This is a genomic window from Thermodesulfobacteriota bacterium, from assembly GCA_035559815.1.
Lineage (GTDB): Bacteria > Desulfobacterota_D > UBA1144 > Nemesobacterales > CSP1-2 > DATMAT01.
Genome location: DATMAT010000037.1, coordinates 1 through 97,735 on the forward strand (window position 1 = coordinate 1; position 97,735 = coordinate 97,735).

88 protein-coding genes, 1 tRNA gene, 1 rRNA gene and 1 riboswitch are annotated in these 97,735 nt (G+C 46.0%); of the genes, 42 read left to right on the plus strand and 48 right to left on the minus strand.

Annotation, left to right across the window (positions count from 1 at the left end; genetic code table 11):
- Positions 1–193 (minus strand): SemiSWEET family transporter (locus VNN20_10285; GenBank protein HWP92568.1); only part of this gene is annotated, 193 nt, incomplete at its 3' end.
- A gap of 814 nt (positions 194–1,007) precedes the next feature.
- On the opposite strand from VNN20_10285, the gene VNN20_10290 reads away from it, so the two are divergent.
- From VNN20_10290 to VNN20_10300, 3 genes are all read left to right on the plus strand, one after another.
- Complete coding sequence (locus tag VNN20_10290) at positions 1,008–2,681, plus strand: FAD-dependent monooxygenase (protein HWP92569.1); 1,674 nt, start codon at positions 1,008–1,010, stop codon at positions 2,679–2,681.
- Positions 2,682–3,239: 558 nt separating this feature from the next.
- Positions 3,240–4,136, plus strand: a complete 897-nt coding sequence (locus tag VNN20_10295; protein ID HWP92570.1) for an LLM class F420-dependent oxidoreductase — start codon at positions 3,240–3,242, stop codon at positions 4,134–4,136.
- Between the two features lie 257 nt (positions 4,137–4,393).
- A complete protein-coding gene (locus VNN20_10300) occupies positions 4,394–4,960 on the plus strand; it encodes a hypothetical protein (GenBank protein HWP92571.1) in 567 nt (188 codons plus the stop codon).
- Positions 4,961–5,159: 199 nt separating this feature from the next.
- Here the strand turns inward: VNN20_10300 and VNN20_10305 are convergent, their stop codons facing one another.
- From VNN20_10305 to VNN20_10340, 8 genes are all read right to left on the minus strand, one after another.
- Positions 5,160–7,772, minus strand: coding sequence for a M1 family metallopeptidase (locus VNN20_10305; protein HWP92572.1), 2,613 nt, complete (start codon positions 7,770–7,772; stop codon positions 5,160–5,162).
- Positions 7,773–8,069: 297 nt separating this feature from the next.
- Positions 8,070–8,324, minus strand: coding sequence for a GIY-YIG nuclease family protein (locus VNN20_10310; GenBank protein ID HWP92573.1), 255 nt, complete (start codon positions 8,322–8,324; stop codon positions 8,070–8,072).
- Positions 8,325–8,737: 413 nt separating this feature from the next.
- A complete protein-coding gene (locus VNN20_10315) occupies positions 8,738–9,940 on the minus strand; it encodes a VWA domain-containing protein (protein HWP92574.1) in 1,203 nt (400 codons plus the stop codon).
- 150 nt (positions 9,941–10,090) lie between these two features.
- Positions 10,091–10,936, minus strand: a complete 846-nt coding sequence (locus VNN20_10320; GenBank protein ID HWP92575.1) for a MoxR family ATPase — start codon at positions 10,934–10,936, stop codon at positions 10,091–10,093.
- A 116-nt stretch (positions 10,937–11,052) separates the two neighbouring features.
- A complete protein-coding gene (locus VNN20_10325) occupies positions 11,053–11,535 on the minus strand; it encodes a YajQ family cyclic di-GMP-binding protein (protein ID HWP92576.1) in 483 nt (160 codons plus the stop codon).
- A 97-nt stretch (positions 11,536–11,632) separates the two neighbouring features.
- Entirely contained in the window at positions 11,633–12,241 is a 609-nt protein-coding gene (locus tag VNN20_10330) for an SGNH/GDSL hydrolase family protein (protein ID HWP92577.1), read from the minus strand.
- Positions 12,242–12,719: 478 nt separating this feature from the next.
- The gene (locus tag VNN20_10335) at positions 12,720–13,352 is read right to left on the minus strand and encodes a hypothetical protein (protein ID HWP92578.1); all 633 of its coding nucleotides are present in this window, start codon (positions 13,350–13,352) and stop codon (positions 12,720–12,722) included.
- A complete protein-coding gene (locus tag VNN20_10340) occupies positions 13,345–13,956 on the minus strand; it encodes an ACP phosphodiesterase (protein ID HWP92579.1) in 612 nt (203 codons plus the stop codon). The genes VNN20_10335 and VNN20_10340 overlap by 8 nt, the downstream gene beginning before the upstream one ends.
- A 331-nt stretch (positions 13,957–14,287) precedes the next feature.
- Between VNN20_10340 and VNN20_10345 the strand changes: the two genes are divergently transcribed.
- Positions 14,288–17,038 (plus strand): PAS domain S-box protein, encoded by a 2,751-nt coding sequence (locus tag VNN20_10345; GenBank protein ID HWP92580.1) that lies wholly within the window; start codon positions 14,288–14,290, stop codon positions 17,036–17,038.
- A gap of 25 nt (positions 17,039–17,063) precedes the next feature.
- On the opposite strand, the gene VNN20_10350 is transcribed toward VNN20_10345, so the two are convergent.
- The 5 genes from VNN20_10350 to VNN20_10370 all read right to left on the minus strand — a co-directional run bounded on the left by VNN20_10350 (position 17,064) and on the right by VNN20_10370 (position 23,217).
- The gene (locus tag VNN20_10350; GenBank protein HWP92581.1) at positions 17,064–18,209 is read right to left on the minus strand and encodes a geranylgeranyl reductase family protein; all 1,146 of its coding nucleotides are present in this window, start codon (positions 18,207–18,209) and stop codon (positions 17,064–17,066) included.
- A gap of 717 nt (positions 18,210–18,926) precedes the next feature.
- Complete coding sequence (locus tag VNN20_10355) at positions 18,927–19,718, minus strand: inositol monophosphatase family protein (protein ID HWP92582.1); 792 nt, start codon at positions 19,716–19,718, stop codon at positions 18,927–18,929.
- Positions 19,719–19,730: 12 nt separating this feature from the next.
- A complete protein-coding gene (serS, locus tag VNN20_10360; protein HWP92583.1) occupies positions 19,731–21,014 on the minus strand; it encodes a serine--tRNA ligase in 1,284 nt (427 codons plus the stop codon).
- Between the two features lie 172 nt (positions 21,015–21,186).
- Entirely contained in the window at positions 21,187–22,632 is a 1,446-nt protein-coding gene (locus VNN20_10365) for an RtcB family protein (GenBank protein ID HWP92584.1), read from the minus strand.
- A 171-nt stretch (positions 22,633–22,803) separates the two neighbouring features.
- Positions 22,804–23,217 (minus strand): archease, encoded by a 414-nt coding sequence (locus VNN20_10370; protein ID HWP92585.1) that lies wholly within the window; start codon positions 23,215–23,217, stop codon positions 22,804–22,806.
- Between the two features lie 123 nt (positions 23,218–23,340).
- Between VNN20_10370 and VNN20_10375 the strand changes: the two genes are divergently transcribed.
- The 7 genes from VNN20_10375 (at position 23,341) to VNN20_10405 (ending at position 31,288) form a co-directional block, all read left to right on the plus strand.
- Complete coding sequence (locus VNN20_10375; protein HWP92586.1) at positions 23,341–24,060, plus strand: metal-dependent hydrolase; 720 nt, start codon at positions 23,341–23,343, stop codon at positions 24,058–24,060.
- A gap of 563 nt (positions 24,061–24,623) precedes the next feature.
- Positions 24,624–25,232: a pyridoxamine 5'-phosphate oxidase family protein gene (locus tag VNN20_10380; GenBank protein ID HWP92587.1), complete on the plus strand. Its 609-nt coding sequence runs from the start codon at positions 24,624–24,626 to the stop codon at positions 25,230–25,232.
- Between the two features lie 112 nt (positions 25,233–25,344).
- Positions 25,345–26,436 carry a class I SAM-dependent methyltransferase gene (locus VNN20_10385; GenBank protein HWP92588.1) on the plus strand — a complete coding sequence of 364 codons (1,092 nt, stop codon included), beginning with the start codon at positions 25,345–25,347 and terminating at the stop codon, positions 26,434–26,436.
- Positions 26,433–27,020 carry a GNAT family N-acetyltransferase gene (locus VNN20_10390; GenBank protein ID HWP92589.1) on the plus strand — a complete coding sequence of 196 codons (588 nt, stop codon included), beginning with the start codon at positions 26,433–26,435 and terminating at the stop codon, positions 27,018–27,020. Before VNN20_10385 ends, VNN20_10390 begins: the two co-directional genes overlap by 4 nt.
- 257 nt (positions 27,021–27,277) lie before the next feature.
- Complete coding sequence (locus VNN20_10395) at positions 27,278–28,216, plus strand: hypothetical protein (protein ID HWP92590.1); 939 nt, start codon at positions 27,278–27,280, stop codon at positions 28,214–28,216.
- Between the two features lie 261 nt (positions 28,217–28,477).
- Positions 28,478–30,460 (plus strand): J domain-containing protein, encoded by a 1,983-nt coding sequence (locus VNN20_10400; GenBank protein HWP92591.1) that lies wholly within the window; start codon positions 28,478–28,480, stop codon positions 30,458–30,460.
- A gap of 273 nt (positions 30,461–30,733) precedes the next feature.
- Complete coding sequence (locus VNN20_10405; GenBank protein ID HWP92592.1) at positions 30,734–31,288, plus strand: NUDIX hydrolase; 555 nt, start codon at positions 30,734–30,736, stop codon at positions 31,286–31,288.
- 129 nt (positions 31,289–31,417) lie between these two features.
- Here the strand turns inward: VNN20_10405 and VNN20_10410 are convergent, their stop codons facing one another.
- The 5 genes from VNN20_10410 to VNN20_10430 form a co-directional block, all read right to left on the minus strand.
- On the minus strand, positions 31,418–32,320 hold the full coding sequence (locus VNN20_10410; protein HWP92593.1) for a DUF58 domain-containing protein: 903 nt from the start codon (positions 32,318–32,320) through the stop codon (positions 31,418–31,420).
- Between the two features lie 484 nt (positions 32,321–32,804).
- On the minus strand, positions 32,805–34,403 hold the full coding sequence (gene rseP / locus VNN20_10415) for an RIP metalloprotease RseP (GenBank protein ID HWP92594.1): 1,599 nt from the start codon (positions 34,401–34,403) through the stop codon (positions 32,805–32,807).
- A 122-nt stretch (positions 34,404–34,525) separates the two neighbouring features.
- A complete protein-coding gene (locus tag VNN20_10420; GenBank protein HWP92595.1) occupies positions 34,526–35,683 on the minus strand; it encodes a 1-deoxy-D-xylulose-5-phosphate reductoisomerase in 1,158 nt (385 codons plus the stop codon).
- Positions 35,680–36,429 carry an isoprenyl transferase gene (locus tag VNN20_10425; protein ID HWP92596.1) on the minus strand — a complete coding sequence of 250 codons (750 nt, stop codon included), beginning with the start codon at positions 36,427–36,429 and terminating at the stop codon, positions 35,680–35,682. The genes VNN20_10420 and VNN20_10425 overlap by 4 nt, the downstream gene beginning before the upstream one ends.
- Before the next feature lie 62 nt (positions 36,430–36,491).
- On the minus strand, positions 36,492–36,731 hold the full coding sequence (locus VNN20_10430) for a hypothetical protein (GenBank protein ID HWP92597.1): 240 nt from the start codon (positions 36,729–36,731) through the stop codon (positions 36,492–36,494).
- A gap of 182 nt (positions 36,732–36,913) precedes the next feature.
- Here VNN20_10430 and VNN20_10435 point away from each other — a divergent pair, with 182 nt between their 5' ends.
- From VNN20_10435 to rpoD, 8 genes are all read left to right on the plus strand, one after another.
- Entirely contained in the window at positions 36,914–37,750 is an 837-nt protein-coding gene (locus tag VNN20_10435; GenBank protein ID HWP92598.1) for a transketolase, read from the plus strand.
- 1 nt (position 37,751) lies between these two features.
- On the plus strand, positions 37,752–38,756 hold the full coding sequence (locus VNN20_10440) for a transketolase family protein (GenBank protein ID HWP92599.1): 1,005 nt from the start codon (positions 37,752–37,754) through the stop codon (positions 38,754–38,756).
- 97 nt (positions 38,757–38,853) lie between these two features.
- Positions 38,854–40,002 carry a S41 family peptidase gene (locus tag VNN20_10445; GenBank protein HWP92600.1) on the plus strand — a complete coding sequence of 383 codons (1,149 nt, stop codon included), beginning with the start codon at positions 38,854–38,856 and terminating at the stop codon, positions 40,000–40,002.
- 16 nt (positions 40,003–40,018) lie between these two features.
- Entirely contained in the window at positions 40,019–41,314 is a 1,296-nt protein-coding gene (locus VNN20_10450; GenBank protein ID HWP92601.1) for a divergent polysaccharide deacetylase family protein, read from the plus strand.
- Positions 41,315–41,457: 143 nt separating this feature from the next.
- Positions 41,458–41,640, plus strand: coding sequence for a hypothetical protein (locus tag VNN20_10455; protein ID HWP92602.1), 183 nt, complete (start codon positions 41,458–41,460; stop codon positions 41,638–41,640).
- Positions 41,641–41,732: 92 nt separating this feature from the next.
- The gene (rpsU, locus tag VNN20_10460; protein HWP92603.1) at positions 41,733–41,924 is read left to right on the plus strand and encodes a 30S ribosomal protein S21; all 192 of its coding nucleotides are present in this window, start codon (positions 41,733–41,735) and stop codon (positions 41,922–41,924) included.
- 132 nt (positions 41,925–42,056) lie between these two features.
- Positions 42,057–43,811, plus strand: coding sequence for a DNA primase (gene dnaG, locus VNN20_10465; GenBank protein HWP92604.1), 1,755 nt, complete (start codon positions 42,057–42,059; stop codon positions 43,809–43,811).
- Positions 43,811–45,376, plus strand: a complete 1,566-nt coding sequence (gene rpoD, locus VNN20_10470) for an RNA polymerase sigma factor RpoD (protein HWP92605.1) — start codon at positions 43,811–43,813, stop codon at positions 45,374–45,376. Before dnaG ends, rpoD begins: the two co-directional genes overlap by 1 nt.
- Positions 45,377–45,394: 18 nt before the next feature.
- On the opposite strand, the gene VNN20_10475 is transcribed toward rpoD, so the two are convergent.
- Entirely contained in the window at positions 45,395–46,261 is an 867-nt protein-coding gene (locus VNN20_10475; GenBank protein ID HWP92606.1) for a tyrosine-type recombinase/integrase, read from the minus strand.
- Positions 46,262–46,352: 91 nt separating this feature from the next.
- Here VNN20_10475 and rrf point away from each other — a divergent pair.
- The 3 genes from rrf (at position 46,353) to VNN20_10490 (ending at position 47,726) form a co-directional block, all read left to right on the plus strand.
- Positions 46,353–46,469 (plus strand): 5S ribosomal RNA (gene rrf / locus VNN20_10480).
- A 290-nt stretch (positions 46,470–46,759) separates the two neighbouring features.
- Entirely contained in the window at positions 46,760–47,365 is a 606-nt protein-coding gene (gene purN, locus VNN20_10485) for a phosphoribosylglycinamide formyltransferase (GenBank protein ID HWP92607.1), read from the plus strand.
- Positions 47,366–47,489: 124 nt separating this feature from the next.
- Entirely contained in the window at positions 47,490–47,726 is a 237-nt protein-coding gene (locus VNN20_10490; protein ID HWP92608.1) for a DUF2007 domain-containing protein, read from the plus strand.
- Positions 47,727–47,842: 116 nt separating this feature from the next.
- Here VNN20_10490 and aroF read toward each other — a convergent pair whose 3' ends face one another.
- Entirely contained in the window at positions 47,843–48,862 is a 1,020-nt protein-coding gene (gene aroF / locus VNN20_10495) for a 3-deoxy-7-phosphoheptulonate synthase (protein HWP92609.1), read from the minus strand.
- Between the two features lie 180 nt (positions 48,863–49,042).
- Between aroF and VNN20_10500 the strand changes: the two genes are divergently transcribed.
- Positions 49,043–49,573: a hypothetical protein gene (locus VNN20_10500; protein ID HWP92610.1), complete on the plus strand. Its 531-nt coding sequence runs from the start codon at positions 49,043–49,045 to the stop codon at positions 49,571–49,573.
- A 62-nt stretch (positions 49,574–49,635) separates the two neighbouring features.
- On the opposite strand, the gene VNN20_10505 is transcribed toward VNN20_10500, so the two are convergent.
- The 20 genes from VNN20_10505 to crcB all read right to left on the minus strand — a co-directional run bounded on the left by VNN20_10505 (position 49,636) and on the right by crcB (position 63,177).
- Complete coding sequence (locus tag VNN20_10505) at positions 49,636–49,908, minus strand: hypothetical protein (GenBank protein HWP92611.1); 273 nt, start codon at positions 49,906–49,908, stop codon at positions 49,636–49,638.
- A gap of 6 nt (positions 49,909–49,914) precedes the next feature.
- A complete protein-coding gene (trmB, locus tag VNN20_10510; protein HWP92612.1) occupies positions 49,915–50,547 on the minus strand; it encodes a tRNA (guanosine(46)-N7)-methyltransferase TrmB in 633 nt (210 codons plus the stop codon).
- Between the two features lie 90 nt (positions 50,548–50,637).
- Positions 50,638–51,741 (minus strand): 3-dehydroquinate synthase, encoded by a 1,104-nt coding sequence (gene aroB / locus VNN20_10515; protein ID HWP92613.1) that lies wholly within the window; start codon positions 51,739–51,741, stop codon positions 50,638–50,640.
- Between the two features lie 142 nt (positions 51,742–51,883).
- Positions 51,884–52,405: an adenine phosphoribosyltransferase gene (locus VNN20_10520; GenBank protein HWP92614.1), complete on the minus strand. Its 522-nt coding sequence runs from the start codon at positions 52,403–52,405 to the stop codon at positions 51,884–51,886.
- 12 nt (positions 52,406–52,417) lie between these two features.
- Positions 52,418–52,939 carry a LysM peptidoglycan-binding domain-containing M23 family metallopeptidase gene (locus VNN20_10525; protein HWP92615.1) on the minus strand — a complete coding sequence of 174 codons (522 nt, stop codon included), beginning with the start codon at positions 52,937–52,939 and terminating at the stop codon, positions 52,418–52,420.
- Between the two features lie 112 nt (positions 52,940–53,051).
- Complete coding sequence (locus VNN20_10530; protein HWP92616.1) at positions 53,052–53,513, minus strand: TIGR00725 family protein; 462 nt, start codon at positions 53,511–53,513, stop codon at positions 53,052–53,054.
- A gap of 555 nt (positions 53,514–54,068) precedes the next feature.
- Positions 54,069–54,581 carry a GNAT family protein gene (locus tag VNN20_10535; protein ID HWP92617.1) on the minus strand — a complete coding sequence of 171 codons (513 nt, stop codon included), beginning with the start codon at positions 54,579–54,581 and terminating at the stop codon, positions 54,069–54,071.
- 131 nt (positions 54,582–54,712) lie between these two features.
- Positions 54,713–55,297, minus strand: coding sequence for a VTT domain-containing protein (locus VNN20_10540; GenBank protein HWP92618.1), 585 nt, complete (start codon positions 55,295–55,297; stop codon positions 54,713–54,715).
- Between the two features lie 10 nt (positions 55,298–55,307).
- Positions 55,308–56,045, minus strand: coding sequence for a 5'/3'-nucleotidase SurE (gene surE / locus VNN20_10545; GenBank protein ID HWP92619.1), 738 nt, complete (start codon positions 56,043–56,045; stop codon positions 55,308–55,310).
- Between the two features lie 211 nt (positions 56,046–56,256).
- Positions 56,257–56,332, minus strand: a tRNA-Pro gene (locus VNN20_10550).
- 43 nt (positions 56,333–56,375) lie between these two features.
- Positions 56,376–56,723 (minus strand): MerR family transcriptional regulator, encoded by a 348-nt coding sequence (locus tag VNN20_10555; protein HWP92620.1) that lies wholly within the window; start codon positions 56,721–56,723, stop codon positions 56,376–56,378.
- A gap of 187 nt (positions 56,724–56,910) precedes the next feature.
- The gene (locus VNN20_10560; GenBank protein HWP92621.1) at positions 56,911–57,519 is read right to left on the minus strand and encodes a PAS domain-containing protein; all 609 of its coding nucleotides are present in this window, start codon (positions 57,517–57,519) and stop codon (positions 56,911–56,913) included.
- 330 nt (positions 57,520–57,849) lie between these two features.
- Complete coding sequence (locus VNN20_10565; protein ID HWP92622.1) at positions 57,850–58,626, minus strand: carbon-nitrogen family hydrolase; 777 nt, start codon at positions 58,624–58,626, stop codon at positions 57,850–57,852.
- 31 nt (positions 58,627–58,657) lie between these two features.
- Positions 58,658–59,254, minus strand: coding sequence for a ribonuclease HII (locus tag VNN20_10570; protein HWP92623.1), 597 nt, complete (start codon positions 59,252–59,254; stop codon positions 58,658–58,660).
- An 81-nt stretch (positions 59,255–59,335) separates the two neighbouring features.
- Positions 59,336–60,211, minus strand: coding sequence for a 4-hydroxy-tetrahydrodipicolinate synthase (dapA, locus tag VNN20_10575; protein HWP92624.1), 876 nt, complete (start codon positions 60,209–60,211; stop codon positions 59,336–59,338).
- Positions 60,212–60,282: 71 nt separating this feature from the next.
- A complete protein-coding gene (locus tag VNN20_10580; protein HWP92625.1) occupies positions 60,283–60,819 on the minus strand; it encodes a PH domain-containing protein in 537 nt (178 codons plus the stop codon).
- On the minus strand, positions 60,812–61,834 hold the full coding sequence (locus VNN20_10585) for an aspartate-semialdehyde dehydrogenase (protein ID HWP92626.1): 1,023 nt from the start codon (positions 61,832–61,834) through the stop codon (positions 60,812–60,814). Before VNN20_10585 ends, VNN20_10580 begins: the two co-directional genes overlap by 8 nt.
- Positions 61,835–61,876: 42 nt before the next feature.
- Positions 61,877–62,320: an RpiB/LacA/LacB family sugar-phosphate isomerase gene (locus VNN20_10590; protein HWP92627.1), complete on the minus strand. Its 444-nt coding sequence runs from the start codon at positions 62,318–62,320 to the stop codon at positions 61,877–61,879.
- Between the two features lie 113 nt (positions 62,321–62,433).
- The gene (locus VNN20_10595) at positions 62,434–62,778 is read right to left on the minus strand and encodes a DUF190 domain-containing protein (protein HWP92628.1); all 345 of its coding nucleotides are present in this window, start codon (positions 62,776–62,778) and stop codon (positions 62,434–62,436) included.
- Positions 62,779–62,790: 12 nt separating this feature from the next.
- Positions 62,791–63,177: a fluoride efflux transporter CrcB gene (gene crcB, locus VNN20_10600; GenBank protein HWP92629.1), complete on the minus strand. Its 387-nt coding sequence runs from the start codon at positions 63,175–63,177 to the stop codon at positions 62,791–62,793.
- A gap of 102 nt (positions 63,178–63,279) precedes the next feature.
- Positions 63,280–63,350: riboswitch (Fluoride riboswitch) on the minus strand.
- A 183-nt stretch (positions 63,351–63,533) separates the two neighbouring features.
- Between crcB and VNN20_10605 the strand changes: the two genes are divergently transcribed.
- The 5 genes from VNN20_10605 to VNN20_10625 all read left to right on the plus strand — a co-directional run bounded on the left by VNN20_10605 (position 63,534) and on the right by VNN20_10625 (position 67,398).
- Positions 63,534–63,968: a GAF domain-containing protein gene (locus VNN20_10605; protein HWP92630.1), complete on the plus strand. Its 435-nt coding sequence runs from the start codon at positions 63,534–63,536 to the stop codon at positions 63,966–63,968.
- 2 nt (positions 63,969–63,970) lie between these two features.
- Positions 63,971–64,756 (plus strand): inositol monophosphatase family protein, encoded by a 786-nt coding sequence (locus VNN20_10610; GenBank protein HWP92631.1) that lies wholly within the window; start codon positions 63,971–63,973, stop codon positions 64,754–64,756.
- 22 nt (positions 64,757–64,778) lie between these two features.
- Positions 64,779–64,994, plus strand: a complete 216-nt coding sequence (locus VNN20_10615) for a hypothetical protein (GenBank protein HWP92632.1) — start codon at positions 64,779–64,781, stop codon at positions 64,992–64,994.
- A complete protein-coding gene (locus VNN20_10620; GenBank protein HWP92633.1) occupies positions 64,961–65,185 on the plus strand; it encodes a GNAT family N-acetyltransferase in 225 nt (74 codons plus the stop codon). Before VNN20_10615 ends, VNN20_10620 begins: the two co-directional genes overlap by 34 nt.
- 683 nt (positions 65,186–65,868) lie before the next feature.
- A complete protein-coding gene (locus VNN20_10625) occupies positions 65,869–67,398 on the plus strand; it encodes a YifB family Mg chelatase-like AAA ATPase (GenBank protein HWP92634.1) in 1,530 nt (509 codons plus the stop codon).
- A gap of 116 nt (positions 67,399–67,514) precedes the next feature.
- On the opposite strand, the gene VNN20_10630 is transcribed toward VNN20_10625, so the two are convergent.
- The 5 genes from VNN20_10630 to VNN20_10650 all read right to left on the minus strand — a co-directional run bounded on the left by VNN20_10630 (position 67,515) and on the right by VNN20_10650 (position 77,262).
- The gene (locus VNN20_10630) at positions 67,515–67,790 is read right to left on the minus strand and encodes a hypothetical protein (protein ID HWP92635.1); all 276 of its coding nucleotides are present in this window, start codon (positions 67,788–67,790) and stop codon (positions 67,515–67,517) included.
- Between the two features lie 545 nt (positions 67,791–68,335).
- Complete coding sequence (locus tag VNN20_10635) at positions 68,336–69,826, minus strand: HTTM domain-containing protein (protein HWP92636.1); 1,491 nt, start codon at positions 69,824–69,826, stop codon at positions 68,336–68,338.
- Positions 69,827–70,063: 237 nt separating this feature from the next.
- Complete coding sequence (locus tag VNN20_10640) at positions 70,064–71,140, minus strand: hypothetical protein (GenBank protein ID HWP92637.1); 1,077 nt, start codon at positions 71,138–71,140, stop codon at positions 70,064–70,066.
- 398 nt (positions 71,141–71,538) lie between these two features.
- A complete protein-coding gene (locus VNN20_10645) occupies positions 71,539–72,936 on the minus strand; it encodes a response regulator (GenBank protein ID HWP92638.1) in 1,398 nt (465 codons plus the stop codon).
- 219 nt (positions 72,937–73,155) lie between these two features.
- Positions 73,156–77,262 (minus strand): GAF domain-containing protein, encoded by a 4,107-nt coding sequence (locus VNN20_10650; GenBank protein ID HWP92639.1) that lies wholly within the window; start codon positions 77,260–77,262, stop codon positions 73,156–73,158.
- Between the two features lie 251 nt (positions 77,263–77,513).
- Between VNN20_10650 and VNN20_10655 the strand changes: the two genes are divergently transcribed.
- The 8 genes from VNN20_10655 to VNN20_10690 all read left to right on the plus strand — a co-directional run bounded on the left by VNN20_10655 (position 77,514) and on the right by VNN20_10690 (position 85,861).
- Positions 77,514–77,798, plus strand: a complete 285-nt coding sequence (locus tag VNN20_10655) for a PqqD family protein (protein HWP92640.1) — start codon at positions 77,514–77,516, stop codon at positions 77,796–77,798.
- A gap of 651 nt (positions 77,799–78,449) precedes the next feature.
- The gene (locus tag VNN20_10660) at positions 78,450–79,427 is read left to right on the plus strand and encodes a hypothetical protein (protein HWP92641.1); all 978 of its coding nucleotides are present in this window, start codon (positions 78,450–78,452) and stop codon (positions 79,425–79,427) included.
- 71 nt (positions 79,428–79,498) lie between these two features.
- Positions 79,499–79,981, plus strand: coding sequence for a lasso peptide biosynthesis B2 protein (locus tag VNN20_10665; protein HWP92642.1), 483 nt, complete (start codon positions 79,499–79,501; stop codon positions 79,979–79,981).
- 33 nt (positions 79,982–80,014) lie between these two features.
- Positions 80,015–81,292, plus strand: a complete 1,278-nt coding sequence (locus VNN20_10670; GenBank protein ID HWP92643.1) for a nucleotidyltransferase family protein — start codon at positions 80,015–80,017, stop codon at positions 81,290–81,292.
- A 63-nt stretch (positions 81,293–81,355) separates the two neighbouring features.
- On the plus strand, positions 81,356–82,390 hold the full coding sequence (locus tag VNN20_10675; protein HWP92644.1) for an ABC transporter ATP-binding protein: 1,035 nt from the start codon (positions 81,356–81,358) through the stop codon (positions 82,388–82,390).
- A complete protein-coding gene (locus VNN20_10680; GenBank protein HWP92645.1) occupies positions 82,387–83,199 on the plus strand; it encodes an ABC transporter permease in 813 nt (270 codons plus the stop codon). Before VNN20_10675 ends, VNN20_10680 begins: the two co-directional genes overlap by 4 nt.
- 311 nt (positions 83,200–83,510) lie before the next feature.
- A complete protein-coding gene (locus VNN20_10685) occupies positions 83,511–85,361 on the plus strand; it encodes a right-handed parallel beta-helix repeat-containing protein (GenBank protein HWP92646.1) in 1,851 nt (616 codons plus the stop codon).
- 131 nt (positions 85,362–85,492) lie between these two features.
- Complete coding sequence (locus VNN20_10690) at positions 85,493–85,861, plus strand: hypothetical protein (protein ID HWP92647.1); 369 nt, start codon at positions 85,493–85,495, stop codon at positions 85,859–85,861.
- A 131-nt stretch (positions 85,862–85,992) separates the two neighbouring features.
- On the opposite strand, the gene VNN20_10695 is transcribed toward VNN20_10690, so the two are convergent.
- Both VNN20_10695 and VNN20_10700 read right to left on the minus strand, forming a co-directional pair.
- Complete coding sequence (locus VNN20_10695; protein ID HWP92648.1) at positions 85,993–87,726, minus strand: ATP-binding protein; 1,734 nt, start codon at positions 87,724–87,726, stop codon at positions 85,993–85,995.
- A 336-nt stretch (positions 87,727–88,062) separates the two neighbouring features.
- The gene (locus VNN20_10700; GenBank protein HWP92649.1) at positions 88,063–91,086 is read right to left on the minus strand and encodes a CheR family methyltransferase; all 3,024 of its coding nucleotides are present in this window, start codon (positions 91,084–91,086) and stop codon (positions 88,063–88,065) included.
- Between the two features lie 360 nt (positions 91,087–91,446).
- Between VNN20_10700 and VNN20_10705 the strand changes: the two genes are divergently transcribed.
- The 6 genes from VNN20_10705 to VNN20_10730 all read left to right on the plus strand — a co-directional run.
- On the plus strand, positions 91,447–93,651 hold the full coding sequence (locus tag VNN20_10705; GenBank protein ID HWP92650.1) for a glutamine amidotransferase: 2,205 nt from the start codon (positions 91,447–91,449) through the stop codon (positions 93,649–93,651).
- Between the two features lie 83 nt (positions 93,652–93,734).
- Positions 93,735–94,502, plus strand: coding sequence for a type III pantothenate kinase (locus VNN20_10710; protein ID HWP92651.1), 768 nt, complete (start codon positions 93,735–93,737; stop codon positions 94,500–94,502).
- Complete coding sequence (locus tag VNN20_10715; GenBank protein ID HWP92652.1) at positions 94,483–94,866, plus strand: DNA polymerase ligase N-terminal domain-containing protein; 384 nt, start codon at positions 94,483–94,485, stop codon at positions 94,864–94,866. The genes VNN20_10710 and VNN20_10715 overlap by 20 nt, the downstream gene beginning before the upstream one ends.
- A 104-nt stretch (positions 94,867–94,970) precedes the next feature.
- The gene (locus VNN20_10720) at positions 94,971–96,668 is read left to right on the plus strand and encodes a TldD/PmbA family protein (GenBank protein ID HWP92653.1); all 1,698 of its coding nucleotides are present in this window, start codon (positions 94,971–94,973) and stop codon (positions 96,666–96,668) included.
- Between the two features lie 63 nt (positions 96,669–96,731).
- The gene (gene def / locus VNN20_10725) at positions 96,732–97,271 is read left to right on the plus strand and encodes a peptide deformylase (GenBank protein ID HWP92654.1); all 540 of its coding nucleotides are present in this window, start codon (positions 96,732–96,734) and stop codon (positions 97,269–97,271) included.
- A gap of 221 nt (positions 97,272–97,492) precedes the next feature.
- The coding region (locus tag VNN20_10730) for an acetyl-coenzyme A synthetase N-terminal domain-containing protein (protein ID HWP92655.1) at positions 97,493–97,735 on the plus strand (243 nt) is incomplete at its 3' end.

Below are 97,735 nucleotides of genomic sequence, written 5' to 3' on the forward strand. Positions count from 1 at the left end.
AACGGTAAATCCAGAACTGGCACAAGATGACGGAGACCGAGCATACTACCGGGACATTAAAGCCGATGATGTACCAATCAGGCGGTGATTTTACCCATCCATACCCCACCCAGCTCAAAAACGCGAAGAAGAGCATAACCATCATGAAAAGAGATATTCCTGCCGTGGATTTGTTCAGGTAATTCCTGCGCACTTGAATCGGTAATCCGAGGCTGGTGTAAATGACAAAGGCGGTTCTGCGGTAACGGAGACAAAAAGAGGGTTCTGTCATTTCGACCAAAGGGAGAAATCTTAGTGGAATAGCGTTTAGTAATTAGCAATTAGTTTTTAGGGCACACTTCATAGTTATGATTTAAGATTCCTCATATTCATTCGGAATGGCAATATTGGCTCCCTCACGTTAGTTCAGGACAGGATTCGGAATGATAGTTGTATGGCGTTCGTAATTGTATGCCATAAGAATCTATTCTAGTTGATGCACTGTTTCAAATGTCATCCATACTTTTCATTGAGTTTCCAGTGAGTTTTGTACTTTTATAGTTCCTGTTTTAATATAGTGAGTGAGGAGTAGAAAACTGACATTCCCGCGAAAGCGGGAATCCAGTGTTTTAAAAAATGGATCCCCGATTAATGCGTTCGGGGATGACAGACTGAAGGAAGATATCCGATTGATCCCCCGGTTAAACCGGGGGACGGGGATGACATGCGGAGTGAATCCCCGATTAAGCTTGTCCCCGCACGCTATCCGATTAATACTTTCGTATACAAGCTTTAGCGGGGAACATTCGGGCATGACCATGAGGAGGATTGCGGATTAGACTTGTCCTCAGATAAGCTAGAAAATATTTGTAGAGACGCATTGCAATGCGTCTCTACAGTAGGTGCCGGATGAATACCCCCAGGCATGACAGAAAGGGTTGATGCCTGATTAATGCCTTCATGAATAACCGTGATGTGGATTCTCGCATACGCGGGTACGAGGTTTGTGAGAATGACGAAGGAAGGTAATGACTAACCCCAAATCTTCCCATACGGATGTACTGGTTGTAGGTGCCGGGCCGGTCGGGCTCATGATGGCCGGAGAGCTGGCCCGCCATGCCATAAAACCGCGAATAATCGACAAAGCCCCTGCTCCTTCCGACAAGTCAAAGGCATTCGGCATCCACGCACGCACCATGGAGATTTTCGAGAACCTGGGAATCGTGGAACGCTTCCTAAAAGAGGGGAATATCTGTAACGGTCTAAATTTTTACGACGAGGGAAAGGAGCTTACCGAAATCGACCTCTCCCACATAGAAAGCAAATACCCCTTCGTATTAATCCTGGCACAGAGCATAACGGAGAGATTACTGGCAGAGCATCTCTACTCGTTCGGAATCGAAGTGGAGCGTGAGACCGAGCTTATAGGATTCGAACAGTCAAAGGAAGGAGTAGTGGCAAGAGTCAAACTGAAAGACGGAGGGGAAGAACTGATTAACTGCGCTTACCTAGTGGGCTGCGACGGCGCTCACAGCACCACCAGACACCTCCTCAACCTGGATTTCAAAGGAGACCCATACCCCAATTACTGGCTACTTGCCGACTGCGACATAAAGTGGCGATACCCCGAGCAGCGTCTGGCATTTTTTATTCATCCAAAAGGTTCTATCGCCTATTTCCCGTTCGTAGGAGACAGAGGAAGGTTGATATTCGAGCTCCCTCATGTAGGTGAGGAGGTCGAGCAAAGCGAGCCGACCATCGAAGATGTAAAACGTCTCGCCGACGAGAGGAGGCTCGAATACCAATCCATAGACAATCCGGTTTGGGTGACATATTTCAAGATACACCACCGCATAGTCAACCGATACAGCATAGGACGGGTTTTTATTGCCGGAGATGCAGCGCACATCCATAGCCCGGTCGGCGGCCAGGGAATGAATACCGGGATCCAGGATGCCTACAACCTGGCCTGGAAGATGGCGCTTGTGCTCAAGAGAAAATCCCCTGAGAGCATTCTCGACAGCTACAACTACGAACGACACCGCATCGGCGAGGAGGTCGTCGGCCGCACGGATAGGGCTACCAGGATGATTGCCATACACAACCCGGTCCTCAAGGCTATCCGCAATAAGTTCTTTCCACTGGTGACCAGGCTGGGTAAGGTCCAGGAAAAGATGACCAACACGATTGCTCAGGTCGAGTTTCACTACAAGGGAAGCCCGATTGTATCCGAGAAATGGAACCCGGATAGGATAGCCAGATGGAACAAGGATTTTTCACACCTCTTGGAAGCTGGGGAAAGGGTGGGCGATTATAAGATTCTTAGCGCGGAGAAGAGAACCGAGGCCAACCTATATGACTTACTCAAAGGGACAACCCACAAACTCCTTTTATTCACCGGAGGTAAACCAAGCGCTCAGGAACTCGACGAGCTAACAAAAATATCCAAGAACATTGTTTCCAACTATTTAGGGTTGATCGACCCACACCTGGTCACAGTCAAAAATGGAAACCCCTATGATTCTCCCTATTTTGTTTCTATTTACATCGATAAGGACTTTAAAATGCACAGGGATTTCGGCGCGGTTAAGGCGAGCCTATACCTCATCCGGCCGGATGGATATATTGCATTCCGCAACCAGCCGGCAAAAAACGATGACCTGATTCAATACCTGTCCAAAATATTTCTGATCAAAGTCTGAAATAATCTGTTCAGCGTAAAATTACATTTGTAGCGGAATCCTTCATTCGACACGATCACGATAGGTCAGTATCGCATAATTGTAGAGAGGACCCGACGGGTCGTCTCTACCCTAGGATATAATGAGGGCTAAACCCGCCCGCTACATTTTTCAGAAGGTTATTAGGAGATATCGGATCATTTGTAGGGCAATCCCTTTAATTTCCATCTGGTGCAAACTGCGCACAGATAATATAGGGACTGGTCAAATTGAGGGCGAACACGGGGTTCGCCCCTACGACACATGGGCCAGATTGCTTCTCTCTTTTGCAATCCCGAAAGTTTCTGCTGGAAGTCGTAGGGGCACGCTGCAGCGTGCTCCTACCTCTAATCCCTTGGATGCTTGCAATGATAATGGAACACAAAGAAAGCCCTGCTGTTTGCCTCCGCCGTCAAATTAAGGAAAATACCAATAGTAGATAATGATAATTAGAGTAGCCGTTTCCTGGAGCAGGGAAAAACAAATACAAATAATTTTCTTAATAATAAAACGGGTGCACATTGAATAAGGAGGTATATCATGAAGGTTGGATTACAGATTGTGCAGTTTGACTGGCCGGGCAGCCCGGAGAACATGGGCAAGAAGCTGGCCGAGATAGGAAAAGCGGCCGATGAAGCCGGTTTTGCCAGCATCTGGGCCATGGACCACTTCTTTCAACTAGATATGGCGCAATACGGCTTATCACCCCAGGACCCCATGCTGGAAGGTTACACCACACTCAGTTATCTAACTCCGTTCACCAATCGCGCCCGTCTGGGCACTATGGTAACCGGCGTCATCTACCGTCATCCCGGCCATCTGATAAAGATCGTCTCAAACCTGGACGTACTGTCGGGCGGGCGTGCTTACCTGGGCATAGGAGCCGGCTGGTATGAACGCGAGGCGGTAGGGTTGGGCTTTCCTTTTCCACCGCTGAAGGAGCGTCTTGAGCGTCTCGAAGAAACGCTCCAGATTGCCAAGCAAATGTGGTCAGGCGAGGTCAAACCATATAAGGGAAAACACTACCAACTGGCCGAGCCGATAAACAATCCATTGCCGCTTTCAAAACCCCACCCGCCTATCCTGGTCGGTGGCTGGGGTGAGAAGAAAACACTCCGGCTGGTCGCTCAATATGCCGATGCCTGTAATCTCTACGCTCATCCTTTTGCCAGCAAAGACGAGGTGGCCAGAAGGCTGGATGTGTTGAAGCGCCATTGTGACGATGTCGGCCGCCCTTATGACCAGATTGAGCGCACTGCCCTGGGCATGGTCAACCTGGGAAGCGGCGGTATGTCTGTATCCGACCTTATTGCCGTGTGCCGCGAGCTGGCGGACATCGGTATTGAGCATTTTATTTTCAGCATGCCCAACTGCCATGAAATCACCCCAATTGAAATTATCGGCCGTGAAGTGATCCCGGAGGTGGCGGGTTTATAGAGTTATTTACGCACACTTGTGCTTGGTAGATCGGTTTACTATGATATTCACCTTATATTGCTTAAATATTATGTTTGTATCCATTCACCCTGAGCTTAGTGTAAGGTTTCTCCTTCGACTGAGCTCAGGACAGGTATGCGTTCCCTAAAAAGGAATAAGCTTGAGGAGCCTAATTTCTGTCATCATCTTGTCCAAAATGACAGCAAGATGACCTTCAATCTCTGGTCACCGCTAAGTATTAATTGTAAAATATCTCGATGGCCGCGCCGGAAGAGGGTTCACGTACTTTTGTCTTACAGATTGATAATCATAACCGGATAAACTACGTAGACGACGAGTGGCTAAGTTTTGCCTCCGAAAACGATGCTGGCTTCCTAACTCGTGACCAGGTGCTTAACAAACACATATTCAAGTTTATTTCCGCATTCGAGACAATACTTCTCTACCAGCTAATTTTTGAAAAGGTAAGAAATAAAAATAAAAAAGTAACCGTGCCTCTTAGATGTGATTCCCCGGATTATCGCCGGTACATGTATGTTGAATGCCAGCCTTCCTCAAAGGACCATATAACGATTATCAGCCATCTTATAAAACAGCTGGAGAGGGAATATGTCTCCCTGCTCGACTACAAGTTAGAGAGAACCGATGAAACTATTTCCATATGCAGTTGGTGTAAAAAGGTAAATATCGACAAGAACATCTGGGTCGAAGCAGAGGTTGTGGAAGGCATTCTTAAAATCTCGCCAAAACCAAACCCACCTAAACTCAGTCATACTGCCTGTCCTGCATGTTATAACGGACTGATGGTGATAATCTCGGCCTAAATTAACAGATTCTTCGCTGCTCTGCAGCTCAGAATGACACACGTGGTAGCGGTCGCTTGTGATGATATACCCTAATTTATCCGCAAGAAACAATAGGGGCACGCTGTAGCGTGGCCCTACTACTGTAAGGATTACTTCTCCGGCTTTACACGAGCAAAGAATGCTCTAAGTGTAACCGCAAAATATTTCATGCTGATAATCAGAACCAGGTGGCTGCTTCGTAGCTATGCTCCATGAGCCACTGTTTTATATCCTCGCGGTCGCGCTTTAGCACGGCAATATTGAGCCTGATGGTCTCGAGCGACTGCTTTATGGTGCGCTTTGCCCCCGGCACCTTGTGGGTTTTGAAGAAGTGGTTGACGTCCCGTAATTTGTCGGACGTGGCAAAGGCGGTGGTCGTACCTTCTATAATCCTTCCAATCAGGAAAAGACCGCCTTCATGGTAACGGTCCATGAGCATCTGCCACTTTTCTTTGACAAACTCCCAGGCGATGCTCCTGCCCTTGGGGTTCTGTCCGATGTGGGTGAGCGCGATGGGCAAATCCTGGGGGCGTACCTTTTCGGAGAAAGCGAACTCCAGTACGGTCCTCAGAATTTCTTCAGCCTGGAAGTTCCCGATTGCCGCTAAAATTCTGTTCTTCTCCTCATGGAGGTCTGTCCGGTCATAAAGATTAAGCAGCTTTTCCAGTTCCTCCTGGCCGCCGTTTTCCGCAACCAGTGAATAAACTGGAGACTTCAGGTCGGGGTCCAGGCTGCCTCCGGTGATATAGCTCTCGAAGCGGTTCCTGGCCTCTCCGATCGTGGCCTCGTCCCCATAGCCGCCGAGATTTCTCAGCGCAAGCGACCTCAACATCACGTCAAGATGGCTGTCCCCGGGCGATTTGTCCCACCCCTTTGAATGGGCGATATGCCGGAAAAGCTCCCGGGCAAAGATGTTGAATGCGTCCTTCCAGGCTTCCTCGGCGAGAAGGATGCTGAGATATCTCAGGTTCTTGGATATGGTCGTCCACACACTGAAGTCAGTTTCGTTGCGGTAGGCGCTTAACACGCTGAGCGCCTGGGACGTTTTCGTGTAACCGGCACGGGAGAGCGCAAAGACATCATCCAGAAATCCCAGTCGGTCAACCGTACCTAGCTCTCCTGATTCGACTGCACCGATGAGCTTTGAAAGGAGGTCCGGTGAGTAGAGCACCCGGTAGAACCCGCTCTGCGACGGATTTAGCTTGACCCACCCATCAGCCCCGGCTCCGAGCGGGAAATCCATTCTTTGACCTTCCATATATGTGAATACCGGGTCCCCCGAATTCGAGGTTAAAACCCCTACCGGTATTTTCCAGGTTAGGTTTTCCCTATCTTTGGAGCCGTCGACGATGAACCGCTTCTGCTCCAGGCTGAGCACCTGCTCATCCCCGCGCTTTTCACTTTTCACGAGTACGACCGGATAGCCGGGCTGTTTTGTGTAGCTGGCCATGATCGCCCTAACCGGTTTTCCGGAGACCTCTTCGAGCGCCTGCCACAGGTCCTCGGTCTTGGCGTTGTTGTAGGAATGGCGGTTGAGATAGGTATTGAGCCCCCTTCTGAAATCCTCTTCCCCCAGATAATGCTCGATCATGCGGTTTACCACCGAACCCTTCCTGTACGTTATAGCATCGAATAGCTCGCTGATCTCGTAGGGGTTCCTGACCGGGACCTCCACCGGGTGGGTATTTTTCAGACTGTCCTTGTGTAGGGCGATGAGGAAATCGTCGGCAACGTACTGCGTCCAAACATTCCAGTCCGGAAACTGGCAGTCTACGGCCTTAGGGCCCATGTAAGAGGCGAAACCCTCGTTTAGCCAGAGGTCGTCCCACCATTGCATAGTCACCAGGTTGCCAAACCACTGGTGGGCAAGCTCATGGTCCACGACTTCAGCTACGCGCTGCTTGGCAGTGACCGCGGAATTTACCGGGTCAACCAGCATCGCCGTCTCACGGTAGGTTATAAGCCCCCAGTTCTCCATGGCCCCGGCGGCAAAATCCGGAAGCGAGACCATATCCAGCTTGGGAAGCGCATAGGGGATGCCAAACCATTCGGAAAAATAGGGAAGCGTATGGAGTGCACAATCGAGGGAGAATCGGCCCTGCTCTTTCTTACCCGGGGTAGTCCACACCCTGACCGGCACACCGTTTCTATCCGTGGACTCGATCGACTCAAGGTCGGCAACGACGAATGCCAGGAGGTAGGTGGACATGATGGGGGTGGTGTCGTAGGTAACCCGTTTGAAGCCGGAACCCATCGGCTCCTCACCGACCACCGGCATATTGGAGAGGGCGGTCAAATGCTCGGGTACAACCAGCGAAACGGTGAACTCCGCCTTCCTCGCCGGTTCGTCCCAGCATGGAAACGCCCGGCGCGCATCGGTTGCTTCGAACTGGGTGGCAGCGCCATATTTTTTAACGCCGTTCAGATTGTAGGAAGTACGGTAGAAGCCGTGCATCTTGTCGTTGAGCTTCCCCTCGAACTCTATGTTCAGGTTTGCTCCGCCCTGTATTTTTTTACCGAAATCAAACGTGACCGTTTCCTTCTTTTTGTCTGCGGTGATTTTCCCGGCCTCAATAACCTGTCCGCCGGCCATCAACCAGGCTTTCTTAATTTCCAGGTCGACCGCATGAAGGGTGATTCTGGAACTGGGCCCTTTGATAGTAATGCTCACATCCTCCTTCCCGTGAAATGTAAAGTTGTCCAGGTCTATCTTGAATTCAAGCCGGTAATGTACCGGCTCGACAACGTCGGGCAAAAGAATCGGATTCCTCTTTTTTTCCGTTTTAATCATTTGTGCTTCCTCTCTTTCTTTGGATTGGAGTAATTCAGAAATTACAATAAGGTTCTTCGTTGAAGCGTATCAAAGAATAGCATTAATGGGGAAGGTGGACAAGTTCGGAAATGAATTGGATTCCCGCTCCCCGATCACGGTCGAGGACATGCTCCGCGGGAATGACAATCTTTAACCTGTCATCCCCATCCCCCTGTTTAACCGTGGGATAAATCGGGCAGCCACTCCTTACTGTCATTCCTGAGTGCATTAATCGGGGATCCATAATCATTTAACCAACTCTTCATATAGATCCTTCTATTCCGGATTCGTCTTCTCTATCAGTTCGACCTTCCAACGACGGTTCCATTTTTTCAATCTCTTCTCTCTCTGGATAGCACTATAAACATCCTCCATTTGTTCAAAATAGACGAGTCTATGCAAACCGTATTTCTTTGTAAAACCTTCAGTCATGTCATTTTCGTGTTCGTAGACTCTTCTACCTAAATCATTAGTAGCCCCTATATACAACATGCCGTTCTTTTTGTTGGTCATTATGTAAACAAAGTACATGCCATTTTCCACATGTAATTTATGATTTGCGAATTAAACAGGCAGTAGTAAAAAACTGGATTCCCGCTTCCGCGGGAATGACCGAAGAGATCGCAGTAATGACATGTAGTTCGAGGAAATAGCAACTTTGTTTGAGGATCGACTTACTGTTGTCATTGCCTCTCGCATTTATCTGGTGTCTATACTTTCTGTCGTCCCCATCCCCCAGCTAGACTGGGGATCAATCGGAGGTCCTCTCCACATGTCATCCCCGAGTGTATTAATCGGGGATCCATCTTTTGAAAAAAACTAGATTCCCACTTGCGTGAGAATGACAGATGGGTGGATTCCCGTTTTCACGGGAATGACAAGGAAGATCGGGGAATTGTAGGATGTTCCTACACGGCGCGAGTTCGAGTGATAGTAAAGCTTTATCAATTCCCCTCCGACTTCAGCTTTCTATTTTTAAGAGCCTTTATGGCCCTTGAAATGCCGGAAAGGGTTAACGGGAACATTCGGTCGTCCATGAACTTCTTCAGCATCTGAACGGTTTCGACGTAAATCCAATCCTCCTCCGGCACCGGGTTCAGCCATACTATGTCCGGGTATTGGTTCTTGAGCCGTTCCAGCCAGACGAAACCGGGCTCGTCGTTGTTGTGTTCTACACTTCCGTTCTGGTATAGAAGCTCATAAGGGGACATGGACGCATCGCCCACTACGATTACCTTGTAGTCGCTGTTGTATTTGTGAAGCACCTCGAATGTGGGAATGGATTCATCCCACCTTCTGGCGTTATCCTTCCAGACCTTTTCGTATATGCAATTATGAAAATAGAAATACTCTAGATGCTTGAATTCGTATTTGGCGGCGGAGAATAACCGGGCGCAAATTTCGATGTGGTCATCCATAGAGCCGCCCACGTCGAGAAAAAGCAAAACCTTCACGTTATTCTTCTTCGCCGGTATCATCTCCAGCTCCAGCATTCCGGCGCTCTTGGACGTTTTCCTGATTGTCTCGTCCAGATCTACCTCTTCGTCGACGCCTTCTCTGGTAAGCACTCGAAGCCTTCTCAACGCCATCTTCATGTTTCTGGTGTCGAGCTCGACGCTGTCATCAAGATTCCGGAACTCGCGCCGGTCCCACACCTTTACCGCCCTTCTGTTCCTGCTCTCATCCTGTCCGATGCGGATGCCCTCGGGATTGTACCCGTAAGCCCCAAATGGAGACGTGCCTCCCGTGCCTATCCACTTATTGCCTCCTTCGTGTTTTCTCTTCTGCTCCCTCATCAGCACCCTCAGGCGGTCTAGCAACTTATCCAGCCCGCCCAGGGCCTTGATCATCTCTTTTTCTTCATCGGTCAATGCATTCTGCATGCTTTTCCGGAGCCATTCCTCCGGAATCTTAAAAAATTCCTCGGCATCGATCGTCTCTATATCCCTGAAGTACCGGCCGAAAATCCGGTCAAAACGGTCCAAGAACTGCTCGTGTTTGACCAGGGTGGAACGGGAGAGATAGTAAAAATCATCCACGTTGTAAGCAACCACGTCCCTATCCAGAGCCTCGAGTAAGGTGAGGTACTCTTTGAATGTTACCGGTAGGCCGTCATTCTTGAGTAAAAGAAAGAAATCTAAGAACATTTCTTTTCCTATTTAAACCACAAAGACACTAAGATAAAACTGTTTACAGTTTACCGTGTTACGGGTTAACTGGTTTAAAAATAAACCCGTGAACACGATAACCAGCAAACTCGTTAACCACTCCCTTCGTGCCTCAGTGGCTAAAGAGTTTTACCTATACTGTCTCCTGTACTGCTGCTGGATACGCTTGAGAAGCTCATGGTCCTGCTCATCCTTGAGCAGGGCGCCGGCGTAAGGAGGAATGGTCTTGGTCAGGTCGACAGAACTTAATTCATGAACCGTTATCTTGCCCAGGATCAATAGCTTTATCCAGTCCAAAAGCTCGCTGGTAGAGGGCTTTTTCTTTACACCCTTGATCTCTCTCAGCTCGTAAAACACGTCCATAGCATTTTGTATCAACTTGCTCTCCAGGTTGGGATAGTGCACGTTGACGATGGCCTGCATAGTTTCCCTGTCCGGGAAGCTGATGTAATGGAAAAAGCATCTCCTCAAAAAGGCGTCGGGAAGCTCTTTCTCGTTATTGGAGGTGATGATGACAATAGGACGATGCTTCGCCTCTATGGTCTTCCTTAACTCGTAGCAATAAAACTCCATCTTATCCAGTTCGAGAAGGAGGTCGTTGGGGAATTCGATATCCGCCTTATCGATCTCATCTATGAGCAGTACCACCTGCTCGTCGGACTCGAAAGCCTCCCAGAGCTTTCCTTTCTTCACGTAATTGGCGATGTCGTTCACCCTTTCATCGCCCAACTGGGAGTCCCTAAGCCTGGCCACCGCATCGTATTCGTAGAGTCCCTGCTGGGCGGTGGTGGTAGATTTTATATGCCAGGTAATGATTCTTTTTTGAAGCGCCTTGGCCACCTCGAATGCAAGCATCGTCTTACCGGTGCCTGGCTCACCCTTTACCAAAAGCGGCTTCTGTAAAGCTACGGAAGCGTTCACGGCGATTTCCAAATCCCTGGTGGCTATGTAACTGTCGGTGCCTTGAAATCTCATCGCGATAAACCCCTTATTTAAAATTCCATCCCATGGTCGATTTATGAGACAGTGAAATCAGAAATCCCCTGGATTATACGCTAGCCAGTGCTCTCAAGCAAACTACCGCACTGGTCTCAATCACGGAAATTAACAAACTGAAGCGGCAAGCCGAAGTTGGAATTCCGCAATAGGGCTATTACCTCCTGAAGCTCATCCTTCTTCTTCCCGGTTACGCGCACCTTTTCATCTTGGATAGAGGCCTGAACCTTTAACTTTGTATCCTTGATCATCCTGACCATCCGTCTGGCCAAATCGGCTTCTATTCCGTGGCGAAGGGTTACGCTCTGACGGGCTCGGTTGCCGGATATCTCCGGTTTCCCTTCGAGCAGGCAGGCAATATCCACACCTCGCTTGCTCAGTTTAGTCCGCAAGATATCGAGCATCTGTCTCAACTGAAAATCATTCTCCGCCGAGAGTGTCACAACATATTCGTTAAGCTCGTACCGGGCATTGCTGCCCTTAAAATCGAACCGATTGGCCACCTCCCGGTTAGCTTGGTCGACCGCATTGGTCACCTCATGGATATTTACCTCGGAGACAACATCGAATGAAGGCAATTATCTGCTCCTTTCTTCTTCAGGACTTAATCCTTTGTAGTTTAACTTAAGATTCCTGTGAAATTAAGATTACACACTCAGATAAGAACCCGATCCTTTATTTTTCCCTATGCAATGCGCTCAACGCCACCGGAGTGATCAATTCCACCCATTCCTCATACATCCGGGCAGATGGATGTAAACCGTCAGACGCTACCAGGCTTGAATCCTGGGCAGCCCTCCGGGAAACCTCGGTAATGTCGACATAATTCACGCCCTTCTCCATCGAGATTTTTTTGTTTATCTCATTAAAACGGTTGATTTCCGGCACGGTACTATTCGAACCGTGTTTTTTGCCGAATTTAGTAACGCTGTAATCGGGAATCGACACCACGATCACCCTCCCCGGCCTTCCGCCGGCGAAGGCAATAGCCCCGGTGAGAAGTTTATCAAAACCATAGGCATACATGTACTCACTATAACCCTGAAACTGGTCATTAACCCCGATTAACAAGGTAACGATATCGTATTCTTTCCCTATATCCGACCTGGCGATTACCTCCATCAGGTCCGAAGTGGTCCAACTGGTAGCGGCGATGATTAAAGGCGTATCGACCGGGAGGTTTCTACCCTGTAGCCGTAAGGCGAGCTGCATCGGCCAGCTTTCCGACCGCTCTACCCCCTGACCAACGGTATAAGAATCTCCGAGAGAAAGGATTTTCAGCATCTTAGTCTTTTCCCGAACAGGCTGGCAGTCCTTCGTCGAGCATTGGCCCAACAAACTCTGATGAAAGGCCGGGGTAAAAGAGAGTAGTAGAGAGATAAAAAAGAGGATGATTCGCAGCATTGTTAAATAAAGGAGCGAAGGATTTCAGGCACTGCTCGAAACCCCTGCGCTCTATCTCCAGATACCTTTTTAACTTCGGTAAGAAACAAAGACCCATTGCTGCAATCATTGGCCGAGGTTTTCACCCTGGTAATCCCTGGATACCTAAGTACAATAAATTGGAAAACCCTCCGGGAAATAACCCCCGGTCTTTGACCAAATTAATCAACTAATTATATACCCTATGCAACTAGGAGAATTCATTTACGCTTTATTTCAAGGATGCTTTACTTATATATACGTTTTCCACTAATAGTCGGATTGTTGGGAAGTAAAATCATCCGAGCAGTACACACCACCCTGATTTGAATCGAATAAATTATAAACCATCGACCCTCGAAAAATGAGAGGGTTCCGCACCCCCACTCCGACTCTTGTACAGACGGACGAATATTACGATATGAGAGAAGATAATTATAGGAACAAGAAAAGTGGGCAAAAGGCTGAGTGGTAGCCTGGTAATCGCTATCATAGACCCCGGGGAGGCCAAGGCCAACCGTGTAGCCGTGGCAACAACGAAAAGAATATCAAGTAAGCCGAGTAAGTTCCAGAGGAAGAGGACCAGCCGGCTCGCCTTCCGGTCTGTTGATAAGAAAATAGCTACCAAAAGAGCGGTGACAGCCACCGTGATGTCGCCCCATCCTCCCGGTACGGCAAACGCATAGGGAAGCTGGCCACGAGAATATAGGACTAAGAAATAGATCCCAACCAAACGTGTTAAATGGATGAATACCAGCGCCCTTACATCTAAGCGCAAAATCCACTCATGAAAAGGTCGATATTTCCAGAATAGAAAAAGCAGGGTTATAACCAGACCGAAAAGAACACCTTGGGGAAACGGCGGCGGGAATAGAGCCAGGAACCCATATGCTCCCAGGACAACAGCAAGCGAAAACCAGGCTAAGACTCCAATCAGCACCCCAGTCAGATTCACCGTTTTTGTTTCAGGCATTCTTAGGGATATGGGCTATAGGGTAGTTTTTCCGGTAGTTATGCACATAAGAAGTTAACTGGGGGAAAAACGCCCTGAAATTCTCTTCTAACTTTTTATAGTTCTTCACCAGCTCCTCTACCGCACCGGTTAGATTGTTCTCTCTTTTGAACCGCCGGGCAATCCGGTCAAGCGCCTTACCAACGCCTTCTACCTCTTTATACGAACCGAGCCAATCTTCCTCGGCCATCCTGTGAACCACAGATTTAAGCCCGTCCGGAAGGAGATTTTCATGGTCGTTCAACAGGTCGTATATTTTCTTGGTAAAAACCCCTAAATCCACGCTCGAGTACTCAGACCAGTTCCTGGCCAAGAAATGGTCGAAGCCCAGGTCCACTATGATACCGGAGAACCTTCTTCTCTCGGCGCTGATTAATCTTTTGCTCGACAAAATCAACTCATGAGAATCGGTGAAAGAATCCACCTTCCTATGGGTAGTTATACCCTTGACTATCTCTTCTCCGTACTGGTCGTCTAGGCGACCTTTGACAAAATCCCCAAGAAGATTTCCCATAATGGAGTCGGCAGAGTCCTCAGCCAGGTATAGATGAGCCAGGTAGTTCATGATTTATTCTTTTATTGCTACCCCCCGCCACTCCTTTTATAATGATTAATAACTCTGGGGAAACCGATATACTAAGAACTCCAAGAGGTTATCGGGGGCGGAGGTTTTTCCCAACTCCTTTAGGATTTTAGATTAACTCAGGATATAGGATTAATCCTAAAATTCAAGCTAGCGGAGAAGGGACAATTAACCTCAGATGATCTATCAAGATTATACGGAAAGCCTGTTCTTAACCACTTCTGGCCGTTTTTACCCGATTATAAGCATTACCGGCGCTACATGGTTAAATCTTCCATATTGGTTTATAATTTCAGATGGAGGAAGGTAAAGCTTGAAAACAAACCCATTAGTTTTATTAGGGTTTAGCGATGGTGACTTGGCCAGCGGGCTGGTCCAGAATCTCAAGGGGCAAGACCTTAATTTCAGTATAGCCGAGACAGCGCACGATGTGGTTGAAAGCGTTACCAGAAGGTTCTTTCACATTGTTTTAGTGGACGTTTCCCTGCCCGATAACGTCGGCATAGAGGTGTTGAAACAGATTAAGTCCACGTCTCCCGATACGGAAGTTATTTTATTTACCGAACCGGGCACCCCAGACGATTTCGCAATCCAAGCCATAGCCGATGGTGCCTATGACATTCTGGAGAAGCCCATCAACTTTGAATATGTAAGGGTGCTCATTTCCAAGGCCCTGGAGACGCAAAAACTAAAACTCCAAAGTATTAGAAGACTGGCTCAGGTTGAATCCCTCTTGAGCGCGACCGAGGATATAAACTCCCAGCTCGACATGAAACAGCTCCTTCGCCAACTGGTAAAAAGGGCGCTAGCTCTTACCGGATGCGAATGCGGCGCTATCGCCCTCTTTGGGAATGATAAGGTGATAATGCGGGAATTTTGGGATGGAAAGAACTGGCAGGACATATCCGATTCCGGGAATGTAGAGATGGATAATTTCCAAGAGTTCTGGAAAGATAAAAATATCTATGTCTCCGATGAACCCGGCGCCAAGGAAGGTTTAGACATTTTCTTTCAACCCCTACCCTGGGCTAATTCCTATGTCTGTGTACCCATAGTCGGGAGGAAAAATGAATTCTTGGGTGTGATAGAGGTTTGTAACAAGAAAATTGCCGATTTCGGCCCGGACGACGATGCCCAACTATTGGAAGGGCTGGCTCGAACCGCATCCATCGCCATAGAAAACGCCAAGCTGTACGAATACACCAGGTGGAAATCCGAGAAGCTCAAGGAGTCGGAGCAAAAGTACCGGGTGCTGGTGGAAAATTCCCCCGACCTAGTCTTCATAATCCAGAACCACCGGGTCAAGTATGCGAACAGAAAGGCTTCCCACCTGCTCTCGTATAAGCCGGAGGAGCTTCACAGCTTCAACATCGTAGACATCATCGCCCCCGGATACAAAGACCTTTTCATGGAGAACCTCAAAAAGAAAGCAAAAGGAGAGGAAGTCCCCAATTACGAAGTCGTACTGGTGAACAAGAATGGGGAGGAAGTAGTCCTGGACGTAAACGGCGTTTTAACCGAATATGAGGGAAAACCGGCTGTCCAGATAATCGGGAGGGATATTACCGACCGGAGAAAAGCGGATAAAGAAATACTAAGGCTGGCGGCGGCGGTAAGAAGCTTAAACTCCGCGGTGACCATAACCGACATGAACAGAAATATCATCTACATAAATCCCGTTCATAAGAGGGTATTCGGGTACGAGCTCGAAGAACTCATGGGGAAACAAAGCAGTATTCTATACCCCTTCGACGACCCATCCGGCGTCAGCAAGAAGATTTACGAGGCCATCCTCATAGTGGGATGGGAAGGGGAAAGGCTGGGGATGAGAAAAAACGGGGAGGTTTTTCCGGTCTACGAAAAAACATCGGTGGTCAAGGATAAGGACGGAAAGCAGATAGGGATAGTATCGGTGGTAGAAGAAATTACGTTGAGAAAGAGGCTGGAGCAGGCGCTTAAGGAGTCCGAGGAGCGGTACAGGACGCTCGTCGAAACCGCCAAGACCGCAATTATCGCCATAGACGAAGAGGGTAAAATCGTACTCTTCAACCCTTCGGCAGTAGAACTTTTTGGTTACACAAAGGAAGAGATAGAGAACAAAGAATTCAACATCCTTACCCCGGAAAGGTATAAGGACTTTTACAAGATCGGACTAGAGAACTTTCTCGGGACCGACGTCTCCAACCTCTTGGGAAAAACCATGGAGATAGCCGGGCTAAAAAAGAGCGGGGAGGAATTCCCGATCGAGGTCTCCCTTTCTGCCTGCAGAATAGGCGGGCGCCAGATTCTCACGGCAATCATATTCGACATCACCGAAAGAAAGAACCTACAGGAACAACTCATACAGTCGGCAAAACTGGCCGCCGTGGGCGAACTGATCGCCGGGGTCACCCATGAAGTTAATAACCCGCTGGCAGTGGTGATGGGCTATTCCGAGATGATTCTGGGAGAGGAAAACCTCGACCCACAGCTAAGGAAATCAATCGACGTGATTTACAACGAGGCGAACAGGGCACGGAAGGTGATCCAGAACCTCCTTTCATTCGCCCGGGGGCATAGCCCAGAGAAACAGTTCACCTCTATCAACGAAATCATGGAGAAGACCTTGAGTCTTACCGAGTACGACCTCAGAAAGAATAATATCGAGGTGGTGAAGAGATTTGACCCAGACCTGCCCGGCACTATGGCAGACCCAAACCAGCTCCAGCAGGTGTTCTTAAACCTGATAATCAACGCAGAGCAGGCCATGTCCGAAAACGCCGGGAAAAAACAACTCATAATCGAGAGTAGGGTGAAAAACGGACAAAGCCGCATCAACACCGACGTAGGCAGCGTGATAGAGCTCTCGTTTCACGACAATGGCCCCGGCATCACCGAGAAACATCTAAAGAAGATATTCGATCCCTTCTTCACCACGAAACCGGTGGGCAAAGGGACCGGCCTTGGGCTTTCCGTGTCTTACGGGATCATAAAAGAGCACGGCGGAGAAATTTACGCCCACAGCAAGGAAGGAGAAGGAGCAACCTTCTTCATCGAGTTGCCCGTGGTTTATGAAACTAGATAGCGGCAAAGCACAAGACCGTCTACCCTCAAACCATGAACATCTTTCCAGACAATCTCTTGATCGCTTCCCGGTAGGAATACTCCCCTGATACCACTTTTATAAAACCTTCGTTCACTATGTCTAACCACCTGGCCAGGTTGTAGGATATGAAGCTGAGATTGTAGAGCAGCTTAGCCAGATAACCGGCATACCTAAAATCTTCGAGAATTTCATCCCTTATTTTTTCGGTGTATTCGTCCAGGTTAAAAGAAAACCCGGCTAAGCTTGTCTCTATCACCTCCGCCGCTATCTGGCCGCTTCTCAGGGCAAAGTAAATGCCCTCCCCGGTTATCGGGTCGGCCAGGCCGGCGGCGTCTCCGACGAGCAGTCCCCTTTCCGTATTCAGAATCTCGTTTCTTCCGCCCAGAGGAATCTGATGCCCAATCAGGGAACGGCATGAATAGTCTTTGCTGAGTCCCTTGTCGGCGAGATATAGATAAAAATACTTTTTAATGTCCTTCATCCGGGGAAGTGTAGTGAAAACCCCGACCGAGAGATGGTCTTTTTTGGGGAATATCCAGCCATACCCCTTGGGAATGACGTTGAAATCGAGATGAAGCGACCGGTCGTATTTAGTCAGGTCGGATAAATCAGGGTTAGGAAACATCTCCCCCTCGACGGCGACTCCCAGCTTTGCTTTTTTGCGGAGTCCTAAGGAGCGTGCTACCAGGCTGTTAACCCCGTCTGCTCCCACAACCACCTTTGAGCGTAAATTTCCCTTATCCGTCTTGACCAGGACATGGTCGGCAAATTCCTCAACGGAAGTAACTCTCGTTTGCTCTTGAATACGGGCTCCCTTTTCCGCGGACTTCCGGATGAGCAAATTATCGAACCCGTCCCTCATCACCATAGTGACTATGGGAAAGGAGGTAGCTTTGGAAAAACCCCGCTTGTGCTTGAGCGTCAGGTGAACCACATGGGTGTGATTTTCACAAACATCCCCAAGCTCGAAGGACAGAAGCTCAACTGCTTTTTTGGTCAAACCACCGGCGCAGACCTTGTATCGGGGAAGCTTCTCCTTCTCCAGGAGAAGCACATTTAAGCCCCTATTCGATAGCTCGTAGGCGCACATCCCTCCGGCAGGCCCCGAGCCTACGATAATTACGTCGTACATGGTGCGAGAGCTATTCATCTATGTGGTGTTAGTTTGCCACAATGATTTTGCGAAGCCAAAAGGAGAATAAAGCAGATAACAAATCTCAAACAAAAAATTTCAAGCAAATCTAAAATTCCAAATTCCAAACATACAACTGCTGTCCAAAATAATTAGAAAACAGAGGTTCAAACTAGTAAAACAAGGCCTTCAGGTAAATAAAAACGCCTTTTTAAAATTGAGTCATTCCCTTCTATGTCAGCTATGCAAGTGCCATCCTAATCCTATTGTTGAAATAGCTTTTTAATCCTACTTACCCTTCGTCGTAGTTTATACTGAGCGAAGTCGAGGGACTTGCTCAGCATAAAATACGCCTGGAGACTCACCCTTCGACTCCGCTCAGGGTGAAGGAATTTTGCAGAGAGGTTACTCACCTCTTCATGGTGAGCCCTTCGATAAACTCAGGATAAACTCCGTCGAACCATGAACCCTTCGACACTCACCCTTCGTCTCCGCTCAAGGTGAAGAGATTTTATTGTGAGGTGTTATTGCGAGCGATAGCAAAGCAATCTCTTATTTTGGACAAGTATGTAAATAACCAAATCACAAAATTCAAACAATTACAAAATTCTAAATTCCAAACCTTATTGTTTTAGTATTTGTGATTCGTTTGTGATAGGTTCGTCAGGCTCACTACAGGTTTGGTGCTTCTATTTTGTGATTTGTATTCTACTTTGTGTCTTCGTGTCGTGGTGGTTAATGAGTTCCCCTTTTTAGTGCCGTATTTATTTTTCCCAGCAACCGTTCATGTATCAGCCCGTTGCTAAGGATCAGGTCTGATTTTTTGAGGTTCCATCTCCTTCCCTTAAAATCGGTCACCTTGCCCCCCGCTTCTTCTACCAAGATTATTCCGGCGGCCACGTCCCATGGATTGATCTTCGTGGCGACGTAGGCTTCTGCCCTTCCGCATGCCACCCAAGCCGACTCGATCGCAGCCGAGCCCAGCTTTCTCATGTCCATGACTAAGGGTCTAATGCCGTGATAAAGCCTTGCGCTTCTCAAGATACTCCGGTCGGAGCCCTCGCAGGAAACAATGGAAGATTTGTCTAGACTCCCGGCCTTGGAGACCGAGATCGGTGTGCCGTTCAATAAAGCCCCCTTTCCCCGTTCCGCCGTATACATCTCATCCAGGTGAGGTGCATACACGATCCCCAAAACAATCTCATGTTGATATGAAAGGGCTATAGAGATGCTAAAAAATGGATTCTTCCTGGTGAAATTCCCGGTCCCATCGAGTGGGTCGATAATCCAGGTATAGGCTGACCCTTTGTTTACCAGACCGGCCTCTTCCGAGAGGATATTGTGGCGCGGATATTTTCTCCTGATTCCGCCGATTATAATCTTCTCCGACTCTAAATCGTATTTGGTAACTAGCTTTCTTAGGTCAACCGAGCGGTCATCAATAGGTTTGGATGATTTGAATCCTCCGAGCAAAATGGAGCCCGCTCTTTTTGCTAAATCAAGGGCGTATTCCTTGTATTCTTCCATGCTTGGATGATCTTAAGCAGAAGAGATTTTCTCAACACCTCCCATATAAGGAGAGAGAACCCTGGGTATGGTTACTGAGCCGTCTTCTTCTTGATAATTCTCTAATATCGCTAAGACTGTTCTTCCCACCGCCAGCCCCGAGCCGTTAAGCGTGTGAACCAATCTGGGCTTGCCCCCGTCCTTCGGGCGGTATCTGATGTTCGCCCTCCTAGCCTGAAAGTCTTCAAAATTGCTGCAGGAAGAAATCTCCCGGTAGGTATTTTCGCTTGGAACCCATACCTCTATGTCGTAAGTCTTGGCGGAGGCAAACCCCATATCGCCGGTACACAACACTACGATTCGATAAGGGAGTTCAAGGAGTTCGAGCACCCGGGCGGCGTCGCCGGTTAGAGATTCTAGCTCTTCGTATGAGCTTTCCGGGGTGGCAAATTTCACCAGCTCCACTTTATTAAACTGATGCTGTCTAATAATGCCCCGCACGTCCTTTCCGTAAGAGCCGGCTTCCTTCCGGAAGCAAGGGGTGTAGGCTACGTATTTCTTGGTGAGCTCTTCTTCGCTTAATATTTCGTCCCGGTGTATATTCGTCACCGGCACCTCCGCCGTGGGAACAAGGAAATAATCGGTTTCTTCCACCCTGAACAACTCCTGCTCAAACTTGGGAAGGTTGCCCGTCCCGATAAAACTGAATCTATTAGCCATGAAAGGAGGAAGCACCTCGGTGTAGCCGTGGTCGTTTACGTGAAGGTCGAGCATAAAATTGGCGAGCGCCCTTTCCAGCCTGGCCCCCAGACCTTTATAAAGCGCAAACCTGGCTCCGGTAATCTTGGCCGCCCTCTCCAGGTCGAGAATATCCAGCTTCTGTCCAATATCTACATGGTCTTTGACCTGGAAATCAAACTGCCGGGGGTTTCCCCATCGTTTTATCTCCTGATTATCGGCCGAACTTCGCCCGGAGGGGACGGATAAATGGGGTATGTTTGGAACCCCCAGAAGAAACTCCCTAAACTCCTCCTCGACCCGGCTTCTGGTCTCACCGAGTACTTTAATTTTATCCGAGAGTGCCTTGAGCTCGACTTGCAGTTCTTCCGCTTCCCGGTCTTTTCTCTGCCTTTTTAGCTCGCCTACCCTCTTCGAGCCCGCATTCCTCTTATGCTCAAGCTCCTCCACCTGTTGTATGATCTTCCTTCTTTTTTCTTCCAACTCTAGAAACTGGTCAAAGTCTATCCTGGCTCCGCGCTCCTCCAGCCTTTCTTTCACGTAGTCTAGGTTTTCTCTCACAAACTTTGGGTCAAGCATGTGTTTCTTAGCTCTCTCTGAATAAAGTATGCATTATGCACGGTTCATGATACATGAGAGCTTTTGCATGCATCCTGCATCATGTATCGTTCGACTGAGCTCACGACGAAGTCTTGCATCTGGAAATTTTCATTCATGTTTATCTGTGTTCATTCGTGGCGGATTTCTGCAGTTATCCCTTTATAACCCCTATCGGCCTCAACCGCGCCACCTTCTTGGCAATTCCGGCATTGTGCACTATATCGCACACGTCCTCTGCCTCCTTGTAGGCTTCAGGCATTTCTTCGGCCACCGTTTTCTTTCCCCGGGCCATCACAATAATACCTTTCTCCTCAAGCTCGGCAAAAAGATTTCTGCCTTTTCCCATCTTGAGCGCTTTGTTTCTGGAAAGCATCCTTCCTGCCCCATGGCAGCAAGAGCCGAAAGTCTCGTCGAGAGTGGCCTCAGTTCCTACGAGGACGAAGGAAAACCTACCCATGTCCCCCGGGATGAAGACCGGCTGTCCAACATCTTTATAGATTTCCGGTATTAACGGATGCCCCTTGGGGAGAGCCCTGGTAGCTCCCTTCCGGTGAACGCATACCTTTTTCGTTTTTCCGTTTACCTTATGCTCCTCGAACTTGGCGATATTATGGCTGACGTCGTAAACCAGTTGTCCCCCTAGGTCCTTCGGTCCTATCTGAAACACCCGGTAAAAGGCCTCTCTGCAGAAGTTCATGATGATCTGTCTGTTTGTCCAGGCGTAGTTGACGGCAGCGGCGAAGGCAGAAAGGTAGTCCTGCCCTTCCTTCGACTTTATATGCGCGCAGGCAAGCTGCTTGTCCGGAAGATTGATTCCTTCCCTCCTCATGTATGAGAGCATCTTGTCTATGTAATCGGTGCAAATTTGATGGCCGAATCCCCTCGACCCGCAGTGAATGAGGACGCATACCTGGTCTTTGAAAAGTCCAAACGCATCGGCCATGGCCGGGTTGTATATTTGGTCGACGATATCCACCTCCAGAAAATGATTGCCCGAGCCGAGCGTCCCAATTTCGTCCTTTCCTCTCTCCAGCGCCTTATTGCTTATCGCTTCCAGGTCTCCACCGGGAAATGTCCCGTGGTCCTCGATTCTATTCAGGTCCTCTTTTTCTCCCCATCCCTGTTCGATTGCCCAGTTCGCACCTTTTCTGATAATCTCCTTATAGTCTTTTTGGGAGAGCTTAATCTTCCCGCCAATGCCTACTCCGGATGGTATGCGGTGAAAGAGCTCGGTCACCAGCTCCCTGAGCTTAGGCCTTACCTCCTCCTCGACCAGATTGGTTCTCATGAGTCTGACGCCGCAGTTGATGTCATAACCGACCCCTCCGGGAGAGATTACCCCTTCCTCTATATCCACTGCGGCGATTCCGCCGATCGGGAATCCATATCCCCAATGGATATCGGGCATGGCGATGGAGTACTTTTGAATTCCGGGAAGATGGGCGACGTTAACGACCTGCTCTAATGATTTGTCCTGCCGGATTACCTTCAGCATCTCTTCGCTGGCGTAAACCCTTCCCGGCACGCGCATCCCGCCGCTCTTGGGGATCTCCCAGAGATAATCATGTATCTTTTCAAGCTTTATTTCTTCCGTCATTGCCTCATCACCCCACTGTTAGGTTAGTTTTTAGCCACAAATTTACACGAATCTACACTAATAAGACAATGTATGATTCATGATGCGCGATACATTAAGTTTCTACATGCATCTTGCATCCACTCTATTTTCATTCGTGTTTATCTGTGTTCATTCGTGGCTGAATAGTAGTTAGATATCGAATACTATCTCTACTTTTAATCTATCATCCGATGGTTCTACTTTCAAATTATGATAGGTGACTGCCTTTATATCGGCGGAGAGCTCGTGTTTCTCCGAATCTATCCCCTCGCCAAAAGCCTTGCCTTTTATCCGCGTTTCATCCTGGAGCTTTACTTCAAAGTCCTTGAAAACCATTTTATTTACCTGGTGTGCAAAGAGGATTTCCTGAAGCCAGTGGACCAATAACTCCTCTCTGTTTTCCCCCGATGCGTCGATTTCTACTACCTCCGACGGCTCTACCTTATTTCTGTCCGTGATTAATTCCATCATGGCGCAGGCTGCATTTCTCAGCAGTTCCTCGAAAGATTTTCCGTAAACCCTGACGCATGCATCGGCGGTGTGGTCCAGTATCTCGTAGTCCATTAAAACCTAGTCTAGCATGTATTCAGGCTTCTAAAAAATTACGCTTAATCCAGTTTGCAAAAGGAGTATCGATGTGGTTAATTTAGAATAATTAAAAGAACCTTAGTTCTGGGAGGAATTGAAATGGCAAAACTAAACAACGGCGTAGAAATCACCTACCTGGGTCATGCTACCTTCAAGATCAAGTCGCCCCGGGGGAAGACCATACTTATTGATCCCTGGGTTCAGGGGAATCCGGCCTGTCCGGAAGCGAATAAGAAATTGGATAAGGTTGACATTATGGCCATAACCCATGCCCACTTTGACCACATCGGAGACGCGGTGGCCATCGGAAAAGAGCATAAGCCCAAGGTAGTGGGCATTTTCGAGACATGTGTCTGGGTTAATTCAAAGGGGGTTGAAGGGATTATGCCCATGAATAAAGGGGGCACGCAAGAAGTGGATGGAATTAAGTTTACGATGGTTCACGCAGACCATAGCTGCGGGATTCAGGACGACGATGGAAAGATTATTTACGGTGGAGAAGCCGTAGGCTACGTTATCGAGTTTGAAAACGGATTCAAGGTATATCACGCCGGGGATACCGCAGTGTTCAGCGATATGAAGCTCATTGCCGAAATCTATAAACCCGAGTTAGTCATGATTCCCATCGGAGATCTTTTCACCATGTCTCCCCAGGAAGCGGCCTATGCCTGTCGTTTTCTCTCGCCCCGGTACGTGATCCCGATGCACTATGCCACGTTCCCTCCTTTAACCGGAACCCCGGCGCAGTTAAGAGAACTTACCAAGGATGTGAAGGGAATGGAGATTATAGAACTTAAACCGGGAGAGACGCTTAGCTAAAATTAAACATCTAAATTGTCTAAAATAAGAGATTGATTCTCGCTAAAAGATGGTGGCTTGCAACGACCACATAGAAGCAATTTCCCTTTCTTCTACCCTGGGAAAAGAAGAAGTGAGGGGAAACCGTTCGCCCTGAGCATAGCCTGCCCTGAGCTACGCCTAAGGGTCAAAGGACAGAAGATGATTGTGCGTCTTTTCATCTCACTCTTACACACCCCTATATCCCCTCTCAAGAGGGGACTTAAGGGGTGTGTTGCCTCTCTAGAGGGGACTTGATTAAAAAATCCCCTCTAGAGAGGGGTGGCTCGAAGAGCCGGGGTGTGTGAGTGTGGAAGGGATATCACTGAGGTGTAGAAAAAATATTTCAACAAATGCGGTGCTTGCATAGTAAACATAAAAGAGGGAAACCTGATTTTAAAAAGGTGTATTTATCTATCGCTTAGCCTTGTTTTATAATGGTTTCTGACTATTTTGGATAGCAGTGCTCATAAACAAAAGATTGATAAGCTTGTTTCAATAATTGACAGTCAGGGCCGGACCACACCGCCCTACCAGGAGGAACGATGGCAGACGATTCGATGTACCATGACGGGATGCGGCGGCTTCAAGAGGCGCGCGAAACAAGGCCTTTAGCCGACCGCCTGAAGCAAGTGACCGTTCACACTACGTTCACCGAGGAGGACCGTGCGTTTATCGAGCGTTGCCCCATGTTTTTCATAGCGACTGCCGACGCTCAGGGCCGGCCGGACTGCTCTTATAAAGGAGGCTTGCCCGGGTTCGTGCGCGTAGTCGACGACCGCACCCTTGCCTTTCCCGACTACGACGGTAACGGGATGTACCGCTCCTGGGGAAACGTTTTGGTCAACCCTCATGTCGGGCTGCTGTTCCTGGATTTCGAGCATCCACATCGAATACGGGTCAACGGCACGGCACAGATAAGAGAGGACGACCCTTTGCGCTCCGAGTATCCGGGTTCGGTTTTCATCATCCGCGTCACGGTAACACGAATCTTTCCGAACTGCCCTCGTTACATCCACAAGATGAAGCTCGTCGAATATTCCGCCTATGCCCCACGGCCGGATTACACGCCGCCGGTTCCCGCCTGGAAGAAGTTCGAGGTCTTTCGTGATTCTTTACCGGCGCGAGACCGTACTGATGACAAAAAGGAATAAGGTTATCGTGAAACCTGTTGAAAAACTTCTCGGACAACTCATTATGCATCTAAACGGTACACTGGTTAATGCAGACGTTATGCGGCAAAACCAACCTGGTAAGTAGAAAAGCATGTCAAAGACCGACGCACATTCCAAATTCGACCAGGCAAAGGCGGAGGAATTTGCTGGAAAACTGCTCACCGCGCTCAACGACGCCGCGCTTTGTCTCATGGCTTCGATAGGCCATCGCACCGGGCTTTTCGATGTCATGAGTATGCTGCCCCCGAGCACCTCTCAAGAAATCGCAGTTAAAGCGGGCCTTAACGAGCGCTACGTCCGCGAGTGGCTTGGAGCCATGGTCACAGCCCGGGTGGTGGAGCTTGACCCGGACACCGGCCGGTTCTCATTGCCGGCCGAACACGCCGCATTCCTGACCCGGTCGGCCGGTGCGAACAACATAGCCTTATACACTCAATACATCGCCGGGCTTGGCGGTGTGGAGGATGACATAGTGGAATGCTTCAGGAAAGGCGGAGGCGTCCCCTATTCCAGATTCCCCAGATTCCACGAGGTGATGGCGGAGGATAGCAACCTGTCCGTGCTTTCGTTCCTGGAGTCGCACATACTTCCGCTCGTACCCGGACTAACCGAATCTCTTAAGAACGGCATCCGCGCTCTTGACATGGGTTGTGGCCGGGGGCTGGTCATGCTGCGGCTGGCCGAGCTTTACCCGAAAAGCCGATTCGTGGGAATGGACCTCTCGGAGGAAGCGATTACTTTTGCACAAGGCGAAGCAGCACGGCGTGGGCTTAAAAACATTGAGTTCATCGCCACTGATGCAAGCGACTTCGACAAAACCGCCCAACCTGAATCCTTCGATTTCATCACCACATTCGATGCGATTCACGACCAGGCTAAGCCGCTAAACGTACTCCGGGGCATCTACCTAGCCCTTAAGCCGGATGGCGTCTATCTGATGCAGGACATAAATGGCACAAGCCATCTGCATAAGGACATCGAGCATCCGCTCGGGCCGCTCCTCTACACGGTCTCCTGCATGCACTGCATGACCGTCTCCCTCGCTCAAGGCGGCGAAGGGCTCGGCACCATGTGGGGCGAAGAAAAAACGCGTGAATATCTCAAGAAGGCCGGTTTCCGCTCGGTCGAGACGCACCGCCTTGAACATGACATAATGAATAACTGGTATGTGGTGAGGAAATGAGCCTAGAACAAAAAATTAAGACAGCAACTGAGACAGAGAAAGATCAATGCGTCTCCGTGATCGTCTTGGCGTTCGCTAGCGATCCCGGAGTGCGTTGGATGTATCCCGATCCTCATCAGTATCTCGAAAATTTCCCGCGCTTCGTCAGGGCATTCGGGGGCAGGGCTTTCGAGCACGGCACTGCTCAATACGTTGACCAGTTCCTTGCCGCAGCGCTCTGGCTTCCACCGGGCGTACAACCCGATGAGGAAGCGCTGGCAGCACTCATCGAGAAATCCGTCCCGGCAAACCAACGGGAGTCGCTATTCACACTCTTTGAGCAGATGAGCGGCTATCATCCACACGAGCCCCACTGGCATTTGCCCCTGATCGGTACGGACCCGATTCACCGGGGCAAGGGCTATGCCTCCGCTCTCTTGCGCCATACGTTGGCTGTCTGCGACCGGCAACAGGCCCTCGCCTATCTTGAAGCAACCAGTCCGATGAGCGTCCCTCTCTATCAGCGACACGGATTTGAGAGCCTCGGCACAATCCAGGTCGGCACATCGCCGCCAATCGTTCCGATGTTACGAAAACCACGGTAAGCCGTTGACCTAGTGACATGAATAGCTTCGGTGCGTATTGAATAGTGCTTGCGTCTTATGGTCTCGCGAACTCAGTCCCCGATGAAACCCGTCGGAGAGGCGTTTTTTGATTGTAATTACATGATTTTCGCATACTCACCTATTGACTTAGAAAGACTTTTTTAATTAAACTCTTAAACAAAATATCGATAAGATTGTTCGTATAACACTACGTATTGGGATATTTATACGAACTTTAGTTCGTATAGTTAAGAGTTATGAGATATCTACTTCGTAAAGCAGGATTGGGAAATGTCCCAGAGATTGAAATCTCTGAATTTGAGTATTTGGAGTACAAAAAGGCTCAAAATATTTTGTCAAATGCTCTCGCAATCGAAGAAAAATACGAAATTGTTATTGCGAACTACATAGACTTCGAACAGGAAATACTTGAAATAACAACCAACCACATGGTTCGTGAGCATTTGGATTACTCTGACTTTTTCAAAGTTCGACTTGGTCTAAATATCCGATTAGTAAACCTACTTACAGCGGTTCGCTTGTACATAGATCAATCAAATCAGAACGTCACAGAATGTTTACCTAATGATTCCAATGCGAAGGGAAACGTTAAGAAACTTTTCTCAAAGGAATATGACGAAAATCGTGACTATCGTTTTATGGAGGCTTTGAGGAATTATGTGCAGCATAGAGGTATTCCTGTACATTGGACCCAACTAGGCGGTAGGTGGATCTCATTAGATGATGATCGTTTGCTGGAATACTCAATGGAACTCGCTTCACAGCGATCTTACCTTGAGGAAGATGAAAAAATGAAAAATAGTGTATTGGACGAGATGGATGATAAAGTTGACCTTAAAGCAGCGACTAGGAGCTATATAGAATCGATAAGTAAGGTTCACGATTCAGCAAGAAGCATGATTGCAGAGTCTACAGCTTATAGTAGAAGATTAATTGAAGATGCTCATCGCAGATATTCGGAGGTGTATAGCGGGAGCTTACTCGGGCTAAGAGCGTGCATATGGGACGAGCACAAACAGATTGCATCCGTACCAATACTATTGGATTGGGATGACATTAGGGTGGATCTGCAAAAACGAAATAGAAAACTTGTGAATCTTAGTAAGCGTTATGTCACGGGGGCAATAAAGACTCATAACAAGAAAAAACAGCCGACCGCTAAAAGCAGCGGTTGATTTTTTCATTAGATAAAGACAAGGACAATACGCCATGTGACTATGGAATAGTGACGGCAACGAGCCACCTTATCAACAGAACCTCGATTCTCACTTTAGGTATTTGTCATGATCAAATTCTTGAAAAAGCTACTGGGACTCTCTGCAACGACTCCAGCCACACCTACGGCACTTACCCTTCCACAACCTTCTTCTCGCTCGCCCTTTAATTCACCGTCTTCCTCCCCAACCACCCACGTGAGCACCAAGCAGAACGAAAAGATGACGGACGATTACTTTAGTACGATGGCGAAGATGCAGGAAGCCATCTCGAAGCGTGATTACGAACGTGCAGCCCAGATGGCGCGAGAAAACATGCACCAAGTGCCGGCCTTTGTGCGTTGCACGAAGCAGTCTTACGGCTCGTTTGACATTTCCTCAATCCCCGCGTTCGAAGTCGGTGGAACTATGCTCGCACTAATGGGAGATGATGAGGGACTCGCTGAGATGCGCGGAATTGTCATCTCGGATTACGATCTTGAGCCCTGGATTAACGTGATTGAGCAGCATGAGGAGGACCGCAGGTTATTTGAAAACATCCTCGAAGTAGTGCAGCAGAATCCGGGCTGTCGTCAGACGGACATGAAGTCACTCGTAGGCACAGAAGATGGGCGTCGGGTGTCGAACCTGATCGGCTGGCTCGAAAAGGCAGGTAAGATCATGCGTGAGAAGCAAGGTAAAACGTATGCAATATGGCCTGCCGGAGTGGCACAGGCATCCGTACCTCCGCCGAAGCGCAACGTGCGCTCTCACCGGATGGATCGAAACCCACCACCTATGCGTGAAATCGACGTCGCACGCATCCCGTACGTGCCGCTTCCGCGATCTCCACTCCGCTGGGAAGAGGCGCAGGTACGAGGCTCTGCCGCAGAGCTTCCGGAGGCCATAGATTATTTCGAGGTCCGTGATGCCAATGGCTGGGAAATTGGGACGATCGAAACAATCCCACTAGAGGAGAAACCTGATACCGCGTTCAGGCAGCTTCATCCTCTGGACTCGGGCCTATTGATGGTGGACGATCTTGGGAAGGCAGAAGGCATGGGCTGGATCCCCGCAGCGGTACTTCGCTATGGTCGTTCGGGTGAGTTAATCGCAAAGAAGCCCCTACTCCATGACATCTATCGGATCGACGTGAATCCGATGGGACGAGGGCTGATCGCTATGTCCAAAGACTGCATAGTCCACGCCTATGATGATGCGTTAGAACCGATCCTCGAGACAACGCTTATGGATGCTCCAGAGATTCGAGCGATCCGCAAGCGCTTCAACATCTCCGAAGACCAGCTAAAGAACCATATCCGGTGCGTTGCGCTCTCCCGCGACGGCAGCCGCTACCTCTTCACAGCCGTCGATGAAGCATGGTGTATAAGGATGGATGGACGTGGGCTTTGGGGTGTAAAACTGCCGATTAAAGATGGGTGGACCCAGGTCTCTGAACCTAGCGAGATGTTCGGGACGAGTGGAGAGATTCAGCAAGCGCTCTCCCTCATGGGTATGTCCTATCCCTTCACGCCAGAGGATATAAAAAAGCGCTATCGGCAGCTGGCTAAAGAGTGGCATCCGGACCTCAACCCGGGCGATCCCGTAGCCACGGAAAGGATGCAGGCGCTAACCTCGGCTGTGCAGTTGCTCACGGGCATCGGTGCGAGTGCCCTGCCAGTGTACACCGGGGTGCAGTACGCTCAGGAGATCAGCCGTAGTGAAGTCGAAGTGAGTGGCGTGAAGCTCACTATAACCGCATCGTACGTCGTGAGTGAAATCCACGCTGCTGATTGGATCTATGCGGCGAGCTTCGCCGGTTGGTCAAATGCTGTGTTTCTCGCTGGTTACTCAGGTAGGGTTGTGGTTCTAACTGACTCCGGAGAACCCGTTCATGCTTACGACATTGGGTCGGTCCCCCGCCGAATTGCCGATACGGGCGACTACCTCTATCTCCTCACGGATACCCGTCTCTACGTCCTCCGGGACGAGACGCTCTATACGATTATAGATACCTTCGATGGTGGCGATCTGATTGTGGCGCAGACCGGGTTCGGCCTACTTGAGAAGAAACGCTTCCGCTGGTTTCGCGAGGATGGCACGTACTTGGGAGGCATTATGACGAAGGATCCAATTCGCCGGGTCTACTCGGCTCCAGGAGGAATGAGGGTTGAAACTAGAACACGCCGCGTGCTCGTTCGCGGTGTCCCCGGATGGTGGGAGTAGACTGCCCAATCGTAGCGTAACCCAATCCGCACCCATGCAGAACAGAAGCCGAAGTCCAGATGCAACCCTGCAGAGGGATTCACCGCTAACCTTCTGCGTGTACAGTCGGGAACTAACAGCAGCATGTAGCGGGCGGAGTTACTACCGATTTAGATTCTTTTCCCCCCAAATAGAACTCGACACTGCTACAATTCCACCTCTATGATCCATACAAAGTATTAGCTACAGGACATCGTAGAGACCTTTAGGTAGGTTCAAAGGAGAACGGTCTATTTGCCTTTTCATGTCGATAATTTAAAGCTCGTTTTAGCGTATACTATTTACACCATGGATTATAAATTTTGTCCCAGATGCGGAGGTAGATTACAACTCAAACTGCTCAAAATATCCGAGCCGGAAAGGCTGGTTTGTGAAGAATGCTCATTTGTTCTATATCTCGACCCGAAAGTGGCGGCGTGCACCATAACGTTGATCGACATGAAAATTCCTCTCTTAAAACGGGGCATAGAGCCGAGCTACGGCAAATGGGTTTTTCCGGGCGGCTATGTCGATTATGGGGAAAAGGTTGAAGAGGCAGCGATAAGAGAGACTAAGGAAGAAGTAAACCTGGACGTGAGGCTTAGGGATTTAGTCGGGGTGTACTCTTACCATAAGAGCCCGGTCATCATCGTTTATTCCGCCGAGGTTATTGGCGGTGAGCTAAGGGCATGCGACGAGTGCCTGGAAGTGAGCTTATTCGCCCCCGGTGAAATACCCTGGAATGACCTGGCATTCTCCAGCACCCGCGATGCGCTGAGGGACTATGTGAGGAAGTACTTCAAACTATAGTTTTTTAACCACAAAGGCACGAAGACACAAAAGGAAATGTTAACGAGTTTGCGAGTTAATGTGTTCACGGGTGTATTTTTAAACCGGTTAACCCGTAACACACTAACACGAGAACCAGTAAACATCTCTTCAGTTATAAAGCGCCAGGTATCTCAAGACTGGCCGGGGAGACCGGCTTAACTCCGACGAAGAGAACGTCCTGTCCGGAGCTACGAATTCGACCTCGTAGTCTCGCTCCATCAACTCCAGTAAAAGGGACGCCGTGTAGCTTATCTGCTGCTCCAGCTCGTTTTTATTCCTGGTGGGGTTAAATTCAATTATGGCCTTCCTCGACTCATCATCCTGAAGCTCCCTCAGCATAAGCTTCCCCAGCTTAGCCGAGGTTTTCCAGTGGATAAGCTTGGGGTTATCTCCTTCATTGTAGCCCCTAATCGACCTAAGGTCATTTCCGAATCCCAATCTGTCCGACTCAAGCTCGCCGAAGCTATGCCTAATTCTTTCCTTTTCTATCCCTATCCTTTCCACTCGGGGATAAACCAGAACTTCATCATCACCCAGGTCAATCCTGATCCATTTCTTGAAGAAGCCGAATGGAAACCGGGTGAAAAGCACCGTTTCCGGCATCTTGTTCCACCCTCGATGTTTGAAAACGTATTGCACGTTTACCGTCTTTACCGCCTTAGAAGGCAGATACGATAAGTAGGCCTTTTTCCCGCCGGCTTCGATCGTCAACGAGTATGACGGAATGAGTATCTTCAAATTTTTGACCGAAAAACGGATGGACGTTGGGGCCCAGGCGAAAACATCCTCCGGCGGCTCGAGCCTTACTTCAATCCTGGACAGGTTCACCAGGGATGTAATACCGGAAACGGCGATGAAGCTCAACATCATGCCGAAGGTAAGATAAAGGAGGTTATTTCCGGTGTTAAGCGCCGCAAAACCTACAAAAAGGCTAAGCCCCAGGAATACTATGCCTTCCTTGGTAGGTCGAGTCCTGGCCCAGTTATCCTTGCCCAGTTTTAAGAATTTCATCCTCATTACACAGAGCTTAATTATACGGCCCTAAATACCGATTCGTACCTCCTTCTTAATTAAGCATGCTTCATCACTGCCGTCAAAATAATTAGAAAACAGAGGTTCAAACTGGTAAAACATTCCCTTTAGATAGATAAAAACGCCTTTTCAAAATCAGGTCACCCTACTTCTGTTTGCTGTGCAAGCGCCATGCTAATCCTATTTTTTGAAATAGCTTTTTAACACTATTCACCCTTCGTCGTACTTTATCCTGAGCGAAGGCCGAAGGACTAAGGGTGAAGGGCATGGTATTGCTACTAGTTTTAGATCTGCCTTCATGGTGAGCGGAGTCGAACCATGGACCCTTCGTCAAGACCAGGACAGGCTTCCCCCGCAAGGAGCGAAGGGATAATTGTTGTCACCGCGAGCCGCTTTGTTTTGACGGCGAAGAAATCTCTTATCTTGGACAAGTTTGATATTTCATAATGAAAAAAGCGGAGCCCTACTTGAACGTCTCGATCAAACGGCCTATAGACTCTATAATCGAACCCTTCAGCCTGGATATATCGTTATAGATTGCCAGAAACATGATGAAGATTAAGAAGGTGAGGCCGATGCGCTGGCATATTTCCAATGTCCTCTGGCTTAGGGGCCTTCTCTTTATGGACTCGATCGCCAGATAAAGCACATGCCCGCCGTCGAGCATCGGTATGGGAAGGAGATTTATAATAGCAAGGTTTATGCTGATGAAAGAGGTGAACTGAAGGAGCGATGCCAGCCCTCCTTCCGCCGCCGAGCCGGAGACCTTGGCAATAAGGAGCGGACCGGCGATGCTCTTTCCGGCAGTCCCGAGAGATATCTTCCCGGTAAAAAGCTTGTAAAGGAAGGAGAAGAGTAGGACGGTGACTTCATAGATCATGCCCGCAGCTTCTTTTATCCCCTCTATAATAGAGCCAAAAAACCCATACTTCTTAACGATCTCTTCTCTATACGGGGTGATCCCGATAGCGCCCTGGCCGGTTTCTTCCAGGGGCTCCGGGGTGATTTTTACCTTAAACTCTTCGTTGTCCCGTTTGACCAGGAGTGTAATCTCCTGGTTGGCTTTCCCCCTTATAATCGAGGCCATCTGATACCAGTCAGTAATTTTTATCTGGTTGACTGCCAATATCCGGTCTCCCTTTTTAAGCCCTGCCTTTTCCGCCGGGGAGCCAACCATGACGCTCCCTATCCTGGCATCGAGGGTTTCAGCAAGCCCTACAGCCACAATTCCCTCGGGGGAAGATTCCGCCTTGAGCTTGAGGTCCTTCAGTTGCCCATCCCTCTTCACCTCGACATCCAGGAGGGCATCCGGGTTCGATTGAAAGGCTATGTTGGTGTCTCTCCACGTTTTTACATCCTTTCCGTCTACTTTAATGATTGTATCCCCCTTCCGGAATCCGGCCTCGCTTGCGGGCGAGCCGGGCTCTACATATCCAATTACCGGAGGCTCTTCCAGATAAGCGGCAACGCCGATACCCAGCATGAAAATAATGGGGAAGAATAAAAACGGTAGGGCAAAATTCATGAACGGGCCGGCAACCACTATGGCCAACCTTTTCAGTATAGACTGATTGGAGAAACCCCGGGGATACTCCTTCTCGGAGTAAGCCTTTATCCCTTCCAAATCATCGGCTTTACAATTAACTGCCAACCTCTCGTCGTCCCTTTCAATGGTAAATACATATTCTCTCTCCGGATTTTTCACTAAATTAAACTCAAGCTCCCTCCACCGGGAAAAAGTAGAAAGCGCTACCCCACCTATGCCGGTTATTTTATCCCCTGACTTAAATCCAGCCTTCTCCGCCCTGGAGCCGGCTTCAACACGGTCTACAATGAAGTTTCCTTCCCCCCCTTCACCGTACATCTTCACGTACCCGCCTAGGGGAAGCATAGAAACCAGATACTCCGTCTCTCCCCTCTTAAATCCAAAGAGCTTCTTGCCAAAACCCAGGGAAAACTTCTCCACTCTAACCCCGCATCGCTTGGCCACCAAGAAATGGCCGAGTTCGTGTATAAAGACTAAAATTCCTATCACGAATAAAAACGCCAATAATACTGTCATTCTTTTCTCCTATAGTTAGATATTATTTAGCCACAGAGGACACGGAGCAAAAAGAGCTATGTTTCGAAGAACTCTCTCTATATTTTCTCTCATTATTCTAAGCTCTTTCGATCAGTAGTTTATTAATTAACCCGATTTATTATCGATTGAGCGGTCTTTCTTGCCCACCCGTCGCTTTCCAGAATCTCCTCGACCGTCTCTCCCGGCAATTTTCTATGGCTTTCCATAGTCCGCTTTACCACCTTAAGTATCTCCATAAATTTTAACCTGCCTCCGAGAAACGCTTCAACTGCAATTTCATTGGCAGCGCTCATTACCGCAGGCATGGTGCCGCCTTCCTCCGCCGCCCCATAGGCTAAACATAGGGCTTGAAACCGGTCGGGGCCAGCCTCTTCAAAGGTGAGTTCCCCAAAGTTTGGGCGAATTAACTGGTCCCCGCCTATAGGAACCCTTTCCGGATAGGACAAGGCATAGGCAATGGGAATTCTCATGTCCGGAAGGCTCATCTGCGCGATGATAGAGCCGTCGATATATTCCACCATGGAATGCACGATGCTCTGGGGATGAATCCATACCGACACCATGTCGGGCGGAATTCCGAATAGCCAACTGGCCTCGATAACCTCAAATCCCTTATTCATCAGTGTAGCCGAGTCTATGGTGATCTTCTTCCCCATCTTCCAGGTGGGATGGTTCAAAGCCAGCTCCGCAGTGATATCGTCCAGCTTCTCTTCCGGTGTTTTCAAGAACGGCCCGCCGGAGGCCGTCAAAATAAGCCTTCTCACGTATTCCTTTTTACTGCAATTAAGCGCCTGAAAAAGTGCGCTGTGCTCGCTATCGACAGGAAGTATCTTAATCCCCTGTTTTTCCGCCTCCCTCATCAAAATGCACCCGGCCATGACCAAGACTTCCTTGTTGGCAAGGGCGACGTTTTTACCGGACTTTATGGCAGACAGAGTCGGCATCAGACCGGATGCCCCGACCATTCCCGAAACCACCAATTCGGCTTGAGAAAGGGATGCCACGGTTTCTGCGCCATTCTGGCCCCAGAGGACCTCGGTAAACCCGGGCGGCAAATCCCGGGCCAGTTTAACCGCATCCTTCTCATCCATTACAGAGGCTACCTGTGGCTTGAATTTAAGGACCTGCTCCCTCAGGAGATTTAGATTCCTTCCGGCCAAAAGCCCGGCTACGCTAAATCGCTCCGGGAACCAGGATATGACCTCTAGGGTTTGACGCCCTATCGACCCGGTCGAGCCAAGTATGGATATACCTTTCAATTTACTTTCCTTCTCTTTATTTGGTCGCTGGTAAGCCCAAATCTCCTCTCCCGGTTCTGATAGTTTAAAATTGCCTTTACCAAGTGCCTTTTCCTAAAATTAGGCCATAGAGTCCTGGTGACGTAAATCTCGGTGTAGGCAAGCTGCCAGAGAAGGAAATTGGAAAGCCTCATCTCTCCACTAGTCCGGATGAGAAGGTCGGGCTCGGGGAGGTCGATTGTGTAAAGGAACTGAGAAAAACTCTCTTCATTCAGATTGGATAAAGGGATTCCGGAAAGCATTACCTTCTTGACCGCATCCACTATTTCCTCCCTACCCCCATAGCTCAGCGCCAGGGTAAGGGTCATTCCACTACAGTTTTTAGTCTTTTCCATCGTATCGGTGAGCACCTGGTAGACATCCGGTGGAAGCTCCCATAGCCGGCCAATGGCGTTAAGCCTTATCTCTTTCTCGACCAGGGTGTCTCCTTCCTTGACCAGGTATTGTTTTAGAAGTTCCATTAGGGCATCGACTTCGTCCCTTGGTCTTCTCCAATTCTGTGCAGAAAAAGCGTAGAGCGTTACTGCTTTGATCCCCAATTCCCTGGCCGCCTTCACCACGGACTTGACCGATTTCATCCCCTCCCTATGGCCGCTTATTCTATCAAGCCCCTTCCTTCCCGCCCACCTTCCGTTTCCATCCATTATTATCACAACGTGTTTCGGAATGTTTTTCTTGTCTATAAGAGACTCTGTCTTCCCTTTCATGGATTACGCCGGAATAAGACAACAAATATTATGATAAGTTCTTAAACCCACGACCGCTTCCATTATCGCCGGCCAAACAAGCCGAGGATATTCGTCTTTGAAACAAATGAAATAGGCACCACGACCAGAATCACGATAAGAACCATAGTCAGGATAACGATGAAGGTCAGAGCGTAAACAAAAATCAAAACGGGTAAAAGTAGAATCCTAAAAAGAATAAAATGGCCGGAAATTTCAAGAGCTATCTCCTTGTAGCTACCTATAAATCTTTCAGCTATGCCCGCTATGGCTTTTCTCATCATGAGTCCCTTTCCCTGGGCTAATAAACTAGCAGATTCCGAAATGGAGTTCAAGGAAAGAGATTATGTCGAGATCAATATCCGATATCGGCCCCTGCCCGCCTGTTTGACAACACTGTATGTAAGATTATATTATACTACTTTTACAAAAAGATTCATTTTAATCACCCTAAAGCGACAAATAGATGTTCAAAAGAACAAACGATATCGAAGTTCTTGAGGATACCGCCAGAAGAGTACGCATACACCTTTTAAAAGCGCTTCATAACGCCAAGTCCGGACACACCGGGGGGTCCCTTTCTTCGGTGGAGATTCTGGTGGCTTTATACTTCTCCGAGTTAAGACATGACCCGTCTAACCCTCGCTGGGAAGATAGAGACAGATTCGTGTTGTCCAAAGGCCACGGCGTCCCCGCTCTCTACTCCGTATTGGCCCATGCCGGTTATTTCCCTATCGACGAGCTTATGACCTTGAGAAAGCCGGAAAGCCGGCTGCAAGGACATCCGGAGTATAACCTGGACATCGGGATTGAGGCCACAACCGGCTCTCTAGGACACGGACTTTCTGCGGCAAATGGTATGGCTTTGGCAGCAAAGATTGACGGAAGGGACATTAGGGTATATGCACTCTTGAGCGACGGTGAGCTTCAAGAAGGAGCCACCTGGGAGGCAATCACCACTTCCGCATACAGAAAGTTGGATAATCTCTGTGCAATCGTCGACAGAAACAGGTTTCAGAACGACGGCGCTATGGCCGAGATCAAGGACATAGAGCCTGTACCGGACAAGTGGCGCGCTTTTGGCTGGCGGGTAGAGGTCTTGCCTGACGGACACGATTTCCCCAGCCTTCTTTCTGCCTTCAGGAAAGCAAGGCGAACCAAAGGAAAACCATTTGTCATCATAGCCAATACCATAAAGGGCAAGGGTATATCCATATTCGAGAATCAGGGGAAGTACCACGGCGTTGCACCTACAGACGAAGAGCTTAAAATTGCACTGACCGAATTAGGGGGGGCGGCTTGATATGAGCAGGTCCAAACTGAGCGACCTACTGGTCGAGGAAGTTACCGAGTACGAATACATAAGGGAAACCTACGGCAAAACGCTCGTAGAACTGGGTAGCATCTATCCGGAATTGGTGGTCCTGGATAGCGACCTAACCGTCTCCACCAAGACCAACTTATTCGGAAAAAAGTTCCCGGATAGGTTCTTCACCATGGGCGTCTCCGAGCAGGACATGATGGCCACGGCAGCCGGGTTTGCCCTATACGGCAAAATTCCTTTTGCCAGTACATTCGCAGTATTTGCCACCGGACGGGCCTGGGAGCACATAAGACAATCTATTGCCTTCCCCAACCTAAACGTAAAAATAGTGGCCACTCACGCCGGGGTCACCGTAGGTGAAGACGGCGCAACCCATCAGGCGCTAGAAGACATAGCCCTTATGCGCGTCCTTCCCAACATGACGGTGATAGTTCCTGCGGACGCTGTGGAAACTGAGGCAGTAATTAGGACAATAATAGACCGAAAAGGCCCGACGTACGTCCGCCTAGCCAGGGCCAAGTTCCCGACGATTTTCAAGAAATCTTACAAATTCGAGGTTGGGAAGGCTCCTATTCTCCGGGAGGGGAAGCACGTAGCCATTTTTGCCAGCGGTATCATGGTCAGCGAAGCCCTTAATGCGGCAAAGCTGCTTGAGAAAGAGGGCATAGGAGCCTCCGTGGCCAACGTCTCTACCATAAAACCCATAGACGTTCAAACTATAGTCGAGCTAGCCAGGATGACCGGGGCGGTGGTTACGGCAGAAGACCACAATGTGGTGGGGGGATTGGGGGGAGCGGTTTCAGAGGTGCTTTCGGAGGAGTGCCCGACTCCAATCAAACGGATCGGGATCAGAGATAGATACGGCACATCTGGTGATGGGCTTAAACTCCTTGAGTATTTCGGGCTTAAGGCCAAAAACATCGTTCAGGCTGTTTATGAGCTTCTAGAGTTCAATTCCAATAGTAAATCCGTGGGCCTTCTATAGCCGGGATAGAATAGAACAGCACCCCATTTTAAACCCGTTGCGAAAAAAAACTAAATGTTTTATATGCTTATGTTAAAGCCAATTTGGGGAGGCTCGCATGAAAAGATTTTATGTACCAATATTTTCTCTACTTTTGTTTGCATCCGGGGTGTCGGCATTAGCCGAAGAGGCCACTTACAAGGGCTTATCTGACTTCACCAGGGTACTGGACATAATCGAGAGAAACTATGTAGAAGAAGTCGACCCGGAGGAGCTCACTGTAGGAGCCATAGAAGGCATGCTAAAGACGCTTGACCCCTACTCCGTTTACCTTACCCCGGAGCGTTACAACGAGATAGAAATTGGCACCTCCGGCGAATTCGGGGGAGTAGGAATGGAGGTGACCATCGAAAACGACGTACTTACAGTGATAACTCCGATAGAGGATACCCCGGCGGCAAAGGCCGGCATTAAGCCTAAGGACCAAATAATAGCGATCGACGGAAAACCAACCAGGGGTATGGCAGTCCACGAGGCGGTGAAGATTCTTCGCGGTCCCAAGGGGAGTTCGGTTAAGATTACCGTACAAAGCGAGGGGAAAAGTAGTCCGAGGGATATAACATTGGTGAGAGAAATAATCAGGGTAGAAAGCGTCAAATCCAAGTTGCTGAATAACGGTATAGGGTACATAAGGCTTTCTCAATTCCAAGAGAAAACATCCCAAGAGCTTAGAAACTCTCTTACCCAATTGGAGTCACAGAACGGTGGACGCTTGAAGGGGGTGGTACTCGATTTGAGAAACAATCCCGGCGGCTTGCTCACTCAGGCGGTAGAAGTGGTGGATGAATTTATTGACCAGGGTCTAATCGTCAGCGTCAAGGGGAGGGCCGAGACACAGTCCACAGATTATTACGCTACCAAAAAAGGCAAATTTCAAGACTATCCTCTGGTTGTGATAGTAAACAAAGGGAGCGCCAGCGCATCCGAGGTAGTCGCCGAGGCGCTTCAGGACAGCAAAAGGGCCTCTATCCTGGGCACAAAGACCTTTGGGAAAGGTTCTGTCCAAACCATAATCAGGCTTGACAATGGAGCCGGTCTTAAGCTTACCACCGCTAAATTCTACGCCCCGAGCGGCAGGTCCATAAATGAAGTGGGTGTAATACCGGATATAGTCGTGGAAAATACCGAGAGCAAGGACCTTCAACTGGAGAGGGCCTTAGAGCTTCTTGGAACTTCCAAGGCCGAAAACACCATCCCGAAAGGTTAGGAGAAGTACTCACTATTTGCGCAGAAAGCAAAGGGCTCACAGAAGAACGCGTATAAATAAGGGAAAATTTCGGAAGGCGAGAGCCGGTAGGGTCGTTACATTTACGCTCGGGTTTATCGCCTTTGTAGCCATAAGCCTATACAGTCTTTCCTACATAAAAAATCAGATTTCGGGGACAATAGAAGAGAAAAGGGCATCCTCGGGCTTAACCAAGACCATAGAAGACGTTGATGCCTACATTGCCGAGGCTCTATTCAACCTGGGGGTTTCTAAAAAAGATGTCAAGTTGAAAAGGTCTTCTTCCGGTAAGGCCGGCGGTAACTTCGCTGAAATATACATCGACATTCCTCAGGGAATCGGGGAAAAAATGGTGGTAGAAGCGCTCAGAAAACATCTATCGCGGCCTCATATTGAGCCCAGTTTCAAGAAGACTGGCAAGTCTCTCCTGGTAGCAGAGATAAAGATAGATGATATTCCAACACATAGAATCACGGCTGTATTTAAACAGCAACATCAGAAGAAAAGAGAAGTAATAGCCGCTAAAGATAAAGAAGCTTCTTCTACTCCAAAGGAATTGGCCAAGATAGAGAAAGAAACACTTACCGTAAAGAAGCCCGAAGCACGAACATTCCAAGAAGAAAAACCGAAGGTGGTTATCATCGTTGACGACTTAGGATTGCACAAAGGGCCGATCGACAAGCTGGGCGAACTTAATGCACCCATCAGCTTCGCCATTTTACCCGACCTACCTTATTCCAAATACGCTGCCCAGGTTGCCCATAGAAAGGGATGGGACGTTATTCTCCATCTTCCCATGGAGCCTAAGGAATCCTCCGGATATCTGGCCGCGGACGCCGGGGATGGGGCTCTCCTGGTGGGATTGCCAAAGAACGAGATTTTAACTAATCTAGAAAAAAATCTATCCTCCATTCCGTATATAAAGGGCGTGAATAACCACATGGGGTCTAAATTCACAGAAAACAGCGAACTCATGGAGCTGGTTCTGGAAAGCATAAAGAAGAAGGGACTATTCTTCATCGACAGCAGAACTTCTCCGCACACGACCGGTTTTGATATGGCTAGGAAAATGGGTATAAAAACCGCAAAGAGGGACCTCTTTCTCGACAACAGTGCTGGTAGCCAGAATTATATCAGGTCGCAAATAGAGAAGCTGGTAAACGTCTCCAAGGAGAAGGGTGTTGCTATTGGAATCTGCCACCCCTATCCTAATACGATATCGGTGCTATCGGAAATGATCCCAGAGATAAGGAAAGAGGCGGACATAGTGCTGTCGTCGGCTGTGGTAAATTAGAGTGAAAGTAGAACTAACCGGCGCCGGCAAATCGCTAGGAGTGTTTAATTATAATTCGCGTGCTGGCCAAGCCGAACAGTGAGAGCAGTGTTGACGAGGTTAAATTAAATATGAAGTATTGAGACAGGCCAGGGAGGTTTATTATGGGTCTAATCGATGACATAAGAAAAAAGAAGGACTCTTGGATGGTCAGGTTCGAGGAACACCGTCAGGATGAGGAGGATGAAGAGGAATCGGGGGATATAAGTGAAGAGAAAATGGAAGAGGAGATTATGAGGAATCGGGAGATGGTCGGGGTATTCCCCAGAAAGGAAATTCTTAAATGATGAAAGCATATTAAGGAAGCTTCTACTTGACAACAGCACTTTAATATTTTAGGTTGTAAAATAAACTTTTACAGAGACCAGGAGGTATTTGTATGCCGGGAATTGTGGTGGGAAATAACGAGAGCATCGACAGCGCGCTCAAGAGATTCAAAAAACAGGTAGAAAAGGGTGGAGTTCTATCTGAGGTAAGAAAAAGAGAATTTTACGAAAAACCCAGCGAAAGAAAGAAGAAAAGGCTTTTCGCCGCAAAAAAACGTTTTGTGAAGAGGGTGAGAAGAGACTGAAGCAGGTGCTGTCTTAATTTCTTGACCGGAAGGGAGGCAACATTTTGAAGCCGTTTCTCCCAAAGATTTTTTTTCTATCCTATTTTTCTTTAAAGCCGACTACAAGGTCTTTTATTAAATCAGTATTTTTGTATGAAAAATTTGTCCTATGAGTCTGTTATTAAAGAGATAAAGAGAAGGGTGAGTATCGTTAGCCTGATAGAGGCTTATTTATCTCTTAAGAGGTCAGGGAAAAACTTTGTGGGAATCTGTCCGTTCCATGACGATAAAAATCCATCGCTCCACGTCAGCGAGGAAAAGGGCTTATTCCATTGTTTTTCTTGTGGCGCGGGAGGAGACATCTTCGGGTTTATGATGCGGTACAACAATATTAGTTTTCCAGAAGCGATAGCCGAACTGGCCGAGCGCGCGGATGTCCCGTTGGAGAGACAGTACCGGTCGCCGGCACGAGAAAAATCCAGAGCCGACGCCTTATTCCGCATCAACAGCTTAATCTGCAAGTTTTATCACAAAGCCCTGCTGGAAAGCCAAGAGGGCAAAGAGGCTTTGAACTACTTATCTGCAAGAGGAATATCCCTGGAGACGGTGAAGGAATTCAATCTCGGATATGCCCCGAGCAGTTGGGATACCCTGACCAGAATATTGGCTGCAAAGAACATCCCGCTCAGTATGGCCGAGGAAATCGGCCTGGTTATCAAGAGACAAAACAAAGACGGCTGCTACGACCGGTTCAGGGGGAGAATAATTTTCCCGATAAAGGATGTAGACGGCAAAGTGGTCGGCTTTGGTGGAAGAACAGTCAGCGGGGAAGAGCCTAAATATATGAACTCTCCAGAGTCAGAAATCTATCATAAAAAAAGCATATTGTACGGACTCGACCGGTCTAGAGATTATATAAGAAGAGAAAAGCATGCCGTCGTGGTAGAAGGCTACATGGATTTTCTCTCCCTTTTTCGTGCCGGGATAAGAAATGCTGTCGCCACATTGGGCACCTCTTTAACCCGAGAGCATGCCATAATTCTCAGACGCTATACGGACAAGGTGATTGTTGTTTTTGACGGAGACGAGGCTGGCAAAAAAGCGGCACTCCGGGTACTCGACGTCTTTCTTCCCGAAGGCCTGAAGCCGCTCATGGTTATTTTGCCCGAAGGGCATGACCCGGCATCTTTCATTTTCGAGGGCCGTCAGGATGAGTTTCAAAAATTACTACACAGCGCCGCACCTATACTGGATTTCATGATAGAGAGATATATGAGAAGTTTCGAGGAACAAAAAACAAGCAGGAGTGCGGCCGTTAAAGAGATAGCCGATGTTCTTTCAAAGATGAAAGATACAATCGAGAGGAGTTATTATATAAAGAAGACCGGGGAAAGTTTTGGGGTAAGAGAAGATGAACTCTTATCCTTACTTAAATTCGGGGATAAGCTAGAAGGCAGGATTAACGCCAAAAAGCCCGTTAACAATGACCAAAGACTCGTCCTCAAAACACTTCTCAAATTTCCCAAGCTTGTTGATTACATCCGTGAGGATGACCTGATCGACATCTTTCCGGAGAATGAGATAAAAGCCGTTTTAGAGCATATTATCTTGAATGGTTTCGATGATCTATCATCTCTCCTATTCAAATTCAACGACAGTTCCGTCCAGGAGGCCATATCCGAGGTTGTTTTTCTCTCGGACGACGTGCCGGATGAAGCTACCGCTTGGAAGTTACTGAAAGATTGTATTCGAAAATTAAAATTAAAAAGAGTAGAGGAGAATTTAAGGGTGGTGAGAATTAAGATTGACCGGGCGATAGCGGAGAAAAATAACCTCCTGGAGGAAAAGCTAATCAAGGAATACCGGGACCTTATTCAGAAGGAGAAAAACATAAGAGGGAGAGATTGATGAAAATCAAGAGAAAAAGCGATTACCAAATGGAGAGCGAGGTAGAAGATAACCGGTCAGACCAGATCTTTACCGATTCCTTCGAGGATGGAGAAGCCGAAGATGATTTCTCGGAAGGAGCAATTTATGAGGAAGATGTTTATGAACAAAACGACAAAGCGGAGGACACCCTGCCGGCCAACAGCGATTTTGCCTCGAACGGGCAGAGCCTCAGTGAATATGATTTGATCAGGTCTTATCTACATGAAATAGCCGGGCACTCTCTCCTTACCAGGGAGGAAGAAATAGAAATAGCCAAGGAAATAGAGAGAGGAAAGAAAACTGTAGCTCGAGCCATACTCAGTTCCTCCTTGTTGCTCAGGGAAGTAATAAACCTTGGCGAGAAATTAAAAAAAGGGGCCTTGAGCGTAAGGGATATAACCAGTACCCTCGAAGATGAATCGGACGGCATGGGAGAGGAAGAAATACTCCTGGGAATAAAGCGATCCATACGTGAAATAAAAAAGCTCCATAAAGACAACAAAAGAGTGAGAAAAAACCTGGCTCAAACGCCCAAAAACCTCAGAAAACCTCTAAGACAGAGAATAAGAAAGAATAATGAAAAGATAATATCTTGCCTGGAGCAAATAAACCTGAGCAAAAATCAGATGGACAAAATTCTTTCCGTGGCCAGAAACTCCATAAAGTGCTCGGAAGAAGCACACCTAGATAATAGAGAAGCCAAAAGGCCGGTCAAAAGCACAACCAAAAAGAAATCCCGTAAAATCGCAGCTAAGAGTGGGGAAAGCATAATCAAACTCGGAAGAACCCTGGATAGAATCGAACGTGGAGAAGAAAGTACCTACCGGGCAAGAAAGAGACTGATTGAATCCAACCTCCGGCTGGTCGTGAGCATAGCCAGAAGGTATATCAACCGGGGCCTCCCCTTCCTGGATTTGATTCAGGAGGGAAACATGGGGCTTATGCGCGCAGTGGACAAGTTCGAATACGACCGGGGATATAAATTCTCCACCTACGCTACCTGGTGGATAAGACAGGCCATAACTAGGTCCCTGGCCGACCAGTCCAGAATAATCAGAATTCCTGTCCACATGACCGAGACGATAAACAGGTTGATCAGAATATCCCGACTTTTAGTGCAAGAGCTAGGGCGCGAGCCCTTCCCGGAAGAGATAGCAAAAAGGGTAGATATGCCCATCGACAAAGTTAGCCGGATTCTCCGGATCGCCAAGGACCCCATATCGCTTGAAACCCCCATAGGGGATGAAGAAGACAGCAAGCTCATAGATTTTATCGAGGATATAAACACTACTTCGCCGCTTCAGGTCCTGGAGATGAAGGAGCTAAAACAGATTATCAGACAGGCTCTCTCTTCCGTACTCAACACCAGGGAGAAAAGCGTAGTCAAGCTTCGCTTCGGAATCGACGGCGAGAAAGAGCATACGCTCGAAGAGGTGGGCCAGGAGTTTCAGGTAACCAGGGAGAGGATTAGACAAATTGAAGTAAAGGCCATTAAAAAACTCAAGCGCGCTGGCCGAGGATATCCCATAAAGAGTTTTGTGTAGATAAGAACTTGAAGATTTCTAGAGCTTCTCTCTCTTCCTCAATTCTTCCGATTCCTCGAAATAAACTAGGGTGGAATCTATAGTCTTATGACGGAGCATCTGCTTAACCTCTGTAACCGCGGCTCCGCCTTCTATAGCTAGGAGCGCCGCCGTATGTCTCAAGCTGTATGGCGTTATTCCTTTCCTCTTTATCCCGGCCAGCTTGAGATGATGATTCACCCGTTCCCTGATCGCTCGCGTGGTTATCCTTCCACCTTTTGCCCGGTTTCCCACTCCCCAGAAGAGCGGTTCGTCTTCGCTAACTTTCCCCCTCGATTCAAGGTATTTCTCCAGCGCCTCCTGTGCCGGCGGGGTCAGAATTACGTATTCATCCTTCTTATCCTTACTTTTACCCTGAACGAAGATAACCTGTTTTCCGCCCTTCACCTTTATATCAACCACATTTGCCCTTACGATTTCTATCTCACTCAAGCCGCACCGAACCATGAGGTTTATCATCGCCCAGTCCCTAAGCCCGACCGGTGATGATATATCAATCGCCGAAAGCAGGTTTTCCACCTCATCTTTTGTCAACGGCTCTCTCAGGTGTCTTTGAGGCCTACCGCTTCCTCTGATTCTCTTTGCCGGATTTTCGGTAACCAAGTCAATCGATATTAAATAATCATAAAACCTTCTCACCGACGTAAGATATGTGGAAAGGGAAGTAGAGGAGAGGTTTTTTGAGACTAAATAATCCCTATAACGCTGAATATCATGCGAAGTAAGCCCTAGAGGACTATTGCCTCCGAGCCACTTGGCAAATTCACGGAGGGCCTTCAAATAAGTCTCCTTCGTGGTTTCTCTTCTATCAAGTGCCTGCACAAAGCTATTTATAAGCTCTTCCATGCAAGTACATTAAAGCATCATTAATTTCGGATTTCAACTGCCTTAATGACCTTGACATCTCCGTTTAATCGGTTATCTTGTTTTTCCGAATCTGGGTGGCTTTGCTGAAGAGGAAACACCCGGTCCCATTCCGAACCCGGAAGTTAAGCTCTTCAAGGCCCATGATACTACTCCCGTACGGGGGTGGGAAAGTAGGTAGCTGCCCTGATTCATCTTTTTATTTCTGGACATACCATACTTAACTATCCTTGCTTGCTATAAGATACCTCTCAGATACTAAGCAATATCGGCTTTAGAATCACAAATTCTAAATTGCAAATCTCAAACAGTATCCAATTTCTAAATACTAAATTGAAGATGTTTTCTATCCGATAATTGAAATTCGTCGGCCACTTTGCTATTTGGAGCTTGACCATTGATATTTGTTTATCTGTTGATAAATATCCATTATAATCTAAATACTGCTGTTATCCTATTGTCCTCAGGAATTAAAATAATATGGATAAAAAAACTCGACTAGCCGTTTTCGTATCCGGGAGCGGAACAAACCTCCAGGCTATCATCGATGCCCGAATCGAATCTATAGAAATTGCTGTAGTATTAAGCAATAACCCCGGCGCTTATGCCCTGGAGAGGGCAAAAAAACACAAGATCCCGACGGAAGTGGTGGATCACAGACAATTTTCCTCTAGGGAAGAATTCGAGAAAGAACTCATTAAAAGGCTTGAGCCGTACAGGATAGACCTCGTTGCCTTAGCCGGTTTTATGAGGATACTCTCTCCGCTTTTCGTAAGGGCTTACAAAAACAGAATAATGAACCTCCACCCGGCCCTATTGCCGTCATTTCCTGGCACTCGTGCAGCAAAGCAGGCACTTGATTACGGGGTGAAATTCACCGGATGTACGGTGCATTTCGTGGATGAGGGGGTGGATACCGGTCCGATCATATTACAAGCGGTAGTTCCTATTCATGATACAGACACGGAAGAAAGTCTTCTCGACAGAATACATCTAGAGGAACACCGGATATATCCCGAGGCAATAAGGCTTTTTGCCGAAGGCAAGTTAAGGGTCGAGGGAAGAAGGGTATTTATAAGAGATTAGCTCCCGGCATCGTTTCTTCCATTCAAGATATGTGCATAGAATCTGGCCATGTGCCTCCTGTTTCCGGAAAAAAGATTGCCCATGGCAGTGGGATTACTTTTGAGCAGAAATTAAAAGACTCAAGATGAACTTTCCAACAGAGAATAAAAGACTGTTTATCGAAGTTCGGAGGACTCAAGACCTAGCCATTGCCGGTCTAATTAAAGAAGTTTTAGAAGACAATGGAATAGTATGCTACCTCGAGAACTATTCCCTTGCCCGCATTTATCCTTCCCTAGTCTCTCCGATAAAAGTTATGGTTTATATCGAGGATGTGGAAAAAGCCAAGGAACTTCTGAGTCTATACTTCAGGGAAGACTAATAAATTTGCTACACATAGAGTCAAACATACAAGTAGGAACACACTGCAGCATGCCCCCCTACTTAGAAAGATTTTATTAGCGGATTAGGGTTTTCCTGTTAAAACGGATAGGAAGGTTAGAGTTCCCTTCCTACTGCTTTAGCCACCGGCTTAGCCTTTTCCATGAGATCGGCAAACTTAGAAGGCTTGAGTGACTGTCCGCCGTCGCTTACGGCAATTTCCGGCTTATAATGAACTTCTATTATTAGACCATCTGCCCCGGCCGCAATGGCCGCAAGGGACATAGGAGTGACATACTGCCAATATCCCGTGCCGTGGCTGGGGTCAGCTACGATGGGAAGATGGGTCTTCTCCTTGAGCACCGGGACGGCATTCAGGTCAAATGTGTTCCTGGTTGCGGTTTCAAAGGTTCTAATTCCCCTCTCGCATAAAACAACGTTGTGGTTGCCCTCCGAAAGAATATATTCAGCCGCCATGAGGAACTCATTTATGGTCGTGGACATGCCCCTCTTAAGAAGTACAGGCTTATTGCATCGCCCCACCCGCCTCAAGAGGGCGTAGTTTTGGGCATTACGGGCACCGATTTGAAGCATGTCCGAGTATTCCGCTACCAGCTCCAAATCCTCGGTATCCAGAATCTCCGTCACTATAGGTAGTTGGGTCACCTGTCTGGCCTTGGCTAAAAGCTTTAATCCATCTTCACCAAGCCCCTGGAAGGTATAGGGAGAAGTTCTAGGTTTATAAGCTCCCCCTCTTAAAATGTCTGCTCCGGCCTTCTTTACCGCAACGGCGGTCTCGATAATCTGGCCTTCGTCTTCCACAGAGCAAGGCCCGGCTATAATAGCTATCTTATTACTCCCTATCTCTACATTCCCGACCTTTACCACCGTGTTTTGCGGTTTAAACTCACGGCTTGCCAGTTTATAAGGCTGTAAAATCGGGACAACCTTTTCCACCCCCTCCAGTATGCTGATTGATTCAAGATGATGCGGTTTTCCCCGCTCGTCCCCCACCACCCCTATCACCGTTCTCAGGACACCTTGAATGATATGGGGTTTATATCCAAAATCCTTTATGGTGGACAGCACCTTGTCAATTTGCTCCTGGCTTGCATCACTCTTCATCACTACAATCATTGTTGTTATCCCTCGTCGATTATAGCTTTAGCGTTTGTCGGGCAAAGGTGGATAATACATAGAAGCCGTTTTATTGTCAACTGGGATAAGCCGGCTGGTCCGGGCGATTCAGGCGTTTGAGTATTTGAGACGATAGATGTATATTTATTAATAATTTCATAAAGTAAGAAGGAGGAGAAAATGAGGAGAATAGGCTTATTTGTTATTATATTTACGATAGTTATCTCTTTTTCCTCGCTGAGATCGGCCTTTGGGCAAACAACCGGTGAAACAGAGCCTTCTCAGGGAACCGAGATCCCTCAATCGGCGCCTAATTACCCGATAATCGACAACGCAGGCATAGTTTATCCTCGGGAAGACCTAGACCCCTTTGGATATTCTACCCTGGGCGGGACCTCCGGCTTAGGAAACAGGGAAGACACCAGTACGCTCGGTACGGATACAAAACGAAAAAGCAACATTGAAGTTAATAAACCTAGGGAACGAAAGAGCCTAGAAGAAGAGACAGGTGCAACTGAGGAACAAACGGAAACAGGTTTTACCGAATCCGAGACCGCGTCTGAGCTACAATCAATTGGTTACACCTCACCGGCTAGAAAAGGCGGCCTCTACACCTGGAAAGACGAGAACGGAGTCGTACACGTGACCAATGATTTAGGGTCAGTCCCGCTCAAGTATCAGGACCAAGTAATAAAAGAATCGCAAGACTAACGGACTGACTCTGTACGACTACCCTAGTATAAACAGATTCTGAGGGCATTATATTTAGTCGTCTATTCCTCCTTTTTAGTATTCTTAAGCCTCTTTATTCTTTCTTCCAGATTGTCCAATCTATTGGTCATCTTTTTCATCTGTTCTTCGATAGTGTTAAGAGAATCATTCAAAGCATCGGTTTTCTTGAGAAGGAGGTACCCTATTACCAATAACGGAATCATTATGAAAATAAAGTGAAACCAGTATCCGGCTCCGTGGGTCCCACCTGCACATCCATTAAGAAGAATCAACCCATTAGCCAGTAATAGAGATACTAACACGGAGAGCCTCATCTTTTCTTACCTCCTCTGAAGGTTTTTCCCAATTTTCATAAACCTCAAATAGTAGATCTCTCTGCCTTCTGCTTTGAATTCAATCTCGTACTTGGTCATCGGCCGATTGGGCATCGCGCTCCGATACCCCGGTAGGGGAAATTCATTCCTGAACAACTTCGTTTTCTCGAAGGTTTCTATGATATGAGAAATGTATTCCTGATGGTCGCTGGCTATTTCAACCAGTGCCTCGTTCTTCAATACCCTTGATAAGACTTCTAAAAAACCGGGATTTATAATCCGGTGCTTTTTATGCCGGTCCTTTGGCCATGGGTCGGGGAAATTTATGTATACCGTGCTGAATGCAAGCGGAGTAAATATTTCCTCTAAAGCTATTTTTGCATCCATGAGCAAAAGTTTCACATTCTGTAGATTCTCTCTCTCCGCTCTTTTCGCCGCTTTTATAAGCCTCTTTCTTTTTATTTCTATTCCTATGAAATTCCAGTCTTCTTTTCTCCGGGCCATCTCCGTTATAAAACCTCCATCCCCAAAGCCGACCTCCAAGGCTAGTTCTTTTGGAGAACCAAAAACCTCGGATAAATCAAGGGGGAGATAATATTCTGTCACATCCAGGATGGGTGACGAAGTATGCATAGCCATTAGGTTCTCGATTTATACTAAAGCTACAAACGCTGGCTATATTTTGACTATTGATTGAGCTCAAAATCGTATAGGACTTAACTGATTTATTCAGGATGGCGAAAGGATGCTCGATATTAATCCCTCTTCTACCTTTATCCCATAGCTACCATCTACTGCTGCCATCTCACCCAATTTGCCGGGAAGAACCATCTCTATTTTGCCTCCTCTAGCCTTCTTATCCAGTTTCATCCTATCTATAATTAGGTTGATATCCAATGAATCAGGAATCTCCGTAGGCAGGCCCACCCTTGCTAGCAAAAGAGACAGCCTGTCGAGCTCATTTCTTCTCCATAACCCCATCTCCATGGCTATCTTCCCCTCGGCTACCATGCCCATCGATATGGCCTTGCCGTGAGAAATTGTGTAATTAGACAGGTTTTCAATGGCATGTCCAATTGTATGCCCAAAATTTAGAATTTTTCTCAGGTTCGATTCCCTCTCGTCAAGCTCCACGATCTCGCCTTTTATTTGGCAGCCTCTTTTTATAATGTGGATAAGGACTTCGGTATCAAAAGAGAACACACCCTCGATACTATCCTCGAGGAATTCAAAGAGTTTTACATCCCTGATCACACCGTATTTTATCGTCTCCGCCAGCCCCTCTCTTAGCTCCGTTTCCGGTAGCGTTCTTAGAGTTCGGATATCTATATAAACTCGGAATGGCTGGTGAAAAGCACCGACCAGGTTTTTTCCAAAACTAGTATCAACACCAGTCTTGCCGCCGACAGAGCTGTCAACACAGGCAACCAGGGTGGTCGGGGCTTGAATATATGGAATTCCCCGGTTGTAAGTGGCTGCGACAAAACCGGCTACATCCCCTACCACTCCCCCGCCGAGCGCGATTATCGCCGAATCTCGGCCCATCTTTAGCTTTAGCATCCCGTCTTCGAGCGTAGCCTTAGTCTCTCTGTTTTTGTGTTCTTCGCCCGTCGGGAATGGAATGAGGTGGGTAACTAGTTCGGCGCGTCTAAACTGTTTCAGCAGTTCCTCTCCGTACAGAGAGGCAACCCGCGAGTCAGTTATAATGGCGTAGGAGTGAGCCAGCTCTTCCATCTTCAGGTCTGATGGAATTTGTCCCAGTATCCCTTCACCAATTATTATCTCATAGGACTTGTCTTCGACCTTTTTCAGGTTCACTTTTACTTTTTCCATCTTTTTAATACTGCCCTTGGAAACTATTTACCTATGGGCAAGCCAGGGTTTTGAATATCTTGCATCCCAGGGAAAATGAGAAAAGCAAAAATCATTTTTAAAACCCCTTCCTGCTCTCCGTGGCCAGAGGCCGGCTAAATTCTCATATCGGAAATTCGAGCAAAGACCACACCGGATAAGGTTTTAATTTATTCCTTCCTTTAAGCTCGGTAAGCTCCACCAGAAACAAATAACCAACTATTTCTCCGCCCATCTTTCTCACCAGGTTTCCCACTGCGGCTGCGGTACCGCCGGTCGCCAGCAGGTCATCAACCAAAACCACTTTGCTCCCACCGGAAATAGCGTCCCGGTGAACTTCGAGCACGTCTTTTCCGTATTCCAAATCATACGAAACGTTTATTGTTTCATATGGTAGTTTCCCCAGTTTCCTTACAATTACAAGGCCTGTACCCAGTTTGTACGATAGTGCCGAAGCGAATATAAAGCCCCTGGCCTCGACACCTACCAGATACTCCGCTCCGCTTGCCGCTATAATTTCAGCCATCTTATCTATGGCCCGCCGAAACGCTTTCGGGTCTTGAAGAAGGGGGGTTATGTCATGAAATATTATCCCTTCCTTTGGGAAATCTGGTATGTCCCGGATATACTGCTTAAGCTCCTTCATGCTGTATTCTCCTCATGGTAAATACTTTAGTGGATTTACCGGTCTTCCTTCCTTTCTTATCTCGAAATGCACATGCGGTCCGCTGGCGTTTCCGCTCGAACCCACCTCTGCAATTACGTCCCCCGCCTTCACGCAATGTCCTGCTTTCACGTGATTTTTCTGGTTATGGGCATAAACGGTCCTGACCCCGTCCCCATGCTCGACGATTACAATTTTCCCGTACCTCGAGTATCCGTCAAGGCTTTTACCGCTCAAGACAACCAACCCATCTGCCACCGCTCTGATCGGAGTGCCGGTGGGGGCAGGAATATCTATTCCGGAGTGAAAGCGACTGAACCCCCTTCTTCCGAACCCGGAAGAAACCTTCCCATAGACTGGCCAGGTTATCGAACCGGAAGCTTTTTGGCCGGGAATAATTATCATTTGTCCGACAGAGATTTGGGTAATATCGTTGATGCTGTTTACCTTGGCTATTTCTTCCAGGCTAACACCATAGTTCTTGGATAGACGATAAAGCGTCTCACCACTCCGCACAACATGATATTTCTCTTTTAATACAAAAGAACGGTTATTTCTAATACAGTTTTCTAGGCCCTTGGGAGCCGCTGATTTAGGAACAGTCGCCGGACGCCTGGCACAAGCATGACTAAATGCGAGAACGAGCAAGAGCAAAGGCCATATCCACAGCTTCCTTGGGAGTTGTGACTTTTTTGATTTCAGGCGACACCTCCCATGTGTCAATTCCGATAATTGGAATCTCTAACTTCAAGGCAAAGGCAATTTCAGACAGGGTTCCATAGCTTCCGCCTATTGCAATTATAGCATCACTGGAGCGGACTACTATGATGTTTCGTGCATGACTCATTCCAGTAACCACGGGTATATCGACATAAGGATTTGCCTCGGATTTACTAAAACCGGGAATGATTCCTATAGTCAGCCCTCCCTCAGATTTAGCCCCATGGCAAACGGCTTCCATTATCCCCCCGAGTCCTCCGCATATAACCACACCCTTTCTTTTTGCAACCTCCCTGCCCACCTCTTCCGCCGTTTTATAATCCTTATCAGAAGCCTGATTTGCCCCTATAACACCGATTATAGTGTACATTTGGGATTCAATTCGATGACTGACCGATCGGGTGTTGATTACAAGGGTCTAGTTTACCCTTGTTTTTCAATTCACAAAAGTGGCAAATAGTCCCAGTGTAGGAAGAATAGATTCAACTTTCTTCTGGGAAATCTGGAATTGCTTTAGATTTCTAAGGGGCAAAGCTTATAGCTAAGATAAAGGCCGGATAAAATCCGGTAAAAGTGGAGCTTGATGCGGCTGCGCGTCAGAAGCCTCCCTAGGGGAAGAAAGTCTACGCCCTGGTCTCAGCCCGGGAAAATAAGAGCAGAGGTTAGTACAAGAACAACGGCTATAGTTTTAAATAATTTCTTCATTTGTTTTTCTTCACATTCTTTCAACTTGAAAAAGTATGGATTCTGGCACTCCCATATTACCTTATGTCCCATCCAGAACATAAATCTTTGTATCAGGTTTAATAATTAGAAATCAATCAGAGGATCATGGTATTTTGCCTGCAGCAAATAAGTACCAGTATGACTTATAGGACTTATCGAAACTCGGCTGGCCGGGTGACCATCCATTCAGAATAACCTATCATTTTATGATAGCGTACACCAGCTCGTCGATGGTTTGGCCTACCTTGGTAACTGATTTTCTGAGGCAGCCCTCGAATTTAAAACCGGCCTTCTCCAGTACCCTTGCCGAGGCTTGATTCCATTCAAACACCTTAGCATAGATTCTCACCACATTGAAGTGATCAAAAGTGTATTCGGTCATTGCTTTAACTGCCATCGTCGCTATTCCCTTCCCCCAGAAAGGTTCTCCCAGCCAATAACCAATCTCGGCAGACCTACTGTAGACATCGGTCTGAGGGGCAATACCTATGCCTCCGATAGCTTCATCTATGGATGCTATAGCAAACCGTGTTTCCGGTTTCTGATCCTTGGCATTAAAAACCCATTCTAGGGCGTTAGTTATGGTGTAAGGATGCGGGAATGAATCTCGAAGATTGACCCAGACGTTTCGATTATTTGCATATTTAACTATAGCCTCTACGTCACCAACATCCCAACTTCTTATGCGCCATTGGCCTATACTAATTACCATTATGGCATTCCTTTCCAGCTCGCCTCAGGACAAAAACCTTGTCTGGTCATTTATAGACATTAGAAACATATTTTATGTTATGCCGATGCGACTCAAAACCAAAAATCTTACCAATCTTATGCAAGAAGTGCTCACTTCATCCAGTACTTTACCACCAAAAAGCCAAGCACAAGAAGGATAAAAAATAGGGTAACAAGTATGTTGAAATATTTATCTATGAAGGTTTTTATGCCGGCGCCGAAGAAATAGATAAGACCTCCCTCGATAAAAAACCGGGCTGACCGGCCGATGGCTGAGGCCAGTATGAATACAAAAATATCTATTTTAAAAACTCCGGCCGCAACCGTGAATACCTTATAGGGAATAGGCGTAAAAGCCGCCCCGAGTATGGCCAGAAATGCGTTCTGTTCGTACTTCCGGCTAACATAAAGAAAAGCATCGGAACTGAATACGTAAGTGAGAAAAAAATCATCTACTATTTCCCAGATCCCCCAACCGATATAATACCCAAATAGCCCTCCCACCACCGAAGCCATCGAACATACCGCAGCGTACATCAAAGATCGTCTTGGAATTCCCAAGCAAAGCGCCATAAGAAGCGGGTCCGGAGGAATCGGAAAGAAGGAGGACTCCGCAAATGCAACCAGGATTAGTGCCGGGATAGCGTATCTGGTTTCAGCCCAGTGTAGAACCCAATTGTATAATTTTCTGAGCATGCCGAGTATGTTAATCCAGCTTTAGTTTCTCGAGGAAGTCGTAGTCCGTAAGGTCAAGTTTTATCGGTGTTACAGATACATATCCCTGCCTAACCGCTACTATATCAGAGTTTTCAATCTCTAAAGACCCGAGCTCGTTCCCGCCAATCCAGTAGTATTTTCTCCCCCTTGGGTCTATATTCTCCACTATAGGCTCTCCATAAACTCGTTTACCCTGCCTGGTTACTTTAACCCCCCTAACCCGGTCCTGGGGAAGATTAGGAATGTTCACGTTAAGCAGTGTACCTTCCGGGAGTCCCCTTCTTAGGACGTATTTCGAAATCATTAGAGCATAATGGGAGGCAGTTTCGAAGTGAAAGTCATTTTTGGTGGCTAAAGAAATCGCCACTGAGGGTATCCCCAGCAACGTTCCTTCCATTGCTGCGCTCACCGTCCCTGAGTAGGTAATATCGTCCCCCAAATTTTCCCCTTTATTTATTCCAGATACCATTAAGTCTGGCCTTCTATTCTTCAAAAGTCCGTTTATAGCCAGATTTACACAGTCGGTGGGAGTGCCATCGACGCTATAAACGCTATCCGCAATCTCCTCTATTCTCAAAGGACGATAAAGGCTCAAGGAATGACTTACCGCACTCTGGTCTCGATCCGGAGCAACTACAATAATTTCCCCTATAATTCTCAGGGCTTCACAAAGCGCGTTAAGCCCAGCAGAGTTTATTCCGTCATCGTTCGATATAAGAATTCTAATCGGCATATTATTGTTCAGCCACAAATAGGCAAATTACAACGACTCAAACCCAAATCACAAAGAAGCCCGCTTGTTGAAATACCGGATTTCTGAAATTGGATATCTTGAATCGGGAATTTGTTTAATATGTCTGGCCTGAAGTTTTGAATTTGTTTTTGACCTATGCTCATTAATATAAACTTATTGGTAACACGATATGCTGAACCATAAATGGTCGGGGTGACCGGACTTGAACCGGTGACCCCCGGCCCCCCATGCCGGTGCGCTACCAACTGCGCCACACCCCGTTTTATCAATGGTATTTAGGGGGAGAAGGAAAATATCAGTTTGTTATTTGATATTAACACTGATAGATTTTAACTCATCCAAGATTTCATGCAATAATTCATTCACTTTCGTGCTCACACGCTTCTTGTTCATCTCTTCTCTGAGTTTTTTCTTGGCCCCGGATATGGTAAAGTTCTGCTCATAAAGCATGTGTTTTATCTTCATGATGGTATGGATTGTTTCCCGGTCATATAACCTCTGGGATTTTCTTCTTATGGGAGCAATTTCTTGAAATTCACTTTCCCAGTATCTTAAGACGTAAGGCTTTACGCCCGTAAAATCGCTTACTTCACCAATTCTGAAGTATATTTTGTCGGGAAGCTTAAGTTCTTCTGCTCTTTCGTCGAGCATGCGATACACCCTAGAATAAATCTTTTAAAAAGTCAAGCACGGACAACTAAAATCTTCTCGACCTCAAAACAAGGAATGCTACTCGATGTGAGATTTAGAGTTACCTGTTGCAATATTCATTGTAAGTATAACGGTGTAATTTTTAAAGGCAAAATGGCTTTATCCCTTTCTACGGTTATATGGATATCTAATCAGATTGGACGACCAGGAGCACGGTGTTGGTGTTATTCTCTTTGCGATGGACTCTCCGCGCTTCCATGCGCATTAATTTATGCCCGCCTTCCGGAAACTCCTTTTTGACCTGGATCGGTCGTGATTCGGCTCCTCCTTCAAGCACCTCGTCTAAAAATTCTCGTAAACCTGCAATATTCCAATAGCCATAATTCAAATCAAAAAATAGTTGGTTTTCCACTTCCTCCTTAGAAAGATGAAAAGCCTGACAGAAATGGGTATTAGCAGTCACCACTCTCATATCCGAGTCGAGCACAACCAGAGGGTCCCTCATCATATCAGCTAAGATATCTGCATATGCTCTCGCCTCGAGCATCAACTGTTCGTCCCACTTGTGCTCGCTGATCTCATGCTTAAGAAACTCTCTACACAATGCCAGCTCTTTGGATAGCTCCTCAACTTTATTCTCTAGTTCACGGTAAGCTCTTCGAAGCCTGCTCTGGGCCCGGCTGCTCTCTTCTACAAGCCTTTCCAGTTCTTTATTTCTTAGCTCGGTCTCTTCTGCAGCGCTGATAAAGTTAGGTATGTCGTCAGGATTTAGTAGTTTCTTCACAAAATCCAGCATCGGAGTCCTCCATAATGCACTTTTATTATTGAATAATTTGCAAATTTAATGCCGCTAATTTTTTATAAGTGTTTACTAGGAGTTACGAAGCATGGTTTTGTTCGTATTGGCTAAATTTGTCGCTATCCGACAATATTTGTCGACGATGACAGTTTGGGCCGTTATCTATTAGCTTTTAGATATATCAAAAATGAACAGACCTGGCTACAAAGCCTAAACTTGAAAAAATTATAAACTAATCAGGTATCCTTGACGGTAATCAAGCTTGAAGAAATAACTACTGGTCCCCTTCGGGAATAGATATAACAAAAATAAAGCGGGTTGGTTTCCTCAATACACCTCCGGCTTTCTGTCATCAAAGCACCTCATGGTTTGTCTAACGCTTTTCACCCGGTCTAGATTAATCTCGGCGATTATGAATCCCTCTTCCTCCCCTCCCTCGGCAAGCACCTCTCCCCAAGGGTCAATTATCAGAGAATGTCCCGGATACTCCTCTTTCTTATCCCATCCGGTTCGGTTACAGGCAACTACGAAGAACTGGTTTTCGATAGCTCTGGCTATTGCCAGGGTTCGCCAGTGCTTTACCCTTGCTTTAGGCCACTGGGCAGGAACTAGAAGAATTTCCGCGCCGTTTAGAGCCACTGACCTGGTCAGTTCCGGAAATCTCAAATCATAGCAGATTATTATTCCTAAGTTGCCTAATCCGGTGTTGACAACGATCTGTTCCTGCCCACAGTTGAAATAATTATTCTCTCCAGCCATCGAGAAGAGATGAACCTTCCTATACTTACCTATCTCTTTCCCCGAAACATCAGAGATATAAGCAGTGTTAAAGTAATCGCTCCCATCTTTTTCGATAAGCGAACCGGCAATTATCATTTCGTATTTTTTGGAAAGAGAGGAGATTTTTCTGAGCACCTCCTGTGAAAAAAGCCAAAGCTCGTTAGCTTTTTCCTTATCAAACTTGGCCGCCCAGAGCTCGGGCAGGACAACGAGCTTTACATTCTCCTGATGAAGATGCTCCAGTGCAGAAATTACGAAATCCACATTTCCCCTTACCTCATCGTTCCTAACATCAAATTGAACACAAGCCGCTTTGAATTTCATGACCTACAGTCTTATCATGCTGTCGCTCTGTCTAAATAACGCCCCTGAACGTTCTCCTGTGTATGGGACAGGGGCCAAATTTTTTGATGGCCTCGATGTGCTCTTTCGTTGGATAACCCTTGTGCTTATCGAAATTGTACTGCGGGTAGACACGGTGATAATCATCCATTATCGAATCCCTGGTAACTTTGGCTATAATTGACGCCGCTGCAATCGAGCAGCAGGTGGAATCGCCGGCTATCACGGTCTGCTGGGGGATTAACAAGGATATCCTGGTGTTCCCATCTATGAGAAGCGAGTCGGGCCTAACACTCAAGTTTTTTACTGCTATTTCCATGGCCAGAAGCGCAGCCCTGAGTATATTTATCCGGTCAATCTCCTCCGGCTCAACCACGCCTATACCAAACGATACCGCAGATCGTTTTATCAGGTCAAAGAGCACATTCCTTTTTTCCGGGGATAATTTCTTTGAATCGTTCAAACCATGAATCTCATACTCTTCAGGCAGTATAACCGCCGCAGCCACAACCGGTCCGGCAAGGGGTCCCCTCCCCGCTTCATCAATGCCTGCGGGTACCTTGCCGATCTCCCAAATTTTTCTCTCAAAAGAATAATCAGGCGGACTCAATTTTCACATTTTGAATTTCGGAATGCGCATTTTGCATTTAAATTCTTTAAATTCCGCAGTCCGAAATCATAAATCCAAAATTTATATAAGCCCGTAATCCCTCAAGGCGGTCTTAAGTTTCTCCAGATTTCCCAGCGACATTGGACAGAGAGGGAGCCTAAATTCACCTTTGATCTTGCCCATAACACTCAAGGCCTCCTTTACCGGAATGGGATTCGTCTCGATGAACATGGCTTCGTTCAAGGGTAAGAGTTTATAATGTAATTCCCTGGCTTGATTAAATTCCCCTCTTGCATACGCGTTATAAAGCTCGGCAACGTCTTTAGGAGCGACGTTTGCCGTGACCGTAATAAATCCCTTGCCGCCTATGGCCAGAATCGGAAAGTTTATGGCATCCTCTCCAGAAAGAAGAACAAAGTCCATTCCGCATATATAGAGAATCTTACTGGCCTGTTGAAGAGAGCCCGTGGCTTCTTTTACCCCGATTATATTCTTACAATCCTTTGCCAGCCTAGCTATCGTTTCTGGGGTCATATTGACCCCGGACCTTCCGGGAATGTTGTAGAGAATGACCGGTATTCTTGCTTGAGATGCTATCTCTTTGAAGTGGAGATAAAGCCCCTCTTGAGTGGGTTTATTATAGTATGGAACGACTGAAAGCACCGCATCAGCCCCTACTTTTTCCGCAAACTTGGTTAGCCTGATCGCTTCTTCCGTGCTGTTGGAGCCGGTACCAGCTATAACCGGTATTCTTTTTTTAACTGTTTTCACCGTCACCTCGATTACGTATTCATGCTCCTCATGCGACAGTGTAGGCGACTCACCGGTAGTGCCACACGGGACTATTCCGTGCGTGCCATTATCTATCTGAAATTCTATGAGGTTCCTTAGAGCATTTTCGTCCACACTTCCGCCCTTGAATGGGGTGACTATAGCTACGATTGAACCATGTATCATGAACAAACCTCCTTACCAGCCGCCTGGCTTCATTATATTTAAGCTATGGTTGAAATCAAGACAAGGTTAGGCTAAGTCTGGAGATTCGTGCCACACTCGGAACAGAATTTACTCTCTTTGGGAACTTTGCTGCCGCAGGAGAAACAATATATTGAAGCAAATACTCTTCGTCCGCTCTCAAGCGCCATGTTTATTCTTAGGTCCAAACCTTCGCAATGCTCCCTTACCTCTCTCAAAAACTCAATTATATCCACCGTACCTGGTGAATGGATGGTTAATTTGTAATCGAGGACTCCGGGTTCATAGTCAATCTGATTAATCATGTTGTACGGGATATCCCTGAACTTCTTGAATGAAGACGAATTTCTGGCGATGATTATCCTATGATTTGTAAGTATGAACCAGGAATTAAAATAGGTGTTGCTATCCAACCATCTTGGCGCTTTATAAATTGCCCGGAAATCCCGAAGTGTGAATAATATCTCTTCACCGGAGGTTAAATAACTGGCTAAACCTGTACGGATACCCGAAGGTAGGTCGGTAAGGTTTTGCTTTTTATCTCGCTTGATCCTATCTAAGAGTTGGGCGATAAAAGGAATCCTAAACATATTCTCTTATCAAGACCTCGGCTATTTGAATCGCGTTAAGCGCTGCACCTTTTCTCAACTGGTCTCCGGATACCCAGAAACTAAGGCCAGCCGGAACCGTATAGTCCTCCCTGATTCTTCCTACCAGGCAATCGTCTTTTCCGGCTGCATCTAGTGGCATGGGATATTTCGAATTTTGGGGTTCATCTACCACCTTAACTCCGGGAAAATTACTCAAGGCTTTTCGCGCTTCCTGAGGAGAGATTTTTCTCTCCGTTTCGATAGTTACAGCCACAGAATGGGCTCGAAATACAGGGACCCTTACCGTCGTAGCAGTCACCTGAATTGAATCGTCTTCCAGGATCTTTCTGGTTTCGTTGTGAAGCTTCATCTCCTCTTTTGTGTAACCGTTTTCGAGAAAAGTATCTATATGCGGCAGGAGGTTGAACGCTATTTGGTGAGGAAAAACTCCGCTCTTCATTGGCTCGCCCTTAGCCCAGGCCAGGGTTTGCAGTCGAAGTTCCTCTATAGCCTGAGCACCTGCTCCGGAGACAGCCTGATAGCTGGCCGCAACCACCCTTTTTATCCTGGCTAGGTCATGGATAGGTTTGAGGGCCATGACGGTCACGGCAGTGGTGCAGTTTGGATTGGCGATTATGCCTCTTAATTGGTAATCCGCTACTCGATGGGCATTTATTTCCGGAATAACAAGCGGGACGTCGGGCTCCATGCGGAAGGCTGAGCTATTGTCAACCACAACCGCTCCCGAATCAACCGCGACGGGGGCGAATTCTCTACTTCTCGATGCCCCTGCCGAAAAAAGAGCAATGTCGATGTTTTTGAAGGAGGTATGGCCGAGTTTATGAACCTTTATCGCGTTGCCCTTGAATTGAAACTCCATTCCCTGGGATTTTTCAGACGCCATTAGTCTTAATTCATCTACCGGGAAATTTCTCTCCTGGAGTATTTGAATCATCTCCTGCCCAACGGCGCCGGTCGCCCCTACTATGGCGACCTTATAGCTTTCCTTTTTCATACACTACCTCCAAACGATTATCAGAAACAGTCCGTGTATTAGCTAGCGACTATACTTCTTTTCGATTAATTTCACCCTATCTATGTTTGGGATTTCCTCTTTTTCCACACTTGAATTGAACCAAGCCTCGAGAATTTCTTTAGCCACGACCGGTGAAGTTAGCCTCAAACTCATCGCCAGCACGTTTGCATCGTTCCACTTCCTGGCGCCGCTAGCAGTTTGTGCATCCACACATAAAGCGGCCCTTATTCCCGGAACCTTATTCGCCGCCATGCTGACCCCGGTTCCGGTCCAGCAAAAGAGTATTCCTTGGTCGCAAACTCCATCGGCAACCCTTTCCGCCACTTTTTCGGCTACCTCCGCCCACTGCATTGATTCCCCGGCTAGCGGTCCATAAAGCTCCAGCTCGACACCTTTTTTCTCTAGCTCGTTGATAACGAAGTCAGTAAGGGGCGTGCGCTCGTCGCTCCCAACAGCTATTTTCATGGCAAACACCTCTTTCTCTTTTGTGTTTAGTAGTTTAAATCGATTGTATGAAAGGTTCAAGAAAGAGCCTGGTGCGACCTGGGCAGTATATTTATCGTGCTGGCAGGAATGGTTTACACACCCCTGTCGGCATGTCTATATTTAATAATCTTTACCTTTTCCATCGTAACCAACCCTTCCCTCACCGTTTCGTTAAGAAAAGGTAAAATCCTATTCAAATTCTCCTCAGTATCCACTAGCTCTATGACAATCGGTAAGTCCTCGGATAGCCGAAGTAGTTTAGCGGTGTGTATGCGACTATTAGCGCCAAACCCCATTATACCGCGAATAACCGTGGCCCCGGCCAGGTTTAACTCCCTTGCTTTAAGCACAATCTCTTCATAAAGAGCCCTCCCTTTATGGCTATCCGTCTCACCAATAAATATCCTCAGTAGCAACCCCTCTTCGGGCAAGTTCATTTTTCTGCCCTCCTATTTAAAAAGACCGATTAAATATCTGGAGATAACAAAGCCACAAAAAACCAGTACTAATCCCAATATATTACTCGCTAACATATTAAATATAGCAAATTTAATTTCACCCTCCCGAAGAAGGTTAAAGCTCTCCAGGCCATAAGTAGAAAAAGTGGTGAAAGCACCCAGAGTACCTATGAAAATAAATGCTCTGGTGCTGGGTGAAATAACCATTATTTCGAACAATTGCCAGAGAAACCCGATCAAGAAACAGCCAGCCAGGTTAACGATTAATGTCCCCCAGGGAAGTACTCCGTCCAAATATTTGTAGGTAAGGCCCGAAATAGCATATCGAAGCAAAGCCCCGGAGGCTCCGCCAATTGCGATAAGTAGTAGCTTTAACATTCTTTTTCTCCCGGATACATAGCAATGTGAGTATTCAAGGTCATATTTTGCTATCTTTGGTCGATCCGATTAAGGCTTACAGCCCTTATTTTAAGGATTAGATTTTTACGAGGAGTCATCAACTATCCAGGCAAGGATAGTGGTTGGAGGTGAACCCCATCACCTATTTCATTTAATCATATACGTAAATTCCTATCAGTCAATGCTATACCCTTTTCATGATATTACCGAGAGCACCACAATTCGGAGAGAAATATGTTATGTATTTTACGAGTTAATCAAAAAGGTTGACCTTCTATACTTTTTTCTATAATATATGCTGCACAGGGAGGAGCAAGAAGATAGATTACAAGGAGTTGGATAGACGAATCTCAGAAGTATTTGGTTTAGGCCAAAATTGTGTCTTTACACTCACCCTTGACAAACATGGGACCCTTTTGGAATTTGCCTACCCCCCCAAGCTGATAAAAAACAAGGTACCTGTAGATAATAAAACCGTGGTGGGGCGTGCTGTCATAGCTAAACGTCCTTACATCTCAAACAATATACAAAAGGAAAGCAGCTCGGTCATACTTAATTGCCTCATGGCAATGGGGACCACCCCGGTTCAAAAATCGATCACCTACCCAATAGTAATGGGCGAGCGGGTAATCGCGGTTATCCAGGTGGTAAGAAAGGGGGAAAATATTTCGGATGTCGCTGATTTTCAGAAGGAGGACCTGGAGAAAATCAAATCAGTCCTCGATGACCTGTTTACCCTTCATGTCGTGAAGCCGGCGGCAGGTGAGTAGGTTTGTGCTATCTGGAAGTTGCCGATAGGGCCGCCCGGGAAGCGGGCAAGATCCTTAGAGACCACCTTGGAAAAGTAAACGAGGTCGAGTATAAAGCTAAAAACAGCCTGGTCACCGAAGTAGACAGCCTCGCAGAAGAACTCATAATCAAAATCATAAATTCGAATTTCCCCTCACATGATATTTTTGCAGAAGAGTCGGGCAGGAATAAAAAGACTTCAAACTACTTGTGGATAATCGACCCTTTGGACGGCACTACCAACTATGCCCACACCTATCCGGTTTTCTCCGTATCAATAGCGCTTGAAGTAGATGACATCATCAGAATGGGATTAGTTTATGACCCGATGAGGGATGAGCTCTTTAGCGCCGAACTGGGCAAAGGTGCATATATAAACGGCAATATTATAAGAGTGTCAAAGACAAAAACCGTGGAAGAAAGTCTATTATGTACAGGGTTCACCCATGAGAATGAGTGGATGGTAGAGGAGAACTTGAGGCACTTCCAGAATTTTATAAGAAAGGCCCAGGCGGTAAGACGGGATGGCTCCGCCGCCCTTGACCTATGCTACGTTGCCTGCCGGAGGTATGACGGCTTCTGGGAATTAGGGCTTCATCCTTGGGATACAGCGGCAGGTTACCTAATCTTGAAAGAAGCTGGAGGACGTGTAACTGATTTCTCTGGCAATGAATTCAAAATCCACTTTGAAGAAATACTGGCCTCTAACGGAATCATTCATCAGGAAATGATGCAGGTACTCCTGTCCGGGAGAGAAATCCATGATTGAATAGGTTATCTCCAGACGAGGGATGATAGATATAAAGTTAAGGACGGGCCGGGTTGAGAATGCCGAAGCTATGACCATAATTCTCAGAGAGATTGGATGGTCTCAAAAAAGAAATGTACTACCGCTTGAGGAAGTATCGAACCCTATTGCCGAATTAACGCCGCACTGCCTAAAGACAGCAAAGGGCATACACTGCTCCTGGCGATGGATGAGAATGACCAGGTTATTAGGTTCATAAATGTTCACTGGGTCCCTTTTATAATGCTCGGCAGTTGGGAAGGTTACGTATCAGACGTTTTTGTAAGCCCCAAGGCAAGCGGCAAAGGCGTAGGGCGTTTACTGGTCGGAGCAGTAATGGAAGAAGGCAGAAAGCGTGGATGCACGAGACTTATGCTTACAAATGGAAGGGATAGACAGTCATACAAATAGGGGTTCTATTCAAAACTCGGCTGGACGGAGAGGCCGCTGGTAGCTAATTTCGTTTATGACTATAGAGAACCCTGGTCATGACCTTCCATCCAGCAGGATTAAACAAGCCGTTCGAACCCTAGGAAAAGCTTACTTAATCGCTCTTTATGCTAATCCTATTTGCAAAAAGAAAAGAAAGGGTACTGCCCAGAAACGGTTGGTCTTTATCCCATGAATAGTAGAGCGGATATGCCGGTTTTTGTGTCGGGGTCGTTATTTCAAAATGCCAAAAAGTGTGAGGTGTGTTATAACCATTGTGGTCACGCACAAATTGATAATAGTCCTCATCTAATGCCAGCCCGCTAGACGGCCCATGAGAAGCTATAAGCAGAACAATTACAATAGTAAAGACTGATTTTCTCAACTTCATTATTTTACCGTTCTTTTCGCCTGGTTCAAATTAATCCATTTATGAATAAGCCAAATCTCACCACAGGCAGCCCATGATACGGGAGATACATTCTTATCCCAGAGTGTCCTGGGAACATTATTCCAAATTCCACGAACGTCATGGTGTTAATTAACACATAATGTGTCCAAGTATGGCCGATTGTTTTCCTAAGTCTTGTTTTCACCCCAAAATTTTCGATATAATAGGCAACAATCGGGGTTATAATTTAGCAATACAATCCGAATTTTCAGCCATGATTTCCAAGGTTTTAAGCAGCTCAGTCTTCGGGATCGACGCTTATCTGGTAGAAGTAGAGGTAGATATTGCTTTTGGATTTCCGCAATTCTCCACGGTTGGACTTCCGGAAGGAGCAGTAAAAGAAAGCAAAGAAAGAGTGAAAGCGGCTATAAAAAACTGTGGCTACGACTTTCCTCAAAGAAGAATCACGGTCAACCTTGCCCCTGCAGACATAAGAAAGGAGGGCTCCGCATTCGACTTACCTATCGCCATAGGCATACTTTCGGCAACCGGGACTCTCAATCACGACAAGCTCTCCGATTATGTGATAATTGGAGAACTTTCTCTGGACGGAAGGATAAAGGCGGTGAGGGGAGCGCTGCCCACTGCTATTCGAGTAAGAGACTCCCGGCTCAAGGGAATAATACTCCCTAGGGAAAACGCTGAGGAGGCAGCGGTCGTTCATGGTATAGAGGTCATAGCCGTCGAATATCTGCCGGAAATCGTAGAGTTTTTGTTAGGACTCAAGTACATCAACCCAACCACTATCGACCTAAATCAATTATTTAATCAGAGCCGCGAGTATCAAGTCGATTTTCAGGAGGTGAAAGGGCAGGAGCACGTAAAAAGAGCGTTGGAAGTGGCAGCGGCGGGCGCTCATAACGTCCTCATGATCGGCTCTCCCGGAACGGGAAAGACTATGCTCGCTAGGCGCCTCCCGACAATACTTCCCGATATGAGCTTCGAAGAAGCGCTGGAAACGACGAAGATATATTCCGTCTCCGGTTTGCTATCCAATAATTCTGCATTAATTGCCACCAGGCCTTTCCGCTCTCCTCATCACACCATAAGCGATGCTGGTCTTATCGGGGGCGGAGCCATACCTAAACCCGGAGAGGTAAGTCTGGCACACAACGGCGTTTTGTTTCTGGACGAACTGCCGGAGTTTAGAAAAAATGTGCTCGAAGTGATGAGACAACCTCTCGAAGATGGAAACGTGACGATATCAAGGGCAGTCACCTCGATAACCTATCCGGCCAGATTCATGCTGATAGCGGCTATGAATCCTTGCCCTTGCGGGTACACTGGGGATCCACACAAAGAATGTACGTGCTCTCCAATCCAGGTCCACAAATATAGAGCGAAGGTATCAGGACCACTCCTGGATAGAATAGACATTCATATAGAAGTACCAACTGTTCGCTACAAAGAGCTAGCTAGCGAAACGGGAGGAGAATGCTCTTCCGATATTAGAAAACGGGTAAATCGAGCCCGAGAGATTCAGAGAAAAAGATTCGAGAGGATCGGTATCCACTCCAACGCTCAAATGTCTCCAAGACACATAAGAAAATTTTCAAGACCGGATGAGGCAGGGCTCAAGCTTTTAGAGATGGCCATAGACAGGCTGGGCCTTAGTGCTAGAGCCTACGATAGAATCCTTAAAGTCGCACGCACCATTGCCGACCTGGACGAATGCGAAACTATTCTTTCTAACCATATCTCAGAAGCCATTCAGTACAGAACGCTCGATAGAAATTTAATCTAGAGATTTGAAGAATCAGAAAGTTGCGGGATTACTACCAGTAGTAAGGCGATAAACCTATCGTCGGCACAGCAGTGGCATTTCTTGTCACAAAAATTTCATCAACTAAACAAGTAACACTATCCTTCCTGGGTTCCCTGTTTTAAATCTGAAACTGAGTAAACCTTTCCACAATTTAAACAGGTTACTTTTTCTAGGGATTTTGCATCCACGAACTCGGCATTAAGCTTCTCGGCAAACCTTTTTGATTCTTCAAATTTTTCAGCCCTGACCTTCTCCGAGTATTCTATCTGCCAGCCCGATACTTCAATCTCCTCTCTAAAAAATTTTTCCTTTGGGATATATATGTGAATGCTCTTTCCGCATTCGCAGGGCATAAAAATAAAAGGGGACATTTTGACCTCCTTTATTTCTCATCCGGAAATATCATATTTGGAATCAGTATAACACAGCAGTACTAAGCTGATTAAGTAAATGGGGATCATGCACTAAAAAGTAGGTTCATTATTCACTCCCGTCCCCTAATTTACTTCCTACCGTTATTTCTTTTATGCGGCATCTGCCACTTCTCGTTATCCTCTCCGATTTTTTTGAGGTCAATAGGTGAACCGCCAGAAAATAGAGCCTTTTTAATCGAAGGAAATATATAGAAGTGCAGCAGAATACAAATCGAAGCAGTGAAAACGATTAAATAAATTATAGCTTGCTTAACCTGTTCGATTACATACTGATCCATTACCGGAAATAATTTCTCTTGAACTTATAAAGGTCAATCAGGCTTTGGTGAGTTTTTTATCTCGAAAGCTGCGATCTTTTTGTGAAGGTATATTACTTTCGTATTAATATGTACTTCGTCTATGATGACCAGAAGGTATCAACAAAAAATAAGAATAAAACTATGGGTTTCTACGAACCAAAACTGGTCCATTCAATTCCCAACCTAAAAGCAGTGATGATTCCATAGATGAATTTTTTCTATATCTTTGGTCTTATAATTAGGAAGGGTTTCCTCTTTTAGATAATATATATCAAAGGTTATCAATTGTTCCTGTCCCTGATGTTCCCTATTCCACTTTCGGCATAGGTACTTGCCATAATAAAGTCGATCTTTACTGTTAACTATCAACCATAAGTTCCACATATACTTGTGCCACCGGTAGGTTTTATAGTCCGCGTGCTGATCGCCGGGCTTTTCCCAACTGATTTTTGCACCGTCCCGAAAGACATCGACGATGTTTCCATTCCTCAGAGTTCCCGGGATAACGTACCAACCGTCATCGGTAAAAGGCCTCGGAGCGAACATATCCCACTTTTGATCGAGTCTTAAGAAGTGTCCGATCCATAGTAAATTCCTATTTATCGAGACAGGAGGATGTTGTATGGTGCTCAAATTCCAGAAAAAAACATAGACTAATAGGGGAATAACAACTGCCGCTTGTGCGAAAGAGCGGCTTCCTAATAAATAATCTTGTCTTCCGACGAAGAGAACAGCAAGGGGAAGATTTGTTCTTATAAAGTGCGCCAATTTCTCGGCGCATCTCCCTAGAGTTGAGGATAAGATAGGGAAAATCTCCCAAAACTTACTCGGTAAAAAGATGAGGAGAGCCGCCATAGAAACCCAGGGAAAAAGACCCAACCTCATCGTTAAAAACAGGCCGAATTGAAACGAGCCGAAGGCTAATATGCCTAAAACCCGAAAAAGGCCATTTTTAAATGGAATAAAAAACAAAATAGAACCCAACGTCTCCAGCCAATAAACAGTGAATGTCATGGCCTTCATCAGATTGGGAAATTCATATAGAAGCGCACCAAGCCAGTGCCGATATTGTTCAGAACTCAACGCATAGTAAATAGCCGTAAAATCCCTACGCCATTCAAAACCGGTCTTTAGCAGGGCGGAAAATACATACATCATGACTATTTGAGCCATGAATGCTAGGGCCCCTGGAGAAAATAGCCTATCCGGATATTTTTTCTCTCCCGGCTTTAAATAAGCATCAACGGAAAATCTGGCCCCCCAGGGCATAAAAATTCCCCAGAATAAAAGACATCGGAATATAAAATCTTCTCCCTGTAGCACTAACGGGTTCCGGTTGTGGAGAGAAACGAGAAGGAGCCAGCTGACGATGGTAGACATTGTGGTTTGATAACCTACGAGAAGTAGAAAGGCGAAGGAAGCCGCAAGCGTGAAGAAGAACTGGACCGCGAATAAGCCACTTATCATGTGCAATGAAACATGCCACTGGTTCCAATGCAAATCCAAGAGGGCATTACGGGGCATAAGCCCGAAATCGGTATAATGAGCCTCAAGGGCTAGTGCTCGAATAAAAAGATCGACCAAAATAAGAAGTGAAAAAGCAATACGAGTTAGGGCAAGAGACCGCAGGTCAACATAGAAAGCTCTTTGAAATCGACCCAAAAACTTGTTCATATTTTCATTTTTGGATTTAAAAAGTTATGTCTAGTTTAATCTATAACGCCTCGCCATAAACACAAAGAGTATATGACCAGAGTTATAGATAATTCCCTAATCTTGTCCTCCAGCCTTGCCTATTCAACTATACTATGAAGAGGACAAAGTGTAAGTTCATCAGCAACTTTGGAGATAGTTAAGCCGAAAATTTTAAAAGCAAGGGGAGAGAAGCATCTCTCCCCTATATTTAAGTAACTAACAAACAAGGGCAATAAGCTGTTCAAGTAGCGGAATAACCGTACCTATAACAAAGTTGAGTAACTGCTGGATAACGCTGACAACAGTTGCCAGCAGAGGATTCTGCAGTAGAGGATCGAGAGCAGAAGGAAGTCCTTCAAGAAGAGTAAGGAGTTGATTCGAAACCGTACATATTTGTGGCAGTAGAGCACACTGCTGGTCCGGAGGAAGAGTTAGAAATTGCTGCAAAAGAGCCAGAAGATTTTGAGCTACTCCTATAATTTCGTTCAGTAGATCAATCACCAGATTAAGTCCCGGAACAAGGAGCAAAAACGGAGTTAACACCGCTATGAGCGTTGCTAACAATCCCAGCATCGTTTGAAGAACCGGGATCAAGGATGAAACAATTTGAGTTACCTCTCCTAAATCCACAGCGCATAAAGACCCTCCGGTACCACCGGTTCCCCCAGTTCCACCGGTGCCGCCAGTACCACCCGTCCCCCCAGTACCGCCAGTACCACCTGTTCCCCCGGTGCCACCGGTACCACCAGTTCCTCCGGTGCCGCCTCCACCCAATACGCAGCTAGAATCTGCCAGCACCAGTATCGTATTTACCTCGCCATTTACCGAGGCATCTATATCAATATCCTGTCCATCCACAGCCGTGATAAAAAAGTCGTTCTGGTCTCTTGAAACTATCTCAAGGTCTGTTATATCCACGCAGGCCAAAGGAAAGCATGCCAAGAGTCTAGCATCTAGAGGTATATCCGGCGGGGAAAAAATGCTTAGGGCAGCATCAGAGTCATTCGTCGATTCTCCCGGTGAAGATGTGCCAATCCGAAAATCAAATGCCTCATCCAACAGTGCCGGACAACTCATCGGGAGAGGTAGAGTTGATGAATCCGTAGATTCCGCCCTCAAAAGGCAACCGCCATTTAACTGTATACCAAAAATGCCTGCCAGAGTCTCAATCTCGGCAACAGTTAGACACCCATTTCCACCCCCTCCTGTACCATTACCTCCCCCTCCGCCGCCACCACCTCCGCTACATGCCGTCACGCATAATAGAATTAAAATTAGCAGGATTTTCCTCATCCTTAACTTCCCTCCTTTTGAGATTAATTATCTTTCCCTTTTCTCCTAGTTTTTCCGTCCCTCTATTCACCGTTCATCGCAAGAAAATATGTAGTCCTATGAAACAATCACCCTTTTAGATGATATTCGTGCTAGTACTTTTTGGGGGGTTCTAAGAACTATTAGGAAAAATAATCCGAAAAAAACTTGAAGAGTAGAGTGAAAGCTACCGATGATTAATATTGAGTTTGTCAAATAAAAATATTCTTTAGACAAAGTCAAGGAAACAGCTAAGAACGTATTTAGATCTTAACTAGGCAAAATCTTCTCAATTCGTTTACCACTATTGCCCAATACGGCCGCTAATTTCGAGAAAACGTATATAGGCTGCCCTGAAATATCCACAACAGACGGAGGAATCAGCGCCGGGAGCTTAGGCGAAGAACTAGCTCGAATCTATTACCCACTTGGAGTTTAGAGAATATTTTAGCCAGATGGTTCTTCACTGTATTTTCACTCATAAACAACTTATCAGAAATTTGCCTATTGCTTAGACCTTCTAAGACAAGCTGCACTATCTCCTTTTCTTTCTTGGTAAGTTTATCATTCAATGACCGCTTGAATTTTCCCAAGGGCACAAGACTATTCAATATTTTAGTCATGACATTTGCATCCATCCAGAGTTCGTCTCTACTTAAGGCCTTAGCCGCCTTAGGAAGGAGCTCTATACTAGACTCATATGCCATATACCCTCGAACCCCTAAATGTAGCCCATTCAGGACTAATTCTTCATCTAAATTATGAAAAAAAAGGAGTATCTTTGTCTGAGGACGTTTTTCTCTGATTAATTCGAGCATCTCCATAATGTTCAAGTTGGCTATGTCTGTGTCTAGGAACAAAACGTCGGGTTTCTTTCGGCCCAAAATTGGGACGACATCAGAATGGTTTAAAGCATGAGCTACCATCTCGACGTCCGTTTGATTCTCGATTATTCCCTCTATTACATCTTTAATCAAAGCATAGGGACTGGCCACCATCAACTTGATGCTTTTCACCCCCGTCTTATCAACAGTGACCATTTTATGCGGTTTATCCACACCTGGCTCGAAGCTAAAAACTTCACGTAAAACTAAGACAGTACCCAAGCTGTTGCCATCTTCATCACGGACTAGAGAGGACCTCAAGCCGATAAGGCTTTCTCTTCCGCCTTTAGTTACCACCGAGGTATGTTTTGCCTCATCCTCTCCGGTTACTTCTAAACTCGTTTTAAAAAATTCACCTAAATGTTTACCGAAAGCTTCTTCCGCCGTACAGCCCGTGAGAACCTCAGCCGAAGGATTCATGAAAGTTACAAGGCTATTGTCATTAGTAATGATTACTCCGTCGCTCATGTTCTTAAGCATGGAAAAAAGCAGCCTACACTCCTGCCATAACTTCTTTTCCTTCTCATGTTTAGAAAGTGCTATCTCAATCGAGAAACGCAAATCTTTATGTTGAAAAGGTTTAATTATATAGCCGACTGGCTCGGTCATCTTTGCCCGTTCCAGTCTACTCAGGTCCGCATATGCAGTGAGATATATTATTGGTATGTTGAATCGTTCGCGGATCTTTTTTGCGGCCTCTATACCGTCCATATTACCCTTTAAAACAATATCCATCAGTACTAAATCTGGTTTTACCTCCGAAGCTTTTTGGATAGCATCTTTTCCAGAAGAAACTGTAGTAACTACGGAATAGCCCAACTGTTCCAACCTGTTCTTTATATCCCTGGCTACAAGTTGTTCGTCTTCTACTATCATTATTCTTCTTTTTCTCATCGCCATGCCCATACCCGTCTAAATTACCCTCCTTTTGCCTACCAAACTCAATAACACTTTTGTAGGATTTTAGGACTAGTATAGATAAGCTTTAAGATTTCGTTTAAAAATATCAGAAGGACTAGCGGAGATGAACAACAGTATCTTTGGGTTGATTAAATCTGTTCATTCAAGCCGATTTATTATTGGGTTAGTATGCCCACGTTCCATTATCTTCAATTACAGCTCCTCAAATTTAATTTTGAATGAAGTTCCGGCATCTCTATCAACTTCGATAATACCCCCTAGTTGCTCCACCAGATCCAGCACCAATTGCAACCCCAGTGAGTTTGTATTTCGCAAATCTAAATCTTTTGGCAAACTACATCCATTGTCGCTGATAATCAGGGTAAAACAGGGATGTGCTGATTTCCCTTCCACACCGTTACCGGCAAGCATTTCCACACGAATTTCACCCTTCCTTCCCCTAGGAAAAGCGTGCTTCATCGAATTCGAGACTAGCTCATTGATTATCAAACCACAAGGAATTGCCGTATCTATATTCAGGAAAATATTATTTACATTAACTTTTAATTTAATAGCATCCGGGTTTATATCATAAGAGTAGAATAAGTTAGTCAGCAGATTTTGGACGTATTCCGAGAAGCTGATCATGGCCATATTATTAGATTGGTACAATTGTTCGTGAATCAGTGCCATTGACCGGATGCGGTTTTGAGTTTCATTGAACATTTCAATAGCCTTTCTGCTCTTTGTATATTGAGATTGAATATTAATCAAACTGGAGATAACCTGCAGGTTATTTTTTACTCGATGGTGAATCTCTTTTAGGAGCACTTCTTTCTCCCTGAGAGACTCCTTGATCTGTTCATCCACTCGTTTACGCTCGGTTATGTCCCTAGAAGCGATAACCCCTCTAATTTCCCCTTTTTCTGTCCGATATGGCTTGCCGGTACTTTCAAGCCAAAGCCAATTTCCATCTTTATGCTTGAACCGGAAAACCGCACTTCCCGATGATATAGTTTCCATTGCATTGGCAAATTCCCCCATGACAGCGGGAAGGTCGTCCGGGTGTATATATTCAAAAACCTTTGTGCCAATTAGTTCATTACTCTCATACCCTAAAGCATCTTTATGTTTGGGACTAACATATAAAAACCTACCATCAATACTAGTTTCCACTATAAGGTCGTAAGTATGCTCCACCAGGGTGCGGTATTTTTCTTCGCTAACCCGTAAAGCTTTCTCTGCCTGAACCCGCCAGAGGATTTCCTTTCTAAGCTCCTCGTTTTTCCGGGATAGTTCCAAGGTACGTTCCCGAACGCGCTTTTCTAGTTCCTCTTTTGACTCTTGAAGCGACTCTGCTTGTCTAGCGTTGTTTATTGCGGCTATTATCTGCTGAGCTACTATTTCCAGCAATCTCAATTCCTCCTCATCAAATGCGTTTTTTTCGAAAGAGGTTAGAATTAAGGCCCCTGTCGTCTGTCCTTGAAAACTGATCGGCATGCTCAAGTAGCTTTTTATACCTAGTTCTCTTCCGGCTTGGCCAAGGATAGTATCTTTATCTACATCACTAACATACCTAGGCTTACCTTCCATTATAGTCTTCCAAGTAATACCTTTTGGATAGGCAATTCTTCCAGCGCGCTTAATATAGCGGTCGTCGAATCCCCTATAGGCCTTCAAAACCGCTTCTTGTCCCTCGACTAGGTAGATTGCAACATTATCAAGCCGGTCTATCTTACCACTCATCACCTCAACCGCGTTCTCCAGAACCTCCTGAAGGTTAATCGACTGGTGAACGCTACGAGTCACCGTACTGATAATAGCCTCGTAACGGTTCTTCTTCGATAATTGGGCAAGACTTTCTCTGAGTGCATATTCAGCCGCCCTGCGATCGACGATTTCCGCCTGAAGCGCTTTGTTGGTCGTAGCCAGCTGAGCAGTACGCTCTTGAACGCGAATCTCCAACTCGTCCCGGGCCTTACGTAGTGCCTCCTCCGATCGGCGTAGCAACTCCACCCGTTTGGCATTATTTATTGCCACCTCTATTTGCCTCACTACAATCTCAAGGAGATTCAATTCCTCATCGTTGAAGGCGTTTTTCTCGAACGAATTTATACCCATAGTTCCGACTGTCTTGCCCTCAAAATTAATAGGCATAGATAAGTAGCTCTTTATTCCTAGCTCCCTCCCGGCGGGGCCAAGAAAATTATCATTTTCCACATCGGCACAATAAATCGGCTTACCTCCTATAATGGTTTTCCAGGTAAGCCCCTTTGGAAATTGTATTATTCCGGCCCGGCTAATGTAACTATCGGTTAGGCCTTTATGCACTCTAAGAACTGCTTTATCACCCTCTACCAGGTAAATTCCAACAATGTCCGCTTTATCAATATTTTTGCTCATGGCCTCAACAGCATTCTCCAGGACTTCTTCTAGGTTAATCGACTTATGAACACTTTGAGCAACAGAACTAATAATAGTTTCATATCGATTCTTCTTGGACAACTGGTTAAGACTTTCACGAAGTGCCTTCTCCACCCGCATGCGATCGGTGATATCTAGAATTAACGCATAGAACCCCTTCACCTGCCCATTATCATCAAAATGAGGTACATAAGAAACATTCACGTACCTTGCCTCAACATCATTGCAGGGTATGACGCTGTCAAAGTTTATTGCCCGACCCGATAATGCAGTTTCAACCTTGTCCTTAAGTTTAGCGTATACATCCTCTCCTAAAATTTCTTTCATATGCTTTCCGGTTATTTCTTCTTGCGGGTATCCGAACCATTTTTCATATGCTTTGTTGTTGAAAAGATAACGTTCCTGTGCGTCAATATAGGAAATACAAACCGGAAGAGCATCGGTCAGAAGACGCAACTGCTCTTCTCTTTCTCGCAATTTATCCTCCGCCTTTTTACGCTCGGTTATGTTCTCCACAGTTCCCTCGTAGTACAAGACCATCCCGTCTTCTCCCCGAACCGCTCTTGTGCTCTCAAGGACATAAACAAGAGAGCCATCCTGCTTTACCCAAGCCGATTCCAACCCACTTATTTCGCTTTTCTGCTCCATTAACTCCTTAAACTTACTCCGTGGGTAATTAACGTCGAATCCTTCCTCCTCTAAATTACGTGAGACCAACTCTTCAAAAGAAGTATATCCCAGCATTTGAACTAAAGCGGGGTTTGCCATCAGAATCCTTCCTTCGGGCGTGGTGCGGTAAATTCCTGAAGGGACATTCTCGAACAAATCTTTGTAACGTTCTTCACTTTGTCTGAGTGCCTCTCTTCGCCTTTTCATCTCCTCGATTATCTTTGCCTTCGCTATCGCCGTTGCTATTTGATTACCGAGAGATAGGAGAAAATCCAACTCCTGACGATTAAAAGAGTTCTTCTCATATCGTGAAAAATCAACTGTCCCTATACTATCACCGTCCAATTTAATCGGTATGGATAGTAACGCACGAGCCCCCAGAGCTTTATCCTCTGGGCCTGTGGGAGCCAATGAAGCTGAGGCATCTTCATAAAAATGCGGCTCACCTTTACTAATCACTTCCCAGGTGATTCCTGTTCCGCAGGGGATTCTGGAAGCTCTTTCTAAATACTCCGCGGGATATCCCAGATGAATTTGTAATACGGCCTCCTTTTTGTCCCCATACTCTTCAACCAAATATATTGATAAAAGGTCTATGAACTTCAAATCTCGGATGATTTCCAATACAGTCTGGAACACCTGGTTCAAATCAACGGATTTATGGAGTTGCTGGGATATCTCGCTCAATATCGATAGATATTTCTTTCTCTCCATAAACTCTTCAGTTTGTTTTGCCTTGGCTATGGCTGTAGCCAGCAGGTCCCCAACCATAGAGAGCACTTTTATCTCATCTTCATCAAATTTACGTTCTGTATAACTGATGAACCATATTAGACCAATGGTCTTTTGCTCGATGCGGACAGGGATTCCCAGAAGATTGCGGCTTCCCATACCTTTAAACGCATCCGCAGCATCGGGCTCCTCCAGAATATCTTCGATATACATAACCTTTCCTGCTCGGATCGCCTTCCAGGTTAAACCTTCAGCAAAAGGAATTCTGCTCGCTTGTCTGACGTAGTCTCGTGGAACATTTTTATGGGCTTCGAGCACGGCTTGTCTTTTTTCTTCGTTAACCAAGTAGATCATGACCATTTGTACACTATTTAGTTGAGTAGCCAATCCCAAAGCAATTGAGTAGATCTCCTCAAGTTTACTTGCTTGATTAAGCGCCCTAATAACCTCGGCTAATATATCTAAGTCCTGGTTATAGCCCTCTTTTAATCTCAACACTTCACCCCTATTCTTTGAGTAAAAGTGAATTATATACTTTTTGGTCCGGAGAATTCAAGGACGCTGGTAACTATCTGCAAAAACACAAAAATATAATAGCTTGGGCCACCGATAGGTCCACATGCTCAGATTATCTCAGATAAAGCTATAACTTTTGTACTATGCCAAAAATGAACCGAAGTCCGATTGATTTTATACAATGAAAGGGTTTTTATTTAGTCGAATTTAGAAAATGCAGTAGCGAGACGATGGATAATCTTAAAACCTACCAGAAAAACCCATCTGTAGTATGTACCGAGCTGGACGATGGCGCAATTCTTTTGAACCTAGATACTAAATATTATTACAACTTGAATGAAACTGGGCTAAGGATTTGGCAGATCCTGGATGAAGTAGGAACCCCACTGCAGATTGCAAAAAAGCTGGCTTCCGAATATGAAATAGATTACGAAGTGGTAAGAACAAGTGTTGTCAGGCTGATAAGTCAATTAGAATCAGAAGGATTGGTTATAGAGAAGTATTGTGTTGATTAGAGTGAGGAATAACTTTATCCTTTCCCACCGTCCCCAAATGCACCAGCACATAGTCTTAGTATGTTAGATAATATTAAGACTTTTGTGCTAGTCTAAAATAATCTTTTTTCATAAGGGGAAACAATACCAATGTCTACTTGTTCTTCAATCTCCACTAGTATTAAGCTTAATATTAGCAAAATTATTTCCAGGAAAGGAGGTGATATCAATGAACCGCGATGAAAAGAAAAGGGTATTTGTAGAGCCGGAGTTGCTAAAATGCGCTGACTCATTAGATGTCCTTACGATAGGTGGTTATCACGGTAGCAGATATAAATCGCCATATTAAGGATAAGTATAAAAAATGTTTCAAATATGGGGTCGGGTTTATTGTATAGGTGGTTCTTAATTTTATGACGGTTATGAGCAATTTAATAATATTAAGAAGGGTAATATATTTGATTTCTTTTCCTTAATATTCGATTTATATATCATAAGTTAGATAAATATTTGATTCGATGTTTTGCACTTTAATTTTTTTTTGAAACAGCCTGATCCGAGTTTAGCAGTGAGCAAGAACTTAATCGCTAAAGTTTATACATTTAAATCTTTAAAAGCAGTAATAAACTTAAATTAACTTGATTTAATACTGCTTTAAGGAGCGGAGAATAATTGGCCTATTTGACGAAGGGCTCTTACCTCGTACAGGGCATAAACATACATATTCTTTGTCAATCTAACCTGCAATCTTTGCTATTCAACTATTTTAATTCGCTTTATAGAGGAAAAAAACGCTTGGATATAAAGCCGCTGGAATTTGAACTTGATATAGTGGATGAACCCCCTTCTCTCCCTACTGAGTCCACTCCGGTGATAAAGTTACCCTCTATCACATCCTATAGAAACGGGGAGAAGATATATTTCCGCTCAAAAGATGGCTCCATGATTTCGTTAGACCCCGCTACAAGAAATGTAAGAGGATTTCTGAAGGCGGAAGCTTTAAAAGACTCTATGGAGTTGTTCTCGTTGGTATGTGCACCTTTTGTAGAAACCCTTAAATATCATGGACTTTATTCTCTTCACTCCGCCGCCTTATATGGTGATGGAAGGGGATATTTGATTTCTGGAAACAGCGGATGCGGAAAAACCACCATTGCTCTGAGCTTGGTCTCCCAGGGTTTCAAATACGTTTCTGACGATTTCCTCATTCTCGAAGAGCTAAATGGGGAAATAATTGTCAATTCATTATTTAGAAGCTTTAATCTAGATCAAAAGGTAGCCGAACGACTTCCAGAGGTGGCATTGAGAGAAACCTTTGAATTTTCCGATGGGTTCAAGGTTTCGGTGGATATATCTCAAATTTTTTTAGGTTCATTTATTCCCTGTGCCAGACCGGACGTGATAATTTTTCCTCGCATCACACCAAACAGAAAAAGTCAGATTTATCCACTTAATAAAAAAGATGTATATGCCCGATTGCTCAAGCAGATTATATTAGCCATCGATAACGAAGTGTCTAAAAAACAGCTAGGCACACTTGAAAAACTGGTCAAGCAAACGATCGGGTTCGAGCTTTTAAGCGGCAGGGATATATATGAAGAGCCTAGAAAACTCGTTGATCTTCTCAAGCATATAAATCTTCAAAATTGAGACCGTGATTTCTCCCAATAAGGCTTATGATATCTATCACAAATAGCGATTTCGAGAAGATGAGGAAATCGATGAGTGGCAAGCAAAGCTCATTGGACAAAATGAGGAAAAGTTTCAAATCATTCGAAGATGTTACATTATTTGTTCAAATCTTTCTATTGATATCGATTCTACCTCTCCTGATAAAGTTCCTGTCTATTCAAAAACTTCTCAAGTTACTCACACCAAAAGAGGTAAAATCTTATCAAAATCAAGAGAGAGCCAAGGAAATGGTGGTGAAGTATACGGATTACATACTTGGTCGTAACTACTGGATGTACAAAAAGATTTGTCTCAAAAGATCTTTGATTCTCTATCACTTCTTGAAGAAATTAGGAATGAACGTCAGAATATGCTTCGGTGTAAAATTACCAGACGGGAAGATAAAAAGTAAACTAGAAGGACATGCTTGGCTCGTATATCAAGGCGATATCTTTCTGGAGAGGGATGTAGAAATGACTAAATCATACAAGATAACCTACTGCTTCCCGGAAATGAGTGAACAAATTGCTTAGCCTAACTCTGGAGAGAGGTTTTTGGAAACTTATATGAACCTATCAAATGAAGACAGGATGTTGCTCTATTGCGGCCAGACGGAGATTTCCGAAACTACGAGGAGTCGAATTAAAGCGCTCGTTAGCTCGCCACTGAACTGGGATAATCTCCTAGACTCCGCCTATTGGCATGGGGTTGCTCCCCTTCTTTACCATAATATTAAGCAAATGGGAGAGGGTAACTATATACCTCCAGATTTGTTGAATAAACTCAAGAACACATATTATGAAAATTTGGCCAAGAATATGTACTTATATTCTGAATTGGGGAAAATTCTGGAGGCGTTCAACCAGAATGGAATAAAAGTCATCGTACTAAAGGGTGCGGCTTTGGCCGAGGCTGTTTATGGAGACATCGCTCTAAGACCTATGAACGATATCGACCTTATGGTCAAGAAAGAGGACCTCCCTACCGCAGAGAAGATAATGTCAGATTTAGGTTATACCTTCGCTGGAAAAGAACTCCCTGAATGGTACAGAGAAAACCATTTTCATGTTGGATACCTAAGTCCAGATAAGTCTATACTGGTCGAACTCCATTGGCATATTGCCAGAAAATCTCATCCCTCTAGAATCGCCATCATCGACTCCGGCCTCATCGAAGGGTTCTGGGAAAGGGCGAAAACATCAGAGATTGCCGGGACTAAGGCATTAGTACTTTGCCCCGAGGATCTGCTTCTTCATCTTTCACTCCACTTTCTCAAGCATCGTTTCATGAGCAATAGTTTCAGGGGTACTTTTACGAATAGAAACGCGCTAATACAGCTATGCGACATCAGTCAAATCCTCAAGCATTATGGTAATGAAATCAACTGGACCAGGCTTGAGCAAGAAGCGGATAAGCACGGGATTAAGAACCTAGTCTTTTCCATTATCCATATTGCAGAAGAACTGGGGAGCGGTGAATCAGTCTGTCATGAAAATTCGAATGGCCCGAACCCGGAAAATCTTGATTGTGAACTACTCGAGCTAATACATAAAAAAATACTGGCCAAGGAAGAGCGCATACCGGCTGTTTTTTTCCAGTCTCTGGCCGCAGATAGTTATAAATTGAAAGTACGCATCCTCCTCGATAGCTTATTCCCCCAGCCGAGTGTCCTAGCAAGGAAATATTCCCTGGATCCGCACTCGCTCAAGTTCTACCTATACTATCTCTTCAGACCTCTCGGCGTATTAATAAAGCATGCTAGGCTAATCAGGAAATTCTGGGGGGCTAATAAAGAAATCAGGGAGGAAGTTATTCTCAGCAAGTGGATAAATTCGAGAAATTAAAGTGTTAATCGGGAATCGAGTCTTATTCAACATGGGAAATACATAACATCGGTGAGACCTCCTTTGTCCTATGCAATCGAAACACACGATCTAACAAAAAACTTTCCGGTAATAAAAAGATACCGTGAAATGATCGTGCATCCTTTCCGGAGAAAAGAAATTACCGCTCTCCAAGAAGTGAACATTCAAGTAAGAAAAGGTGAGTTGTTCGGTTTATTAGGACCGAATGGCGCCGGTAAGACTACACTCATAAAGATCCTTTGTACCCTGGTTCTGCCCACCTCCGGAAAAGCATTCGTAGGAGGTTTAGATGTCACAAAGGAGGGAAGAAGCATAAGAAGAATCATCGGATATGTCATAAGCGACGAGAGGAGTTTTTATTGGCGTCTTACCGGGAGGCAAAATCTGAAATTCTTCGCCAAGCTTAACAATATACCCAATAGTGAGGCGGACACTAGAATAGACAGAGTGCTCGAGTTTCTGGAGCTTGCTGACAATGCCGAAAGGATGTTCAAGGACTATTCCACCGGGATGAGGCAAAAATTAGCCATTGCTAGAGGGCTTCTAACAAACCCGGAGATTATTTTCATGGATGAGCCAACTAGAAGCCTGGACCCGATCACCGTACAGAATTTAAGAACCCTAGTGAAGGATAAAATAGTCGGAGAAGAAAAAAAGACTGTGGTTTTTGCCACCCATAACTTACAGGAAGCTCAGGACATTTGCGACCGGGTGGGAATAATTCATAAGGGGCAATTGAAAGCGGTCGGCTCTGTGGAAGAGATAAGGAGAAAACTGGGCACAGATAAAAAGTATGTGATGAAACTGAAGGCACTGGAATATGAATCGCTCAAAAAGATTATTAGCGTATCCTCGGTCAGAAAGATCAGGTTCATGGAAAATGGCTCTCATCCCGACTACATTCAAATTGAGGTTGAAACTGCAGACGGAGATGGAAGCATACCCAGTTTAATTAAACAAATTGTCGACGCCGGCGCTAAGGTCTATTCCCTTCATGAGGAAGAAACCTCCCTGGAAGAGCTTTTCTCAAGGGTTATAGACAGAGGCGACCGAATAAGTGGAGAATCAATATCATGACTTTCCTTGAAAAGCCACTGGCCTTTCTCTGGAGAGATTTGCTAGAGGAATCGAGCTACAAGTTTGCATTTGTAATGCAGCTTTTTGGGATATTTACCTCCACCTTGGGGCTTTATTTCCTTTCAAAGCTTCTCGGCGACGCTGGGGTATCATATCTTGAGCCTTATGGCGGCGACTATTTCTCATTCGTACTCATAGGAATTGCTTTTTACAGCTATCTGGCGGTGTCCATGCAGAGCCTTTCCGGCAGCATTAGAGAAGGACAGGTGCTCGGGACACTGGAAGCCCTCCTGATAACTCAGACGGAGATACCGACGATTATCCTTTCTTCATCCCTATACAGCTTCGTATGGGCATCACTTAGGGTCTTGGCGTACTTATTATTGGGAGTCTTCGCTTTTGGGCTTAATATCGATGGAGCAAACATACCCGGGGCTTTACTGATTCTGGCTCTGACTATCGTTTCTTTCAGCAGTCTTGGAATCATTTCGGCAAGTTTTATCATGGTACTAAAAAGAGGAGACCCGGTTAGTAGAATATTTACGGGCCTTTCTAGCTTGTTTGGAGGGCTTTATTTTCCTATCTCCGTCCTCCCCGACTGGTTACAGACAATTTCTTACCTCCTGCCCGTAACCTATGCTCTTGAGGCGATGAGATTATCCTTGCTTAAGGGATATGCCCTGAGCGAGCTAATGCCTAATATCTTAGTATTGTCTATTTTTGCCGTTACTACCCTACCCCTTAGTATAGCCATCTTTGCATATGCCATAAAAAGAGCGAAGAGAGATGGAACCCTCACTCAGTACTAAGCTTCATTCAAGCTAAACCATTACAAATCAAGCTCGCCTGATAATAGTTTTAATCTACATTATCATATATAACTTAAGTACTAAGCCAAAATCAACCTTTCGTTATTAGAGAAATCTAACTAAAGTCCCGTTGAACTCATAACTCACCTAGAGTTAGCATATGAACATACTTTATTCGCCATTCGTCGAGAGCTATCTCTATATCTGTCTTTTAAAAAGTACTTGACTCGAAGAACACATATTGCCGCTGCCCCACGATAGGCTCTATTTGATAAGTACTGAGTGTAGAGAAATTAGGAGGATGGAAAACATTGGCCCGGTCCGAGGGGAAAACTAATTGTAGAATAAAAAAAACTTTTTTTTATCACTGCATAAAAGTTTTTATTTATACTCTTTATGTCCTGTTTATACCTAAAGCAGTCTATGCCGCCGTTTTTAATGTTCCCTCCGGAAACGTACCTGCCCTGGTCGAGTCAATCAAGGTAGCTAACACCACTGCCGAAGATGACACCATTTTTCTAGAGGCTGGAACCTACACCCTGACAGGAGTAGACAACACAACCGACGGCGCTAACGGATTACCCTCCATAATCAGCAACATAGAAATCATCGGAGACGGACCCGGCGTAACCATTATTGAGCGCGATTCAACCGCTGAACCTTTTCGTATCTTTCATATCGCCGATACCGGCACCCTGATTTTAGAAGGCTTAGCTATTACCGGTGGTCTCGTAGAATGCTGTGATATCGGTGGAGGTATCTTTAACGACGGATCCTTAGTCGTAACGAACAGCGTAATCTCCGGCAATTCTGCCGAGTTCGAAGGAGGTGGACTAGCCGGCAATGGAACAGCAACAATAATCAACAGCACCGTTTCCAATAACTCCGCACAGGATGGAGGCGGGATCTTTGGCAGCTCCGTGGATATTACGAGCAGTATTATTTCAGATAACTTTGCCCAAGGTTTTGGCGGCGGTATAGACGGAACGGTGAATATCAAGGACAGCCAGATATTGAATAACCAAGCCGGTTTCTTGGGCGGAGGGATATTCGGTACTGTAACTATGAAAGACAGTCTGGTCGCCGGTAATAGTTCGGATTTTAGGGGTGGCGGCATTGCTAATATCGGGACATCCAACATCACGAATACCACTATATCCGGTAACGGTGCAGAGTTTTCGGGTGGGGCGATATCGAACTCCGACTCGTTGACTCTGACTAATAGCTCCATCTACGACAACTCCTCCGGCTTTGGTGCTGTCGTAGATAACACCGAGAGTCTTTTGGTCGTGTTGAATAGCACTATTGCCGACAATAACGGCGGTGGAATTGAAAACGTAGACGCTATCACCACTATAATCAACAGCACTATATTCAATAACGAATTCGGGGTCGATAACTTTAACGGCTCTGAGTTTTTTGGTGTCGTGGAGATACAAAACACCATCATTGCCCTTAATAATTTAGGTGATTGCTTTGGCCCTATCACCTCGCTTGGGAATAATCTCATCGGTGACAGCTCCGGTTGTGACCTTAGCACCGGCCCGGATGACCGGTTTGGAGACCCGGGCCTCGGAGATTTCACCGATGACGGTACTCCCGGCAATGGGCATTACCCCCTTCTTGCCGACAGTCAGGCAATCAACGCCGGTAACCATGATGTTTGCTCAGATATACCGATACTGGCTGCTGACCAGATTGGGCAGAAAAGGGTAGGAGTTTGCGACATTGGGGCAATTGAATCCATAATCAACATTACTGATATAAACGGGATTGTTAAATTCGAATCCTTGCCAAAGACAATCCAACAGATAAAAAAGAAAAAAGCATGTCCGGGCACTTATCCTTGGAGATTCAGGTTCCGGGCTAAGCTCACAAACATCAGCGATAATATGCTCTCTGATATAGTGGTTAGGCTCAAGGAAAACTCGCCGAAGGATGCCAAAATAACGATCACGGTCCTGAATAAGGCAGGGTATAAAGATGCTTTACTCGAGCCAGGAGAAAGTGCACAGGTCAGGTTTGAATTATGTTTCAAGCAGAAGTTTAACAGCATTGGCCTCGACTTATTCAAGGCGGCGCTTGGCTTATCTCACCTGGCTGATTTGGTAGATGTGAAGGGGTCGGTGACAGAGCCTAATGAAGATGAAAATACTCTCTAACTCATCAAGCAAATAGGACCCTACCTAGAATAAAAACTACTTGACTCCATATTATTAAACATACAGAAGTTCTAATACCATATTCCCCGGATTTATTTTAAAATTTACCGTAAGTCCTCCAAGAGGCATGTATGAAAGCGATCAGAGACGCGGCGAGGGTTGCAATAATAGACTGCATGGCAATCAAGCCTGGAGAAAAGGTCCTAGTCATAACCGATGGCCTGCTTAGAAAAATCGGCTATGTCTTATGGGAATCGGCAAAAGAGATTGGAGCCGAGGCCCTGATTGTAGAAATTATCCCGAGGGGATCACACGGAGAAGAACCGCTCAAACCCTTGGCTGAATTCATGAAACAAGTAGATGTTATAATCGCCCCTACCTCAAAATCACTAAGCCACGCTGACTCTAGGCGAGAGGCTAGTAAGAATGGGGTAAGGACTGCCACCATCTATGTAGATGACGCACTAATAATGGGAAGGGGGAAATTCCTCATTTTTTAATCCGGTCTAGCAGTATGCGGAAAGACGAATCTGGGCGTCACTACACATAGGTAGTTTTCAAAAAGCTTAAGGTTGCCTTTTGAATTGTTCCTAAATTTATAGCATTAAATAAGAAAAAGTAATTCTTTGCCCTAACCTATCACCAGTTCATACAATACCCGACCCAGTTCCTCTATTTTGTACGGTTTTGCTATTACTCCCTTAAATCCGTATCTTTTGAACTCGGCCATGACCGGGTCATTAGAATAGCCGCTCGAGACAATGGCTCTAATTTGCGGGTGTAAGCGGAGTAGCTTCTTCATCGCCTCCTTACCACTCTTCCCTCCGGGTATGGTCAAATCCAGTATGACTGCGTCGAATGGTTCACCTGATTTTAAGGCTCTCTGGTATAGCTCTATCGCCTCTTGGCCATCTACGGCAAACTCAAACTCATAACCAAGGTGAAATAGCATATTTCTAAGAACCCTTCTAACTTCTTCCTCGTCGTCCATGACCAAAATCTTGCCGCGTCCCGTGAGCAATTGTTCCTTCTCCACACCGTTTTTTGTCGAGGGTTCTTTCTCCGATGCCGGAATATATATGGTGAACGTTGTTCCTACACCGAGTTCGGACTCCACCCTAATCTCTCCCTCGTGGTTCTTGATAATAGAATACGCAGTCGCAAGCCCTAGCCCGCTGCCCTTTTGTTTAGTCGTGAAGTACGGCTCGAATATCCTTTGAAGATTTTCCTTCGGTATGCCGATTCCTCGGTCTTTCATCGTTATCCTTATGAATTTACCATGCTCCGCCGGAAAACCCTCGGAAGAGCTAGTCGACGGCTTGAACCCCGCAACATTCTCAGCCCTTACTTTTATAATCCCGCCGTCAGGCATGGCCTGGCAAGCGTTTATAGCTAAGTTACTGAACACATGGCTGATTTGGCCCTCGTCCACTTCCACCGGCCAGAGATCATGAGGGATTATAAACTTGCACTTGACGTTGGACCCGGTAAGGGCAAATTCCACCGCGTCCTTCAACACTTCGGCGATAGAGGTGGTTTTTTTGATCGGTACTCCCCCGCTCGCAAATGTCAGGAGCTTATCAGTCAGCACTTTTGCCCGCAGTGCCGCCCTTTCCACCTCCTCAAGCCTCTTGAACAAACTAACCTCCGGGTCTGTAACCATCCTGGCCAGGGAGACGTTACCCAATATGACCGTCAATATATTGTTAAAATCGTGCGCTATTCCGCCGGCAAGAACACCCAGGGACTCTAGCTTTTGAGTTCTATTCAATTTCTCCTCTAGTAGTTTCCTTTCCGTAATATCCAGTAGTGCAATTCTAAAATGACGAAAATTACCTTGACTGTCAAACACGGCCACCCCCTTCAGTTGGGCATGAAACGTCGCTCCATCCCTTCTCAACATCCTCACTTCAGCGGTCTGTTTGGCGGCAGATTCAATAAGATTTTTGCGAATAGAATAGAACCGGTCGTGGCTGTCGGCCAGCACGTATTGGGAGAATCTTTTGTTAATTAAATTTCCCTTCTCTACTCCCAATAAGGCAGCGCCGGTAAGGTTTACATCCTGGATAATCCCTTTTTCGCTTATGGTAAAATACCCCACCGGGGCGAAGTCATACAAGTCGGCGTATTTATTACGGGACTCTTCTAGCTCCGATTGCGCCCGACGAAGCTCTTCGTTCTGTATTTCGAGTTCAATTTGATGCACATGAAGTTCATGTATCAGTTTCTCGATATCGGCCGTGGAAAGCCGATCTAAACGCGGATAGAACCAGGGATCCAGATTCTCCGATTTCCCTTTCAACAGTTCTTCAGCTCGTCTGCGCAGGCTACTCTCCTCTTCCTTTGGTCGATTCTTTTTTTTCATGGGCTAACCTATGCAATGTAAAATATAAAGCCCCTAAAAATAAATGGCTATAGCATCCGAAAGACTGTCGCCCCGAATACCATGACTCGGTCAGTAACCCCGTTCCTCCTTAGCCCGGTCTGCACGAGTTACGCCGAAGCCTATCCCGAGCATTATAGACGGAGTAGGATAATGAAGACTTCAAGAAATCCATGCTTCGACAAGCTGTATGAGCGAGTACTTATCCGCTAGAATGACTGATGAAACGAACCTCCCGAAGTTTATCCCAATAACTTTTATGGAGTCAACCGAAATACGACCCAGATTTAAGTAACTAGAGATATCCCCTCCTGATTATTAAACCGGATTTCGACCGGTGATGTCTTCTATAGCCAGCAAAATCAGATTCTCCTGCGGGCTGGAAAGGTTGATTAATCGGGCATTGAGAAGCATGGTCTTACGTCCGATTTTCTCGAATTCAGACTCAACCTTAAAGTCGTTAAAGTAGGCTTTGTTTGGAATAACGTCGTGGAGTAATTGCCTCAAGGCCGGGATGTCCCATTGGCCATTACCTAGTTCATAAATAAGCTTTCTTTCCGTCTCCTCTTTAATGACCCGAAAGGTGCGATAGAAAGATTCGTTTGCATACACTACGCGGAGGTCCTCGTCCAGAATTATCAGGGGTTCACGCACCGTGTTCACGATACCCTGGACAAAGTCGAAGGACCTCTCTACCGTCAGAAGGAACTTCTTCTGGTCGTCGATGTCAACGAAGGTTAAGACGACGCCATCAATTACGTTATCGCTTGTTCGATAGGGCATAATTTTCATCCTGTACCAATGCCCATCCTTTGTCTGTACCTCCTTTTGCACAAAAACGAGAGACCTAAGCACGCCTTCGACATCCTCGATCAGATTTTCATAGAGTAAATTTGATGCGATATGGGCGATCGGGCGACCGACATCCGAGGCAATCAGGTTTATTATTTTATTTGCTTCAGGAGTAAACCTTTTTATTTTTAGGTTGTTACTCAGAAAAATCGTCGCTATTTGAGTGCTATCGAGCAGGTTTTTCATATCATTATTAATCTCGGTCAATTCATCTATCTTGCCCTGGAGCTCGGAATTAACGGTCACCAGCTCTTCATTCAAGGATTGAGTTTCCTCTTTTGCCGTCTCCAGCTCTTCGTTTGTGCTCTGTAATTCTTCGTTTGATGATTGGAGCTCCTCGTTTGTAGACTTCAACTCCTCGTTAGCCGTCTCCAGTTCTTCGATCGTAGTTTGGAGGCTTTCCTTTGTATACTTTAGCTCTTGCTCCAGTTCTAGTATGCGTTTTCTGGAATCCCTATCCCCGGTAATTTTGCCTTTACTTATCTCGCTGTCTTCGACGCGTTTTACGTCCTCAAATATAACCATGATCAAACCATCGTTTTGAGCGAAAACGGGAACTGGCTTAATGGATAGGTTGATTAACTGGTAGCCGCCGTTGGTATGGACTCTCACATTCTTGCTTACTACCCCACTTTTCTGGGACAGGTACTTATGTATGGCACGCTCAAGGGGAGTTTTCAGCCCCTCTCTAGCCATGGATATTATATTCATCTTGGCTATCCCGGAGGAGGGTTCAAGATATTTTCCAGTGCGGCCGTGAATATAAATGATGTCGCATTTCTGGTCTACTATCACACAAGGCGGTGCGTATTTATCCAGCAGCATTTTCTCTATATAATCAGAAAGCCCGACGGTCTTATCTCTCTTTTTCACCTCACCGGCGGTGACCTCTGGAGCATTGTAGGAAACCGGCAGGGTTGGGAACTCCACTGCTGAATGACTAGAGGCCAACATATCTTTACGCTTGAAGAATTTCCATTTCTTATCGAACGTATCAAAGAGGTCGGTAAAACCCCCAATTGTTTCGGAGGACCCCAGGAAAAGGATGCCCTCGGGCTTAAGAACATAGTGAAAAAGCGGTAACACCTTCTTTTGTAGTTCGGCATCAAAATAAATCAGCAGGTTACGGCAGCTTATCATATCCAGCTTTGAAAACGGGGGGTCTTTTATGACATCTTGAGTAGCAAAGACCAACATCTCTCGAATCTCTTTGTTAATATGATAGGTGTTACCTCTCTTGGTAAAAAACCGCTTCAAGCGCTCCACAGAAACATCCACAGCGATGCTGTCTGGGTAAATACCCTGCCGGGCCGTTTCTATGGCATCTTCATCGATGTCCGTGGCAAAAATTTGGACTTTGACGTCGAAACCTTCTTTCACAATATACTCCCTGAGTGTTATAGCGATTGAATAAGCCTCTTCTCCAGTAGAGCATCCAACCACCCAGATGCGAATATTATCATCAGGAGATCTCCCTTTAAGTAGATGCGGATATACCTTTGTCTTTAGCACATCAAAAGCGTCCTTGTCTCTAAAAAAGTTGGTAACGCCGATTATTATCTCTTTAAAAAGCAGGTTAATTTCATGGGGATGTTCCTGCATGTAGCGCACATAGTCCGATAATTTATCTACCTGATGAACACCCATACGGCGCTCTATCCTTCTCAGAATGGTGTTCTTCTTATAAAGGGAGAAGTCGTGCCCGGTCTGGCTGCGAAGCAAAATCAATATCTTTTGCAACGAGTCCGGCATCTTGGCGGCAGTCTCGGAATCTTTCTTGACGGCCCGAACCTTTGAATAACTCACATATTTAATTAACGCCTCAGGCATTTTTTCGGGGGGTAATACATAATCTACGAGCCCCGTATCAATAGCGCTTCTGGGCATACCGTCGTATTTCGCGGTTAGTGGGTCTTGAACCATCACCATGCCACCGCTTCCTTTAATCGCCTTCAAGCCAACCGTACCGTCAGTACCGGTTCCAGATAGAATTATGCAGATAGCCCTTTCACCTTGATCATCCGCTAAACTCCTCAAGAAATAATCGATCGGGTGTCTTTGACCTCGGGGCGCTAAAGGCTCCATCAAATGTAGCCTTTCCTGCATTACGCTCAGGTCATTATTCGGCGGGATCACGTAGATAGTATTCGGGCGTATCCTCACGCCGTCCTTGGCTTCTATAACCTCCATCCGGGTGCACCTTTTTATCAGGTCGACCATGATGCTTTTATGGGTGGGGTCTAAATGAGGAACCAATATGAATGCCATACCGCTATCCGGGGGCATATTCCTGAAAAACTGCTCAAATGCCTCTAGTCCCCCGGCAGAAGCACTCATGCCTACCACATGGAAGGAATTTGCCCGCTTCTTGGCTCCGGGACTTAAGACCGGCTTCTTCTTGTTCACAGTTTCTTTTGTTTTTATCTTTTTGATATTAGAGTCCTTATTCCTCCTCCCTTTTGGATCTTCTTTTTTTCTCCTTTCTCTCATATCCGGCACCTCGTACTACACTATAATTACACTCTACTACATTTTGATTAAGAAATCACGATTAATATGGATAGTAGGAAACAGGAAGGGGAATTCTATTCAGGATTCGTAAGGAATGTATATATGCGCCCCCTAGGCTGTTTGTAAGGCAGGTTACCTCTGGAAATACATAAGACAAAAAACACGAGCCTTTCCACCCATGTTTTGCTCAATCCCTTGAAACCAGCATTGTCCTCCCAAGGTTATCAAGCACGGTCATTGAATAGCAGGCCCTCGGAGAAAACTATAATTTTCTGTGGTAAATTATGATTGATGTTTTCAGAGGTAAAAAGATTTGTTTTTCTCAACCCTCCAGGATTGTTGGAAGGCATATTAATCTCTCTTTTAATCATCATAGTCCTATACAGTTCGATAAAGAGCACAAGGCTACTGAGCTCGCCTAAAAAAAGAATCATTCTTATTTCCCTCCACTTAATTTCTTTTATTATGCTCTTTTTTATACTGTTAAATCCGGCTCTAAGGACCGAGAATTATGAGGAAGAAAAACCAAAACTGGCTATCCTGGTCGATAACTCCTGGAGCATGAACCTCCCGGCAGAAGAAGAAGGAAACTCAAGAATCAATGCGGTAAGGGATTTTTTCAACCAGCATGAACATTTTTTCTCCGAGGTCGAGGAGAATTTTTTGGTAAGCCATTATGTATTTGATCAATCGCTAAAACCGGTCTCATCCGATTACATAAAGACGTACGAGCCGAACGGGGCAAGCACCGATATAGCTAACTTAGTCGCTGAGCTAAAAGATAAGCATGAATCGGGCGAACTCGACTCGGTAATCCTGTTCTCCGACGGCGCCGATACGAGAAATAAAGCGGGGGACGCGGTTGAACTTTCAAAAAACTTGGGTTTCCATATATACACCGTTTCTTCTTCTTTAGATGATACGACCGGTGATGTATGGATTGATAGGGTTAAAGTTAGCCCGGTAGCATTCGTAAGATATCCGGTTTCGGTTGAAATCGTGGTCAAATCCAAAGGGCTTGATAATGAGAACATCCCCATCACCCTTAAAGAGGGGGATAAGCTTGTCTCCATACGGGAAGTGTTCTTAGACCCGGCCTCGGCGGAAGGAAATATAAGCTTTGTGATTCAGCCTACTAACGTCGGGAGAAAAATTTATACGGTTTCTATCCCGGTTATCTCCGGGGACTCTATAAAAGAAAATAATCAGAAGTCCTTCGTGGTAGACGTCATCGTTAACAAGATTAGAGTCCTACATATAGCCGGTAGTCCTTCCTGGGATGTAAAATTCCTGAGACGGGTGCTCGAAAGAAATCCCAATATTGACTTGGTCTCTTTTTTCATCCTGAGAGAGGCAACCGATTTGGTATTCGCCTCTCAGAACGAACTAAGCCTCATTCCTTTCCCCGTAGACGAGATATTCGGGGAAGAGCTTGGGACTTTTGACGTGGTGATATTCCATAATTTTGACTTTCGTCCCTATGGCATCTATGGCTACCATCTGGACCGACTTAAAAATTATGTAACCGAAGAAGGCGGAGCTTTCCTGATGATAGGAGGGGATAGGAGTTTCAACAGCGGGGGCTACGGAATAACACCCCTGTCCGATGTACTTCCGGTCGAGCTTGACTATGTCCCGGCAAGCATTGAGGACCCCCTCAGTGAAAAGGAGTTTTATACCACGCTCACCTCGGTCGGAGCAAAACATCCCATTACCAACCTCATCCCTGACCAAAAGGAAAATCTAGATAACTGGAAGGAAATGCCCGCACTTGACGGGATAAACCGGGTCCAAAGACTGAAGCCCAGTGCCTTGCCTATACTATCTACACTGGAAGGAGACCCCATCTTAGTCATAAGTAAAGCCGAATCCGGAAAAGTGGCCTCATTCCTCTCAGATTCCTCTTGGAAATGGGCTTTCGTTCGCGGGGGAGAGGGAGAAATCGCTCCCTATTATGAGAAATTCTGGAACCGACTCCTTCTTTGGCTGATTAATGACCCGGAACTTAAGGAGGTAAGAATAAAGACGGATAAGCCTTCTTATAACCTTGGGGAAAATCCGAGAGTAGATATTCAGGTTTTTAACCGTGAAGTCGATGAACAAAAAATGAAATCCGTAGCCACTTTTCCAAATTTAAATCAAGTCGAACTAAAAGTTGAAAAGAAATCCCTTGATCGGTTCAGCTCTGAAATCCAGCCGGAAGAATACGGGATTTATAGAGTAGACGTGAATTATGCTGAGGAAACCGGCGTAAAATCAGACAGCAATCAGGATGAGACCCTGTTTTTAGTCGAACCTCCAGAAAATGAAGTTAGGGGACCTACCGCTGATGTAAACTTACTCAAGAGAATAGCAGAAAATACCGGTGGACGTTTTATCACTGTTAGAGACAGTCCTCAACAGCTTCAAATCGATTTTTCCCCAAAAAAATCCATAACCGGCTATAAAACGGTTCGGATATGGGATAACCCTTGTTTCTTTGCCTTGCTTGTTGCCATTTTTTCTTCAGAGTGGATACTTCGAAGAAGGTGGGGACTTAGATAATTTCGGATTGTAGATTTTGGAATAATAATATAGAAACAATTGGTTAGGTCATCTCTACAATTAAATAATACGGGGGAAGAAAATTGCTTCTGGCAGTGGACATTGGGAACACCAACATTGCATTCGGCATATTCAAGCGAAAGGAAATTATAAGCCACTGGAGGATAGGAACCGATAAGACCAAAACTGCGGACGAATACGGGGTTCTTTTCAGAAACCTGATTGAGATAAGGGGGATCAGCCTGAAATCGATCAAAGGTGCGGCGATATGCTGTGTGGTGCCTCCTCTTCTTGAAGTTATCATCTCCACACTAAAATCCTATTTCGACGCCAACCCGGTCGTGGTAGAGCCTGGGATAAAAACGGGTATGCCCATACTCTATCATAATCCGAAAGAGGTAGGGGCGGATAGAATCGTAAACGGAGTCGCTGCTTACGACCAGTACAAAAAGAGCGTGATAATCGTGGACTTCGGTACGGCGACCACCTTTGATTGCATATCCGAAAGAGGCGAGTACCTGGGAGGCGCGATAGCGCCGGGGCTGATTATCTCGGCAGAGGCCCTTTTCGGAGCGGCATCGAAGCTCCCAAAAGTAGAAATCATGATACCCAAAACGGTCATAGGAAAAACTACCGTGCACAGCATACAGTCTGGACTTGCTTTCGGCTACGCCGGTCTAGTCGACGGGATTGTGGAAAGGATTAAAAAAGAGATGGGCACTCATTCTAGGGTCGTGGCCACCGGTGGGCTGGCTAGCCTTATCGCCCCGGAAAGCAGGACCATTGAAGAGGTAGATGAGTTTCTCACCTTAAAAGGGCTCAGGTTGATTTATGAGTGGAATGCAGCTTAGGTTTATCATTCAAAACCATAAGACAAATCATCCACACTTTGACCTCAGTCTGGAAATAGATGGAGCCCGGATGACCTGGATTCTTCCCAAGAGAGTTCCGATTAAAGGCCGCGAGATAAGATTAGCCATAAAAGATAAGGCAGAAAGGCCGAGCTCTTTTGATTATAATACGGTTGTGGATGACGGATACGGAATGGGGGAGGCGGAGGTATGGGATACCGGAACTTATGAGATAACCAGTAAGAATAAATCAAAGATAGAATTCGAGGCAAAAGGCGAAAAATTTGCCGGAAAGTTTATTCTTCTGCTACCGAGCTGGGGGAGATGGTATAAGAAGAGATTGTGGACTTTGATCAAAATATAGTAGTCCCTTGATGATTGAGCACATGGTTTTCTTAGAATCAAATTAAAATCCACTTTGACATACCAGGATTCGATAGCTAATCTTAAAAGGTTTAAAATATTAGCATGCGTGTCAGCATATTATTGGCTTTTTTCTTAATCCTACATCTTTTACTTCCCTCGCTGGCTAAACCCGAAGAACTGAGAAGCGACCTCACAGTTATGGAGGCGATGCAGGAGGAGCTAAACCGCTCCTGGACCAAGCTCCGGCTCGACGGCTACGAATCACCTTATTTCATTAGCTACCAGATTAAAGACAACGCCTACTACAGCATAGAGGGAAAATACGGTGCAATCGTATCGTCCGAGCAAAATCGAACCAGGCGTCTCTTCGTGGATGTACGAGTGGGGAGTTATCAATTCGATAACTCTATACAGGGACAATCCGGAGGGAAGGTGCCTTTCTACAACGCTTCTTATATTCCCATCGATAACGATGCCGACGCGATAAGAACGGTCCTTTGGCAGGTGACGGATTATACCTACAAAGAGGCGCTTACCCAGTACTTTAACAAGAAAGCAAACCATGTGCAGAAAGTAGAAGAGGAAGACCTGCCCAGTTTTTCCCGCGAGGAAAGCAATACTTACTACGGTCCCGAAATCGACCTGGTGTTTGACCCAGTAAAGTGGGAGCATAGGATAAGGGAAATCTCCGAAATATATAAAAACTATATGGACCTGATCGATGCAGATGTAAGCATTACCGCCCAAAAAGAGACGACCTATTTTATCAACACCGAAGGAACCAAGTACATAAGAGATGAAATACTCTATTCCATCGATGCTGAGGTGATGACCAGGGGAGAAGATGGAAAAGTCATCAGAAATTATCGGAATCTTTACTACGTGCTTCCTGGAGACATCCCTAACATAGAGAAAATAAAATCTATGCTAAAAGAAATGGTCGAAGAAACCCTAGAGGTGAGGAGGGCTGAAGTCCTTCAACCCATTACCGTCCCCGCCATACTCGAACCGGAGGCGGCCGGGGTAGTATTCCATGAGGCAGTGGGACACCGGCTCGAAGGGGAAAGGCAAATCGATGACCGGGAAGGACAAACATTCAAAGAAAGAATCGGACAGAAAATAATTCCTAATTTTCTATCTATAATTGACGACCCAACCCAAAAGAGTTTTAACGGGGTTCACCTCATTGGATACTACCCGTTTGACGACCAGGGAATTCCGGGGCAGAGGGTTCTTTTAGTAGAGTACGGTATTTTGAAGAATTTTCTCCTTTCCCGGACCCCTATCAACGGTTTTTACAAATCAAACGGCCATGGTAGGGCCTCTTACGGAAGGGCGCCGATGGCTAGAATGAGCAACCTTATAATAAAATCCAGCAAGGAATATCCGAGGGAGAAGCTCAAAGAGCTTCTCATAGAAGAAATTAAACTACAGAAGAAGCCCTTTGGACTGATAATAAAAAGAATGCAGGGAGGCGAGACAAACACCTCTTCCTACGATTTCCAGGCATTCAAGGCCACGCCGTTGGTAATTTACAAGATTGATCCCTTAACCAAGAAGGAAACCCTGGTCCGAGGGGTAGAGATAGTGGGAACGCCCCTAGTATCCATTAACAAGATTATTGCTACAGGGAATGATTATGCAGTATTCAACGGCTTTTGCGGTGCTGAATCAGGATACGTTCCGGTCTCTACAATTGCACCTAGCGTACTAATTTCGGAAATCGAGCTTCAAAGAGTATCGGAGAAGAAGGAAAAATTGCCCCTTCTCCCGCCGCCTTTCTTGGACGGCAGTAAATAGCGTTGTTCGCTCAAAACTACTTATTCCTCTTTTCGGAAATCGAGCATGGGGAAAAAGAAATAGATGCCCAAACTATTACAAATTGCACAGTTAGGCCATCAAATTCTGAGAAAGAAAGCTGACCCGGTTAAAAATGTTAAAGATATTTATATCCAAAATTTGATTGACGATTTAATAGCGACGGTTGTAGAGGTAAACGGCGTGGGGATTGCCGCTCCCCAGGTTTATGAACCATACCAAATCTTCGTCATTGCATCCCATCCAAACCTGCGTTATCCCGACGCTCCCAAGATGGAACCTATCGCCATAATAAACCCGAAGATTAATTCTCATTCCGAAGATTTGGTCAAAGATTGGGAAGGTTGTTTGAGCATTCCCGGGATCAGGGGTCTCGTCCCTCGTTATAAATCCATCTCGGTGGAGTACACAACTAGAAACGGGGAGAGAAAAGAAAGGGAACTTACGGACTTTATCGCCAGGATTTTTCAGCATGAATACGACCACCTTAACGGAACCGTATTCCTGGACCGCCTGGAAAGCAACAAAGACATCATAACAGAAAAGGAATATCAGAAGTTGATTTTTAGAGGTCAAAGAGACTGAGTCAGGTTGAACAAGAAGCAAACTGGTTCTCATATCTAACCTCCATTTCTAAGTCCCTTAATCTCGTGCCTAAATAGTGGCGAGAAACAAAAGGAGTAAAAATGGACAGTTTTACCATTAATCACCAATCTCAAGCATGAATCCTCACACTTCCAAATCCAGTTGTTATTTGTTACTATTGAGAATATTTTTTGTACAAATCCTTCGAAAGGAGTAACCCAATGGCAGAAGAGGCTAAAACCATTTTAGACCTTCTTAAAGAAAAAAGAGCATTTTCTCCCCGAAAAGACTTCGTTGAAAAGGCCTATATAAAAAGTGACTCAGTTTATAAAAAAGCGGAGCGTAACCGGGAGGCATTCTGGGAGGGTTTTGCAAAGGAGCTTCACTGGTATAAGAAGTGGAAAAAGGTGCTCGATTGGAAAGCGCCATACTCCAAGTGGTTTGTTGGAGGGAAAATAAACGTC

Coding starts and splice junctions, on each gene's coding strand:
- VNN20_10290 (HWP92569.1), top strand. CDS start 1,008: ATGACTAACCCCAAATCTTCCCATACGGATGTACTGGTTGTAGGTGCC.
- VNN20_10295 (HWP92570.1), top strand. CDS start 3,240: ATGAAGGTTGGATTACAGATTGTGCAGTTTGACTGGCCGGGCAGCCCG.
- VNN20_10300 (HWP92571.1), top strand. CDS start 4,394: ATGGCCGCGCCGGAAGAGGGTTCACGTACTTTTGTCTTACAGATTGAT.
- VNN20_10305 (HWP92572.1), bottom strand. CDS start 7,772: ATGATTAAAACGGAAAAAAAGAGGAATCCGATTCTTTTGCCCGACGTT.
- VNN20_10310 (HWP92573.1), bottom strand. CDS start 8,324: ATGTACTTTGTTTACATAATGACCAACAAAAAGAACGGCATGTTGTAT.
- VNN20_10315 (HWP92574.1), bottom strand. CDS start 9,940: ATGTTCTTAGATTTCTTTCTTTTACTCAAGAATGACGGCCTACCGGTA.
- VNN20_10320 (HWP92575.1), bottom strand. CDS start 10,936: ATGAGATTTCAAGGCACCGACAGTTACATAGCCACCAGGGATTTGGAA.
- VNN20_10330 (HWP92577.1), bottom strand. CDS start 12,241: ATGCTGAAAATCCTTTCTCTCGGAGATTCTTATACCGTTGGTCAGGGG.
- VNN20_10335 (HWP92578.1), bottom strand. CDS start 13,352: ATGCCTGAAACAAAAACGGTGAATCTGACTGGGGTGCTGATTGGAGTC.
- VNN20_10340 (HWP92579.1), bottom strand. CDS start 13,956: ATGAACTACCTGGCTCATCTATACCTGGCTGAGGACTCTGCCGACTCC.
- VNN20_10350 (HWP92581.1), bottom strand. CDS start 18,209: ATGAATAGCTCTCGCACCATGTACGACGTAATTATCGTAGGCTCGGGG.
- VNN20_10355 (HWP92582.1), bottom strand. CDS start 19,718: ATGGAAGAATACAAGGAATACGCCCTTGATTTAGCAAAAAGAGCGGGC.
- serS (HWP92583.1), bottom strand. CDS start 21,014: ATGCTTGACCCAAAGTTTGTGAGAGAAAACCTAGACTACGTGAAAGAA.
- VNN20_10365 (HWP92584.1), bottom strand. CDS start 22,632: ATGACGGAAGAAATAAAGCTTGAAAAGATACATGATTATCTCTGGGAG.
- VNN20_10370 (HWP92585.1), bottom strand. CDS start 23,217: ATGGACTACGAGATACTGGACCACACCGCCGATGCATGCGTCAGGGTT.
- VNN20_10375 (HWP92586.1), top strand. CDS start 23,341: ATGGCAAAACTAAACAACGGCGTAGAAATCACCTACCTGGGTCATGCT.
- VNN20_10380 (HWP92587.1), top strand. CDS start 24,624: ATGGCAGACGATTCGATGTACCATGACGGGATGCGGCGGCTTCAAGAG.
- VNN20_10385 (HWP92588.1), top strand. CDS start 25,345: ATGTCAAAGACCGACGCACATTCCAAATTCGACCAGGCAAAGGCGGAG.
- VNN20_10390 (HWP92589.1), top strand. CDS start 26,433: ATGAGCCTAGAACAAAAAATTAAGACAGCAACTGAGACAGAGAAAGAT.
- VNN20_10395 (HWP92590.1), top strand. CDS start 27,278: ATGAGATATCTACTTCGTAAAGCAGGATTGGGAAATGTCCCAGAGATT.
- VNN20_10400 (HWP92591.1), top strand. CDS start 28,478: ATGACGGACGATTACTTTAGTACGATGGCGAAGATGCAGGAAGCCATC.
- VNN20_10410 (HWP92593.1), bottom strand. CDS start 32,320: ATGAAATTCTTAAAACTGGGCAAGGATAACTGGGCCAGGACTCGACCT.
- rseP (HWP92594.1), bottom strand. CDS start 34,403: ATGACAGTATTATTGGCGTTTTTATTCGTGATAGGAATTTTAGTCTTT.
- VNN20_10425 (HWP92596.1), bottom strand. CDS start 36,429: ATGAAAGGGAAGACAGAGTCTCTTATAGACAAGAAAAACATTCCGAAA.
- VNN20_10430 (HWP92597.1), bottom strand. CDS start 36,731: ATGATGAGAAAAGCCATAGCGGGCATAGCTGAAAGATTTATAGGTAGC.
- VNN20_10435 (HWP92598.1), top strand. CDS start 36,914: ATGTTCAAAAGAACAAACGATATCGAAGTTCTTGAGGATACCGCCAGA.
- VNN20_10440 (HWP92599.1), top strand. CDS start 37,752: ATGAGCAGGTCCAAACTGAGCGACCTACTGGTCGAGGAAGTTACCGAG.
- VNN20_10445 (HWP92600.1), top strand. CDS start 38,854: ATGAAAAGATTTTATGTACCAATATTTTCTCTACTTTTGTTTGCATCC.
- VNN20_10455 (HWP92602.1), top strand. CDS start 41,458: ATGGGTCTAATCGATGACATAAGAAAAAAGAAGGACTCTTGGATGGTC.
- rpsU (HWP92603.1), top strand. CDS start 41,733: ATGCCGGGAATTGTGGTGGGAAATAACGAGAGCATCGACAGCGCGCTC.
- dnaG (HWP92604.1), top strand. CDS start 42,057: ATGAAAAATTTGTCCTATGAGTCTGTTATTAAAGAGATAAAGAGAAGG.
- rpoD (HWP92605.1), top strand. CDS start 43,811: ATGAAAATCAAGAGAAAAAGCGATTACCAAATGGAGAGCGAGGTAGAA.
- VNN20_10475 (HWP92606.1), bottom strand. CDS start 46,261: ATGGAAGAGCTTATAAATAGCTTTGTGCAGGCACTTGATAGAAGAGAA.
- purN (HWP92607.1), top strand. CDS start 46,760: ATGGATAAAAAAACTCGACTAGCCGTTTTCGTATCCGGGAGCGGAACA.
- VNN20_10490 (HWP92608.1), top strand. CDS start 47,490: ATGAACTTTCCAACAGAGAATAAAAGACTGTTTATCGAAGTTCGGAGG.
- aroF (HWP92609.1), bottom strand. CDS start 48,862: ATGATTGTAGTGATGAAGAGTGATGCAAGCCAGGAGCAAATTGACAAG.
- VNN20_10500 (HWP92610.1), top strand. CDS start 49,043: ATGAGGAGAATAGGCTTATTTGTTATTATATTTACGATAGTTATCTCT.
- VNN20_10505 (HWP92611.1), bottom strand. CDS start 49,908: ATGAGGCTCTCCGTGTTAGTATCTCTATTACTGGCTAATGGGTTGATT.
- trmB (HWP92612.1), bottom strand. CDS start 50,547: ATGGCTATGCATACTTCGTCACCCATCCTGGATGTGACAGAATATTAT.
- aroB (HWP92613.1), bottom strand. CDS start 51,741: ATGGAAAAAGTAAAAGTGAACCTGAAAAAGGTCGAAGACAAGTCCTAT.
- VNN20_10520 (HWP92614.1), bottom strand. CDS start 52,405: ATGAAGGAGCTTAAGCAGTATATCCGGGACATACCAGATTTCCCAAAG.
- VNN20_10530 (HWP92616.1), bottom strand. CDS start 53,513: ATGTACACTATAATCGGTGTTATAGGGGCAAATCAGGCTTCTGATAAG.
- VNN20_10535 (HWP92617.1), bottom strand. CDS start 54,581: ATGGTAATTAGTATAGGCCAATGGCGCATAAGAAGTTGGGATGTTGGT.
- VNN20_10540 (HWP92618.1), bottom strand. CDS start 55,297: ATGCTCAGAAAATTATACAATTGGGTTCTACACTGGGCTGAAACCAGA.
- VNN20_10555 (HWP92620.1), bottom strand. CDS start 56,723: ATGCTCGACGAAAGAGCAGAAGAACTTAAGCTTCCCGACAAAATATAC.
- VNN20_10560 (HWP92621.1), bottom strand. CDS start 57,519: ATGCTGGATTTTGTGAAGAAACTACTAAATCCTGACGACATACCTAAC.
- VNN20_10565 (HWP92622.1), bottom strand. CDS start 58,626: ATGAAATTCAAAGCGGCTTGTGTTCAATTTGATGTTAGGAACGATGAG.
- dapA (HWP92624.1), bottom strand. CDS start 60,211: ATGATACATGGTTCAATCGTAGCTATAGTCACCCCATTCAAGGGCGGA.
- VNN20_10580 (HWP92625.1), bottom strand. CDS start 60,819: ATGTTTAGGATTCCTTTTATCGCCCAACTCTTAGATAGGATCAAGCGA.
- VNN20_10585 (HWP92626.1), bottom strand. CDS start 61,834: ATGAAAAAGGAAAGCTATAAGGTCGCCATAGTAGGGGCGACCGGCGCC.
- VNN20_10590 (HWP92627.1), bottom strand. CDS start 62,320: ATGAAAATAGCTGTTGGGAGCGACGAGCGCACGCCCCTTACTGACTTC.
- VNN20_10595 (HWP92628.1), bottom strand. CDS start 62,778: ATGAACTTGCCCGAAGAGGGGTTGCTACTGAGGATATTTATTGGTGAG.
- crcB (HWP92629.1), bottom strand. CDS start 63,177: ATGTTAAAGCTACTACTTATCGCAATTGGCGGAGCCTCCGGGGCTTTG.
- VNN20_10615 (HWP92632.1), top strand. CDS start 64,779: ATGATAGATATAAAGTTAAGGACGGGCCGGGTTGAGAATGCCGAAGCT.
- VNN20_10620 (HWP92633.1), top strand. CDS start 64,961: ATGGATGAGAATGACCAGGTTATTAGGTTCATAAATGTTCACTGGGTC.
- VNN20_10625 (HWP92634.1), top strand. CDS start 65,869: ATGATTTCCAAGGTTTTAAGCAGCTCAGTCTTCGGGATCGACGCTTAT.
- VNN20_10630 (HWP92635.1), bottom strand. CDS start 67,790: ATGTCCCCTTTTATTTTTATGCCCTGCGAATGCGGAAAGAGCATTCAC.
- VNN20_10635 (HWP92636.1), bottom strand. CDS start 69,826: ATGAACAAGTTTTTGGGTCGATTTCAAAGAGCTTTCTATGTTGACCTG.
- VNN20_10640 (HWP92637.1), bottom strand. CDS start 71,140: ATGAGGAAAATCCTGCTAATTTTAATTCTATTATGCGTGACGGCATGT.
- VNN20_10645 (HWP92638.1), bottom strand. CDS start 72,936: ATGAGAAAAAGAAGAATAATGATAGTAGAAGACGAACAACTTGTAGCC.
- VNN20_10655 (HWP92640.1), top strand. CDS start 77,514: ATGGATAATCTTAAAACCTACCAGAAAAACCCATCTGTAGTATGTACC.
- VNN20_10665 (HWP92642.1), top strand. CDS start 79,499: ATGAGTGGCAAGCAAAGCTCATTGGACAAAATGAGGAAAAGTTTCAAA.
- VNN20_10670 (HWP92643.1), top strand. CDS start 80,015: ATGAACCTATCAAATGAAGACAGGATGTTGCTCTATTGCGGCCAGACG.
- VNN20_10680 (HWP92645.1), top strand. CDS start 82,387: ATGACTTTCCTTGAAAAGCCACTGGCCTTTCTCTGGAGAGATTTGCTA.
- VNN20_10690 (HWP92647.1), top strand. CDS start 85,493: ATGAAAGCGATCAGAGACGCGGCGAGGGTTGCAATAATAGACTGCATG.
- VNN20_10695 (HWP92648.1), bottom strand. CDS start 87,726: ATGAAAAAAAAGAATCGACCAAAGGAAGAGGAGAGTAGCCTGCGCAGA.
- VNN20_10700 (HWP92649.1), bottom strand. CDS start 91,086: ATGAGAGAAAGGAGAAAAAAAGAAGATCCAAAAGGGAGGAGGAATAAG.
- VNN20_10715 (HWP92652.1), top strand. CDS start 94,483: ATGAGTGGAATGCAGCTTAGGTTTATCATTCAAAACCATAAGACAAAT.
- VNN20_10720 (HWP92653.1), top strand. CDS start 94,971: ATGCGTGTCAGCATATTATTGGCTTTTTTCTTAATCCTACATCTTTTA.
- def (HWP92654.1), top strand. CDS start 96,732: ATGCCCAAACTATTACAAATTGCACAGTTAGGCCATCAAATTCTGAGA.